Annotated in this window: 108 protein-coding genes, 12 tRNA genes and 3 pseudogenes (2 of these 123 only partly in view); 55 read left to right on the top strand and 68 right to left on the bottom strand. The window is 60.7% G+C overall.

What is annotated here, in order from left to right:
• Nucleotides 1-758, top strand: the final stretch of a protein-coding gene (locus FE240_RS08415) for an ABC transporter transmembrane domain-containing protein (protein ID WP_193004142.1). It extends 1009 nt beyond the left edge of the window; 758 of the gene's 1767 nt are visible here — the last part of the coding sequence; its start codon lies beyond the left edge, outside the window; the stop codon is at nt 756-758.
• Between the two features lie 348 nt (nt 759-1106).
• Here the strand turns inward: FE240_RS08415 and ybcJ are convergent, their stop codons facing one another.
• Nucleotides 1107-1319 carry a ribosome-associated protein YbcJ gene (ybcJ, locus tag FE240_RS08410; RefSeq protein WP_193004141.1) on the bottom strand — a complete coding sequence of 71 codons (213 nt, stop codon included), beginning with the start codon at nt 1317-1319 and terminating at the stop codon, nt 1107-1109.
• A 167-nt stretch (nt 1320-1486) separates the two neighbouring features.
• Here ybcJ and FE240_RS08405 point away from each other — a divergent pair, with 167 nt between their 5' ends.
• The 12 genes from FE240_RS08405 (at nt 1487) to rmf (ending at nt 19208) form a co-directional block, all read left to right on the top strand.
• Nucleotides 1487-2044, top strand: a complete 558-nt coding sequence (locus FE240_RS08405) for a VC2662 family protein (protein ID WP_193004140.1) — start codon at nt 1487-1489, stop codon at nt 2042-2044.
• 60 nt (nt 2045-2104) lie between these two features.
• Nucleotides 2105-2851: a DUF429 domain-containing protein gene (locus FE240_RS08400; RefSeq protein WP_193004139.1), complete on the top strand. Its 747-nt coding sequence runs from the start codon at nt 2105-2107 to the stop codon at nt 2849-2851.
• A 315-nt stretch (nt 2852-3166) separates the two neighbouring features.
• A complete protein-coding gene (gene pepN, locus FE240_RS08395) occupies nt 3167-5794 on the top strand; it encodes an aminopeptidase N (RefSeq protein WP_193004138.1) in 2628 nt (875 codons plus the stop codon).
• A 39-nt stretch (nt 5795-5833) separates the two neighbouring features.
• Nucleotides 5834-6055: a DUF2835 family protein gene (locus FE240_RS08390; RefSeq protein WP_193004137.1), complete on the top strand. Its 222-nt coding sequence runs from the start codon at nt 5834-5836 to the stop codon at nt 6053-6055.
• A gap of 256 nt (nt 6056-6311) precedes the next feature.
• Nucleotides 6312-11150, top strand: coding sequence for an NAD-glutamate dehydrogenase (locus tag FE240_RS08385; protein ID WP_193004136.1), 4839 nt, complete (start codon nt 6312-6314; stop codon nt 11148-11150).
• A 46-nt stretch (nt 11151-11196) separates the two neighbouring features.
• Nucleotides 11197-12207: a quinone-dependent dihydroorotate dehydrogenase gene (gene pyrD / locus FE240_RS08380; RefSeq protein WP_193004135.1), complete on the top strand. Its 1011-nt coding sequence runs from the start codon at nt 11197-11199 to the stop codon at nt 12205-12207.
• Nucleotides 12208-12290: 83 nt separating this feature from the next.
• On the top strand, nt 12291-12827 hold the full coding sequence (locus FE240_RS08375; protein ID WP_193004134.1) for a cell division protein ZapC: 537 nt from the start codon (nt 12291-12293) through the stop codon (nt 12825-12827).
• 92 nt (nt 12828-12919) lie between these two features.
• Complete coding sequence (rlmKL, locus tag FE240_RS08370; RefSeq protein WP_193004133.1) at nt 12920-15037, top strand: bifunctional 23S rRNA (guanine(2069)-N(7))-methyltransferase RlmK/23S rRNA (guanine(2445)-N(2))-methyltransferase RlmL; 2118 nt, start codon at nt 12920-12922, stop codon at nt 15035-15037.
• Nucleotides 15031-15261 carry a glutaredoxin family protein gene (locus tag FE240_RS08365; protein ID WP_193004132.1) on the top strand — a complete coding sequence of 77 codons (231 nt, stop codon included), beginning with the start codon at nt 15031-15033 and terminating at the stop codon, nt 15259-15261. The genes rlmKL and FE240_RS08365 overlap by 7 nt, the downstream gene beginning before the upstream one ends.
• A gap of 9 nt (nt 15262-15270) precedes the next feature.
• Complete coding sequence (gene uup, locus FE240_RS08360; protein WP_193004131.1) at nt 15271-17172, top strand: ATP-binding cassette ATPase Uup; 1902 nt, start codon at nt 15271-15273, stop codon at nt 17170-17172.
• A 6-nt stretch (nt 17173-17178) separates the two neighbouring features.
• A complete protein-coding gene (locus FE240_RS08355) occupies nt 17179-18885 on the top strand; it encodes a DUF3466 family protein (protein WP_193004130.1) in 1707 nt (568 codons plus the stop codon).
• A gap of 146 nt (nt 18886-19031) precedes the next feature.
• Complete coding sequence (rmf, locus tag FE240_RS08350; RefSeq protein ID WP_084214688.1) at nt 19032-19208, top strand: ribosome modulation factor; 177 nt, start codon at nt 19032-19034, stop codon at nt 19206-19208.
• 52 nt (nt 19209-19260) lie between these two features.
• On the opposite strand, the gene fabA is transcribed toward rmf, so the two are convergent.
• Nucleotides 19261-19803: a 3-hydroxyacyl-[acyl-carrier-protein] dehydratase FabA gene (gene fabA, locus FE240_RS08345; RefSeq protein ID WP_042045284.1), complete on the bottom strand. Its 543-nt coding sequence runs from the start codon at nt 19801-19803 to the stop codon at nt 19261-19263.
• Nucleotides 19804-19896: 93 nt separating this feature from the next.
• Nucleotides 19897-21873 carry a Lon protease family protein gene (locus FE240_RS08340; RefSeq protein WP_193004129.1) on the bottom strand — a complete coding sequence of 659 codons (1977 nt, stop codon included), beginning with the start codon at nt 21871-21873 and terminating at the stop codon, nt 19897-19899.
• 220 nt (nt 21874-22093) lie between these two features.
• Here FE240_RS08340 and FE240_RS08335 point away from each other — a divergent pair, with 220 nt between their 5' ends.
• Complete coding sequence (locus FE240_RS08335) at nt 22094-22525, top strand: hypothetical protein (protein WP_193004128.1); 432 nt, start codon at nt 22094-22096, stop codon at nt 22523-22525.
• A 28-nt stretch (nt 22526-22553) separates the two neighbouring features.
• Here FE240_RS08335 and FE240_RS08330 read toward each other — a convergent pair whose 3' ends face one another.
• The 9 genes from FE240_RS08330 to FE240_RS18930 all read right to left on the bottom strand — a co-directional run bounded on the left by FE240_RS08330 (nt 22554) and on the right by FE240_RS18930 (nt 29245).
• Entirely contained in the window at nt 22554-22847 is a 294-nt protein-coding gene (locus tag FE240_RS08330; RefSeq protein ID WP_193004127.1) for a hypothetical protein, read from the bottom strand.
• 221 nt (nt 22848-23068) lie between these two features.
• A complete protein-coding gene (locus FE240_RS08325) occupies nt 23069-24043 on the bottom strand; it encodes a zonular occludens toxin domain-containing protein (RefSeq protein ID WP_193004126.1) in 975 nt (324 codons plus the stop codon).
• 7 nt (nt 24044-24050) lie between these two features.
• Nucleotides 24051-24278 (bottom strand): DUF2523 family protein, encoded by a 228-nt coding sequence (locus FE240_RS08320; protein WP_193004125.1) that lies wholly within the window; start codon nt 24276-24278, stop codon nt 24051-24053.
• 38 nt (nt 24279-24316) lie between these two features.
• The gene (locus FE240_RS08315) at nt 24317-25423 is read right to left on the bottom strand and encodes a hypothetical protein (RefSeq protein WP_193004124.1); all 1107 of its coding nucleotides are present in this window, start codon (nt 25421-25423) and stop codon (nt 24317-24319) included.
• A gap of 58 nt (nt 25424-25481) precedes the next feature.
• Complete coding sequence (locus FE240_RS08310; protein WP_005333101.1) at nt 25482-25610, bottom strand: major capsid protein; 129 nt, start codon at nt 25608-25610, stop codon at nt 25482-25484.
• Between the two features lie 141 nt (nt 25611-25751).
• On the bottom strand, nt 25752-26039 hold the full coding sequence (locus tag FE240_RS08305) for a hypothetical protein (protein ID WP_193004123.1): 288 nt from the start codon (nt 26037-26039) through the stop codon (nt 25752-25754).
• On the bottom strand, nt 26039-26386 hold the full coding sequence (locus tag FE240_RS08300) for a DNA-binding protein (RefSeq protein WP_193004122.1): 348 nt from the start codon (nt 26384-26386) through the stop codon (nt 26039-26041). Before FE240_RS08300 ends, FE240_RS08305 begins: the two co-directional genes overlap by 1 nt.
• Before the next feature lie 52 nt (nt 26387-26438).
• A complete protein-coding gene (locus FE240_RS08295) occupies nt 26439-28163 on the bottom strand; it encodes a phage/plasmid replication protein, II/X family (RefSeq protein ID WP_193004121.1) in 1725 nt (574 codons plus the stop codon).
• Between the two features lie 674 nt (nt 28164-28837).
• On the bottom strand, nt 28838-29245 hold the full coding sequence (locus tag FE240_RS18930) for a hypothetical protein (RefSeq protein WP_226799066.1): 408 nt from the start codon (nt 29243-29245) through the stop codon (nt 28838-28840).
• Nucleotides 29246-29861: 616 nt separating this feature from the next.
• Here FE240_RS18930 and FE240_RS08285 point away from each other — a divergent pair.
• Entirely contained in the window at nt 29862-30056 is a 195-nt protein-coding gene (locus FE240_RS08285) for a hypothetical protein (RefSeq protein ID WP_193004120.1), read from the top strand.
• Nucleotides 30057-30241: 185 nt separating this feature from the next.
• On the opposite strand, the gene FE240_RS08280 is transcribed toward FE240_RS08285, so the two are convergent.
• Nucleotides 30242-30505 (bottom strand): DUF6701 domain-containing protein, encoded by a 264-nt coding sequence (locus FE240_RS08280; RefSeq protein WP_193004119.1) that lies wholly within the window; start codon nt 30503-30505, stop codon nt 30242-30244.
• 49 nt (nt 30506-30554) lie between these two features.
• Here FE240_RS08280 and FE240_RS08275 point away from each other — a divergent pair.
• Nucleotides 30555-30805 (top strand): annotated as a pseudogene (locus FE240_RS08275) (IS5/IS1182 family transposase); the annotation flags it as partial.
• 124 nt (nt 30806-30929) lie between these two features.
• Nucleotides 30930-31145 carry a hypothetical protein gene (locus FE240_RS08270; protein WP_193004118.1) on the top strand — a complete coding sequence of 72 codons (216 nt, stop codon included), beginning with the start codon at nt 30930-30932 and terminating at the stop codon, nt 31143-31145.
• Here FE240_RS08270 and FE240_RS08265 read toward each other — a convergent pair.
• The 5 genes from FE240_RS08265 to prpB all read right to left on the bottom strand — a co-directional run bounded on the left by FE240_RS08265 (nt 31138) and on the right by prpB (nt 36501).
• Entirely contained in the window at nt 31138-32394 is a 1257-nt protein-coding gene (locus FE240_RS08265; RefSeq protein WP_193004497.1) for a tyrosine-type recombinase/integrase, read from the bottom strand. The two genes, FE240_RS08270 and FE240_RS08265, sit on opposite strands and share 8 nt — an antisense overlap.
• Before the next feature lie 195 nt (nt 32395-32589).
• Nucleotides 32590-32871, bottom strand: coding sequence for a YebG family protein (locus tag FE240_RS08260; protein WP_193004117.1), 282 nt, complete (start codon nt 32869-32871; stop codon nt 32590-32592).
• 154 nt (nt 32872-33025) lie between these two features.
• Entirely contained in the window at nt 33026-34471 is a 1446-nt protein-coding gene (locus FE240_RS08255) for a bifunctional 2-methylcitrate dehydratase/aconitate hydratase (protein WP_193004116.1), read from the bottom strand.
• 9 nt (nt 34472-34480) lie between these two features.
• Complete coding sequence (prpC, locus tag FE240_RS08250) at nt 34481-35605, bottom strand: bifunctional 2-methylcitrate synthase/citrate synthase (protein ID WP_193004115.1); 1125 nt, start codon at nt 35603-35605, stop codon at nt 34481-34483.
• A gap of 2 nt (nt 35606-35607) precedes the next feature.
• The gene (gene prpB / locus FE240_RS08245) at nt 35608-36501 is read right to left on the bottom strand and encodes a methylisocitrate lyase (protein ID WP_193004114.1); all 894 of its coding nucleotides are present in this window, start codon (nt 36499-36501) and stop codon (nt 35608-35610) included.
• 153 nt (nt 36502-36654) lie between these two features.
• On the opposite strand from prpB, the gene FE240_RS08240 reads away from it, so the two are divergent.
• From FE240_RS08240 to rsmF, 4 genes are all read left to right on the top strand, one after another.
• Complete coding sequence (locus FE240_RS08240) at nt 36655-37281, top strand: paraquat-inducible protein A (RefSeq protein ID WP_193004113.1); 627 nt, start codon at nt 36655-36657, stop codon at nt 37279-37281.
• Complete coding sequence (locus FE240_RS08235; protein ID WP_193004112.1) at nt 37265-37867, top strand: paraquat-inducible protein A; 603 nt, start codon at nt 37265-37267, stop codon at nt 37865-37867. The genes FE240_RS08240 and FE240_RS08235 overlap by 17 nt, the downstream gene beginning before the upstream one ends.
• A 29-nt stretch (nt 37868-37896) precedes the next feature.
• Nucleotides 37897-40443 (top strand): MlaD family protein, encoded by a 2547-nt coding sequence (locus tag FE240_RS08230; protein ID WP_193004111.1) that lies wholly within the window; start codon nt 37897-37899, stop codon nt 40441-40443.
• 104 nt (nt 40444-40547) lie between these two features.
• Nucleotides 40548-41981 carry a 16S rRNA (cytosine(1407)-C(5))-methyltransferase RsmF gene (gene rsmF, locus FE240_RS08225; RefSeq protein ID WP_193004110.1) on the top strand — a complete coding sequence of 478 codons (1434 nt, stop codon included), beginning with the start codon at nt 40548-40550 and terminating at the stop codon, nt 41979-41981.
• 149 nt (nt 41982-42130) lie between these two features.
• Here rsmF and FE240_RS08220 read toward each other — a convergent pair whose 3' ends face one another.
• The 15 genes from FE240_RS08220 to yceD form a co-directional block, all read right to left on the bottom strand.
• Nucleotides 42131-42343 carry a RepB family protein gene (locus tag FE240_RS08220; protein ID WP_226799123.1) on the bottom strand — a complete coding sequence of 71 codons (213 nt, stop codon included), beginning with the start codon at nt 42341-42343 and terminating at the stop codon, nt 42131-42133.
• A gap of 215 nt (nt 42344-42558) precedes the next feature.
• A complete protein-coding gene (locus FE240_RS08215; protein ID WP_193004108.1) occupies nt 42559-43587 on the bottom strand; it encodes a site-specific integrase in 1029 nt (342 codons plus the stop codon).
• A gap of 336 nt (nt 43588-43923) precedes the next feature.
• Nucleotides 43924-44703 (bottom strand): TatD family hydrolase, encoded by a 780-nt coding sequence (locus FE240_RS08210; protein ID WP_193004107.1) that lies wholly within the window; start codon nt 44701-44703, stop codon nt 43924-43926.
• 16 nt (nt 44704-44719) lie between these two features.
• Nucleotides 44720-45667, bottom strand: coding sequence for a DNA polymerase III subunit delta' (holB, locus tag FE240_RS08205; RefSeq protein ID WP_193004106.1), 948 nt, complete (start codon nt 45665-45667; stop codon nt 44720-44722).
• Complete coding sequence (gene tmk / locus FE240_RS08200; RefSeq protein WP_193004105.1) at nt 45652-46278, bottom strand: dTMP kinase; 627 nt, start codon at nt 46276-46278, stop codon at nt 45652-45654. The genes holB and tmk overlap by 16 nt, the downstream gene beginning before the upstream one ends.
• Nucleotides 46278-47225, bottom strand: coding sequence for an endolytic transglycosylase MltG (mltG, locus tag FE240_RS08195; protein ID WP_193004496.1), 948 nt, complete (start codon nt 47223-47225; stop codon nt 46278-46280). Before mltG ends, tmk begins: the two co-directional genes overlap by 1 nt.
• A 43-nt stretch (nt 47226-47268) precedes the next feature.
• Complete coding sequence (gene pabC / locus FE240_RS08190; protein ID WP_193004104.1) at nt 47269-48078, bottom strand: aminodeoxychorismate lyase; 810 nt, start codon at nt 48076-48078, stop codon at nt 47269-47271.
• Nucleotides 48079-48145: 67 nt separating this feature from the next.
• Nucleotides 48146-49387 carry a beta-ketoacyl-ACP synthase II gene (gene fabF, locus FE240_RS08185; RefSeq protein WP_042048426.1) on the bottom strand — a complete coding sequence of 414 codons (1242 nt, stop codon included), beginning with the start codon at nt 49385-49387 and terminating at the stop codon, nt 48146-48148.
• A gap of 81 nt (nt 49388-49468) precedes the next feature.
• Nucleotides 49469-49705 carry an acyl carrier protein gene (gene acpP, locus FE240_RS08180; protein WP_005352645.1) on the bottom strand — a complete coding sequence of 79 codons (237 nt, stop codon included), beginning with the start codon at nt 49703-49705 and terminating at the stop codon, nt 49469-49471.
• Between the two features lie 157 nt (nt 49706-49862).
• On the bottom strand, nt 49863-50597 hold the full coding sequence (fabG, locus tag FE240_RS08175) for a 3-oxoacyl-ACP reductase FabG (protein ID WP_193004103.1): 735 nt from the start codon (nt 50595-50597) through the stop codon (nt 49863-49865).
• A gap of 14 nt (nt 50598-50611) precedes the next feature.
• The gene (gene fabD / locus FE240_RS08170) at nt 50612-51547 is read right to left on the bottom strand and encodes an ACP S-malonyltransferase (RefSeq protein WP_193004102.1); all 936 of its coding nucleotides are present in this window, start codon (nt 51545-51547) and stop codon (nt 50612-50614) included.
• Nucleotides 51548-51578: 31 nt separating this feature from the next.
• A complete protein-coding gene (locus tag FE240_RS08165) occupies nt 51579-52538 on the bottom strand; it encodes a beta-ketoacyl-ACP synthase III (RefSeq protein ID WP_193004101.1) in 960 nt (319 codons plus the stop codon).
• Between the two features lie 8 nt (nt 52539-52546).
• Nucleotides 52547-53566, bottom strand: coding sequence for a phosphate acyltransferase PlsX (plsX, locus tag FE240_RS08160; RefSeq protein WP_193004100.1), 1020 nt, complete (start codon nt 53564-53566; stop codon nt 52547-52549).
• 9 nt (nt 53567-53575) lie between these two features.
• The gene (rpmF, locus tag FE240_RS08155) at nt 53576-53743 is read right to left on the bottom strand and encodes a 50S ribosomal protein L32 (protein WP_060586081.1); all 168 of its coding nucleotides are present in this window, start codon (nt 53741-53743) and stop codon (nt 53576-53578) included.
• Nucleotides 53744-53761: 18 nt separating this feature from the next.
• Nucleotides 53762-54283: a 23S rRNA accumulation protein YceD gene (gene yceD / locus FE240_RS08150; RefSeq protein WP_193004495.1), complete on the bottom strand. Its 522-nt coding sequence runs from the start codon at nt 54281-54283 to the stop codon at nt 53762-53764.
• Nucleotides 54284-54400: 117 nt separating this feature from the next.
• Here yceD and FE240_RS08145 point away from each other — a divergent pair, with 117 nt between their 5' ends.
• The gene (locus tag FE240_RS08145) at nt 54401-54982 is read left to right on the top strand and encodes a Maf family protein (RefSeq protein WP_193004099.1); all 582 of its coding nucleotides are present in this window, start codon (nt 54401-54403) and stop codon (nt 54980-54982) included.
• Between the two features lie 51 nt (nt 54983-55033).
• Here the strand turns inward: FE240_RS08145 and FE240_RS08140 are convergent, their stop codons facing one another.
• Nucleotides 55034-55636 (bottom strand): HAD family hydrolase, encoded by a 603-nt coding sequence (locus FE240_RS08140; protein ID WP_193004494.1) that lies wholly within the window; start codon nt 55634-55636, stop codon nt 55034-55036.
• Nucleotides 55637-55692: 56 nt separating this feature from the next.
• Nucleotides 55693-56637 carry a 23S rRNA pseudouridine(955/2504/2580) synthase RluC gene (rluC, locus tag FE240_RS08135; protein WP_193004098.1) on the bottom strand — a complete coding sequence of 315 codons (945 nt, stop codon included), beginning with the start codon at nt 56635-56637 and terminating at the stop codon, nt 55693-55695.
• A 434-nt stretch (nt 56638-57071) separates the two neighbouring features.
• On the opposite strand from rluC, the gene rne reads away from it, so the two are divergent.
• Entirely contained in the window at nt 57072-60011 is a 2940-nt protein-coding gene (gene rne / locus FE240_RS08130; RefSeq protein ID WP_193004097.1) for a ribonuclease E, read from the top strand.
• 661 nt (nt 60012-60672) lie between these two features.
• Here the strand turns inward: rne and FE240_RS08125 are convergent.
• The 4 genes from FE240_RS08125 to apbC all read right to left on the bottom strand — a co-directional run bounded on the left by FE240_RS08125 (nt 60673) and on the right by apbC (nt 64770).
• Nucleotides 60673-62142: an inorganic phosphate transporter gene (locus tag FE240_RS08125; protein WP_193004096.1), complete on the bottom strand. Its 1470-nt coding sequence runs from the start codon at nt 62140-62142 to the stop codon at nt 60673-60675.
• Nucleotides 62143-62302: 160 nt separating this feature from the next.
• Entirely contained in the window at nt 62303-62884 is a 582-nt protein-coding gene (gene dcd / locus FE240_RS08120) for a dCTP deaminase (RefSeq protein WP_042048410.1), read from the bottom strand.
• 55 nt (nt 62885-62939) lie between these two features.
• Nucleotides 62940-63584, bottom strand: a complete 645-nt coding sequence (udk, locus tag FE240_RS08115; RefSeq protein WP_042048409.1) for a uridine kinase — start codon at nt 63582-63584, stop codon at nt 62940-62942.
• Between the two features lie 109 nt (nt 63585-63693).
• Nucleotides 63694-64770, bottom strand: a complete 1077-nt coding sequence (gene apbC / locus FE240_RS08110; protein ID WP_226799121.1) for an iron-sulfur cluster carrier protein ApbC — start codon at nt 64768-64770, stop codon at nt 63694-63696.
• A 169-nt stretch (nt 64771-64939) separates the two neighbouring features.
• On the opposite strand from apbC, the gene metG reads away from it, so the two are divergent.
• On the top strand, nt 64940-66973 hold the full coding sequence (gene metG, locus FE240_RS08105; protein WP_193004094.1) for a methionine--tRNA ligase: 2034 nt from the start codon (nt 64940-64942) through the stop codon (nt 66971-66973).
• An 83-nt stretch (nt 66974-67056) separates the two neighbouring features.
• Here metG and FE240_RS08100 read toward each other — a convergent pair whose 3' ends face one another.
• Both FE240_RS08100 and FE240_RS08095 read right to left on the bottom strand, forming a co-directional pair.
• Complete coding sequence (locus tag FE240_RS08100) at nt 67057-67782, bottom strand: CHAD domain-containing protein (RefSeq protein WP_193004093.1); 726 nt, start codon at nt 67780-67782, stop codon at nt 67057-67059.
• Nucleotides 67783-67792: 10 nt separating this feature from the next.
• Nucleotides 67793-68065 carry an acylphosphatase gene (locus FE240_RS08095; protein WP_193004092.1) on the bottom strand — a complete coding sequence of 91 codons (273 nt, stop codon included), beginning with the start codon at nt 68063-68065 and terminating at the stop codon, nt 67793-67795.
• An 89-nt stretch (nt 68066-68154) separates the two neighbouring features.
• Between FE240_RS08095 and FE240_RS08090 the strand changes: the two genes are divergently transcribed.
• The 6 genes from FE240_RS08090 (at nt 68155) to FE240_RS08065 (ending at nt 75330) form a co-directional block, all read left to right on the top strand.
• Nucleotides 68155-69585, top strand: a complete 1431-nt coding sequence (locus FE240_RS08090) for a methyl-accepting chemotaxis protein (RefSeq protein ID WP_193004091.1) — start codon at nt 68155-68157, stop codon at nt 69583-69585.
• Between the two features lie 70 nt (nt 69586-69655).
• Nucleotides 69656-70849 carry a class I SAM-dependent methyltransferase gene (locus FE240_RS08085; protein WP_193004090.1) on the top strand — a complete coding sequence of 398 codons (1194 nt, stop codon included), beginning with the start codon at nt 69656-69658 and terminating at the stop codon, nt 70847-70849.
• A gap of 33 nt (nt 70850-70882) precedes the next feature.
• Nucleotides 70883-72529 carry a sulfatase-like hydrolase/transferase gene (locus FE240_RS08080; protein WP_193004089.1) on the top strand — a complete coding sequence of 549 codons (1647 nt, stop codon included), beginning with the start codon at nt 70883-70885 and terminating at the stop codon, nt 72527-72529.
• A gap of 1 nt (nt 72530) precedes the next feature.
• The gene (gene selD, locus FE240_RS08075; RefSeq protein ID WP_193004088.1) at nt 72531-73568 is read left to right on the top strand and encodes a selenide, water dikinase SelD; all 1038 of its coding nucleotides are present in this window, start codon (nt 72531-72533) and stop codon (nt 73566-73568) included.
• Nucleotides 73561-74673: a tRNA 2-selenouridine(34) synthase MnmH gene (gene mnmH, locus FE240_RS08070; RefSeq protein ID WP_193004087.1), complete on the top strand. Its 1113-nt coding sequence runs from the start codon at nt 73561-73563 to the stop codon at nt 74671-74673. Before selD ends, mnmH begins: the two co-directional genes overlap by 8 nt.
• A 12-nt stretch (nt 74674-74685) precedes the next feature.
• Nucleotides 74686-75330, top strand: coding sequence for an MBL fold metallo-hydrolase (locus FE240_RS08065; RefSeq protein WP_193004086.1), 645 nt, complete (start codon nt 74686-74688; stop codon nt 75328-75330).
• Between the two features lie 173 nt (nt 75331-75503).
• Here FE240_RS08065 and rplY read toward each other — a convergent pair whose 3' ends face one another.
• The 5 genes from rplY to FE240_RS08040 form a co-directional block, all read right to left on the bottom strand.
• On the bottom strand, nt 75504-75791 hold the full coding sequence (gene rplY / locus FE240_RS08060; RefSeq protein ID WP_193004085.1) for a 50S ribosomal protein L25: 288 nt from the start codon (nt 75789-75791) through the stop codon (nt 75504-75506).
• Nucleotides 75792-75900: 109 nt separating this feature from the next.
• Nucleotides 75901-76692 carry a hypothetical protein gene (locus tag FE240_RS08055; protein WP_193004084.1) on the bottom strand — a complete coding sequence of 264 codons (792 nt, stop codon included), beginning with the start codon at nt 76690-76692 and terminating at the stop codon, nt 75901-75903.
• A 42-nt stretch (nt 76693-76734) separates the two neighbouring features.
• Nucleotides 76735-80619 (bottom strand): ATP-dependent RNA helicase HrpA, encoded by a 3885-nt coding sequence (gene hrpA, locus FE240_RS08050; protein ID WP_193004083.1) that lies wholly within the window; start codon nt 80617-80619, stop codon nt 76735-76737.
• 177 nt (nt 80620-80796) lie between these two features.
• Nucleotides 80797-81216, bottom strand: coding sequence for a CBS domain-containing protein (locus FE240_RS08045; protein ID WP_193004082.1), 420 nt, complete (start codon nt 81214-81216; stop codon nt 80797-80799).
• Nucleotides 81217-81281: 65 nt separating this feature from the next.
• Nucleotides 81282-82352, bottom strand: coding sequence for a helix-turn-helix transcriptional regulator (locus FE240_RS08040; RefSeq protein WP_193004081.1), 1071 nt, complete (start codon nt 82350-82352; stop codon nt 81282-81284).
• A 758-nt stretch (nt 82353-83110) separates the two neighbouring features.
• Here FE240_RS08040 and FE240_RS08035 point away from each other — a divergent pair.
• Nucleotides 83111-84367 (top strand): amidohydrolase, encoded by a 1257-nt coding sequence (locus FE240_RS08035; RefSeq protein ID WP_193004080.1) that lies wholly within the window; start codon nt 83111-83113, stop codon nt 84365-84367.
• Nucleotides 84368-84429: 62 nt separating this feature from the next.
• Here the strand turns inward: FE240_RS08035 and yjjG are convergent, their stop codons facing one another.
• The 9 genes and pseudogenes from yjjG to FE240_RS07990 all read right to left on the bottom strand — a co-directional run bounded on the left by yjjG (nt 84430) and on the right by FE240_RS07990 (nt 87569).
• Nucleotides 84430-85107 carry a pyrimidine 5'-nucleotidase gene (yjjG, locus tag FE240_RS08030; protein WP_193004079.1) on the bottom strand — a complete coding sequence of 226 codons (678 nt, stop codon included), beginning with the start codon at nt 85105-85107 and terminating at the stop codon, nt 84430-84432.
• Nucleotides 85108-85119: 12 nt separating this feature from the next.
• A pseudogene (locus FE240_RS08025) lies at nt 85120-86586 on the bottom strand (M17 family metallopeptidase).
• A gap of 102 nt (nt 86587-86688) precedes the next feature.
• Nucleotides 86689-86765 (bottom strand) — tRNA-Met (locus FE240_RS08020).
• Nucleotides 86766-86822: 57 nt separating this feature from the next.
• Nucleotides 86823-86899 (bottom strand) — tRNA-Met (locus FE240_RS08015).
• A gap of 57 nt (nt 86900-86956) precedes the next feature.
• Nucleotides 86957-87033 (bottom strand) — tRNA-Met (locus FE240_RS08010).
• A gap of 57 nt (nt 87034-87090) precedes the next feature.
• A tRNA-Met gene (locus tag FE240_RS08005) sits at nt 87091-87167 on the bottom strand.
• Nucleotides 87168-87224: 57 nt separating this feature from the next.
• Nucleotides 87225-87301, bottom strand: a tRNA-Met gene (locus FE240_RS08000).
• Between the two features lie 57 nt (nt 87302-87358).
• Nucleotides 87359-87435 (bottom strand) — tRNA-Met (locus FE240_RS07995).
• A 57-nt stretch (nt 87436-87492) separates the two neighbouring features.
• Nucleotides 87493-87569, bottom strand: a tRNA-Met gene (locus FE240_RS07990).
• 145 nt (nt 87570-87714) lie between these two features.
• On the opposite strand from FE240_RS07990, the pseudogene FE240_RS07985 reads away from it, so the two are divergent.
• Nucleotides 87715-87899 (top strand): annotated as a pseudogene (locus tag FE240_RS07985) (hypothetical protein); the annotation flags it as partial.
• Between the two features lie 43 nt (nt 87900-87942).
• Here the strand turns inward: FE240_RS07985 and FE240_RS07980 are convergent.
• The 3 genes from FE240_RS07980 to FE240_RS07970 all read right to left on the bottom strand — a co-directional run bounded on the left by FE240_RS07980 (nt 87943) and on the right by FE240_RS07970 (nt 91467).
• Entirely contained in the window at nt 87943-88659 is a 717-nt protein-coding gene (locus FE240_RS07980) for a hypothetical protein (RefSeq protein WP_193004078.1), read from the bottom strand.
• A gap of 52 nt (nt 88660-88711) precedes the next feature.
• Complete coding sequence (locus tag FE240_RS07975; RefSeq protein WP_193004077.1) at nt 88712-90349, bottom strand: DUF2813 domain-containing protein; 1638 nt, start codon at nt 90347-90349, stop codon at nt 88712-88714.
• A gap of 236 nt (nt 90350-90585) precedes the next feature.
• Nucleotides 90586-91467: a helix-turn-helix domain-containing protein gene (locus FE240_RS07970; RefSeq protein WP_193004076.1), complete on the bottom strand. Its 882-nt coding sequence runs from the start codon at nt 91465-91467 to the stop codon at nt 90586-90588.
• A 168-nt stretch (nt 91468-91635) separates the two neighbouring features.
• Between FE240_RS07970 and FE240_RS07965 the strand changes: the two genes are divergently transcribed.
• Together FE240_RS07965 and FE240_RS07960 are read left to right on the top strand one after the other, a co-directional pair.
• A complete protein-coding gene (locus FE240_RS07965; protein ID WP_193004075.1) occupies nt 91636-92526 on the top strand; it encodes a DMT family transporter in 891 nt (296 codons plus the stop codon).
• 32 nt (nt 92527-92558) lie between these two features.
• Nucleotides 92559-93410 (top strand): LysR family transcriptional regulator, encoded by an 852-nt coding sequence (locus tag FE240_RS07960; RefSeq protein ID WP_193004074.1) that lies wholly within the window; start codon nt 92559-92561, stop codon nt 93408-93410.
• A 92-nt stretch (nt 93411-93502) separates the two neighbouring features.
• On the opposite strand, the gene FE240_RS07955 is transcribed toward FE240_RS07960, so the two are convergent.
• The 4 genes from FE240_RS07955 to FE240_RS07940 form a co-directional block, all read right to left on the bottom strand.
• A complete protein-coding gene (locus FE240_RS07955) occupies nt 93503-94282 on the bottom strand; it encodes a TSUP family transporter (protein WP_193004073.1) in 780 nt (259 codons plus the stop codon).
• A 106-nt stretch (nt 94283-94388) separates the two neighbouring features.
• Nucleotides 94389-95105 carry a tRNA-uridine aminocarboxypropyltransferase gene (locus FE240_RS07950; RefSeq protein ID WP_193004072.1) on the bottom strand — a complete coding sequence of 239 codons (717 nt, stop codon included), beginning with the start codon at nt 95103-95105 and terminating at the stop codon, nt 94389-94391.
• Nucleotides 95106-95189: 84 nt separating this feature from the next.
• Complete coding sequence (locus tag FE240_RS07945; protein WP_193004071.1) at nt 95190-96179, bottom strand: D-alanine--D-alanine ligase; 990 nt, start codon at nt 96177-96179, stop codon at nt 95190-95192.
• Between the two features lie 120 nt (nt 96180-96299).
• The gene (locus FE240_RS07940; RefSeq protein WP_193004493.1) at nt 96300-96890 is read right to left on the bottom strand and encodes a 2OG-Fe(II) oxygenase; all 591 of its coding nucleotides are present in this window, start codon (nt 96888-96890) and stop codon (nt 96300-96302) included.
• Between the two features lie 133 nt (nt 96891-97023).
• On the opposite strand from FE240_RS07940, the gene FE240_RS07935 reads away from it, so the two are divergent.
• A complete protein-coding gene (locus tag FE240_RS07935; protein WP_193004070.1) occupies nt 97024-97518 on the top strand; it encodes a glutathione peroxidase in 495 nt (164 codons plus the stop codon).
• A gap of 78 nt (nt 97519-97596) precedes the next feature.
• Nucleotides 97597-98925, top strand: coding sequence for a DEAD/DEAH box helicase (locus tag FE240_RS07930; protein ID WP_193004069.1), 1329 nt, complete (start codon nt 97597-97599; stop codon nt 98923-98925).
• A 52-nt stretch (nt 98926-98977) separates the two neighbouring features.
• Here the strand turns inward: FE240_RS07930 and FE240_RS07925 are convergent, their stop codons facing one another.
• Nucleotides 98978-99823: a DUF5718 family protein gene (locus FE240_RS07925; RefSeq protein ID WP_193004068.1), complete on the bottom strand. Its 846-nt coding sequence runs from the start codon at nt 99821-99823 to the stop codon at nt 98978-98980.
• A gap of 223 nt (nt 99824-100046) precedes the next feature.
• Here FE240_RS07925 and FE240_RS07920 point away from each other — a divergent pair, with 223 nt between their 5' ends.
• The 4 genes from FE240_RS07920 (at nt 100047) to FE240_RS07905 (ending at nt 101964) form a co-directional block, all read left to right on the top strand.
• On the top strand, nt 100047-100283 hold the full coding sequence (locus FE240_RS07920; RefSeq protein WP_042047291.1) for a hypothetical protein: 237 nt from the start codon (nt 100047-100049) through the stop codon (nt 100281-100283).
• Nucleotides 100284-100412: 129 nt separating this feature from the next.
• A complete protein-coding gene (locus FE240_RS07915) occupies nt 100413-100721 on the top strand; it encodes an HI1450 family dsDNA-mimic protein (protein WP_193004067.1) in 309 nt (102 codons plus the stop codon).
• Nucleotides 100709-101455 (top strand): monofunctional biosynthetic peptidoglycan transglycosylase, encoded by a 747-nt coding sequence (mtgA, locus tag FE240_RS07910; protein WP_193004066.1) that lies wholly within the window; start codon nt 100709-100711, stop codon nt 101453-101455. Before FE240_RS07915 ends, mtgA begins: the two co-directional genes overlap by 13 nt.
• A gap of 188 nt (nt 101456-101643) precedes the next feature.
• Nucleotides 101644-101964, top strand: a complete 321-nt coding sequence (locus FE240_RS07905; protein WP_193004065.1) for an HI1450 family dsDNA-mimic protein — start codon at nt 101644-101646, stop codon at nt 101962-101964.
• Between the two features lie 47 nt (nt 101965-102011).
• Here FE240_RS07905 and FE240_RS07900 read toward each other — a convergent pair whose 3' ends face one another.
• Entirely contained in the window at nt 102012-102350 is a 339-nt protein-coding gene (locus FE240_RS07900; RefSeq protein ID WP_193004064.1) for a DUF1289 domain-containing protein, read from the bottom strand.
• Complete coding sequence (locus FE240_RS07895; protein WP_193004492.1) at nt 102350-103192, bottom strand: CvfB family protein; 843 nt, start codon at nt 103190-103192, stop codon at nt 102350-102352. Before FE240_RS07895 ends, FE240_RS07900 begins: the two co-directional genes overlap by 1 nt.
• Before the next feature lie 165 nt (nt 103193-103357).
• On the opposite strand from FE240_RS07895, the gene FE240_RS07890 reads away from it, so the two are divergent.
• The 3 genes from FE240_RS07890 (at nt 103358) to FE240_RS07880 (ending at nt 105325) form a co-directional block, all read left to right on the top strand.
• Nucleotides 103358-104572, top strand: coding sequence for a UPF0149 family protein (locus FE240_RS07890; RefSeq protein ID WP_193004063.1), 1215 nt, complete (start codon nt 103358-103360; stop codon nt 104570-104572).
• Nucleotides 104573-104671: 99 nt separating this feature from the next.
• Nucleotides 104672-105133, top strand: coding sequence for a MarR family winged helix-turn-helix transcriptional regulator (locus tag FE240_RS07885; RefSeq protein WP_193004062.1), 462 nt, complete (start codon nt 104672-104674; stop codon nt 105131-105133).
• A 3-nt stretch (nt 105134-105136) separates the two neighbouring features.
• A complete protein-coding gene (locus FE240_RS07880; RefSeq protein WP_193004061.1) occupies nt 105137-105325 on the top strand; it encodes a DUF4250 domain-containing protein in 189 nt (62 codons plus the stop codon).
• 70 nt (nt 105326-105395) lie between these two features.
• Here FE240_RS07880 and FE240_RS07875 read toward each other — a convergent pair whose 3' ends face one another.
• Nucleotides 105396-105995, bottom strand: a complete 600-nt coding sequence (locus tag FE240_RS07875) for an FMN-dependent NADH-azoreductase (RefSeq protein ID WP_193004060.1) — start codon at nt 105993-105995, stop codon at nt 105396-105398.
• A gap of 270 nt (nt 105996-106265) precedes the next feature.
• Between FE240_RS07875 and FE240_RS07870 the strand changes: the two genes are divergently transcribed.
• The 4 genes from FE240_RS07870 to FE240_RS07855 all read left to right on the top strand — a co-directional run bounded on the left by FE240_RS07870 (nt 106266) and on the right by FE240_RS07855 (nt 108823).
• Nucleotides 106266-106619 (top strand): hypothetical protein, encoded by a 354-nt coding sequence (locus FE240_RS07870; RefSeq protein WP_226799058.1) that lies wholly within the window; start codon nt 106266-106268, stop codon nt 106617-106619.
• 4 nt (nt 106620-106623) lie between these two features.
• Nucleotides 106624-107802: a formate-dependent phosphoribosylglycinamide formyltransferase gene (gene purT / locus FE240_RS07865; RefSeq protein WP_193004058.1), complete on the top strand. Its 1179-nt coding sequence runs from the start codon at nt 106624-106626 to the stop codon at nt 107800-107802.
• Between the two features lie 84 nt (nt 107803-107886).
• Entirely contained in the window at nt 107887-108534 is a 648-nt protein-coding gene (hxpB, locus tag FE240_RS07860) for a hexitol phosphatase HxpB (protein ID WP_193004057.1), read from the top strand.
• Nucleotides 108535-108619: 85 nt separating this feature from the next.
• Nucleotides 108620-108823, top strand: coding sequence for a CPXCG motif-containing cysteine-rich protein (locus FE240_RS07855; protein WP_042047309.1), 204 nt, complete (start codon nt 108620-108622; stop codon nt 108821-108823).
• A gap of 60 nt (nt 108824-108883) precedes the next feature.
• On the opposite strand, the gene FE240_RS07850 is transcribed toward FE240_RS07855, so the two are convergent.
• Together FE240_RS07850 and FE240_RS07845 are read right to left on the bottom strand one after the other, a co-directional pair.
• Nucleotides 108884-109174: a YciI family protein gene (locus tag FE240_RS07850; RefSeq protein WP_193004056.1), complete on the bottom strand. Its 291-nt coding sequence runs from the start codon at nt 109172-109174 to the stop codon at nt 108884-108886.
• Between the two features lie 56 nt (nt 109175-109230).
• The gene (locus FE240_RS07845) at nt 109231-109842 is read right to left on the bottom strand and encodes a riboflavin synthase subunit alpha (RefSeq protein ID WP_193004055.1); all 612 of its coding nucleotides are present in this window, start codon (nt 109840-109842) and stop codon (nt 109231-109233) included.
• Nucleotides 109843-109962: 120 nt separating this feature from the next.
• On the opposite strand from FE240_RS07845, the gene FE240_RS07840 reads away from it, so the two are divergent.
• The 8 genes from FE240_RS07840 to FE240_RS07805 form a co-directional block, all read left to right on the top strand.
• Complete coding sequence (locus FE240_RS07840) at nt 109963-110169, top strand: YaeP family protein (RefSeq protein WP_193004054.1); 207 nt, start codon at nt 109963-109965, stop codon at nt 110167-110169.
• A gap of 119 nt (nt 110170-110288) precedes the next feature.
• Nucleotides 110289-111638, top strand: coding sequence for an MATE family efflux transporter (locus FE240_RS07835; protein WP_193004053.1), 1350 nt, complete (start codon nt 110289-110291; stop codon nt 111636-111638).
• A gap of 157 nt (nt 111639-111795) precedes the next feature.
• Nucleotides 111796-111872: transfer RNA gene (locus tag FE240_RS07830), tRNA-Val, on the top strand.
• Nucleotides 111873-111886: 14 nt separating this feature from the next.
• Nucleotides 111887-111963: transfer RNA gene (locus FE240_RS07825), tRNA-Val, on the top strand.
• 9 nt (nt 111964-111972) lie between these two features.
• Nucleotides 111973-112049: transfer RNA gene (locus FE240_RS07820), tRNA-Val, on the top strand.
• A 6-nt stretch (nt 112050-112055) separates the two neighbouring features.
• Nucleotides 112056-112132 (top strand) — tRNA-Val (locus FE240_RS07815).
• Between the two features lie 6 nt (nt 112133-112138).
• A tRNA-Val gene (locus FE240_RS07810) sits at nt 112139-112215 on the top strand.
• Nucleotides 112216-112411: 196 nt separating this feature from the next.
• Nucleotides 112412-112440: the 5' portion of a Bax inhibitor-1/YccA family protein gene (locus tag FE240_RS07805; RefSeq protein WP_193004052.1), read on the top strand. Its footprint extends 628 nt past the window's final position; only the first 29 of its 657 coding nucleotides appear in the window; its start codon is at nt 112412-112414; its stop codon lies beyond the right edge, outside the window.

Raw genomic sequence — 112440 nt, 5'->3', positions numbered from 1 at the left:
GTTGCCGTGATCTGGGGTTTAGCTATGACGGTGTTCACCCCGTACTGGAGGGCGTCAGCTTTGCGGTGCGTCCCGGCCAGATGCTGGCACTGGTCGGCCATACCGGCAGTGGCAAGAGCACCATCATCAGCCTGCTGATGGGCTTCTATCCCCTGGCGCAGGGGCAGTTGTGCTTCGATGGTCACCCCATAGCGCAGTTGGGGCTGGCTAGCGTGCGCAGGCAAATAGGATTGGTGCAGCAAGATCCCTTCATCTTTGCCGGCTCCCTGGCTGATAACCTGCGTTTGGGGCGCTCCGGTATCGACGATGCGCGGCTCTGGCAGGTGCTCGAAGAGGTGCAGTTGGCGGCGTTTGTCAGGGCATTGCCGGCGGGGCTGGAGAGTGCCCTCGACGAGGGGGGCCGAAACCTCTCGGCCGGTCAGCGGCAACTGCTCTCCTTTGCCCGGGCGCTGGCTTGCGATCCGAAGATCCTCATCCTCGACGAGGCGACCGCCAGTGTGGATTCCCAGACCGAGGCCGCGCTGACCGCCGCGTTAGCCTGTGCCCGGCGTGGACGCGCCACCATAGCGGTGGCCCATCGTCTGTCGACCATTGTCGATGCCGACGAGATCCTGTTGCTCTCGCGTGGTCGGGTACAGGAGCGAGGCCGGCATGAGGCGCTGATGGCGCAAGGGGGCCATTATGCCCGTCTGTTTGAGATGCAGAGCCAAGGGGCCTGGCTGGAGCAATCGGGTGAGCCGGCCGGGCAGCGCGCCTGATACAAACGCGGGGGGCTTAGGCCCCCCTTGTTGTTGAGGGGAAGATCAACTCCCCCCATCGAACACACCCTGAGCAAACATGCGCTTACTGATACCCCGTCCTGATGGGGCGTACCGGTTGGGTGGCGGCGGTTCGCCTTCTGGCTGGTGGAAGATGGCGCAGGAGAAGAGGGGAAGACGGAGCTAAGCGCGTGTTGCCTGCAAGAGGGTGAGGCACCGAGGTGAGCGAGGGGAGAATGGATAAGTGCTCGGCGATCGAAGTGGAAGCGCCCGCCCCACCGGTTCGCTGCATGATGGCGACGAACCGATGGCGAGCGTTTCGTTGAGGTGAGCGCTTAAGGCCGGGGCTCAGGGCTTGACGACCACCTTCATGCCGTTGAAGTTGACGAGCTGCTCGGCTCTGATCTTGCCGCGCTTGCGGGTGTCGACCTGTCCATCCACCTCAACCAGTCCTTCGGCGATCAACTGCTTGGCCTGACCGCCACTGTCTGCCCACCCTTGGTGCTTGAGCAGATCGCACAGCTCGACAAAAGGGTGTCCTTCCAGATTGAAGGTTTCCATGGGGGATCTCCCGATAGTGAGAAAAACGAGGGGGCCATTCTAGGGCTGGCGCCGCCAGGAGGCAAATGCCGGACGTAGCCTGTCGCACTTCACCACCTGGTGGCTTGGCGTTCCGGGGGAGGGGAGTAGACTGCATCCCGAATCGTCACGGTTTGGAGATAATAACGATGAAAGCACGTGTACTTCCTCTGGCGCTGCTGTTTGCCACTCTGCCCAGCTGGGCTACTACCCCTGTTCAGCTCTCCCTGCCTGGGGTGAATCTGCCCTCTGATAATCAAGTCAAGGGATTGCGCTTGTCCGCTTTGTATGGTCGTACTAGCGATGTGAGCGGTGTTGATATCTCTTTACTGGGCCTGTCCGATACCGACAGCTTTACCGGTGTTCAGCTGGGTGTCTTCTTTGGCGCCGGTCATGTGCGTAGCCAATTCAAAGGGGTTGCACTGGGGCTGGCCAACTGGCACGAAGGGCATGACACCGGTGTCAACGTGGGTCTGGTTAACCTGACCAACAATGTTGAAGGGCTTAACTTCGGTGCGGTCAACGTGGCCAAGGGGAACGCGCTGGCCAACGTGGGCCTGGTCAACTATGCCGAGCGCACCACCTTCCAGCTTGGTTTCATCAATGCCACCAAGCATCTTGATGGCTTGCAAATCGGTCTGGCCAACTACGCGGAAAACGGGATCTTCCCGCTGCTGCCGCTGGTTAACTTCAAGAAATCCTTCTGATCCTCTTCACCTGCCAGATCTCATCCGTTACCCTGCGCAGCCATGGTGCTGCGTAGGGTAATGAGGATGTTTGATGCGATCGGGTTGGGCTGGGATGTCGGTGGCTGGCAAGGACAGTCACAAGCGATCGCCGCAGTAGGATGGCGGCGTGGTGAGCCCCTCCAGTGGTTAGGGATCTCCACGGCATTTCGATTAAGTTCACGCTCCACGCCGACGCTTACCCATTTGCTGATGCCGGCGCTGCGTAGCGAAGAGCGCCTCTCCTGGGTGTTATCAGCCCCTGCGGTGACGCTTGGGGTGGATGCCCCTCTGGCTTTTCCCCGTGCGTTATGCGCGCTGCTCCAAGGCAAGGAGACGGCGCCACCCCTCATTCCCGAACGTGAAATCGACAACCCCTATGCATATCGGGAGTGCGAGCGCTGGCTGCATCAGCACTACGGCAAGAAGCCACTTTCAGCCAGCTTCGATCGGCTGGGCAACAATGCCACGCTGGCGATGGCACTGCTACGAAGCTGGAATATCCCCATCGTACCGGTACAACCATATCGGGAGGGGATGGTTGCGATAGAGACCTATCCGGCACTGGCAAAGCCTAATGGCAGAAGAGGCCAGGCAACATCCGCACTGCACGCCCTGTTGCCAGAAGCGGTGATGGCTGGGAGCGATCCTTACGACGCGGCGCTTTGCGCGCTGATGGCCCTGCAACATGCGGCCGGGGGAGGGTGTGATGCGCTGCCAAGCCTGGTCTTTGCGCCTCCCGAGATGCCGAAAGAGGAAGGGTGGATCTACCATTTCGCTTCGCGATAAGCCGATTGGTTATGGTGGCTCTGTGCTGTCCATATCTCGGTTGGCGGGGCGCTGGATCTCTGATCCTCACGCCGTCATGGCAAAAGATCGGCCGTTGTCATCAAGTGCGAGGGGCGTAGGAGTATAATGTATGCCATCACACTAGTGTTTGTTATAAAAAGTGAGAGACAAACGAGGGCCACCTCTGCAACCCAATCTCCATCCATTTTCCACCAGCATGTCGAGCGTGGGGCGATAAGGGGTGAAAGCGGTTGACCCTCTGTCAGCCATATGCCAGCCTCGTCTTCGTCAATACAAGCGTGGAAGCAAATAATAATGGCGCAACATAGCGAGGCCGTGACGGCCAAATATCGACTCGATTATCAGGCTCCTCACTATCTGATCGACACACTGGATCTGGATATTCAGCTCGGGGAGGAGCAGACCCACATCACCGCCATCTCCCGGGTTCGTCGCAATGGTGAACACAACGAGCCGTTGCGACTCGACGGGGAGGCGTTAATCCTGCGAGCCATTGCCGTCGACGGCAGACCGTTTGCCGATTATCGGGAGGTCTCGGGGGGGCTGGAGCTTTCCAATCTGCCGGCCGAATTCGTACTGACCATCGAAACCGAGATCAATCCTGCCGCCAACACGGCGCTCGAAGGGCTCTACAAATCCGGGGATGCCTTCTGCACCCAGTGCGAGGCCGAAGGCTTCAGGCGCATCACCTATTACCTCGACCGGCCGGATATCCTGACCCGCTACAGCACCCGCATCAGCGCCGACAAGAGCAAGTATCCTTATCTGCTCTCCAACGGCAATAAGGTGGCGAGCGGCGATCTCGACGGTGGCCGCCACTTCGTGCAATGGCAGGATCCCTTCCCCAAACCCAGCTACCTGTTTGCGCTGGTGGCCGGGGACTTTGACGTGCTGCGCGACACCTTCACCACCCGATCCGGACGCGCGGTGGCCCTTGAGCTCTTCGTCGACAAAGGAAATCTGGATCGGGCCGGTTTTGCCATGGAGAGCCTCAAAAAGGCGATGAAGTGGGACGAAGAGCGCTTTGGCCTCGAGTATGACCTCGACATCTACATGATCGTGGCGGTCGATTTCTTCAACATGGGGGCGATGGAGAACAAGGGGCTCAACATCTTTAACTCCAAGTTCGTGCTGGCCAACCCCGCCACCGCCACCGATCTCGACTATCACGGCATCGAGCGGGTGATCGCCCACGAATATTTCCACAACTGGACCGGCAACCGCATCACCTGCCGCGACTGGTTCCAGCTCAGCCTCAAAGAGGGGCTGACCGTGTTTCGCGATCAGGAGTTCTCCTCCGACGTGGGATCGCGCCCGGTCAATCGCATCAACAACGTGCGCACCATGCGCGGCCCCCAGTTTGCCGAGGATGCCGGCCCCATGGCCCATCCGATCCGCCCGGATGTGGTGATCGAGATGAACAACTTCTACACCCTGACCGTCTACGAGAAGGGGGCAGAGGTGATCCGCATGCTGCACACCCTGCTGGGGGAGGAGAAGTTCCAGGCCGGTATGCGCCTGTATGTTGCTCGTCACGACGGCACGGCCGCCACCTGCGAGGATTTTGTGGCGGCGATGGAAGAGGCCTCCGCCACCGATCTCAGCCGATTCCGCCGCTGGTACAGTCAATCGGGGACGCCCGAGCTGACCGTGCGCAGTGACTACGACGCGGCGCGCCAGGAGCTGCGCCTGCATGTGACCCAGCATACGCCGCCGACCCTGGATCAGGCCGAGAAGCTCCCCCTGCACATTCCTCTCGATATCGAGCTCTACGGTGCCGATGGGCGAGTGCTGCCGCTTATCATCGACGGGCAGACGCAGCATCAGGTGCTGGATATTCTGGAAAACGAGCAGACCTTGGTCTTTGAACAGATAAATGAGCCGCCCGTTATCTCTTTGCTGCGCGACTTCTCCGCGCCAGTACGCCTCGATTACCCCTATAGCGAAGCAGAGCTGGCCTTTCTCATCCGCCATGCTCGCAACGACTTCGCCCGCTGGGATGCGGCGCAGATCCTGCTCAACCAGGCGGTGGTCACCAATGTGGCACGGGTGCAGCGCAATGAAGGCATACATTTCTCCCCGACGCTGCTCGCCAGTTTTGCCAGCGTGCTGGACGATGAGCGCCTCGAGCCGGCCTTCAAGGCCGAGCTGCTGACCCTGCCGGGCGAGGGGACCTTGGCCGAGTTGTTCGAGCAGGCCGACATCGATGCCATCCATGCAGTGCGCCAAGCCTTGCAACAGGCACTGGCCGAGGCCTTTGGGCCGAGTCTGACCAACTGGCATGCCCGCCTCAAGGCGGAACGCTTCGAGATAAGCCACGCGGCGGCGGCCAGACGGGCGCTGCGCAACGTACTGCTGGGCTATCTGGCGGCCCGCGATGGGGTCGGCGCCGATAGCTTGGTGGCGGCGCAGGCTCGTGAAAGTGACAACATGACCGACCTGCTGGCCGCGCTACAGGTGGCCAATGCCTTCCTGTTGCCTTGCCGTGAGCCATTGCTGGCTGAGTTTGAACGCAAGTGGGGCCACGATGGGCTGGTGCTCGACAACTGGCTGCGGCTGATTGGCACCAAACCGGCAGACAAGGTGCTCGATGAGATCAAAGCGGCGATGGCCCATCCGACCTTCAGCATTCGCAATCCAAACCGGGTGCGTGCGCTGATCGGCAGCTTTGCCGCCAGCAATCCGGTGCAGTTCCACGCCAAGGATGGCAGCGGATATCGCTTCCTGACCGATCAGCTCATCGTGCTCAATGAAGTGAATCCGCAGACTGCCTCGCGGATGATCACGCCGCTGATCCAGTTCAAGCGGCTCGATGCCGGGCGTAAGGCCCTGATCCGTGCCGAGCTGGCGCGCCTTGCGGCCCTGCCAGGGTTGGCGGTCGATCTGTTCGAGAAGATTGACAAGGCTCTGCAACAGTCATGAAGAGGGGCGGCGTGAGCCGCCCTGGTTTTTGAGTGACCTATGAAACAGTACACCTTCCGACTCACCCTGCCCGCCGACGAGGTCCTGCGCATCTACCAGGGGCAGGCGCGCAAACTGATCGTACGCAGCGATCAGGGGCCAGTGCTGGAGCTGGCGGCCGAGCGGCTGCGCCCTTTTGTCACCCCTGAGGGGATCTACGGCCGCTTTTTGCTCAAGACCCAGGATGACCATCGCTTCCTGGCGCTGTCGCGCATTGAGTAACAACTCAGTCACATTCTTCCCGTCACTGCCGACGTGTACATGGTAAAACCCACACATAGGCAGTGACTTTGCCTGTTATCTTGCTTATCAAGTAGCATATCTCACGAATCAGGTTGTGATCCTGCCCGTATTTTTAACACCTTGTTATCACCTCGTCTCGCCATGTTGCATGCTTGGGATTACACTCGCGCTGACCCTAGTACCCAGAGCGACATCCTGTCGTCGTGCGGTGTGAAGTCCGCTAAGGAAAACCACAATGGCATTAAAAGACGCCCCCATTTCCGTCCTGCTTGAAAACGTTATCCAGCTTGTCTCCCAGAAAGTGTCTGCTACCCGCGCCCCCTTGGTGGAGTGCTTTGTTGCCAAGCTTTACGGCAACATGGGCAGCGACGATCTCGTCGATCGCAACAACAGTGATCTGTACGGTGCGGCCATCAGCCTGTGGAATGCGCTCAATGAGCGCAAACCCGCCGGTCCCTGGATCCGGGTTTACAACCCGGAGCTGACTCGTCATGGCTGGCAGTCGCCGCACACCATCGTCGAGATGATAGTGCCGGACAGCCCCTTCCTCGTGGACTCCTTTCGCATGGCGCTCAAGCGCCTCGGCATCACCTCGCACATGATGCTGCACCAGCCGCTGCATCTGGTGCGTGGGAAAGAGGGGGAGGTGAGCGAGATCCTCGGCATGGGCAACACCGATGGCCAGACATCGGTCGAGACCATCTTCCTTATCGAGATCGATCGCCTCACCGATGACGCCCAGATGGCGGCCCTTGCCACCGAGCTTCACTCGGTCGCCGACGAGGTGGCGCTGGCGGTGGGTGACTGGCTTTTGATGCAAGATAAGCTGCAAGGCATCATCGACGAACTGCCGACCCGAGCCTGCCCGAATGCGCGTGAGGAGATCGATTCGGCGGTGGCGTTTCTCAAGTGGGTGGCGGCGCACAACTTCACCCTGATGGGGTATCGCCGCTATGACGTCAAGACGGTTGAAGGGGATCACGAGATCACCCCGGTGGCGGGCTCGAGTCTGGGATTGATGAAGAACTCGGTCAAGGAGGGCGGGATGCGTCTGGGGGCCATGCCGGCCAGCGCCCGTCATGCGGCCCTGAGCCAGGATCTCTTGATCCTCACCAAATCCAACAGCAAATCACGGGTGCATCGCCCCGCCTACATCGACTACATCGGCATCAAGCGCTTCGATGAACAGGGTAAGGTGATCGGCGAAGATCGCTTCATCGGCCTTTATGCCTCCTCCATCTACAACACCAGCGCTACCCTGATCCCGCTTATCAACCGCAAGGTTGAGCGCATCATGGCGGCCTCGGGCTTTGAGAAAGGCTCCCACGCCTACAAGGCGCTGCTCAACGTGCTCGAGACCTATCCCCGCGACGAGCTGATCCAAGCCAGCGAGAGTGAGCTGCTCGATACCGGGCTCGGCGTGCTGGAGATGCAAGAGCGCGACATGCTGCGGCTGTTTGTGCGCCGCGATGTTTACGGCCGCTTCTTCTCCTGCATGGTCTATGTCACCAAGGAGCGTTACAACACCGCGCTGCGGGTCAAGACCCAGCAGATCTTGCAACACTACTTCGGTAGCCAGGAGGAGGTGGAGTTCAACGTTTACTTCACCGAAGGGGTGCTGGCCCGCACCCACTACATAGTGCGCGTCAACAACAACAACGTGGATGTGGATGTGAACGAGATCCAGAACAACCTGATCGAAGCGGCCCGCAGTTGGGATGATCGCCTCGATGCCGTGCTGCTCTCCCATTTTGGCGAGGCCCGTGGCAATACCCTGCGTCGCCGTTTCAGCGCCGCCTTCCCGCGCGCGTATAAAGAGGAGGTGCTGCCGGGCTCCGCCGTGGCCGACATCATCCAACTCGAAGCGCTCGATGAGCAGAGCCCGCTCGGTATGCAGTTTTATCGTCCGCAAGAGGAGAGTGACGCGCGCAAGGTGCGCCTCAAGCTGTTCCAGCAGCATGAGCCTATCCACCTCTCCGACGTGTTACCGATGCTGGAGAACATGGGGCTGCGCGTGATCGGCGAGACCCCTTACCAGATACGCAACGCCGCCGGTGAGCGGTTCTGGATCCTCGACTTTGCCATGATCTTCACCGGCAAGGCGCTCGATTTGGAGGAGTGCCAGTCCCGCTTCCAGGAGGCGTTTGCTGCCGTGTGGTACCAGCGTCTGGAAGATGACGGCTTCAACCGCCTGGTGCTCGGCGCTGGCCTCAGCGGGCGCCAGGTCTCGGTGCTGCGCGCTTATGCCAAGTACATGCGCCAGACCGGCGTCTCTTTCAGCCAAGCCTATATCGAGGAGACCCTGACCCGCTATCCCGAGATAGCCCGCGCCCTGTTTAGCCTGTTCGAGCTGCGCATGAACCCGGCGCTCCCCCGTGACGAAAAGGCGGAGCAGGCGTGCCATGGGGATCTCATCGCTTGCCTGGATCAGGTGGCCAACCTCGATGACGATCGCATCATCCGCCGCTACATGGAGATGATTGAGGCCACGTTGCGCACCAACTTCTACCAAAAAGAGGGGACAGGACAGGAGAAGCCCTACATTTCGTTCAAGCTGGCGCCGGCCACCATCTCCGAGATGCCGCTGCCGCTGCCCAAATTTGAGATCTTCGTCTACTCCCCCCGGGTCGAAGGGGTGCACTTGCGTTGGGGCAAGGTGGCGCGCGGCGGCCTGCGTTGGTCCGATCGCAAAGAAGACTTTCGTACCGAGGTGCTGGGGCTGGTCAAGGCCCAGCAGGTGAAGAACACCGTCATCGTGCCGGTGGGCGCCAAGGGGGGCTTCTACTGCAAGCAGATGCCAGCAGGAGCCAGCCGCGCCGCCATCTTGGAGGAGGGCAAGGCGTGCTACCGCCTGTTTATCCGCGGCCTGCTCGATGTGACCGACAACATCATCCAAGGAGAGGTGATCCCGCCCAAGGCGGTGGTGCGCCACGATGAGGATGACTACTACCTGGTGGTGGCCGCCGACAAGGGCACCGCCACTTTCTCCGATATTGCCAATGAAATTAGCCAAGAATACGGCCATTGGCTCGGCGATGCGTTCGCCTCCGGCGGCTCGGTCGGTTATGACCACAAGAAGATGGGGATCACCGCGCGCGGCGCCTGGGAGTCGGTCAAGCGCCACTTCCGTGAGATGGGGGTTGACTGCCAGAGCACGGACTTTACCTGTGTCGGGATTGGCGACATGGCCGGCGACGTGTTTGGCAACGGCATGCTGCTCTCCCGGCACATCCGCCTGGTGGGCGCCTTCAACCACATGCATATCTTCGTGGATCCCAACCCGGATGCGGCCAGCAGCTTCACTGAGCGCCAGCGTCTGTTTGAGTTGCCCGGCTCGACTTGGGACGATTATGACCAGCGCCTTATCTCCCAAGGGGGGGGCGTCTTCCCGCGCTCGGCCAAGTCGATCACGCTCTCGCCCGAGATGCAGGCGCTGCTGCACACCGACAAGGCCAGCATGGCCCCGAACGATCTCATCAAGGCGCTGCTCTGCCTCGATGTGGATCTGCTGTGGAACGGCGGTATCGGCACCTATGTCAAGAGCAGCAAGGAGAGCCACGGCGAGGTGGGGGATCGCAGCAACGATGGCCTGCGGGTCAATGGCGGTGAGCTGCGTGCCCGCATTGTGGGCGAGGGGGGCAACCTCGGCTTTACCCAGCGCGGGCGCATCGAATACGCCATGCAGGGGGGGCGCATCAACACCGACTTCACCGACAACGTGGGCGGGGTGGATTGCTCCGATAACGAGGTGAACATCAAGATCCTGCTCAACCAGTTGGTGGCGGCCGGCGAGCTGACCCTCAAGCAGCGCAACCAGTTGCTCTATGAGATGACCGAAGAGGTGGCGCAGATTGTCATCAACAACGCCTACCGCCAGTCCCAGTCTATCTCGGTCACCACCTATCGCGGTGACGAGCAGCTCAAGGAGCAGCAGCGCTTTATTCAAAGCCTGGAGCGGGAAGGCAAGCTGGATCGGGCGCTGGAGTTTCTCCCCAGTGACGAGGAGCTGGCTGAGCGGATGGCCGCCGGACAGGGGCTGACCCGCCCCGAGCTGGCTGTGCTGGTCGCCTATGGCAAGATGGTGCTCAAAGAGCAGCTCAATGTGCCGGAGATCACCGAAGATCCCTTCTTCGCCCGCATGTTGATCAAAAGCTTCCCCACCTTGCTGCAACAGCGCTTTGCGGACGCCATGGCGCAGCATCCGCTGCGCCGCGAGATTATCGCCACCCGGGTGGCCAACCTCCTGGTTAACGACATGGGGCTCAACTTTGCCAGCCGCATGAAGGATGAAACCGGCGCTAGCGTGGCCGAAGTGGCGCTCTGCTTTGCCATGGCGCGGGAGGTCTTCGGCTTCGATGCCCTGTGGCGAGCCATTGAGGCGCTCGATAACCGGGTGAGTGCCGATATACAGCGGGAGATGATGTTCTACAGTCGCCGCATTTTGCGCCGCGCCACGCGCTGGTTCTTGCGCGCCCGTAATCGTAACTGGGGTATTGAGGAGACGGTGGCCTTCTTCCGTCCCGCCTTCGAGCAGCTCGCCGAACACCTTTATGAGGTCATGGAGCCAAGCGAAGTCGACGAGCACAAGGAGAGCGTGGCCCGTCTGGTTGGGGAGGGGGTACCCGAGGCGCTGGCTCGCCAGGTGGCCCACATGAGCAGCCTCTTCTCTGCTCTGGATCTGGCTCAGGTGGCCGCCGAGCAGCAGGTGGAGGTACTGCGGGTGGCGGATGTCTACTATCGTCTCGGCGCCCGGCTCGAGCTGCACTGGTTCTTGACTCAGATCAACCACCAGCCGGTGGCCAACCACTGGCAAGCGATGGCGCGCTCTGCGTTTCGTGAGGATCTCGACTGGCAGCAGCGAATGCTGACGTCGGTGGTGTTCGAAGGGTGCAAAAATCAGGGCGAATGCGCTACCATACTGGCCGACTGGATCACGGAGCATGAACAACTCCTGTCCCGCTGGACCCATATGCTGGCTGACTTTAAGACCACCAATACCCATGAGTTCGCCAAGTTCTCGGTGGCTTTGCGGGAGTTGAACCTGCTCCAGTTGAATTGCCGAGCATCGGCATAAAGACAACAAGCCCCGGCATTCGCCGGGGCTTTTTCAAGGAGCCACCATGTTTTACCCCCTCGCCAGACACTTCCTGTTCAAGCTCGATCCGGAAGTGGCCCATGAACTCTCCATCAAGCAGCTCTCCCGCCTTCAGAACACCCCCTTCGATCGTTTCTTCCGTCAGACCTTGTTACCGCGCCCCGTCACCGTCATGGGGCTTAATTTTGCCAATCCAGTGGGGCTGGCGGCCGGACTGGACAAGGATGGGGAGTGTATCGATGCCTTTGGGGCCATGGGGTTTGGCTTCGTGGAGGTGGGCACGGTGACGCCGCGTCCGCAACCCGGCAACGATAAGCCGCGCCTGTTCCGGGTTATTCCGGGCGAGGGGATCATCAACCGCATGGGATTTAATAACAAGGGGGTGGATCACCTGGTTGAAAACGTGAAAAAGGCGCGTTATCAGGGGATCATCGGGATCAATATCGGAAAGAATAAAGATACGCCGCTCGAACAGGGTAAGGATGATTATCTTATCTGCATGGACAAGGTCTATGACCATGCCGGTTATATTGCGGTGAATATCTCTTCGCCCAATACCCCAGGGCTGCGTCAACTTCAATATGGCGATGCCCTCGACGATCTGCTTTCTGCACTCAAAACCCGTCAGGGTGAGTTGGCTGAACGTTATAAAAAACATGTTCCGCTCACGGTGAAAATTGCCCCGGATCTTTCCGATGAGGAAATTGTCCAGGTTGCCGATTGTTTTGTTCGCCATCAAATTGATGGGGTGATTGCCACCAATACCACCCTCGAGCGAGACATGATTTATGACATGCCTCACGCTGCCGAAGCCGGTGGGCTCTCTGGCCGTCCGTTGCAACCACGCAGCACCGAGGTGATCCGTAAACTCGCGGCCGAGTTAAACGGATCCATGCCGATCATTGGCGTCGGTGGCATCGACAGTGCCATGGCGGCTCGTGAAAAGATGGCGGCCGGAGCCAGTTTGGTCCAAATATACAGTGGCTTTATTTACAAAGGACCTGACTTAGTGAAAGAAATCGTGATGAATATTTAATAACTGAGCGCCCTTGAATTGAAATCGCTCGACATCTCTGCATAAAATGAGAGCCATTGCTGGTTTTAGTTCAAGGGCACCCCATGATCATTCAACCTAACGATCTCTGGCGCTGGAGTTATGATGCCCAGAGTGATCGCCTGATGTTGGATTTATCCGATCGCATGTTGTTCGCCACCGAATATCGGGGCAAGCAACTGGTGCCTGCTGCATTTACTAGTTGCGCATTTTGCGTTGATGATGCCGCACTCTATTATTCCCTGCTCGACCAAGCACAGGCGCTCGATTGGAGTGCTCCTGCCAAAGTACAACTCATTCTTAATGCCGTGGCCGTGCGCCGTTTCTATAAACCCTTGATGCCGCAAAGCTGGTATTTCCGTGAATATGACCAATCCTATCCTTCCACCACGGGGGCGTTGGTGATCATGGAGTGTGAAGGACGCGAGGCGCTCTTTATGGTGGTCGAGGAGGGGGAGTACGCCAGTGTCTGCATTAACCTCGAGCAGGAGCTGATGCTGGCCGGCCACAAATCCTTTCCCCGTTTTGCCGTTATCAAGGTCATGAACAACCGCCTGCGCGGCTGGGAAGCGCCCGAAATCTCGCTGGCGCAGGCCGGGTAGCAAAAATCTCGGTTTCCCGCTTGCGTGGGCGCAGCATCTGCGCCCGCTTTGCGTTATAATACCGGCCTTTTTATGGCATCCCCGTGAGTGTGATGAAACAATTCTTTGCAACCTGCCCCAAGGGGCTGGAGGGCCTGCTCGCCGATGAGCTCAGTGGGCTTGGCGCGAGCGAGGTTCGCGAAACCGTCGCCGGTGTTCACTTCAAGGGCGAGCTCGAGCAGGCCTACAAGGCCTGTCTGTGGAGCCGCCTTGCTTCCCGTATCGTACTGGTGTTGGCCGAGTTCTCGGTTGAAGACGACCTCGATCTCTATCTGGGCGTTCACACCCTGCCGTGGGAGCAGCACTTCCCGGCCAGCGCGTCTATTGCCGTGGATTTTACCGGCACCAGCGCCACCATTCGTAACACCCAGTACGGCGCGCTCAAGGTCAAGGATGCCATCGTCGACCGTTTCCAAAAGCGCAGCAGTGCGCGTCCCGATGTCGACAAGAAGCAACCAGACATCCGCATCCTCGGCCACCTCGGCAAGGGCAAGGTGAACATCACCCTGGACTTGTCGGGCTCGGCGCTGCACCAGCGCGCCTACCGTCAGGGTACCGGCGAGGCTCCGCTCAAGGAGAACCTGGCCGCTGCCATGCTGCTGCGCAGCGGCTGGGCCGGCGAGGCCCTGCTCGACCCCATGTGTGGCTCGGGAACCTTGCTGATCGAGGCGGCCTTCATGGCCGCTGACGTGGCGCCTGGCCTCAATCGTCCGCGCTGGGGCTTTGAGAAGTGGCTCGGCCACGATCCCGAGCTGTGGCAGAGCCTGATGATGGAAGCCCAGGTGCGCGCCAAGCGTGGTCTTGGCCGTGTCGGTGGCAAGATCATGGGCCGCGACAGCGACGAGCGGGTGCTGGCCAAGGCGCGCGCTAACGCCAAGGCGGCCGGGGTGGGGCACCTCATCCAGTTCGCCGTGGGCGATGCGGTGCAGCTCTCCAACCCGCTCAAGGGCAGCGAAGAGGTGGGCATGCTCATCTGTAACCCGCCCTATGGTGAGCGCTTGGGCGAGTTCCCGGCCCTCATCGAGGTGCACCAGGCCCTCGGCGATGCCTTGCGCCGCGAGTTCCAAGGGTGGAAGGCCTCGATCCTCTCCGCCTCGCCTGAGCTGCTTAGCTGCCTGCGCCTGCGCGCCGACAAGCAGTACCGCCTATTTAACGGCGGCATCGAGTGCCAACTGCGCAATTATCAGATCGCCCTCGACTCGGTTGCCTCCAATAAGCAGGTGGCAGAGGATTTTGCCAACCGCTTGAAGAAAAACCTCAAGGGGCTGGAGAAGTGGGCCCAAAAAGAGGGGATCGAGTGCTATCGCCTCTATGACGCCGACCTGCCCGAATACAACGCCGCTATCGATCGCTATCGCGACTGGCTGGTGGTGCAGGAGTATGCGGCGCCCAAGGACATCCCGGCCCAGAAGACCCGCCAGCGCCTGCTCGACATGGTGCAGGCCGCCATCACCGTCACCGGCGTGGACGGGGAGAAGGTGGTGCTCAAGGTGCGCGAGCGTCAGGAAGGCAAGCAGCAGTACCAAAAGCTGGCCGAAGAGAAGCAGCGCTTCGAGGTGAGCGAGTACGGTGCCAAGCTCTGGGTCAACCTGCACGACTACCTCGATACCGGCTTGTTCCTCGATCACCGCACCACCCGCCGCAAGCTCGGCGAGATGGCCAAGGGGGCTCGCTTCCTCAACCTGTTTGCCTATACCGGCAGTGCCACCGTGCACGCGGCGCTGGGCGGCGCGCGCGAGAGCACCACGGTCGACATGTCGCGCACCTACCTCAACTGGGCACAGGACAACATGCGTCTCAACGGCCTGACCGGCCGTCAGCACCAGTTTGTGCAAGAAGATTGCCTGCAATGGCTGAGCGAGGCGCAGGGGCAGTACGATCTCATCTTCATCGACCCGCCCACCTTCTCCAACTCCAAGCGGATGGAGTCGACCTTCGACGTGCAGCGCGATCACCTGATCCTGCTTGGTCACCTCAAGCGTCTGCTGGCGCCGGAGGGGACCTTGGTCTTTTCCAACAACAAGCGCCACTTCAAGATGGACATGGAGGGGGTCGCCGAGTTGGGGCTCAAGGTGCAGAACATCAGCAAGCAGACCCTGCCCAAGGATTTTGAGCGTAACCCGCAGATCCATAACTGCTGGCTCATCCATCACGCGAAGGATGCATGCTGACCCTGTTTCACACCGACGGTTGCCACCTCTGTGAGGAGGCTTGGGCCCTGCTGGAGACGGCAGGGCTCACCGAGCGCACCTGCCGGCGCGACATCATCGATGATCCGGCATGGCTGGCGGCTTACCGGGTGCGCATTCCGGTGCTGCGTGACGAGGCCGGGCGCGAACTTGGCTGGCCGTTCGATCTGGCGGCGCTGCGCCGCTTTACCGCTTTACTCCCTTAAGGAATCACGATGGCTCTGTTGACCCTGCACGGCGCCTGCCTTTCGTTTAGCGATGCCCCCTTGCTCGATCACGCCGATCTGCAAATCGAGCGTGGCGAGCGCCTCTGTCTGGTGGGCCGCAACGGGGCGGGCAAGTCCACCCTGATGAAGATCCTGGCCGGTGAGATGGCCCTCGACGATGGTCGCCTCATCATCCAGCAGGATTTGAAAATCGCCCGTCTTGAGCAGGACCCGCCGGCCTCCAGCGAGCACAGCGTGTTCGACTACGCCGCCGAAGGGCTCGCCGAGGTGGGCCAGCTGCTCAAGGACTACCACCACGCCTCCTTGTTGGTGGCCAAAGACCCCAGCGATCAGCACATCCGTACCATGAGCCGGCTGCAAGAGCAGCTCGATCACTGCCAGGGCTGGCAGTTTGAGACCCGCATCAATCAGGTGTTGCAGCTGCTCGATCTCAACCCCGATGCGCGCCTCTCCAGCCTCTCCGGCGGCTGGCTGCGTAAGGTGGCGCTGGCCCGAGCCCTGGCCGGGGATCCTGATCTGCTGCTGCTCGATGAGCCGACTAACCACCTGGATATCGACGCCATTCAATGGCTTGAGAACTTCCTCAAGGATTTTCGCGGCGCCATCGTCTTCATTTCCCACGATCGGGAGTTCATCCATCGCCTGTCGACCCGGATCATCGATCTCGACCGTGGCCACATCACCTCTTGGCCGGGGGATTACGATCAGTACCTGACCGGCAAGGAAGAGGCGCTGCGGGTTGAAGAGCTGCAAAACGCCGAGTTTGACCGCAAGCTGGCCCAAGAAGAGGTGTGGGTGCGTCAGGGGATCAAGGCCCGCCGCACCCGTAACGAGGGGCGGGTGCGCGCCCTCAAGGCGATGCGCATGGAGCGCCGCGAACGGCGCGAGCTGCAAGGCAAGGCCCGCCTCAAGATGGAAGAGGCGAACCGCTCCGGCAAGCTGGTGTTCGAAGCCGAAGGGGTCAACCTCGCCTTTGACGAGAAGACCCTCTTTAGCAACCTCGAGCTGCTGGTGCAGCGTGGTGACAAGATTGCCCTGGTCGGTCCCAACGGCTGTGGCAAGTCGACCCTCATCAAGTTGCTGCTCGGTGACATCGAGCCGGACGCCGGCTCGGTGCGCCGTGGCACCAACCTTGAGGTGGCCTATTTCGACCAGTACCGCGAACAACTCGATCCGGATCAGACCGTGATGGAAAACGTGGGGGAGGGGAAGCAGGAGGTGACAGTGGGTGGCCGAACCCGCCACATCCTCGGCTATTTGCAGGACTTTCTGTTTGAGCCCAAGCGTTCGCGCACGCCGGTACGGGCGCTGTCAGGGGGGGAGAAGAACCGCCTGCTGCTGGCCAAGCTGTTCTTAAAGCCCAGTAACCTGCTGATCCTCGATGAACCGACTAACGATCTCGATGTCGAAACGCTCGAGCTGCTCGAAGAGCTGCTGGCCGATTACCCGGGCACCCTGCTGCTGGTCAGCCACGATCGCCGCTTTATCGACAATACGGTGACCGGTTGCTGGCTCTTTGAAGGGGATGGCCGGATCAACGACTATGTGGGTGGCTACGCCGATATGATGGCCACGCGTGCCCAGCAGGCGCCGGCTCCTGAGGCCATGGCCAAACGGGCAGAGCCTGTCGCAGCCCCCTCTGAGCCGGCGAAAAAAAATCGTAAACTTTCTTACAAGTTGCAGCTGGAGCTGGATAATCTACCGGCCAGACTCGAACAACTCGAGCAGGAGATTGCTGCACTGCAGGAGGAGATCAACCAACCCGGATTCTTCACCTTGTCCACCGAGCAGACCCAGTCCAAGCTGGATGCGCTCAGTGCGGCCGAGGTTGCATTGGACCAAGCATTCTCCCGTTGGGAGGAGCTGGAAGCACTAAAACAACAGGATTGATAACGAATGAACAAGCAATTTACGCTGCTGGCCTTGCTCATTGGGGCATCCCTGCAGGCTCAGGCTGCTCAGGATCCTTTCTTTACCATCACGGAAGATAGTGCAGGGAGCGCAAGCAAAGGCTACGAAGGGCCGTGGGCGATTGGGATCAGCAAGCAGGGTGATGCCCTGTTGACCCTGCACACCGACAACGATGCCGGCTCTTACTTCTCCCGTGCACCGTTCGCCAATTTCCTGGTCGATCGCTTCAACTTCGAGCCGGGCTGCCTGCTGGCCAGCTCGGTCTGTAACAGCTACTGGGACGATCAGGTGCACCGCACTTACCAGTGGCGCATTGACAACCTCAACGGTGGCAGTCAGCGCGAAAATACGGGCGCTTTCAGCGGCGATGAGAACGATGGCATCGTGACGGCGCTCGGCGACACGTCCGATGACTACGTCGGTTACAAGATGGCAACGGCTCCTTATAAGAGCGATGGTTACTATCATGTGCGCACCGCCTTTGCCAGCGTTGCCGGCAATCAGGTCGATCTGAACGCCAAGTTCACCCTGACCAATGACAGCGGCAGCGCCGTCAACAGCCTCTCGCTGCCCAACAGCATGACCAAGCTGGATGACCGCTACATCGTGGCCGGTACCGTGGCCGTGACCGCAGGCTCCGACAGCTCGTTTAAGAACTGCTACGGCGGTAACAGCGACAAGAGCGGCCATTTCACCTACTGCCCTGGCTTTGATACCCAGGCTGCTTTCTGGGTACTCGACAGCTCGGGTGACAATCCGCAGCTGACCGTGGCCCCGAGCTACTACCGCGCCGATAACAGCGTGCTGGAGACCGCGGCAGCCACTGGCCTGGCCGAGTACAACGGCAAGCTCTATGGCGTCGGTTACTCTTCGACCGGTGAGGCGGGCTCTAGCACGCTTTCCGGACGTAACGTCGCGGTGTACTGGGATCTGACGCTCAGTGGCAACACCCTGAGCTTTGGCTCGCTGAGCAAGGTGCCGTTGGCGCTGGGTGAGCCGGGTCGGGGTGACAAGAAGATGCGCCACTCCTGGGCCATCGGGGTCAACAGCGCCGGCTACGTGGTGGGCAACCAGCTCTATACCACCAACAAGAACCGCAACCGCCCGACCGAAATGTTCGTCTACAAGATCGGCCAGAGCGGCAATGCGGTCATTCCGTTTGAGAATGCGCCGGCCGAGGGGGCTAACTCCCAGGCGGCCGCCATCAACGATCACAGCATGGTGGTCGGCTGGCGTGATGCCCGCAACTACACCAGCCCTGTGGTGAGCGGCACCAACCGTCTGCAAGAGGCCTTCCTCTACAATGCCGCCAGCGGCAGCGCCTGGTACCTCAACGATCTCATCTGTGGCAAGAGCGACAGTGGCAGTAAGAACTGCGCCGTACAAAGCAGTGGCAAGTACTACCACATCACCTATGCCAACGGGATCAGCGCTGACGGCAGTATCGCCGCCACCGCTTATCGCTACGACAACGAGACCGATCTCAACAAGAAGCAGAACGGTGTTGTGGTGAGCATCAAGATGAGCCCGGCGGTCGCCGATTTCACCAGCATCGACAGCAAATACGTGGTCTCGAACCCGCCTGTCGTGCAGACCGCAGCGGAAGAGAGTGAGAGTGGCGGTGGTGGTGGCAGCCTGTTCTGGCTGACGCTGCTGGCTGCGCCTTTTGCATGGTGGCATCGTCGTCACTAAAACTTAATCCACTTCAACATCTTGCGTCATCAAGACCCATGATGGGGAAGAATGGATTTGACCCTGTCAGATGATTGGGATAATGATGGAAGTCGACCGATTAAAAAACGGTCGACTTTTTTTTCCACGATGAGAGGGTCAACAGGATGAAGAGACAGAAACGAGACCGTCTGGATAGAGCTCGAGCTCGTGGGTATCAAGCCGGGGTTACCGGCAAAAACAGGGAGTCGTGTCCGTATCAATGCCTCGATGCGAGAGGCCAGTGGCTGGGAGGATGGCGCGACGCCATGGAAGGGCGGGGCTCAGGCCTCTTCATGAAGTAACCCATTACAACGACAAGGGGCCCAGCGGGCCCCTTGATCATTGCACTCGAGCTTAGAAGCTGCTGGTGTCCTTGAACAGGCCCACCTTCAGGTCGGTTGCGGAGTAAATGGGACGACCATCCACTTCGACCACGCCATCGGCAATGCCCATCACCAGCTTACGGTTGATGACCCGCTTCATGGTGATCTTGTAAGTGACCTTCTTGGCGGTCGGCAGGATCTGCCCGGTGAACTTCACTTCACCAACCCCCAGAGCTCGGCCCTTGCCGGGGCCACCTTTCCAACCCAAGAAGAAGCCAACCAGCTGCCACATGGCATCCAACCCCAGGCAGCCCGGCATCACCGGATCGCCAGGGAAGTGGCAGTCAAAAAACCAGAGGTCGGGGGTAATGTCCAACTCGGCCAGGATCTCTCCTTTGCCATGCTCACCGCCGTCATCTGTGATGGTCACGATGCGATCCATCATCAGCATGTTGGGGGCGGGAAGCTGGCTGTTACCCTCACCAAACAGCTCGCCGCGGCTGCACGCGAGCAGTTCGTCGCGGGTAAAGCTCTGCTTGCCTTGCTCACAGAGGGAGGGGCGGGGAGCGGTCATGTTTTCGGTCACGGATCAATCCTTCTCGTTGGATAACTCAATGCCGGGCCAATCTAGCGTACAGTTGTTCGCTAGACAACTCCGATCACTCATTTACAGGCTGAAAATCCTTCCCAGCAGGGTGCGAAGCACTCCGCGCTTAGGCAATGTGCCATTGAGTTCGTCAAGACGGGCCTGGATCCGCCCAAACAGGGTGTCTTCGATATCCGGCTCACCGGCCACGCAACCGGTCAGCAGCTCGATCGCTTCTTCCACATGGCTGACCGGATGGATATGGAACAACCCCTGCTGCACGGCCTCCAGCACCTCGTCGGATAAATTGAGTTGCAGGCGGTTGGTGGCGGGCAGGATGATCCCTTGTTTCCCGGTCAGACCATGGATCTTGCAGACTCGGAAAAAGCCCTCGATCTTCTCGTTGACGCCGCCCACCGGCTGCACATTGCCGAACTGATCGACCGCGCCGGTGACCGCAAAATGCTGATAGATGGGTTGGCGGGCGAGGGCAGAGAGCAGGGCACACAGGCCGGTCAGGGAGGCGCTGTCACCGTCAATCTCATGATAAGACTGCTCGAATACCAGATTGGCCGAGAGCGGCGAGGGGTTTTCGGCGCCAAATTTATTGGAGAGATAACCGTGAATGATCATCATCGCCTTGGCATGGATATGGCCTGCAAGCTCGGCTTTGCGCTCGATGTCGGCCACATCACCGTCTCCCAGATGCACGGTGGCGGTCAGTCGTACCGGCTCACCGAAGTCATAGGGGTGGCCGGCCACCTGGATCACCGAAAGGCCGTTGATCTGACCAATCTCTTCACCATCGCTTTGCAGCAGGATCTGACCATCGATGACACCGAGATCTGACTGCTCGACCAGGTAGTTGAGGCGAAAATCCTGCTCATTCAACGCTTCATGGATATGTTCGGCGGTGATGATGTCGGCATTGGCATCACGCGCCACGCTGTCGGCAAGGCGCATCAGGGCACTGAGCTGCACCTCGGCCAGCGAGAGCCACTCCTGGTGGTCACACAGGCGGGAGGCGTGACGACAGAGCGCCGCGACCGCTGCGGCGTTAAAATCGAGCAACTCCCAGCGATTCATCAAGCCCGCGAGGTAGCGGGTGAAGTCCTCCAGTTGCTCGGCCACATTGACCTCAGAAACCAGTTCGGCCCGCAGGAAAATCCGCTCGCTCATGTCGCGATCCAGGATTTGGAATTCGGCCACATCGAGGCGATCGCCCACCAGGATCAACTTGAGCCGAACCGGCGTCGGCTCTGGTGAGAAGAAGGGGGTGAGGGTTTTCCCTTCTTGATAGGCGTTCCAGTCCAGCAGGCCGGTTTGCATGGCATTTTTGAGCTTGAACCAGAGGTGGGGCTGATCGAGCAACTCATCTAAGGGCAAGATGAGGTAGCCACCGTTGGCCTCACGCACCAAACCGGGCTCGAGCAGGTGATGATTGGCATACACCGACCCTTGCTCAGTCTGGTAGTTGATGGAGCCAAACAGGGTGTCCCAGTTGAGATCTCGACCGAAGATAACCGGCGCCTGTTTGTCTTCATGGTGGATGAGCAGGTTGATCAGCACCGGATGCTGAAATTGCAGCCCCAGCGCGACGTGGGCCGTTAAGTCAGAGAGGAAGTCGCCAATCTTGGGATCATCATTTTGCTTGCGCATGATGCGGGTGACGAGACGCTCTGCATCCAGATGATGGTTGGCCAGTTTCAGCAGCTCGGCCACCATGTCACAGAACTCGAATCCAGAGCCAGGCTGTAGTTGCAGCCAGATGGGCTTGAACGGATTGTTGAGATTTTCGGTGAAGCAGAGGTCAAACAGATCGGCATCCTGACCTTTGGCATCTTCAATCAGTTGCCGGCAGGCTTCTTCGTAATCGACGCCAGGGAAGCCGTTGAGTAGCATGACGGGGCTATCGCCGCTGAAGTTCGCCAGGCGATGGATGCCAGAGATGGCTCTGGGCTGCAAGTCAGCAAAAGAGAGCGGTTCACACTGTGAAAGCGAGCAAAATTGTTCTGGTGAGAAGGCAGGCTTGAGTTCTTCTAGCGTTAATTCAGCCACTTATTCTTATCCATTCGATGGCGGGAGATGCAGCCATTATACACCGTTCACCTTGATGGATAATGTCTGCAAGCAAGAGGGGGCGATACTGCGTGGAAAATCGAGCAGAAGTACCAGCACTAAGACATGGAGACTCATTGTCTTGGGAAAAATCACACCTCATTTAACATAATATATATTATGCGCAGTGATAGGTTTGTACGTTTTGGAGGTTTTCTCGATGAAACACAGCCGTCGCCCACAGGATCGACTCTCGCTGGATGCGTTAACCGCCGGTGTCGACCTGTTGGCACAACTGCGGCGCCATCGCTTTCGGCGGCTAGACATCAGTGTGCCCGATGACCACCAGTTGCTGTGGTTCGACGTGTTCCCGTTGGCCGGTGCGTTGGCGCTGGTTCATCGGGACACCCCGTTGTGGGTCTGCCGCTGGCAGGTGGTCGACCGTGTGGCAGTTATCAACGACTGGCGGGCGTTTTGGTACACCCATCAACAGGATTTTGCCCATCTGCCGCTGGAGGCGATTTGTTGGCTATCCAGTCGTTACCAGGTGCAATGGGCCGCGCCCAGTGGCAGGCACTTTTGGCAGCGCTGCCTGCGGGAGGCCCGCGCCCGGGGTTTGTCGGTGAACGCTGGTGCCATCGGCCAGCCCTAAAAACGGCTCACCGGGTTGGATGGCTCGGTTAGCCGTGTTCTATGCGCGCGACCTCGCGGCGTGCGGCATGTAGAACGTCGGACATTTCCCCTGGACTGATGCGCCGCACCACATCCACAGGCCGGGCGCTGCCTAGCCAGCCATTCGCTGACTGGAACCAGATCGCCATCGCCACAGGACCGCGCTGCGCTTGCAGGACGCTGATGATCTGGTCCAGTTCTGGCGATGCCGGCAGGTTCAGCTCGGCCAGACTGAGGACATAGCCTCGGGCCAGCAGTTCCTCGCGGGTTGCGACCCGAAACGGTAATTTTTCGCCCATCATTCGCTCCTCTGGTGTGAGACATGTTGAAGGTCAAAATGGGGATGTTGAAGGTCAAAAAGCAGATGTTGAAGGTCAAAAGTCACGTAAATGATGCCGATAAATGGGGTTATCGGCATCATTATTGGTAACTGTTACCGTAATTATATTGATGACCGGCCATCCGCCTGTCCGCCGCCCGCCAGCGGTCGTCGCCCAGTCGCACGGCCCTGCGCCTGCGGCGCCTACCTGTTCGCCATCAGCGCGTCTGCGTCCTGTTGCAGATACCCTACCAGATCAGCATCACGTATCACCCACTGGGCCACATCATCTCCAGCGTGAGCCAGTAGCAGCACGTTGGCGCCCTCGACGCGATACGCGGGGAACGTGCCCAGACTCGCATATCCCCCGCCCTCCCCCAGTTCGACGCGGTATTCGGGATGACCGTTCACCGCTACCCGGGAGCGGAAAAATGCCTCCGGGATCGGCGGCGGCAGGCTGGGCTCGGCACTGGAGACGGCGGCGGACACTGCTCCCTGCTCGGCGGTGGTGACGGTGGCGGTCTGCTCTGACGGGGCATCGCCCTGCCCCTGCTGCCAGATGGACCAGAACGACCAGGTAAACAGCAAAATCGCTGTCAGCAGCGACCCAATGAGCAGTGCAAATTTTTTCAGTGGTGGTCGGGATTTGTGGGTATGCACCTCGGCGGAGGTGTACAACTCATACAGGCTCTTATCGAACGGTTTTTTGGTGATCAGTGCGTTTTTCTCTCCCTGGGATGGTTCCGGATCCTCGTTACATGAGTTCCACTCGAAGATCTTCCGGTGCTCCATGCCGAATGGCCGGTAGGCGTGCAGGTGCCGCCCGACGGTTTTACGAGCCAACACATCGATCAGTTTGGGGTCTGGAGTCATCAGGATCAGGTCGATCCCTGCGTGACGATGTTCGTTCAAAAAATCAACATGAGGTGGAACCTTCGCACCACTGGGACGAGGCGGCATGATCTTTTGGCATTCGTCTATCACTACGATGGCCCCGGACGGCAGCTGTGGCCATGCGGTCGGGTCCTCCAGTGGGAAACACCGCAACCGGTCAAAATTCAACCCGTCGATGTTGCAAAACAGGGGCCTGATCCGTTCTGCATTGGCATTGTCGCGGATCATCTCAACCGCCAACAGCGTTTTGCCGCTCCCTGGGCGGCCGGTGATGAGGGTGATCATAGGCTAACTACCTCACACGCATCGTGGTCAGCGCCGCCATGGCGAGTCGGGCGGCATAGGCCGACAGGATCAGGTTGATGGACAGATCAATGCGAGCCAGCCCCAGCAGCCCCAGCGCAGTTGCAGGCAGACCGGTGACCAACGCCCGGATCTCCGAGGTAGCCAGCGACAGAATGGCGTCGAGTCCCTGATAGGAGACGACAGCAACACCCAGCGCGAGCAGAATTCTGGCCACGAAATTTCCGGCCACTAGTGTCCCAAATGCAGCCCACATCAGCTAGACCTCCCGACGCCGACGATCACGATCGATAGGAACCCAAACAGCGCCAGCAGACGCAGAACGGGCGCGACAGCGCTCTCGATCAGCCCACACAGGGTCGCGTAATCGATAGAAAAATTTTGCCCCATGACCGGGACAACCGTGGGCGCTGGGCACTGGCGGGGTAGCCAGCCGCTGCCCCAGTCGTAAAAACGGCGCACGTCGATCGTCTCTGTGGGGACATCGCTCATGGTGATCAAATCCTCCTGCGCCTCCGGATCCGGACTGGGGTTGGTCCCCTCCCCCGGATTTGGCGCAGTCTCATCCACAGTGACCGGCTCAAAAACGTCGGGATAGAGCCCTGGACTGATCTGCAACGCGGCCGGGTCTGACAGCACCAGATCGGCAAATTCCGCGTCGCTGACCGCGCCACCGGTGAGGGGCTCGGAACGAACGTCATTTTGTAACCAGGACCGCCTGTACGCGTAAATGTCGACCGGCCCCAGTGGCGTCGATGGCGCCCCCCAGGTGGTATAAAAAACGTTCGACTGCACGGTCGGGGTGGAATCTGGATCAGCCCACTGGGCAACCGTTGGATCAGGCCCAGCAGTGCGAAACACCCAATACGAGGCGTACTTTTTAACACACGGGAGGCCTGGAAACGTTTTTACCGAACCGCCGTTCAGGGGCAAAAAAACATAATCGCTCGGACACTCCCCGGCGGGCACCGCCGGTTTTTCCAGCCACCCGTTGATCAGGTCGTACCCAGCATAGGCGGCTGCGGCGGTGATGGCACTGACGGCCGCACAGCGAGCAGCCCCCGCTGGTGACAGGCAGGTGCGACCGAACCTGGCCAGCGCGTCAGGCACGACCCGTAGAACGCGGTTAACGCGAACGGCGTTACCGAATTGGTCCCGAGCATCGATAACCGCGCCGACGGTTCGGGCTGTTCGGTCGATGCTCGTGACACCGACGATCCGCCCAGTGGTGCCGTTGGCCACCCGAACGGTGCCGGCCCCTGGGAACAGCTCAACCACGTCCGCGTGCACCGGTGCAGTGAGCGCGATCAGCGAAACAGCAGCCACAGTGCGCAGCAAACAGCACCCACGTAGATCCACCATCCCCCCTCCATAACCATCCCCACATAAAGAGGGGGCCTCGCGGCCCCCCAGTTTTTTGTTACTTAAACGCCCCGCGGACCCAGGTGAACGTGCGGATTGTCACGTACACGCTGAGACAGGCCAGCCCGATGGTCGTGATCTGGGTGACGGCACCGGTAATTGCGGTGGTGATTGAGGTCAGGTCCATATAAAATTCCTCATAAATTGTTGATTTAGCGGATGATTTTCCGCAGTTGACGCAGCACCCACGCGGTGGCCCAGAGCAGGCCGATGGCCTGCACCAGTTCGACCGCCTGCGCGGGGGTAATATCGGGGAGCAGATCCATTTTCAGCTCCCCAAAATCGGTGTTGTGGCCAGCCGTCCCGCTGCCAGCATCAGCCCCGCTGGCGTCGAGACGACCGGCAGTGCCACGAGAGTGCCAACGAGCCCCAGCAGATACTGCTCCTGAGCGGAGCCAGCGAACCGGCTAGGGCAGAGCACCACAAATAGCTCGGCCTCGGCCTCCAGGATCAGCAGGACGGCGGGATCCGCATCAGTGGCACTGCGCTCGATGCGATCGACGTGGGTCAGCACCGCGTGCAGGACCAGACCGAGGCTGTCAGTGACGATGGCCATCAGAGCCCCAAAATCTGCTGTTTTGAGTCGAGCATCAGCGCGTACCCTGCCCCGCGCCGTCCGGTGTAGGCCTGCACCCAGACCGGCAGGGAGAGCACCTGGCCACGCAGCCCCTCGAGCTGACGCGGCAGGCCCGCATCGACGGCGGCCTGCGGCAGCCGCACCTCGACGAGCTCGGATGTCTCCCCGCCATAGGCATCGACAGTGGTGATCCGGATCCCGGCGGTGTGCCGGATGATCTGCTGCTCGCCGTTGCGGAACGAATCGGTTTTTACCCCGGCGATCACGCCGACCAGGTAGAGGCCGGAAGCTCCGACAGTGGGTTGGGGTTGGGTTTTGTCGTTCATATGATCAGTCCTTTTTGGTAACTGCTACTGAAATCAGTGACATAAAACCCCCTCATACCAGCCGTAGCTGCGGGTGGCGGGGTACGGCGGGAACGCGGAGATCGGCGACCTCTGACTGGACCACGATCAGGTCCCAGTCGACCTCGGGTGGGAACCGCCCTGCGTGGGAGCCCAGACCGTGACCGGCCGATCGGTCGAGAAACGCAAAAATTTCGGCATCGGTATCAGGGCGCTGATCGACCGGACCACAGAGGCCATCGTCGGAGCCGATGCAGTCGACCAGACCGTCGCCCACGGCGCGGCGGTGACGGTGCGGTACGGACAGGAGATACTGATCGTCCAGCCAGCGGGACAGATCGGCCGGTTTGAACCACGCTGGCGCGGAGCTGACTGCCTGCACCTCGAGCACCGACCGGAGAGACACCACAACACCAGCCGCGAGACGGCTCTCAGCGGTCCCGTCACAGGCCTGGAGGTCTGCCAACGAGATCCCGGCGTCGACGAGCTCGCCGATCGTCCTGTACCAGGTGGCCTGGGAGGCAGGAGGCGACAGTTTGGCGGCTGTCCAGCCGCGATCGATGATCGCCCGCAGGTGTGTCAGGGCGCGGCGCGTGCCCATGCTGCGGGCACGCCCAACGGCATTTTCCTCGTAATAGGTGGTGATTTTCTGCTCGAGTTCAGTCTCATTTGCGAGCGACATGGACGGGTCTCCCCAGAGTGCGGTTAGGACTGGGCGCCAAACATGTGCCCAGAGGCTGTGTACAAAACTGGTTCCGGCATCAGCGAGCTGGCGCTCGCAGCGGATGAGATCGACGGCGGTGCCGTCCCAGTCGGTGATACCGAGGCGTTCGAGCTGACCGACCAGCCCGCGGCGCAGCGTTCTGGCCTCGAGGCGCAGCAGCTTTTCGCAGTAGGCCTGATAATCGGGGTCGGACAGGGCCTCGACCCGGGCTGCCAGAGCGGCGTTACCGGGGTCGCGACGGAGTTCCTGAGTCAGGCGTTTTCCCTCCTCTCGGGCCTCGGGCCCTTTGGGGTAGGCGGCCCCGCGCTGGTGCTCGGAGCGCGGGTTGACGTACACCGTGTCGCCGGATTTGGCGAGGATCTTCTGCTCACGCTCGGCGTAGGCACCCATGGACCCGGCGGCGTGGACGTGCCCGATCTGCACGTGGCTAATGCGTTTCAGCAGGGCGCTGACGTCGGCCACGGTGGCGCAGTGCACACCGGACGTTGAGTCGACGCGCATGACCTGACACCCAGCCACATCGACCAGGGCGGCGAGGTCCGGGCAGCCACGGACAAACGCGGACATCGCAACCGGGAGGGCCTGACCGAGCGTGTGGATGTCGCTGAACGCGTTGAAACCGTAGGAAATTTTGGAGGGATTAATTTTCGCGGACACATAGGGATCCAGTCCCAGCCGAGAATTGCCACGAGGATAAATTTTGACCGCCATCGAGCCGAGATGCGACTCGATAGACTCGAATGGGGTTTTCAGGTCGTCAGTGATCACCGACCCGTCGGGCTGGAACGTGACCTCTGCACACAGGCGCAGGTCAGGCACCAACGAGGCCAATTTTTTCAGGTCGACATCGAACGTTTTTTCGGTGGAGAGGCTGACGATGCCGTCGAACTCGACCCCATCGGAGGCGCCCACACAGCAGCGTGGGTCGAAAACAAACGGGAATCGCAGCTCAACGAAATCGTTGAACGTCACGAACCCGGCCAGCGCCGTTTCGATGGTCGAACTGAGAGGGGTTTTCTGTGATACCGGGTCCATACGCCTGTCCGAGAGCAATGCAGTGAAAAAAAATCCGGCCTCGGCGCCAAGGCCGGACCAACAACAGTTTTTTTCATTACCCCTGAAGGGGTGCATTGCCCGAAGGCTTCTATCCCGAAGGATGAGACACGAACGTGTCTCGAGTTGTCCGCAGACCGCCCCGCATAAAAACACGGAACTCGATCATGCTGCCACAGGGTCAGACGGAACACAACCGATTTTTACAGGTGAAAACAGACCCCAAAACAGGCCAAAAGAAGAGCCTCAAATGACATCGAATTTATCACGGTGAGAATTGGGTGGGAGATTATAATACTCCCACCCGACCCAACCACCCTCCCCCAGACCGACCCGAAACACAACAACAAAACCGCCCCCTGCGGGGTCGCGCTCTCTGCCGCTGGGCAGGCCGACCGGCGTGGGTGGTCGTACCGATGACCACCCGTGCGGACGGCAAAATCAGGGCACTGCGCATAACCCGCCTTATATTACGGGCTCTCTGTCGCTCGAACGATGTCGCGGCGCGGCCCACGTTCCGCGCTCGTCGAGGTCCCCTGCTGCTGCGCATTATCGCAGGGGACAAACCCTCAACATAAGGACACAGATTATGCGCAGTCAGGCATGTAGGTAGAACAAAGGGGCCAGAGGCCCCTGAACACAATAAAGCTGGTCTGTTAGTTAGAAGCAGCCATATTTGGCTCTTCAGCTTCTACAGCCCAAACAGGAATGTCACCGATTGTTTGGCCAACTTTCCAGCCTGTCTTCTCTAAAAGATCCTCTGGCGTTCCCTCTGGAACCGTGAACCAGTAAGAGTAAATAGTATCGTCACTATGACCGGTATTGGCATGGAGGTCTGCGCCCATGTCATTCCATTCGGCATCTGTAATGCCCAAGTACTGAGCAAGCGCACTGTCTGGTGCTTTCACAAGAGTCTCGATGAAAGTACCGGAAGTTCGTTCTTCCCCTATAAGCGCTTTACAATGAGGGCAGTTGATTGGCTCCAAACAGGCTCCGCCAACCATACCGCCACCGATACAGGAGACAGTAAAAAGAGCCCCACAATAACCGCATGTCTCAGCCATGGTTAACCCCCTATGTTCTGTTAATGCCGATAACTGGATTTATCGGCATCAACGCTTGTGGCAGGCCGGTGAGCAGTACTTACACCCGTCTACATTCGTATAGAACAGGCGAGCCTTGGCTACCGCTTCAGTGCATGTGGAATAGGCTCCCACGAGCTGCTTACTTTTAATGCTGGAGAAATAAGCGCACTCATCATGGTGAACTTCATGTTCGCCGGTTGGCTGAGCGGTGTTGTTGACGTAATAGTTTCTGTAAATAGCCATGGATTCGATACCCCTAAAATGAGCGATATGCTCCCTACGGATCTTGGGGTTGCTGCTCAAAACCCAAGCTTCTGATGATGGTTTTTTCAATAATTTAGAGATAACCCCCCTGCCCCGTGGCTAAGTTGAGCATGTGAGGATTGAATTCTCCCTGTATTACTATTTGGAGGCATTTACGATAGAGTCCGACCCTTGATGAACTACTCGAGCCCCCCTTATGAGATCGACTGGAAATCGGGTGTGCAACCGGAGTTGCTGGCCGAGGTCGACCCCGATGAGATCGGTTTGGAATTCGGACGTCACCGATGAGAAATAACGCCCCGGTTTGGGATTGGCAGCGGTTGGATATCCTGTGCCCGATGACCACCAGTTGCTGTGGTTCGACGTGTTCCCGTTGGCCGGTGCGTTGGTGCTGGTTCATCGGGACACCCCGTTGTGGGTCTGCCGCTGGCAGTTGGTCGACCGGGTGGCGGTCATCCACGACTGGCGGGCATTTTGGTACACCCATCAACGGTCATATATCCCCTTCCCTTCGTCGATATTTTGAAACCACAAAGTTGAGACAAGAGTTCACTTTGGATGGCTGCTGTCAGCGTGAGAGATAACTGGTGGTGTTTATTGTTATATGCGCCCTCGTTCCTTGGTGTTTGTAACGTCAGTGTCTCCTCCCCTCTCTTCCCCTTAAAAGAAAAAGGCGCCCATCGGGCGCCTTTGAAGATGAAAGGAAGTGTATTACTCAAATCGCTCCCGGCTATACAGGATGCGATCATTTCCCGCTGAACTGCCAAATACGGCAACCCCATTTAAAGAGTCAGGATCATCCAGCCAAGGCTGGTGCTCCACATTGACGCGATAAGACACTCGTTGTGCTTGGCCTGGTGCACCAAGATGCAAATGGGTCACGCCGCCTTCCACCACACTTGATACGCCGCCTGGGCTGGTTTTGCCAACACCGATTCTGATGGTTCCTGTGCTCTCCCCTTTTTGGAAGGTCAAAGCGGTACCCTCAGCGTTCACACTCTGATTGTCGCCGGTACTGGTTTTCCTATGGGAAAAGGGACATCCAAGAAATGAGGCCGTGCTTGTAATGCGCAAGGAAGGGCTGGCGCACAGGAAGCATATATCGGGATACCACCGTTGCTCGCTGGCAGAGACGGCGATGTATCGGTTCAAACAGTTGCTGACGGGAAAATCAGTCTGTGTAACAACAACGGCCAAGTGGGAGAAGTGATGGCGTATGTCCGCGCCATCAACAAACTCAATACCTTGGGCTTACCTATCGACCCCCGAGAGTAACGGTCACCTGAGGCTGGGGACGTCATGACTTGATGGCTGATTTGGGCAACAACGCCGGTATAAAATACACATTCATGAATGTGTATTTATTACTCGAATCCATCCCCTTATGGAGCTAATCACTATGCCGATCCACACCCTTGTCGCTACCGGCCTCGATAGCGATCACCCCTGGGCGTTGTCAGATGCTGAGTTGATCCGCCAGTTAAGAGCCACCAGTGCCAACCTTCCTCCCCTGATGGCGGCATTGGTGTTTGAAGCGGCCGAACGCCTTTCTGACTATTCAGATGAACCACCACCACGATCAGAACATCACGTCGATTCGTTATCTCTTACCTAGCGATGATCAGGTGATCGAGAGGCTTATCTCTGGCGCTCTCATGGCGTTCGCTTTGCCGGGTATGCAGATAGCGCGAGGTGGTGTCGATGCTGTCATGCCCCGCGTCGGCCTGCACATGGGAAAGCGGGCGCCGATTGATATTGATATCGTGAGTGATCCCGGTATGGCGAATGGCATGGGCGGTCAGGCTGCGCATCTCGGCGGCATCCTGCTGCAGGCCGCCCTCCTCTGCCAGTTGTGCACCGTGATGGATCACCTCGTTGATCAGCTCTCTTAGCTGACGGATCCCCAGGTTGGCATTGATCTCCCCCTGCTCTCGGCCATGGCCGGCGGCCTTGTGGCGCACAAAAAGTGGGGTCATCTCCCCTGGCGCTGGCAAGGGGGTGAGCCCCAGAACGTGGCGATAACGCTTGAGTGCCTCAAGCAGGGCCCCCGACACTGCCACGGTACGGCTCTTGCCTCCCTTGCTGCGCGGAATGTAATAGCCCCATACCCCGCTGTGACGCTCCTGGCGAAACTGTCCCATAACGGGGCTGAAACCGGGCCGCGCCGCTACCTCTGAGATCCGCAGGTAACAGCCATACATGAGGCAGATGAGAAACAGAGTGCGTTCATGGCGCTCCGGCATCTGGATGGCTAACTGCTCGGCGGCCTGCATCACAAAAGACCATTGCAGCTCGGTGAAAGCTTGCACCGGCTCATCATCCCCCGTCACCCCATGGCCGGCGCTGCGTTGCAGCAGTAGCGCCGGGTTGCGATCCATGTACTCCTCCTGGATGAGGAACTGGAAGAAGGCCGAGAGCACGGCGAGCTTGGTCTTGAGCGCCGGAGTACTGAGCTGGTACGGCAAGGCGGCACCATCCCTGCGCTTGCCGAGAAAGGGGCGCCAGGCGGGATTGGGCAGGCGCGCCTCCCACTCCTTGCTGTCGATAAATTGCGGCACGTTGTAATAGGCGATGAGGGCCGGATCTGGCGCCTGACAGAACGAGAGGTAGCGGTGCATGATGCGCCGTGTCAGCAGTTTTGGCTCGATCTGCTCTTTTTCAAAGCACCAATGTAGGAAGGTGGTGAGTTCGCTGCGGTAGGTTTTGTAGTTGTTCTCGCTATGGCGCTGCTCCAACAACCAGTCGACGGCCAGCTCATACACAAGCCCAGCATCGCTGACCTTCTCCAGGCTCAGGGTGGCCAGGTACTGATTGACCACGGGATTTCCCTCCTCGATGTGCTGGAGGGTGTCGAACAACGGCATGGCCGGGGGCATGGCTGGTTTCATGGGACTATCTCGTACTTCGAGGCCCGTGGTGATTCATCATTCCACCCTCGGAGCTGGTGATGGCATGCATAATGATTGATTTATGCACGTAAAATTCACTTTGGTTGCAAAAATCTCGGGGATATATCCGTGACCTTTGAATGCAGATTCATTTATCTGCATATTTCAAAGCTAGGCGACCTGCTTGAGGGGCCGCTTGGGAGTGGTCGGCTCGCTCGGCGCCGGTTTGGCGCCGCGCAAAATGGCGCTGAGCGACTCCTTGTGTTCAGCCAGATAGAGGGCTAGTTGCTCACACTGGCTCTCGTCGAGGGGCACGGGAGCGGTGGCGAGCAGGTGGCTCAGCTCATCACTCATGTCGAGCAGCTTGTCATAGGCATCGGCCTCTTTCTTGCTGGCAAAGGTCATCTTTTCCACTCCTGCGCGGACTACCACGTATTGGGTCTCAACTGCCATGGGGTTTCTCCTCTGATTGGGCTCATAAAGTATATGTATAAATATACAGTGCGGCAACGGCGGAGTGCATGGGCGGAGCAAGCGCAGCGCGATCATGGCAGGACAAAAAAAGCGGGCCGATGGCCCGCTTCCAACATGTTTTACCCGCGCCGGCTCAGATCACCAGCATATCCATGAAGCTGTGCACCGGTGTGGCGGCCAGACGCGGCTCGTCCTGGCACAGGGCCAGGATCGCGTCGGCGCGCTTGGCCGGGAAGCGGGTCGATAGGTTGGCGGCGAACTTCTCTACCAAGAGCGGAATGCCCTCCTCGCGGCGACGGCGATGGCCGACCGGGTACTCCACCTCCACCTTGGCGCTGTGGCTGCCGTCTTTGAAGAAAATCTGGATGGCGTTGGCAATCGAGCGCTTGTCCGCCTCGAGATATTCGCGGCTGTAACGCGCATCCTCTTGCACCACCATCTTGGCGCGTAGGGCGTCGATGCGCGGATCGGCCGCTCGCGCGTCCTCATAATCCTCGGCCACCAGCCGGCCGAAGAGCAGCGGCACCGCCACCATGTATTGCAGGCAGTGATCCCTATCTGCCGGGTTGTTGAGGGCGCCTACCTTGCTGATGATACGGATCGCCGACTCGTGGGTGGTGAGCTCGATGCGATCGATCTCATCGAGCCGCTCCTTCACCTGATCGTGCAGCTTGAGGGCGCACTCCACCGCGGTCTGGGCGTGGAATTCAGCCGGATAGCTGATTTTAAACAGCACGTTCTCCATCACGTAGCTGCCGTAAGGCTGGCTCAGGGTGAACGGGTTGCCCTTGCAGTGCACGTCATAGAACCCCCACTTGGGGGCGCTCAGCACCCCGGGATAGCCCATTTCGCCGCTCAGAGTGATCAGGGCCAGGCACACGGCGCGCGAGGTGGCATCGCCGGCCGCCCAGCTTTTGCGCGATCCCGCGTTGGGGGCATGGCGGTAGGTGCGCAGGCTCTGGCCGTCGACCCAGGCCTGGGAGACGGCATCGATCACCTGCTCGCGCGAACCTCCCAGCAGGTGGGTCACCACGGCAGTGCTGGCGACCTTCACCAGCACCACGTGATCGAGCCCGACCCGGTTGAAGGCGTTCTCCAGCGCCAGCACACCTTGGATTTCGTGGGCCTTGACCATGGCCACCAGCACCTCGCCCATGGTGAGCGGCGCCTTGCCCTCGGCCACCCGGCTGCGCGACAGCCAGTCGGCGGTGGCTAAAATGGCGCCCAAGTTATCGGACGGGTGGCCCCACTCGGCGGCGAGCCAGGTGTCGTTGTAATCGAGCCAGCGGATGATGGCGCCGATGTCCCAGGCGGCCTTGACCGGATCGAGGCAGAGCTGGGTGCCCGGTACCCGCGCCCCGTGCGGCACCACGGTGCCCGGTACTATGGGCCCCAGGAGCTTGGTGCACTCGGGAAAGCGCAGGGCCAGCAGGCCACAGCCGAGGGTATCCATCAGGCAGTAGCGGGCGGTGGTGAGGGCTTCGCGGCTGGTGATGGGGTGATGACAGACATAGTCGGCGATCTGGACCAGCACGTGATCCGGATCGGGCCTGTGGTTGACGTCGACGTTGGCAGACATCGGATTTCCTTATCGTTGTGACAGTGAGACGAAGGGGCGCGGCGCCGGCCCCACGTAATCCGCACTGGGGCGGATGATGCGGTTGTTTTCGCGCTGCTCCATGATGTGGGCGCACCAGCCGGTGACCCGGGCGCAGACAAAGATGGGGGTGAAGAGCGGGGTCGGGATCCCCAGGTAGTGATAGGCGCTGGCGTGAAAGAAGTCGGCGTTAGGAAACAGCTCTTTTTGCTCCCACATCACCCGCTCCGCCTCACAAGAGACCCGATAGAGGCGATCGTCCCCCGCCGCCTGGGCCAGTTTTGCCGACCACTCCTTGATGATGAGGTTGCGCGGATCGGCAGTACGATAGACGGCGTGGCCAAAGCCCATGATCTTCTCCTTGGCCGCCAGTTTGGCGAGCAGCTCGCGGCGCGCCTGGGTCTCGTCTTGCCAGGTTTCGATAAGCGCCATGGCCGCCTCGTTGGCCCCTCCGTGTAGCGGCCCGCGCAGGGTGCCGATGGCAGCGGTAACGCAGGAGTACATGTCCGACAGGGTCGAGGCGCAGACCCGGGCGGCGAAGGTGGAGGCGTTGAACTCGTGCTCGGCGTAGAGGATGAGAGAGACATGCATTACCCGGCGTGCCAGCTCGCTCGGGGCGCGCTGGTGCAACAGCGCCAGAAAATGGCCGCCGATGCAGGCTTCATCACTCTCTAGAGAGATGCGAATGCCCTCGTGGCTGAACTGGTACCAGTAGAGCAAAATACCGGGAAAGGCGGCCAGCAGCCGATCGGCCACCTCATGCTCGTGCTCAAAACCCGCTTCGGGCTCGAGATCGCCGAGCATGGAGCAGCCGGTGCGCAGCACATCCATGGGGTGGGCATCGGCCGGGATCCGCTCAAGCACCTCAAGCAGCGCCGTCGGCAGGGCGCGCAGGCTACGCAGCCGGGCGCGGTAGTTGGCCAGCTCGCTGGTTGAGGGCAGGTGCCCCTTGAGCAGCAGATGGGCCACCTCTTCAAACTCCGCCCCTTCGGCCAGATCCTTGATGTCGTAGCCGCGATAGGTGAGCCCGGTGCCGCTTTTACCCACGGTGCAGATGCGGGTCTCTCCGGCGCTCTGGCCGCGCAGGCCGGCCCCTCCTAATGCTTTCTGAACCATGGTCACTCTCCCTGTTGGCGATCGAACAGCCGATCCAGCGTCTGCTCGTAGTGGTGGTAGCCAAGGAAGTCATACAGCGCCTCCCGGGTCTGCATGGTGTCAACCACGGCCCGCTGGTGGCCGTCGCGACGAATGTGTTGGTAGACATTGAGCGCGGCCTGATTGGCGGCGCGGCTGGCACTCAAGGGATAGAGCACCATGGCCACCCCGTGGGCGGCGAGCTGGGTCTTGTCAAACAGCTCGGTCTTGCCGAACTCGGTCATGTTGGCGAGCACAGGAACCCCGGCGGCGCGGGCGAACAGGTCGTATTGGCCAAGCTCGGTCACCGCCTCGGCGAAGATCATGTCGGCGCCGGCCGCCACGTAGGCTGCGGCTCGCTCCAGGGCACTGCCGATCCCCTCCACCGCCAGGGCGTCGGTGCGGGCCATGATGATGAACTCGTCGCTCTCGCGGGCATCGACCGCGGCCTTGATGCGATCGCACATCTCATCTTGGGTCACTACCGCCTTGTTAGGGCGGTGGCCGCAGCGCTTTTGGGCCACCTGATCTTCCATGTGCACAGCGGCGACGCCGGCCCGCTCGAAGGCGCGCACGGTGCGGGCGATGTTAAAGGCTCCGCCCCAGCCGGTATCGATATCGACCAACAGCGGCAGCCGGGTGGCGGCGGTGATCCGCTCGGCATCGGCCAGCACATCGTTGAGACTGGTCATGCCAAGATCCGGCAGGCCGAAGGAGGCGTTGGCCACCCCGGCGCCAGAGAGATAGATGGCCTGAAAACCGCAGCGCTCCGCCATCAGGGCCATGTAGGCGTTGATGGCGCCGACGATCTGCAACGGCTGTTCGGTACGAAGGGCCTGGCGAAAGCGGGCGCCGGCCGAGAGAGAGGGGTTGGACATCATGACTCCTTTCACGACGGTGATGGAGTCGATCTAATGACACGTTTACGTTAACGTCAATTCAACTTTTGGTTAACGCCGCATCATCCAGAGACATTGCCGCCACTTTAGGGTAAATTTCATCAATTGCTTCAAGGTGTTGAATCAGACCAGATGACCGAGCCACAGCACATCATTGCCTGCCCCGCCTGTGACCTGCTGATCGAGCGCCAGAGCCTGCCGTTGGGGCGTCATGCCCACTGTCCCCGTTGCCGGCAGCACCTCTACGGGCGCTATGCGTTTCGTTCCTCCCAGCTGATGGCGCTGACCCTCACCGGTTTTCTGCTATTGCCAAGCGCTTTTCTCGAACCCCTGCTCTATATGCGCCTTGGGGGTGTCGACGTCGAGGCCAACGTGCTGCGGGGCATTGCCATGCTGTTTCAAGATGGCGAGCCCTGGGTGGCCGGACTGGTGCTCTGGTGCGCGGTGCTGGCCCCGGTCGGACTGCTCAGTGGCATCTTTGCTCTCGCCTCTGGCCTCGCCAAGCGCTGGCATATCCTGCCGATCACGCTCAGGGCGGTCGAGACCTTTCGCCACTGGGCCATGCTCGAGGTCTATTTGGTCAGTTTTCTGGTGGCGCTGTTCAAGCTGGTCGACATTGCCGAGACCCGTCTTGGTGGCGGTCTGCTTAGCCTTGGGATCCTGATGCTGCTCAACCTCACCATGTTGATCCTGTTTGATCCCTCCCCCTATTGGGAGAAGGTGCCCTGCCAGGGAGCGCGCGATGCTGAGCGCCCGTGAGGCCGGCCTGTGCCGCTGCCACACCTGCGGCCTGCTGGTTAAATTTCGTGAAGGGGCCGATTGCCCTCGTTGTGGCAGTGCACTGCATACGCGCATCCCCCACTCCCTGGCCTGGACCTGGGGCCTGCTGGCGCTGGCCACCTTCATGCTGCTGCCGGCCAATCTGCTGCCCATCACGCTCTTTTACAACAAGGGCACCTTGCAGGCTGACACCATTTTTAGCGGGATCCTCTCACTCATTCGCAACCACATGAGCGGTATCGCCGCTATCGTCTTCGTCGCCAGTATCGTGGTGCCCATCATGAAGATCATCGGGCTGGCCTGGATCTGCCTGCAACTGCAACGTGCTCGCCCGGTGCGGCGCAAGCGGCAGCTTGTCATGTACCGCATCATCGACTTCATCGGCCGCTGGTCGATGCTGGACTTGTTTGTCATCTCCCTCATGGTGGCGTTGGTCGATAGAGGCACCCTGCTCAATGTGAGTGCGGGCCCGGGGGCCACCGCCTTTGCCGGTGTCGTGGTATTGACCATGCTATCGGCCAAGATGCTAGATACCCGGCTGCTGTGGGACAAGGCCGCGCGCTGAGCGGCCATCTCGTCGTTTAAGGAGTGAATATGATTGGGGCCGAACCCGTCATCCGTCGTCATCGCTGGCTCTCGCCGGTCTGGTTGCTGCCCGCCCTCGCCGCCTTGCTGGCGGGGGGATTTATCTATCAGCAGTACCAAAAGGCCGGGCAGCGCATCCAGATTAACTTCGAGCAGGGCAACGGCATCCTGCCGGGTAAGACCCAGGTGCGCTATCAGGGGGTGGCCGTCGGCATGGTGACCGAACTCAATCTGGCCGGTGATGGCCAGAAGATTGCCGTGTCGGTCAAGATTGACAGCCAGGCCCGCCCGCTTATCCGCAAGGGCTCCCAGTTCTGGCTGGTGAGCCCCAAGGCGTCGCTGACCGAAATCTCCGGGCTCGATACCCTGGTCTCGGGCAACTACATCAACCTGCAACCGGGGCGCGAGGGGGAGCCACTGAGCGCTCAGTTCGATGCCCTCGATGGCCCGCCCCCCGGTTGGCAGGCCCAGGGGCGCATGGTGCACCTAGTGAGCGATACCCTCGGCAGCGTGGCCAATGGCGCCAAGGTCTACTATCGCGGGCTCGAGGTGGGCAGCGTCATCAACACCCGCCTCGACAAGGACGATGTGCATGTGCAGCTCGATCTGGTCATCGACAGCCGTTTCGAGCACCTGATCAAGCAAGAGAGCCGCTTTTGGAATGTGGGGGGGATCCGTGGCTCCCTCGGCCCTGCTGGGGTGCAGGTCGAGATGGGCAACCTCTCCACCGTGCTTGGGGGCGGGATCGCCTTCGACTCTCCGAAAAGCTCGGCCCCTGCGGAGCTGACTCAGCGCTTTCCGCTCTATGACAGCATGGCCGCTGCCGAGCGTGGTGAGCAGATTGTCTTGCACGCGGGCGATCTGCCGCTGCGCGAGGGGATGCTCATCCTCTATCAGGGGCTCGAGATTGGGCGGGTGCTGCCCATCACGCTGCAAGGTGAGCAGCGCCAGGTGGTGGCGCTGGTGGCCAGCGAACACGCCGCCAAAATTACCCAGCGCAGTAAGTTAGTGCTGGAGGGGGCGGATCTCTCCCTCTCTGGCGTTAAGCATGTCGAGCGTCTGCTGACGGGGCCCGTACTGCGCCTCGACAGTCGGCCTGGGGCACCGGCAACACAGATTGCCGTCGTTGAGCGCGCGGCTGAGCCGGGCGTGACCTTGACCTTGCAGGCTCAGGATCTCTCCGGTCTGCAGGAGGGGGGGCCGCTTTGGTTCAAGGGGATCCCTATCGGGCGCATCGAGCGGCTTATTCTCTCCTCCTCCGGGGAGGCGAGCTTGCAACTCTCAGTCTCTTCAACCTATCGGGATCTGCTGCGTCGCGCCCGCTTCTATAAGGGCTCCCCGCTGCAAGTGGAGGCCAATCTCTCGGGAGTGCGTGTCGATGCCCTGCCCGCCTCGGCCTGGATGGGCGGCGGAGTCCGGATGCTACAGGGTGACACGCGCATGGATGTCTTGTTTCCAAGCGAAGAGCTGGCGCGGGTGGCGGTGGCGGGGGCCAAGAGCCGCCTCTGGATGCTGGAGAGCGAGCGCGCCGATGGGATCGGCATCGGTACGCCCCTCTTCTATCGTGGACTGGAGGCGGGGCGAGTTCGCGCCATGAAGGCCTCTTCCATCGGGGTCAAACTCGAGCTTGAGGTCAATGCCCTCTATGCGCCTTTGCTTAGCAACCACAGTCGTTTCTGGTTGTTGCCGGCCGTGGATGCCGAAGTGGGGGGCGCTGGAGTGCGCGTCAAAGTAGGCAATCTGGCCAACCTGCTGCGCGGCGGCATCGAGTTTGAAAACCAGCCAGGCAGTGAGCGGCGCAGCGACCGCCTCTATCGCGATCGCCAAGAGGCCAGCACCGCCAGCCGTGAGCTGACCCTGCTCACGGAGCACAACCCTGGCCTCGCGGCCGGCGCCCCACTGCGCTATCGCGGCGTCACTATCGGTGAGCTCAGTGAGGTGACGCTCGCTCCAGGCCTTGGCCGGGTTGAGCTCAAGGCAAGGCTGGATGCGCCTTATGCCGAGCGTTTCCTGCGTAAGGGGGCGGGTTTTCAGTTGGTGCAAGCCAAACTCGGCGTGGCCGGTGTGGCCCACCTCGATACCCTGATCAAGGGGGCCTACATCGAGGCGACCCCGGGCACGGGGGGGGAGCAGGAGCGTTTTGATCTCCTCATCTCCTCCCCCAGTGGGCTGAAACTGACGCTCACCAGCGATGAGCTGCGCGGTGTCTCGGTCGGCGCCCCGATCCTGTTTCGTAAGGTGGCGGTGGGTCAGGTGGAGTCGGTCAAGCTGGCCCGAGATGGCAGCGCAGTGCAGACCCGCATCAGCATCGAGCCTGAATATGCCCATCTGGTGCGCAGCAACAGCCGCTTTTGGAACGTTTCCGGCCTCAAGGCCGATGTGGGGCTCACTGGCGGCAGCATAGAGGTTGAGACCCTTCAGAGTCTGTTGGCTGGCGGAATTGCCTTTAACACCCCGCCCCAACCTGGCGACAGGGTGAACACGGGATCTCGCTTCACCCTCTACGCCCAGGCTCAGAAGGCCTGGCTCGAATGGCAGCCCTTGCTACGCCCCTGATGTGAAAAAGCCCGGTTTTATACCGGGCTTTTTGTTTTTTCCGAACAAAAGCCTGTGCTAAAATTTTCGCCTTTTTCCTATCTCCCCACAGGCAGAGCCCGACAGTGCACGAAACCAGCTACCTTCCCGATGCCTTTCTCGACCATATTGCCCGGATCATGCCATCGCACCTCTCGATGGATGAGTTTGTTGCCAGTTGCCGGCGACCGCTGCGGCGCAGTATTCGCGTCAACACCCTGAAAATATCGGTCGAAGCATTTGTCGAGAGAATGGAAGCTCGCGGCTGGCAGCTCAGCCCCGTGCCTTGGTGTGACACCGGTTTTTGGCTCACCCGTCCCGAGAGCGAGAGCGTGCCGCTTGGCAATACTGCCGAGCACCTGGCAGGCCTGTTTTACATCCAAGAGGCCAGCTCCATGATGCCGGTCACCGCCCTGTTTGATGCCGCCGGGCTGGATGAGGCCGAAATGGTGCTCGATGCGGCTGCGGCCCCCGGCTCCAAGACGACCCAGATCGCGGCGCTGATGGATAACCGTGGCATGCTGATCGCCAATGAGTTTTCGGCCAGCCGGATCAAGGGGCTGTTTTCCAATGTCCAGCGCTGCGGCGTCACCAACGTGGCCCTGACCCACTTCGATGCGCGGGTGTTCGGCCAGTGGCTGCCGGAAACGTTCGACGCCATCTTGCTCGATGCCCCTTGCTCGGGTGAAGGCACGGTGCGTAAGGATGAAGATGCGCTGCGCAACTGGAGCATCGAGAGCATCAACGACATTGCGGCCACTCAGAAGGCGCTGCTTGAGAGCGCCTTTCATGCGCTCAAGCCCGGCGGCGTCATCGTCTATTCCACCTGTACCCTGAGCCATCAGGAGAACCAGGAGGTGTGCGCGCACATCAAGGTGCGCTTTGGTGATGCCCTCTCGTTTGAATCGCTTGCGGGATTGTTCCCAGGGGCGGAGCGCGCCACCACCGAAGAGGGATATCTGCATATCTGGCCGCAGATCTACGACAGCGAAGGATTTTTTGTGGCGCGGCTGCGCAAACACGCCAGTGTGCCGAACGACATCTTCAAACCGGGCAAACTCGGCAAGTTCCCCTTCTCCCCTCTTTCTACCAAGGAGGCGGCCACGCTGCGCCAGGAGATCGCACGTGATTACGGCGTCACACTGCGTGGTGAGCTCTATGGCCGTGAAGGGGAAATCTGGCTCTTCCCGAGTCAGGTTGAGCGGGTGATCGGCAAAATTCGCTGCGATCGGATCGGCTTTAAGCTGGCCGAGACCTTCAAAAAGGGCTATCGGCTGACCCACGAATGGGCGCTGGCTTATGGGGATGGCGTCTCTTGCGGCGTCATCGAACTCGATGCCGAGCTGGCGCGCGAGTATATGATGGGACGGGATGTGCGCCCGGATGGCGAGAGCGCAAAAGGGGATGTGGTGGTGCGCTATCAAGGCTACACACTGGGACTGGGAAAGTGGGTGGGCAATCGCCTGAAAAACGGCCTACCACGCGACCTGGTGCGCGATGGCAATCTGTTTGAGGTTTGATTACCGGGCGGGTTGAAAAATACCGCCCAAAGTGGAAATCCAGGGGCTGCTGTCTATGCTTGCCTTAATTATGCACACCCGGTTAGCGCACGGCTCTGCAAAGAGCCTATTCCCCTGTGCCAGGTACATGGAATTAGTACCTGGCTTTTTTATGCCTCGCGCTCGAGCTCCTCGTGATAAAGCAGATCGATGGCCTGCTCGATGAGGGACGCTTGGGAATCTTCCAGCGCCACGCCGAGTTGACTCAACTTTTCCATGTGACGATTGCTGATCCAGCACTGCAACCGGGAGTGAGTCTCCTGCTTGCGGCGTACATGGCGGCGCTGGCGCTCTGCATTATCGATAGGATCGGGGCGTTGCATTTCCGGATGAATGTCCCTGTCAATGTTCATCTCCGTCATCTGTTATCTCTCATTGATTGCGAGTGAGGAGCGACTTTCCCCTCCTCCGGATCTGGCATCGAATTATCCATGAAATTCATAGCGTTGCAATTTACCATAATATAATCCGTAGCGAAATATAGCGATTGCCGCGATGAATCGAAAAGACATCAACTAATAACGGACAGGGCTTACTGCTATAGCAGCCCCTCCATGGCGTGGTGATCGAAGCGGTTAGCCTTATCAAAGTACTCCTGCAAGGTACGGATATCCCGATGGCGGGTCACCTCGATGATCTTGTTGAGCGGTTTGCCTGCCGTCACGGCGGTGGTGATAAACCCTCTTCGCAGACTGTGCCCACTCACCTCAAGCGGCAGTATGGCCAGCTCGGAGCGCCGTTTTATCATCAGGTTGACGCCCTGTGGCCCGAGCGGATCTGGTAGCAGAGTGCCCCAGCGAGTCAGGCGGCGAAACAGGGGGCCACTGCTGATACGACTCTGTTTTAGCCATTTTTGTAGCGCTCGAATTGGGCAATGCCGCCCACCGGGCACCAGCGCAATCTCGCTTTCAAGTAGTTGATGTTTACTCGGCTTGATGCGCAGCACGACTCCGCGCGGCGTAAAATCGAGATCGTCCACCTCAATCTTTGCAGCCTCCGAGCGGCGCAGCGCCCCACAAAACATCAGCAGCAACAAGGTATAGTCACGCAGTCCGGCCAAAGTTCGGGTGTCGATGGCATCGAGCACCTGGTTCAGGGGTTGCTGGGTTAGGGCGCCGGTTTTTTGTTTGCGGTTATCGCCAAGGCGCACAATGCCCCGCATCATCTCTTTGATCTCACTGTGCTCGGTAGGCAGAGGCTCGATCCCCTTCTGGCGAAAGGCATAACGGATCCCCGCCAAACGTCGTACTAGGGTAGCCGGTTTGCGTGGCGCGCCATCGCGCAGCTCCCCTCTTGTGCGCTCCTTGTCGAGCCATACCCAGTGGGCCAGCACCCCATCGGCCTGATCGGCGAGAAAATTCATGATATCGAGGTGGGTCGCGTGCAGTGGATCAAGCGCCTGCAATTGGCACCAAGTGACGAAGATCCGAGTATCGGCCTCATAAGCGTTGAGGGTGGATCCCGCCTTGGCACTGCGTAAAAAGCGCCGGGCACGCTGATTGAGACGCGTGTCGAAGGCGCTCTGTAGTCCTCTGCCCTCTTGCGTCTGTGATGATGTGAGATTCAAACCTAACTCAATGTTTTTACTGGATCTTGCGGAGGATCCTACCGGATCATAAAAGAAGATCAAGTATCGATAATGAATATTATCGATACTTAAGTAGTGGATAAACCTCCCATTAATCCAACGCAAATCCCTTTAAATAAAACCGCTTATTCCACTAAACACGTCAGACAGGAAATCGGTTGTATTGTGATGACCGGGGCTCTTTTCCAAGGGAAAACAGGGGTCATTGAGCACGAGGGGCGGTCAAAATGAAAAGAGATAACAAAAGGAAAAATGATGGGATTCAAGAGGGACGTAAAGAAAAAGGGGCTTGGTAGCCCCTTTTATTGAACTCAATTAAGGCTTGGCCAAAGAGAACAGAGCGAAGAAATTGCGGCTGGTGACGTCAGCCAACTCGGCCAAACTCACCTCCTTGAGATCGGCCACAAACTGGGCAACGTCACGCACGAAGGCCGGCTCGTTCTCTTTGCCTCGATGCGGTATCGGTGCCAGATAAGGGGAGTCGGTTTCAACCAGCAACCGCTCAAGGGGCAATGCCCGCACCACCTCTTGCAACGCCTTGGCGTTGCGGAAAGTGACAATGCCGGAGATGGAGATGTAAAACCCCATCGCCATGGCCGCTTCGGCCATCTCAAGCGACTCGGTAAAACAGTGCAACACTCCACCTATCTGATCGGCCCCCTCCTCCGCCATGATCCGCAACGTATCGACCTGGGCATCTCGGGTATGAATGATGAGCGGCTTACCAAGTTCACGCGCCACCCGGATGTGTTGACGGAATGACTCCTGCTGCACCGTCTTGTTCTCCGGTGAGTAGTAGTAATCCAGACCCGTTTCGCCGATCGCCACCACCCGCGGGTCAGCGGCCTGGCTGCGCAGCAGATCGACATCGACGCCCGGCTCCTGATTGAGCGGATGCACCCCGCACGAAGCAAATACCTGTGGGTAAGGCGCGATGGCCTGGAGCATGGAGGGAAACTGCTGCTGGGTCACACTGACACAGAGAAAGTAACCTACCCCCTGCGCCTTAGCCTTGGCCAGCACACTGGCCATGTCGGACTGCTTGTCGCCATAACTCAGGCGATCGAGATGACAATGAGAATCTACGAGTAACATAAGAATTCCGACAAAGTTACAACCAGCGGCACAACCACTGATGAAGATGGATCATGGGATTAGTCAGTTGCCCCGGCTGACAGTGTTCCCGGATGGCGAGCAGCCCCTGCTGCGCATCGAGCAAGCGCTCCGTCGAGCACTGGCGGGCCAGCTCACCGACGGGGTCGGCCAGATCTGGCATGTTGAGCTGCGCCGCCGGACAACCGGCCTGCACTTTCAGGGCATCGGCCAGCAGCAGTTGCAGCCATTGCAGATGACGCTCGAGATCGCCATTGATGCTGGAGGCCAGTGCGGCCAGCCGGCTCGGCTCTTCTGGTAGTCGGCACAGGGAGGAGAGCAGCTCACGGCGCTGGGCATCCCCCCCTTCCTCCAGGTATTGCCTGACCCGCAGCGGAGCGCCGCGGCAGATCCTCACCTGGCTCGGCGTGGCGCTGATCCCCTGCTCCTCCAGCCAGCGCAGCGTCACAGACTCCGGCGGGATCGGGCACAGGTGTTTGTTGCAACGACTGAGGATGGTCGGCAGCAAGCGAGAGGATTGGCTGGCCAGCAGCAGGATCAGGCTATCGCCCGCCGGCTCCTCCAAGGTCTTGAGCAAGGCGTTGGCCGCCGCCTCGGTCATGCGTTCGGCCCCCTCGATGATGACCACCTTGCCACGGCCGAGCTGAGCACTCTCACCAAGGCGCCGGCAGATCTCGCGCACCGGATCGATGCCAATACTCTTGCCCTCTACCCCAATGCGCCCGAGATCCGGATGGTTGCCCTTGCTAAATAGCTGGCAGGCATGGCAGTGACCGCAGGCCTGATCGTCGATGTGCTGCTGGCAGAGGTGACGCTGGGCCAGCGCATCGGCAAGTTGCTCCTTACCGAGCCCCTCATCACCGAGCAGTAGCCAGGCGTGCCCGAGCCGGCCCGCACGGGCCACCTCCAGCAGGTTTAGCCACTCTTTTCTCAGCCAGGGATACATAGGTAGTGATCCAGTGCAGCTTCGATAGCCTGTTTCACCTCGTCCGGTGTCTTGCCGGCATCGATGATGCAGATGGAAGGGTCCCCACCGGCCAGTGAGAGATAACGTTCACGAGTTCGTTCGAAGAAGGGGAGTTGCTCCTGCTCGATGCGATCCAGCGCGCCGCGATGGCGAGCCCGAGTCAGGCCAAGGGCCGGGTCGATATCGAGATAGAGGGTGAGATCCGGCTTGAAGTCGCCGAGCACCGCCTGTTTGATCCCATCGATGAGCGCGGCCGAAATGCCGCGCCCCCCACCTTGATACGCTTGCGAGGAGAGATCGTGACGATCGCCCACCACCCAAGCGCCGCGTGCCAACGCCGGCTTGATGCGATTTTCAACCAGCTGTACCCGGGCGGCATAAAGCAGCAGCAGCTCGGCTTCCACGGTCAGACGCTCTTCGTGCACCTCTTTCACCAGGGCGCGCATCTTCTCCGCCAGCGGCGTGCCACCCGGCTCACGGGTACATTCGATATCGGTGATCCCGTGACGATTCAGCCAGTCGGTGACATAACGGATGGCGGAGCTTTTGCCCGCCCCTTCCAGACCTTCGATTACGATAAATTTGGACATCAGGGCTTCTTCAAAATGTATTGGCGTACTGCGCTGTTATGCTCTGCCAAGGTCTTGGAGAAGTAGTGCTCCCCGCCCCCCTTGGCGACGAAATAGAGGTAATCGCTCTGCTCCGGATTGAGTGCAGCCTCAATGGCTGCCTTGCTTGGCATGGCGATTGGAGTGGGCGGTAAGCCATTGATAACGTAGGTGTTATAGGGGTTGTTGTCCGTCAAATCGCTGCGGCGGATATTGCCATCATAGCGATCCTTCACCCCGTAAATCACGGTCGGATCCGTCTGCAACTTCATGCCTAACCGCAGCCGGTTAACAAACACCGATGCAATCAGGGGACGTTCCGATGGCTGCGCCGTCTCCTTCTCGATGATCGACGCCATCACCAGCGCCTCATAGGGGGTCTTGTAAGGCAGTTTGTCCTGGCGCTTTTGCCACTGCTCTTCCAGGAAACGTTGCATTTTGGCATGCGCTTGGCGCAGCAGTGCCAGATCGGTGGTGTGAGTGGTATAGGCATAGGTTTCGGGCAGGAACCACCCTTCCAGCTTGCCGTTCTCGATGCCGAGCTCCGCCGCCAGCTCTTCGTCAGATTGCTCGTGGGTGATCCGCTCCAGATAGGGGGCACTCTTGAGCTGAGTGCGCCACTCCTCGAAGCGGGACCCCTCGACGAAGGTGATGTTGAACATAAATTCCTTGCCCGAGGCAAACAGCGAGAGCACCTCGGTTAGACGCGCCCCTTCCTTGACCTCGTAGGTGCCGGACTTGATCAAGGTGAGATCGGGGTGACGCCGCAACCACAATCGCACCGCCCAGTCCGGCAGTTGATCCTGGGCCAAGGCTTCGATGACCCGGGCGGCATGCACCCCCTTCTCGACCGTATAAAGGCGGGTTGGCCCCTTGATGCTCATCTGCTCTACCGCGTCATACTGACGGTAGACGTGAATGCCGCCCATCACCGCCGCCAGAGTAACGGCGGCGGCAGCCAGCTTGAGTCCTTTAGACTTCAATTAGCAAACGCTCCTGTAACTGGCGAATCAGCTGGCCATGCCGATAGCGGGTCTGCTCGATACGATTGACTGGTACCAGCCCCATCAGGGCGTTGGTCAGCCACACCTCTTCGGCATGCCAGAGAGACTCCAGCGGAGCCTCTACGATTCGCAATTCAATACCCATCGCTTTGAGCGCCCCCATGACCCAGCGGCGCATGACGCCATCGACGCCACTGTGAGTCAGATCCGGGGTAAACACCGTCTTGTCGCGGCGCCAAAACAGATTGGCACTGACCCCTTCGACCAGGGCTTTGCGCGTGTTAAGCACTATACCTTCGACCGCATCCCGTTGTTGAAGTTCGAGTTTTAACATCACCTGCTCGAGGCGGTTGAGGCTTTTTAGGCCGGCCAACATCGGCAACTCCCCCAACACCTGTTGGCACACGACCAGATCAATCCCCTCCTCCTGCCAACGTTCATAGTGGGAAGGATAGGGAGAGGTGGTCAGGATCCAGCGGGTCTCGTCACACCCTTGCGTCGCGTAACCGCGGCCGCCGCTGCCCCGGGTGATCATCAACTTGGCACACCCCTGCTCCATGGACGCCACCTGGCTCATCACCCGCTGCGACAATGCCTGCCAATCGGGTGGATCAATCGCCAGCTTGGCACACCCCCGTTGCAGCCGGGAGAGGTGGGCATCCCACATCTGTATCCGACCATTCCACACCCGCATGGTGGTGAAGTGTCCATCGCCATAGGCCAAACCTCGGTCGAGTACGTCGATCCGATCTTGCATCCTGCCGTTGACCAGTGTCATCACACCTCCGATAAAAAAGCCCGATACCGGGGGGTATCGGGCCTGATGACGATCGCCCTGGGGACGATTATACGCGCTTGAAGATCAGCGAGCCATTGGTGCCGCCAAAGCCAAACGAGTTGGAGAGGGCATACTCGAACGCCCCCTTCTTGGCCACATGGGGCACCAGATCGAGATCGCACTCCTCGTCCGGGTTATCCAGATTGATGGTCGGCGGAGCCACCTGATCGCGCAGGGCCAGCACGGTGATGATGGCCTCAATGGCGCCAGCCGCACCCAACAGGTGACCGGTCATCGACTTGGTGGAGCTGACCATGACAGACTTGGCATGCTCCCCCATCACGCGCTTCACACCACGCAGCTCGGCCACGTCGCCCAGCGGAGTGGACGTACCATGGGCATTGATGTAGCCAATCTGGCTAGCGTCGATGCCAGCATCTTTGATGGCGGCCAGCATGGCGCGGGCAGCACCACTGCCATCATCGGGCGGCGCCGTCATGTGATGAGCGTCACCACTCATGCCAAAGCCGACCAGCTCGGCATAGATCTTGGCGCCACGCGCCTTGGCATGTTCGTACTCTTCCAGTACCAGCACACCGGCACCATCACCCAGTACGAAACCATCGCGCTCCTTGTCCCACGGACGGCTCGCCTTCTGCGGCTCGTCATTGCGGGTAGAGAGCGCCTTGGCGGCGGCGAAGCCACCCATCCCCATCGGGGTGGAGGCCTTCTCGGCGCCACCGGCCACCATCACATCGGCATCACCATAGGCGATCATCCGGGCGGCCATGCCGATGGCATGGGTGCCCGTGGTGCAAGCGGTGGTCACGGCGATATTCGGCCCTTGCAGCCCCTTCATGATGGAGAGGTGGCCAGACACCATATTGATGATGGTAGAGGGCACGAAGAAAGGACTGATCTTGCGGGCGCCACCCTTGATCAGGCTGTCGTGATTCGCCTCGATGAGCCCAAGGCCACCGATACCGGAACCGATAGCGACACCGATCCGATCAGCATTGTGCTCATCAATGGTGAGCGCCGCATCCTCGATGGCCTGCAGACCCGCCACGACACCGTATTGGATAAAGAGATCCATCTTGCGGGCCTCTTTACGATTGATGCCATACTGCTCGGCATCGAAATCTTTGACCAGACCGGCAAAACGGGTGGGGAAATCGGTGGTATCGAAGTGGTCGATGTGGGTAATGCCGCTCTGACCCTGGAGCAGGGCCTGCCAGCTGGCTTCAGCGCTGTTGCCTACCGGGGAAAGCATGCCCAGGCCGGTCACCACGACTCTGCGTTTTGACACTGAGGTAGTCTCCGAGAGGAATTTTAGGAAAGCTGGATAGAAGAAGCGGCCCGCAGGCCGCTTCTCGCAACACAAGAAAAGTTATTCTTGGTTGGCGTTGATGTAGTCGATAGCCGCTTGAACAGTGGTGATCTTCTCGGCTTCTTCATCAGGAATTTCGGTGTCGAATTCTTCTTCCAGGGCCATTACCAGCTCAACGGTGTCCAGGGAGTCAGCGCCCAGATCGTCGACGAAGGAAGCGCTGTTCTTGACGTCTTCTTCTTTAACGCCCAGCTGCTCGACGATGATTTTCTTTACGCGTTCTTCGATGTTGCTCATGACCTGAATTTTCCTTTAAAAATACGCAATTGCGTCTGGTTGCAGTAGTTTATTCAAATGACGTGACTTTGCAAGCAACTTGCTTCTGGTCAAACCACGAAAATGCACGAACTTCGGCGTATTATCGCAATTTTGAACAGATCTCACGACAAATTGATTACACCATGTACATACCGCCATTAACATGCAGCGTCTCGCCGGTGATGTAACTTGCCTGTTCTGAGGCAAGGAAAACCACAGCAGCAGCGATCTCTTTCGGATCGCCAAGGCGCGCAGCCGGCACCTGATTCATGATACCGGCACGCTGCTCTTCGTTCAGAGCGCGGGTCATGTCGGTTTCAATAAAACCGGGTGCCACCGCGTTGACGGTGATACCACGGGAGGCCACTTCACGGGCCAGGGACTTGGTAAACCCAATCAGGCCCGCCTTGGCGGCAGCATAGTTGGTCTGCCCTGCATTGCCCATGGTGCCGACCACAGAACCAATGCTGATGATGCGACCATAACGTTTTTTCATCATGGCCCGCAATACCGGCTTGCTCAGGCGATAAAGAGATGTGAGGTTGGTCTCGATGATATCGTTCCACTCATCATCTTTCATCCGCATCAACAGGTTGTCGCGGGTGATGCCGGCGTTGTTGATAAGGATGTCCACCTCACCAAAACGCGCCTTGATGGCGCCAAGCACCTGCTCAACAGAAGCGGCGTCGGTCACATTGAGCGCCAGACCGCAGCCCTGCTCGCCCAAATAGGCGCTGATGGCTTCGGCGCCGCTCTCGCTGGTGGCGGTCCCCACGACCTTGGCGCCCTGGGCGGCAAAGGCCTCGGCAATGGCGCGGCCGATGCCACGGCTGGCGCCGGTCACCAGAACAACCTTGTCGGTAAAGCTCATCTCGTTACTCCTGCTCAATTAACCTTGGCCAACGCCGCCTCAAAAGAGGCCGGATCGTTGGCGTGGATCCCTTCGACACGGGCATCACAGCGCTTAGCCAACCCGGTCAGCACCTTGCCTGGCCCCATCTCGATAGTGAGTGCAATACCGTCATCGGCCATGGCCACCACGGTTTCGCTCCAGCGCACAGGGCTGTAAAGCTGGCGAACCAGTGCCTGCTTGATGGCGGCGGGATCGCGCTCTTTAGCCACGTCCACGTTGTTGATAACCGGGATCACCGGGGCCTTCACCTCGATACCTTCAAGGGCCGCGGCCAGCTTTTCGGCGGCCGGTTTCATCAGGGCGCAGTGGGAAGGCACAGAGACCGGCAGCGGCAGTGCTCGCTTGGCACCGGATGCCTTCATCAAGGCGTTGGCCCGCTCGACCGCCTCTTTGTGACCGGCGATCACCACCTGCCCCGGGGAGTTGAAGTTAACCGGAGAGACGACCTGCCCTTCGGCGGCCAGCTCACAGTTGGCGGCGATGGCGTCGTTATCCAGACCGATGATGGCCGCCATGGCACCCGTGCCTTCCGGCACGGCTTCCTGCATGGCAAGACCACGCAGCTCCACCAGTTTCACCGCATCGGCAAAGGCCAGCGCACCACTGCACACCAGGGCGGAATACTCACCCAAGCTGTGGCCCGCCATCACGGCCGGCTGCTGGCCGCCTTGTGCTTGCCACAGCCGCCACAGGGCCACTGAAGCGGTCAGCAGCGCAGGCTGGGTACGCCAAGTTTTGCCGAGCTCTTCGACCGGCCCCTGCTGCACCAGCGCGAACAGATCGTAGCCCAGCACGGCGCTCGCCTCGGCGAAGGTCTCCTTGATGATCGGGTACTGTTCGGCCAGCTCGGCCAACATGCCAACGGACTGAGAGCCCTGGCCCGGGAAGGCGATGGCGAATTGAGTCATGTCAAACTCCTTGCAAAAGAAGAGATCGGGATCAGAAGCGAACCAGGGCCGAGCCCCAGGCAAAACCGCCGCCGAATGCCTCGAGCAGCACCAACTGCCCACGCTGAATGCGACCATCGCGCACCCCTTCATCGAGGGCGATGGGAACCGAGGCAGCCGAGGTGTTGCCATGCTTGTCGAGAGTCAGCACCACCTTATCAAGGCTCATACCAAGCTTCTTGGCGGTGGCATTGATGATGCGATAGTTGGCCTGATGCGGCACCAGCCAGTCGAGCTCGCTGGGCTCGACGCCAGAAGCCGCCAGGGTTTCGGTCACGAGCTCGCTAAGGCGGGTGACCGCGACTTTGAAAACGTCGTTGCCCTTCATATACATGTAGGCTTCCATCTCAGAGCCTGTCATGCCGCGACGCGGTTGGGGCAGCTTGAGCAGATCACCGTAGCGACCGTCGGCGTGCAGATGGGTCGAGAGAATGCCTGGCGTGTCGGAGCGGCCGATCACCACGGCCCCTGCCCCATCACCAAACAGGATGATGGTGCCGCGATCGGTCGGATCGCACATGCGTGAGAGCACGTCGGCCCCCACCACCAGGACGTTGCGGGCGGCGCCGGATTTGACAAACTGATCGGCGATGGAGAGGGCGTAGGTGAAGCCGGCGCAGGCGGCGGCCACGTCAAAGGCCGGAATACCGGTCACCCCGAGCATGGCCTGCAGCTCGCAGGCCGCGGCCGGAAATGCATTCTCGGCGCTGGTGGTACCCAGCACTATCATGTCGAGATCGTCAGGGGTCAGACCGGCGGCATCCAGCGCACGCAGTGCGGCCTGATAGCCCAGACTGGCGACGGTGTCACCCTCATCGGCGATGTGGCGCTCACGGATACCGGTACGTTCAACGATCCACTCGTCACTGGTTTCCACCATCTGTTCGAGATCGGCGTTGGTTCGCACCGAGGCTGGCAGGTAGCTGCCGGTTCCCAGAATTTTGCTGTGCATAGATGTAATTATTGATCCCTGTCGGAGAGGACAGTTTCCAAGCGATCGGCAATCTGGGCAGGGAGTTGTGCTTTGACTTCCCCTGCCGCTAGCAAGATCGCATGACATAGGGCCCGCTCATTGGCGCTGCCGTGACTTTTTACCACAATACCGCGCAATCCTAACAGACTTGCGCCGTTATACTGGTCGGGGTTCAAGTTGGAAAAGCGTTGTTTGAGCAAAAATGAGGCGATACGGCCAATAAAGGTACGTTTTCGTCCTCCCATGCCCACCGCATCAGCCATCATGCGTGCGACACCCTCCGCCGTTTTCAAGGCGACATTGCCGACAAACCCGTCGCAGACAATGACATCGGCCTTGCCGCTGAACAGCTCGTTGCCTTCCACAAAACCGATAAAATTCAAGGCGGGACACTGACCGAGTAACTCGGCACTGTGGCGCACCAGATCGTTACCCTTGATCTCCTCTTCCCCCACGTTGAGCAGCGCCACCTTGGGATGCGCTATCCCCTCAACCCGTTCGGCCAGCACGGCCCCCATCACCGCAAATTGCAGCAAGGCATCGGCATCACAGCTGACATTGGCCCCGAGATCGAGCAGATAAGAGCGCTTTCCCCCCAAGGCGGGCAGCCCCTTGACCAATGCGGGACGATCGACGCCGGGCAAGGACTTGAGCACACATTTGGCCATCGCCATCAATGCCCCGGTATTACCGGCGCTGACGCAGGCCCCCGCCTCGCCACTCTTGACCAGCTCGAGAGCCAGCCGCATGGAGGAGTCTTTTTGATGACGCAGGGCGTGAATGGGTTTTTCCCCCATGCCCACCACTTGTGAAGCATGCAGGAGACGAACGCGGGGATGAGAGAGCAGGCCATGCTGGCGCAGCAGAGCATCGCAACGGGAGAGGTCGCCCACCAGGATCAGATTGAGCCGGGGCAAAAGCGACAGTGCCTGCACGGAGGCAGGCACTGTAACCGAGGGGCCGTTGTCACCCCCCATTATGTCTAACGCGACAGTGAGCGCAGACAAAGGCACGCCTTAGGCGATAACCTTTTTACCGCGGTAGAAACCATCGGCAGTCACATGGTGACGACGATGAGTTTCACCACTGGTCTGATCAACAGTCAGTGCAGCAGCGGTCAGGGCATCGTGGGAACGACGCATGCCACGCTTGGCGCGGGTTTTACGGTTCTGTTGTACGGCCATGGTAGGCTAACTCCTAATTCACTTACGTTTGAGTTCTTCAAGAACTGCAAAGGGATTCGGGCGCTCATCAGCAGGTTCGATGTGACCAAAGCTCATCTCCATCTTCCCTCTCGGGCACTCATCCACAGGGTGCATGGGTACCAGCGGCAGGGCGAGGATGAGTTCATCCTCCAGGATTTGATGCAGGTCTATCTCGCCATTTTCATCCAATTCAATGGGCTCATAAGCTTCCGGCAGCTCTTCCTCGTCAGTTCTTTCGAACATCGGAGTATAGATGAATTCAGCTTCACAACGGTGGGTGAATGTCTCTCCGCAACGTTGGCAAATCAGATTGACCTCGGCATGGGCAGTGCCTTTCATTACAGTCAGCTTCTGAACATCTTTACCAAAGTGCAGGGATGCATCCACATCACCGAGCAAGCCAGCGGTTGACTCCTCCAGCCTGGGCATCTGCGACTTTTCCACTATCCCGACATAATCGAGCAGCTTCAAGGCAGTACGAACTGGATCAACCTTTACGGGCAACTTCACCTTTTGCATAGGGCGCGAATGATATAGATCCAAGGGCTTATAGTCAAAGGAAAAACCACTTACCGCGATGATTTTTAACGCACAACTCCCTAGAATGGCGGGACTTGCCTTCATCGGAGTGACAGTATGCCAGAAAAAGTGATTCTCGCCTCAACTTCTCGCTATCGCGCCAGCCTGCTCAGCAAGCTCGGTCTCCCCTTCGAGATGCAGGCGCCGGATGTGGATGAAACGGCGCATTCCGGGGAGAGCGGCGCGGATCTGGTGCTCAGGCTCGCCATCGCCAAGGCCCGCGCTGTGGCCGAGCATCATGATCACGCTCTGGTGATCGGCTCTGATCAGGTGTGTGTCTGCGATGATCGCATTCTCGGCAAACCCGGTAACTTCGATAACGCCCTGGCGCAGCTCAAGGCGGCGCAGGGGAAATCGGTCATCTTCTACACTGGCCTTTGTGTGATCAACGCGGCCACTGGTGAGCAGCACGCCATGGTTGAGCCCTTTAGCGTGCATTTTCGCGCACTGGACGATGCCGCCCTCACTCGCTACCTGCACGCCGAGGAGCCCTATGATTGCGCGGGCAGTTTCAAAAGCGAAGGCATGGGGATTGCTCTGTTTCGCGCCCTAGAGGGGCGCGATCCCAACGCCTTGATCGGCCTGCCACTGATTGCCCTGATCGAGCTGCTCGCCCATCATGGCCTCACCCTCCCCTGACGAGGCGGGAGCGTGACAAACAACAACGGGGCCCATGGCCCCGTTTTGCACTCACCCCAGCGTCCGTCGCAGCTCAGCCATGGAATCGACCAATGCGACCGGGGAAAAATGGGCCAGCCTAGCGCGAGAATCCACACCCCAGGTCACCCCGATCCTCTTCATGCCAAGCTTGGCCGCCATCCCCAGATCATGCACCGAGTCGCCGATCATCACCGCCTGCTCCAGCGGTATCGCCAGCTCATCTAGCAGTTGTGTCAGCATCAGGGGATCGGGTTTGGAGCGCGCCTCATCGGCGCCGCGACTGGCGGCAAACAGGGGACGCAGCCCCGTGTCATCGAGCACCCGATCAAGCCCGGCACGGGATTTACCGGTGGCCACGGCCAGTAAGATCCCCTGCCTATGCCAGGCATGCAGCAACTCGCAGGCCCCATCAAACAAGGGGCTCGGCGTAGGATCATGGAGCCAATGGTGGCGATAGCGCTCCACCAGGCGGGCCGTTTGCGCTGAGTGCTCGTCGTCGTCAAACAGGCGGGCCAGACCGGCCGAGAGGCTCAACCCGATGATCCGTTTCGCCTCTTCTTCATCGGGTATGGGATAGCCGCAGTCTCGGGCCGCCCCATATACGCAGGCGACGATACGCGCCACTGAGTCCATCAGAGTGCCATCCCAATCGAAGATGGCCAGCCGAACCTGTTGCCGCCACGCCACCGTTAGCGTTCCAACTGATTGAGAAACGCCTCGAGCGGTTCGCCAAGCGGGGCTTCAACCTTGATCTCACGCCCGTCAGCTGGATGGGTGAAGGTCAGACGCCAAGCGTGCAGGAACAGACGATTGAGCCCTTTCTCGCGCATCTTGTCGTCAAACTGGGCTTCACCATATTTGTCATCGCAGGCGATAGGATGGCCGGCGTGCAGGGTGTGCACCCGGATCTGGTGGGTACGCCCTGTGATGGGGCTGCACTCCATCAGTGTTGCCTCAGCAAACTGGCGCACGATGCGAAACCGGGTCTCGGAAGGCTTGCCATCGGCGCTCACCCGCACCACGCGCTCGCCAGACTGCAACTCATTTTTACGCAGCGGCGCACTCACCACCTTGACGTGGGACTGCCAGCGTCCACGCACCAGGGCCAAGTATTGCTTGCGCATGGTCTTGCTGCGCAGCTGCTCATGCAGGCCGCGCAGGGCGCTGCGCTTCTTGGCGATCAGCAGCACGCCCGAGGTGTCGCGGTCGAGGCGATGCACCAGCTCCATGAAGCGGGCGTCGGGGCGCAATGCTCGCAACCCTTCGATAACACCGAAGCTCACCCCGCTGCCACCGTGTACCGCCATACCCGACGGCTTGTTGAGTACGATGATAGCGTCATCTTCGAACAAGATCTGCCCTTCAAGCCGCTGGATACTGCCCAGATTGGCCGAGGGCAGTTCATTTTTCTCGGCCACCCGCACCGGCGGTACTCGCACTTCGTCGCCGACATTGAGTTTGTATTCGGGTTTGACGCGCTTTTTGTTTACGCGCACTTCTCCCTTGCGCAGGATGCGATAGATAAGGCTCTTGGGAACCCCTTTGAGCTGAGTCTTAAGAAAGTTGTCGATGCGCTGCCCTTCGTGCTCAGCCTCGATGGTGAGCAGCTGCACTTGTTGTGTGATCTGTGTCATAGGCCGCGGATTCTATCACCCTCCCCCTCCCCTTGGCTGCCCTGTTTTTATAAAAACCGTGAAAAATGCCGCCTTGCTATGGGTCAGGTTTAAATGGGATAATAAACGCGGTTTTGTAAGACCGCTCAAGCCTTGTTCAACGTGGGCGTATCATCACCCATTCCGCCCGTCAGGCCAAGGTCACGTATCGCTGGACACTGTGCCAAGGAGCGATGTTGATGCATGGAGAGCGCAGTGCACAAAACCACACATTGTCTCCACACTGGAAGCCTTTTCATCCCCTGCATCCCTATCAGGGCATGACCAATGCGCCCAAGTTTGTAGCGCCTCATGCATACCCCAACCGGGAGGTTGCCCCCGTATGCTGCAGACCCGAGGCCGGCGCTGGCTGCGCTCCTGTGGAGGAAAACACATGACACAACAATGAGAAATCAATGAAAAGAATGCTGATCAACGCGACTCAGGAAGAAGAGTTGCGCGTAGCGCTGGTTGACGGACAACAGCTCTACGACCTCGATATCGAAAGTCCGGGACACGAGCAGAAGAAAGCCAACATCTACAAGGGTAAAATCACCCGAGTAGAGCCCAGTCTCGAAGCTGCCTTCGTCGATTACGGCGCTGAGCGCCACGGTTTCCTGCCGCTTAAGGAGATCGCCCGCACCTACTTCCCCTCCGGTTACTCCTATCAAGGCCGTCCCAACATCAAAGAAGTGATCCGCGAGGGTCAGGAAGTGATCGTCCAGATCGATAAGGAAGAGCGTGGCACCAAGGGTGCAGCCCTTACCACCTTCATCAGTCTGGCCGGCAGCTACCTGGTGTTGATGCCGAACAACCCCCGAGCCGGCGGCATCTCCCGTCGTATCGAAGGTGATGAGCGCACCGAGCTGAAAGAGGCCATGAACGGCCTGACCGTGCCGGATGGCATGGGCCTCATCGTGCGTACCGCCGGCGTGGGCAAATCCCAAGAGGAGCTGGAGTGGGATCTGAACGTCCTGCTCAACCATTGGGAATCGATCCGCAAGGCCGCCGAGAACGTACCGGCCCCTGTGCTGATCCACCAAGAAAGCAACGTCATCGTGCGCGCCATCCGCGACTACCTGCGTCGCGACGTGGGCGAGATTTTGATCGACAACCCCAGCGTGTTCGAGCGCGCCAAGTCTCACATCGAGCTGGTACGCCCTGACTTCATCAGCCGGGTCAAGCAGTACAAGGGTGAAGTCCCCCTGTTCAACCACTTCCAGATCGAAAGCCAGATTGAATCGGCTTTCCAGCGCGAAGTGCGCCTCCCCTCCGGCGGCAGTATCGTCATCGATCCGACCGAGGCCCTGACCTCCATCGACATCAACTCGGCGCGTGCCACCAAGGGCGGTGACATCGAAGAGACCGCCTTGCAGACCAACCTGGAAGCGGCCGATGAGATCGCTCGCCAGCTGCGTCTGCGTGACTTAGGTGGCCTCATCGTCATCGACTTCATCGACATGACCCCGGTGCGTCACCAGCGTGAGGTAGAAAACCGCCTGCGCGAAGCCGTGCATCAGGACAGAGCCCGCATCCAGCTCGGCCGGATCTCCCGTTTCGGTCTGCTCGAGATGTCGCGTCAGCGTCTGCGCCCCTCCCTCAACGAGTCGAGCAGCCACATCTGTCCCCGTTGCCAGGGTCAGGGGGTTATTCGTGACAACGAGTCACTGGCCCTCTCCATCCTGCGCCTCATCGAAGAAGAGGCGATGAAGGACAACACCGAACAGGTGCATGGCCAGGTGCCGGTCGACGTCGCCGCCTACCTGCTCAACGAGAAGCGTGGCGCCATCGCCAGCCTTGAGCAGCGTAACGACGTGCGCGTCTACATCATTCCGAACCAGCATCTGGAGACCCCGCACTACGAGGTCACCCGCATTCGCAAGAATGAGATCCCGGAAGCGGCCAGCTACGAGCTCAAGACAGAAGTGGTCAAGCCGGCTTACCAGCCGCGCCAGGTTCAAGTGGTCGAGCGTGACCAGCCGCTGCTGCAAGGCTTTAGCCAGCCGAGTAAGCCGGCTCCGGCCACCCCTGTCACCGCAGTGGTTAAGGTCGAAGAAGAGCAGACCAAATCTGGCTTCCTGAGCCGTCTGTTCGGCTCTTTGTTTGGTTCCCCCAAGCAAGAAGAGCGCGAGGCCCCCGTCGTTGCCAGCGAACCTGAGCAAAAGACGCACCAAAAGAGCGACACCCGCCGCCGCCAGCCTCGCGAAGATAACCGCCGTGAGCGTGGTGATCGCGATCAGGCCCGCCGTGGTGAACGTCGCCGCGACGAGCGCAGCGTCCGCCCTGCCGCCGAAGAGAAGAGCGAAACGGCGTCCCGTGATGAGCGCACCAAGCGTCCGCGCAAGGAGCGTGAACCCCGTGAAGAGCGCCAGCCGCGTGAAGAACGTCAGCCCCGTGCCGAACGTGCGCCGCGCCAGGAGCGAGCCCCGCGTCAAGAGCGCGAGCCGCGTGCCGAAAAGCCGCAGGTTGCGCCGGTTCGTGAGGCCGAGCTGAGCCAGCAAGAGCAGGTGCAACGCCAAGAGAAAGAGCAGAAGGTGGCAGAGCGCCGCGAACGTCGCCAACTGCGCAAGCAGATCCGTGCCGATGTTGCCGACGCCGCCGTCGTGGCAAGCGAAGAGGTGAGCATGCAGCCCAGCGCTGCTGCGGCTGAATCGCAAACCGCACTCAAGGCTGAAGGTGTCGACGAGGCCCAGCGCCGTCAGCGTGAGCGTACGCCGCGCGAAGGCCAGCAACGTCGCAAGCGCATCAATGAAGACGTGCGTCGCCAGCGTGAGGAAGAGCCAGCCATGGCCGAAGAGCAGCCGGTGGTCACCGCTAGCGCTCCGGCGGTGGAAGAGATCGAGCACCCCATGGTGAACGAGACGCCGGCTCTGGCCGCAGAAGCCGCAGCTCCGCTGTTTGGTGCGCCGGTGGTGGCCCCCGCCCCCGTTGCTGCGCCAGTAGAGGCCAAGGCCGAAACCGCCTCGGAAGTCGTTGAGGCAGAGGTCGTCGCGCCGACAGCCCCTGTGGCTGCCGAGGAAGTGCCGGCCCCGGTCGTCGCCGACGCGGTGCAACCGACACAAGCCAGCATGACCGTCGCCGAACCCGCTCCAGTTGAGGCACCTGTGGTCTCCGAGCCGAAGGCCAAGGTAGTGGCCAAAGCGGCGCCCAACCGTCAGGCAGCAGGTCAAGGCGTGCTCGCACGCGCTCGCCGCGCCACCGCTCCCATGACCCGTCCTGAGCCGGCCCCTGCCCTGCCCGCTCGTGAGCCGGTTGCTTATCCGCCGCTGGTGCGGGCCGAGGTAGAAAGCTCTGGTCGTCATGGTGGCCGCAGCGCCGCCCAGCATCAGGCCAACAGCCCGGCTGGACGCCCCTGATCCTCTGATTAAATCAGAGCTGTAAAAGAGCCACCTCAGGGTGGCTCTTTTTTTATGTGTCCCTGTGTCCGCCGATGGCGGAGCCAGCATCATCGGGGATGGCCACCAGGAAATGCGATAACCGGCCAGTGCTCCCCAGCCAAGAGCCCTTCTAGGACACTTCCCCAAACCACCCATCATCATCGGCTATGCGGATCAGCATGGCCACCTCGACTTCCTTCCCGGTTTGCCGCTCGAATTCAGCCGCGAGTTGACGTCACTCTGCTAACAATATGCACCACGCCCACAAGCCGTAGGATTCTTGCTGCCAATCACAAGACAAAGCCTTATCAACGCGCTCGTATGAAACGGAGCTGTCCGCCCCTTCCCCCACCTGGTTTTCCCCTATGACTCTCCTGCTCCGATCCCCCGCGCTCTCCACGTCATGATGAGCCTTTGCCTTTCGCTTCTAGCCATAAAGACGCTTTGACCCCCTCCCTCGTAGAGAACGGTTTTACAAGGTTTAGAAGGTCGGGAATGTGGAGCGCGTGGGTATTAATGTGTGACTTCACATCCTTGTGTGATGGCATATAAACCAATATCCTTGATCTGCATCGATGTTGCCATTCGCCCATAAAAAAACCGGCGCACAAGGCGCCGGTCTTCATCACAACTATCTGATTCAGGCAAACAGAGCATGGGCCGCTAAGAACAGCCCTGCAGAGAGAGCCATGGTCAGCGGTAACGTCAGGATCCACGCCATCAGGATGGTCTTGATGGTCTGGGTCTGTAGCCCGGAACGATTCGCAACCATGGTCCCCGCCACCGCAGACGAGAGCACGTGAGTGGTGGAGACCGGCATCCCGGTGACACTGGCGACACCGATGGCGCTGGCTGCGGTGATTTGAGCCGCAATCCCCTGGCTATAGGTCATCCCCTTGGAGCCGATCTTCTCACCGACCGTATGCACGATACGGCGCCAACCCACCATGGTACCGCAACCCAGCGCCAGAGCGATGGAGACGATGACCCAGGTCGGTGCGTATTCGGCCGTGGCGATGAGATCCTTACGCCAGATGGCGAGATCGCTCAGCTCCTTGGCCGGCAGTGGCAGCTTGGAGACCTTCTTGGCGGTATCGTCGATGCACAGCAGCAGGCGACGCACCTCACGGCGATCTTCCAGACTCATGTCAGCATAGGTACGCGCCTTGCCAAGACGGTTGTCCAGTGTCGCAATGTTCGGCAACGCATCCCCGGCAGTGCAGTGCTCCATCAGCTCGGGGCTGGATTTCCCCTCCTTGCTGAAATCGACCACTTGCTTTACCTGCTCCTGGTTGCGCCAGTACAGCTCGGCAATCCGATTGGCGGCATCCTGGGTACGATCCAGATGGTAGGCACTGCTGCTCATGTTCAGCGCAAAGTGGGCCGGCGCCATGCAGATCAGCACCAACATCAGCAGACCAATCCCCTTCTGACCATCGTTGGAGCCATGCACGAAGCTCACTCCCATGGCCGAAGCAACCAGGGTCAGGCGGGCCCAGAACGGCGGGTGCTTCTTGCCATCGACCTTGAGACGCTCTTCCGGGGTCTTGTGGATCTTATGGCCAGTCCAGATCTTCTTCATCACAAACAGCAAGAGGGCAGCGAGAATGAACCCCACTGTCGGCGACACAATCAGCGACAGCATGATGTCGATCGCCTTGCTGATGTTGATCCCTTCATTCAGCGGCTTATGTACCAGCCAGGCATAGGCACCACCCACCCCCAAGATCGAACCGATCAGGGTGTGAGAGCTGGAGGCCGGAATGCCGAGATACCAGGTGCCCAGGTTCCAGGCAATGGCAGAAAAAAGGAGGGAAAAAATCATGACCAGCCCCTGACGCGAGTCCATGCCGAGCAGCAGGTCGATGGGGAGCAGATGAACGATGGCGTAAGCCACACCAAGACCACCAAACATCACTCCAAAGAAGTTGAAGATGCCGGAGGAGACGACGGCAATGTGTGCCGGCATCGCTTTGGTGTAGATCACGGTGGCGACCGCATTGGCCGTATCGTGGAAGCCATTGATGAATTCATAGGCCAACACGAAGACAACGGACAATACCAGCCCAAGGGCCAGCCACAGGTTCATCCCTTCAAAGATTGCAAACATTATGAATGTACACCTCGTTTAGGAAGTGCGCGGATTATGCCAGATGACAGGATCATGAACAGAGCCAAGATCAATTTTTTTATGACAAAAAAAAGTGGCAAACGCGACAGCGCCTGCCACTTGGGGTCAGGGGTGATTAATTATTTAGCCACGACCAGACTCAGTCTTGGCTGATCCGGCTGGCCACCGCCCCCTGTTGGCTCTTGTACTTGGCATTTTCCCGCTTGTTATAGGGGCGTGCCGCCTCACCGGAGAGCACTTCGAAGTTCAGCGCGCCGATCTTCATCTTGGGACGCAGTGCCAACGGCAGCTTACCGCCGTTGTAGAACTCCAGCACAATCCGCCCAGACCAACCCGGATCGATACGGTGGGCTGTCACGTGGACCATCAGTCCAAGGCGAGCCAGAGAAGAGCGCCCATCGAGCCAGCCAACCAGATTGGCCGGCAGGGTGACCGACTCATAGGTCACCGCCAGTGCCAATTCACCGGGGTGCAAGAAGAAAGCATCGCCATCGGCGATGTGGATCTCCTCACTCATCACCCGATCAATGGCATCGGCCATCTCGCTGCTAGAGCCGCCCAGATCGATATAAGGCGCCGTGTGGTCACGGAACACCCGAAAGGCATTGCCCAGCAACACGTCAACACTGACGCCACTAATGCGCTCACTGCCGGGGCGCGGCTCAATTACGATTTTTCCTTCATCCAGATAGCGTTCGATGTCGGTATCACACAGGCGCATATCGTCTCCATTAGCTTGAAAAAAAGCCGGGCGACCCCGGCTCATCCCTATTCCGTCACCCGATCAACATGTGGCGAATACGCGCCTTGAGCATGTCGATGGCGATGCGATTCTTGCCGCCGCGCGGCACAATGACGTCGGCATACTGCTTGGACGGGTCGATAAACTGCAAGAACATGGGGCGCACCGTCTTTTGGTACTGCTGCAATACCGACTCCATGGTGCGGCCACGCTCTTGCACATCGCGCACCAAACGGCGGATGAGGCAGATATCGAGTGGCGTGTCCATGAAGATGGAGGCATCCATCAGCTCGCGCAGACGCGGATCGGTAAGCAGCAAAATCCCCTCGAGGATGATGACGCGACGCGGGGCAAAGAGCACGGTTTCACTCTTGCGGGTATGTTCCGTGTAGGAGTACTGGGGAATATTGACCCCTTCGCCCCTGGCCAGACACTGCAGGTGCTCCACCAGCAGGCTGTGATCCATCGCATTGGGATGGTCATAGTTGGTCTTGACCCGCTCTTCCATGGTCAGGTGGGACTGATCCTTGTAGTAACAGTCTTCGGAGATCACCCCGATCTCGCCAGCCCCCAGCTCAGCCACCAGCTCTTCATAGATGGTCTGGGCAATGAGGCTCTTACCGGATGCAGAAGCCCCGGCGATCCCGATGATCACACACGAATGTTGAGTATCAGACATGACAAATACCTAAAAGAAGAGCGCCGATGAGCAGTGTAAACCGATCCATTATATGGAAAAGGGTGGGCCATGCCCACCCTCAACGCCCTTCTGGTGCGACGTTCGCGTACTATTCGTCCAGCTGGCGGGTAAAGAGTGGCGTGGCCACCGGCTTGCCACTGAAATAGAGGGCCGCCGCCACGTTGCGGGCCAGTTTACGATAACTCTCAGAGAGCTGGTGATCCGGCGAACGAAAGACGATCGGGCAGCCATCGTCCATGTGCTGGCGAATATCGATGTGCAGCGGCAGCTGGCCGAGCAGGCTGATGCCATACTGCTCGGCCATCTTCTGGCCGCCACCGGTGCCAAACAGCGGCTCGTGATGGCCGCAGGCGCTGCAAATGTGGTAGCTCATGTTCTCCACCACGCCAAGCACCGGCACCCCCACCTTGTTAAACATAGCCACCCCCTTGCGGGCATCGGCCAGCGCCACGTCCTGGGGCGTGGTGACGATGAGCGCCCCCGAGGTAGGCACCTGCTGGGCCATGGTGAGCTGGATATCGCCGGTGCCAGGCGGCATGTCGACCACCAGATAGTCCACCTCGCCCCAGCGGGTCTCATGCAGGATCTGCGACAGCGCCTTGCTCGCCATGGGGCCGCGCCAGATGGTGGCATCCTGCTCGTCGACCAGATAACCGATGCTGTTGCAGCCAATGCCGCAAGCCATCACCGGCTCCATCAACTTGCCGTCGTAACTGACCGGACGCTGCGACTGGGTTCCCGTCATGATGGGCACGGAGGGGCCATAGATGTCCGCATCGAGCAGCGCAACCCGAGCCCCTTCGCTCTTAAGTGCCAGCGCCAGGTTCACCGCCGTGGTGGATTTGCCCACCCCGCCCTTACCTGACGCGACCACCAGAATGTTGCGCACCCCTTGCACCGCCGGCAGATTACCGGCACGCGGCATGGCCGCCACGTCACAGGCTATTTGCCACTCGATGTGCTGCACCCCTTCGAGTTGACGCAGGCGTGGCTCGCACTCTTCTTTCATCGACTCGAGCCAGCCAGTACCTGCAAACGGCAGACTGATGCTAATGGTGAGCTCCCCTTGCTCAAGAGAGAGTCCGCTGATGACGTGCGCCGCCATCAGGTCTGCGCCCCACGATTTCGGTTTAAATTCGGCCAATATCCGCTTTACTGCATCCATCACTCTTTGTTCCCCACTTTTTGGTGGTTGTGTCTGATAAATATGCTCACGTGCATAGTAATGAAGACGTTCCTCGGCCCGGTCAAGTGGCGATGCTAGGCAGATCCGGCCGATTTCGGGTAACATGTCCGGCACTCTAACACTCAAATCAGCATATCAAGAACGCATTATGGCAACTGATCCCCGTAAAATTCTGGTAACCTGCGCCCTCCCCTATGCCAACGGCTCCATCCACCTCGGCCACATGCTCGAGCACATCCAGGCCGATATCTGGGTTCGTTATCAGCGAATGCGTGGCCATCAGGTGCACTTCATCTGCGCCGACGATGCCCACGGCACACCGATCATGCTCAAGGCCCAGCAGATGGGGATCGCCCCCGAAGAGATGATTGCCCGGGTCTCCGAGGAGCATCAGGCCGATTTCGGTGGCTTTCATATCAGCTTCGATAACTACCACTCGACCCACAGCGACGAGAACCGCGCCTTGGCCGAGCTCATCTATACCCGCCTGCAAGAGAGCGGCAAGATAAAGAGCCGTACCATCTCTCAACTGTTCGATCCGGAAAAGGCCATGTTCCTGCCGGACCGCTTCGTCAAGGGCACCTGCCCTAAGTGCAAATCTCCGGATCAGTACGGCGATAACTGTGACGCGTGCGGCGCCACCTACAGCCCGACCGAGCTCATCGACCCCAAATCCGCCGTCTCCGGCGCAACCCCGGTGATGAAAGACTCCGAGCACTTCTTCTTCGACCTGCCCCAGTTCGAAACCTGGCTGGCCGGCTGGGTACGCGGCTCCGGTGCCATCCAAGAAGAGATGGCCAACAAGATGCAGGAGTGGTTCGAAAGCGGTCTGCAACAGTGGGACATCACCCGCGATGCCCCCTACTTCGGCTTCGAAATTCCCGGTGCGCCGGGCAAGTACTTCTACGTCTGGCTCGATGCCCCTATCGGCTACATGGCCTCGTTCAAGAACCTGTGCAACAAGCGCGGTGACATCGACTTTGACAGTTACTGGAAGGCCGACTCCGACGCCGAGCTTTATCACTTCATCGGCAAGGACATCGCCTACTTCCACTGCCTGTTCTGGCCGTCCATGCTCGAAGGCGCGGGTTTTCGCAAACCGACCAAGGTCAATGTACACGGCTATGTGACGGTCAATGGCGCCAAGATGTCCAAATCCAAGGGCACCTTCATCAAGGCCTCCACTTACCTCAACCACCTGGACCCCGAGTGCCTGCGTTACTACTACGCCGCCAAGCTCAACAGCCGTATCGACGATCTCGATCTCAACCTCGACGATTTCGTGCAGCGAGTGAACGCCGACGTGGTCAACAAGCTGGTTAACCTGGCCTCCCGCAACGCCGGCTTTATTGCCAAGCGTTTTGGTGGCCAACTGGCGGCCAGCTGCGCTGAGCCCGAACTCTACGCCGAGTTTGCCAATGCCCGCACCGCCATCAGCGAGGCCTACGAGAGCCGCGAGTTCAGCCGTGCCATTCGCGAGATCATGGCGCTGGCCGACAAGGCCAACCGCTATGTCGATGACAAGGCGCCTTGGGTGATTGCCAAGCAGGAAGGGGCGGACGCCCAGCTGCAAGCGGTCTGCTCGGTTGGTATCAACCTGTTCCGGGTGCTGATGGCCTACCTCAAGCCCGTCATGCCTGAGCTGGCCGCGCGCGCCGAGGCCTTCCTCGGTGAGACCCTGACCTGGGATGGCATCGCAGCGCCGCTGGTCAGTCACACCGTCGCCCCGTTCAAGGCGCTCTTCTCCCGCATCGAGCCGACCAAGATTGAGGCCATGATCGAGGCCTCCAAAGAGGATCTGGCCAAGGAGCAGGCACCGAAGGTGACCGGCCCGCTGGCGGACGACCCCATCAGCGAGACCATCAGCTATGACGACTTTGCCAAGATTGACCTGCGCGTGGCGCTGATCAAAAAGGCCGAAGCCGTACCGGAAGCTGACAAGTTGCTGAAGTTGCAGCTCGACATCGGCGGTGAGACCCGTCAGGTATTTGCCGGCATCAAGTCCGCCTATAACCCTGAAGATCTGGAAGGCAAGCTGACGGTGATGGTGGCCAACCTGGCTCCGCGCAAGATGCGCTTTGGCATGTCCGAGGGGATGGTGCTTGCCGCCGGCCCCGGCGGCAAGGATCTCTGGATCCTCGAGCCGCAGGAGGGGGCGCAGCCCGGCATGCGGGTCAAGTAACTCGTATTGCAGATAGCGCTAGCAAAAAGGGGCCTTTTGGCCCCTTCTTTTTTCTTCTCTTCTTTTCTTGTGATAGCGCCTGGTTACCCCGCTGCCGCGCCGCTTCGCAGCAGCTTGAGCGCCAGCTCGCGCAAGGCCGGCAACCATGATGCCAGTTCGCGGCAGCGTATCTTCATCTGCCGCTCGAGTGTGTGCTGCCTCGCCGCCCGCTCCTCATCCTTTAACGCCTCCTCGGGCAGACGCTTGAGCCATTGGCGGCGATCCTGCAACTGGCCCAACCGCTCCTGCCACTCACTCAACCCCGCCAGCCAGGAGGGGGAAGCCTGCCCTCCCTGCACCAGCAGCTCGCAGCCATAACGCGCCTCCTTGACCATCAGGCGCAAGCGATGCCAATGGCGCGGTGTCCAGCGCCCCTCAATATCGATATGCTCAAGCAACCCCTGCCCCAGATACATGGCATAAATCTCCCCCACGCAGGGCTGACATCCCCACTCCTCGCAGCGCTGGCGCCAGTCACGTAGCTCGGCAGCGAGATCCGGCAATCCCAGCTTGCGTGAGTCAACCTGCACCTCGCCGCCAAATCGTAAGGCATGCACTTGGGCATCGCGTAGGGCCGAGAGGCGATTGATGGCCCGCGCCAGGCGCCGCTCTAGCTTTGGTTTGTAGATAAGCGGGCGCCACAGGGCGAGCAAGGATTGCAACCGGCGGGCGGCGATGCGATAGCCGTGCACCGCCGTCTCGCTCGCCCCCTGCGCCAGGGTGGCATGGGCTGCCAGGAAGCCGCTGATCACTTTCCGCTCTCGATCCATGATCATGCCATCAGTTGGTGTGAAAACCCGGAGGTGGCAAGGCGTCACATTCGGTGACCTCGATGTGGCTCACCTGCGCGGTGCGCGGGCCTCGCTCGAGCCAGCTCAGCATGCTCTGCACCTGTTCACGCTGGCCGGCAATCCACACCTCAACCGAGCCGTCCGCCAGGTTGTAGGCATGACCACGCAGCTTGCGACGCAAGGCCTGCTCGCGGGTGAAGTAACGAAACCCCACCCCCTGCACCACCCCGTATACCCGCACGACAAACGATTGCTCTCCCATTTCGTCACCCTTCTCATTAAGATTGCCCCGCGGAGGGCGATAATGCTGTACCGCTGTCAATGGATTGCCAACTAGGACCCGTCCCTATTATGAAAGAAGTCAAGTTCAGATGGATTGACCGTTATCTCATTCGCCTCACCATCCGTGAGAAATTCATGATCACCTTCTGGTTTCCCCTGCTGGTGATCGCTCTTCTGACCATACTGCTGCTGCGAGCGAACCACCAGCAAGAGATGGCGCTGCGTAGCCAATCCCTTCAGCTTCAGGTTGAAAACGTTGCCACCCTGCTGGCCCAGCAACCTAGCTTGCGTCTGCCGGCCGGCTTCACCCTGCAACAGGGCGCCACGGCCGGCTTTGAGGAGCGCAGCGGCACCCTGAGTTATGCCGCCCCCGCCGCCGAGGCCGGCATGGTGGTCGGCACGCTCGACACCTCGGCATACTCCATGTGGCAAGAGCAGGGCCCACTGCTGACCCTCATCGTCATCTTAAGTGGCGCCATGGCCCTCATCACTCACTACCTGATGACCTTTGTCTCGGGAGCCCTCTACTCCACCAACCGGGCACTGCAAACCGTGGCCGATGGGGATCTCACCTTCCGCCTCAACTTCCTGCCGGTGCGCGACGAATTTTCGGTGCTGGCCGCCAGTATCGATCGCTTCACCACGCGCCAGCACAAGATTGTGCAGTTGGTCGAGGCCTCCGCCGAGGCACTCGACATGGCCGCCGATGAGTTCCGTGACCACTCGGCCGATGGGCAGCAGTTGGCCCTCTCCCAGCGTCACCATATGGATTCGCTGGCGGCCGCCATGGAGCAGATGTCGGCCGCCATCCGCGAGGTCGCCCGTAATGCCGATGAGACGCTCAATCAGACCCGCGAGTCGAGCAATGATGCGGCCCGCAGTGCCGAACGTGTCGGCCAGACCATTGCCGCCATCCGGGCGCTGGCCGATGAGATAGGCAACGCCTCCCAGGCCGTGGATGAACTCACCCACAATACCTCGCGCATCAGCGAGGTGATCGGCGTTATCAATGCCATCTCCCAGCAAACCAACCTGTTGGCGCTCAACGCCGCCATCGAGGCGGCCCGCGCCGGCGAGCAGGGGCGCGGTTTTGCCGTCGTTGCCGATGAAGTGCGCACCCTAGCCGGACGCACCCAGCAGGCCACGGTGGAGATCCAGCAGATGATCGAAGCGTTGCAGCAGGGCACCACCATCCTCAACGATCTGATGGAGAAGACGGTGGTGCGCGCCGCCGACAGCCGGGCGCTCATCAGCCAGGTCGGAGACGACATCGAGCGGATCAGCCGTCACAGTGCCAATGTCTGCGACATGAGCGCCCAGATAGCCACCGCCTCGGAGCAGCAAAGTGCCGTTGCTGCCGATATTGCCCACCACCTCGAGTTGGTACGCGGTGAAGCAGGCGCGGTAGAGGAGTCCGCCAGCGCCTCGGTCGCCGGCACCCAGGGGATCAAGGCCACCGCCAACGAGCTTGGACAGGCATTACAAGGTCTTCGCATCTAAGCCGGTTTGTCTTTTGCCAAGGGGCCACCTAAAATGTGGCCCCTTTTCTTTTGACCATCTGGCAACACCCATGAGCGCTTCCATCTATCTCGTCAAAGGCCGCGAAAAATCCCTGCTGCGCCGCCACCCCTGGATCTTCTCCAAGGGGATTGAGCGGGTACAGGGCAACCCCATCGATGGCGACACCGTCGAGATCTTCACCCATGATGGCAAATGGCTCGCCCGTGGCGCCTGGTCCGGCCGCTCCCAGATCCGTGCCCGGGTCTGGACCTTCGACCAGAGCGAGCAGGTCGATCTCGACTTCTTTATCCGCCGTCTGCGCTATGCGCAGGAGTCCCGCGATGGACTCATCCAGCGTCAGGGCCTCACCGGCTATCGCCTGTGCGCCGCCGAGTCCGACGGTCTGCCGGGTCTGACCATCGACCGTTATGCCGATTTTCTGGTGTGCCAAATTCTCTCCGCCGGCGCCGAGTTCCAGCGCGACCTTATCACCCAGGCCCTGCGCACCCTCTATCCCGAGTGCAGCATCTATGAGCGCTCCGACGTGGCGGTGCGTAAAAAAGAGGGACTGAAAGAGCGCACCGGCGTCATCTATGGCGAAACCCCGAACGAGCCGGTGGTGATCGAGGAGAACGGTGGCGTCAAGATCCTGGTGGACATTCGCAACGGCCACAAGACCGGTTTCTATCTGGATCAGCGCGACAACCGCCAAGCGGCGGCCAAGTACACCGAAGGCAAGCGGGTGCTCAACTGCTTCTGCTACACCGGCGGTTTTGGCGTCTACGCCCTCAAGGGGGGCGCCAAGGAGGTGGTGAACGTCGATCTCTCCCAAAATGCCCTGGATATCGCCCGCCAGAACGCCGAGCTCAACGGTCTGGATACCAGCAATACCCAGTTCGTCCGTCACGACGTCTTCAAGCTGCTGCGCGAATACCGGGAGAAGGGGGAAAAGTTCGATGTCATCGTGCTGGACCCGCCCAAGTTTGCCGAGAGCAAGGCCCAACTGCTGGGCGCCTGCCGCGGCTACAAGGACATCAACATGCTGGCATTCCAGCTGCTCGCACCGGGTGGCGTGCTGCTCACCTACTCCTGCTCCGGTTTGATGGAGCAGAGCCTGTTCCAGAAGATAGTGGCCGATGCCGCGCTCGATGCTGGCCGCGATGCCCAGATCCTGGAGCTGCTCTCCCAGGCCTCCGATCACCCCATCGGTACCGCCTATCCGGAAGGTTTTTACCTCAAAGGATTGGTGGTTCGCGCCCGTTAATCCCGCCTCGACAGAACAAACCAAGAAACCAGAATGATGAATCACATCAGATGGAATATGCAGCAGGGCTACCGTGTAGCCCTGCTGGCGTTGTTACCTCTGCTAGCAGCACTCTTGCCAATCGCGCTGGAAACTCTCTACCGAGCCTATCTGCAAGTCGGCACCCAATTTAGTAAGGGCGAGGCCTGGATTATCTATGCCGCGTTCTATTTTGTCGCATTCCGGGTGCGCAGCACCGGGTTTAGCACCCTCATGGCCGTACTGTTCTTTTGCTTCCTGTTTTGCCAGTTCAGCCACCTTGGGATCTATCACTCTTGGCTCTCCCCGGCCGAGATCCTGATTTTTTTCCAAGAGTACTCTGAGGTTTATCGAGCAGGCATGACACTACTGCCGAGCCTGCTGCTGCCTTTGTTGATCGCCCTGCTCTCCCTTCTCCCCTTCTTGCTACTGCGCCGTGTCGCACGGCCAAAGAGCGGCAGCAAGGTGCTGATCGTCCTGTTTACCCTGCTATTGATCGGCCCTATTGCCCAAGCGGCCCTGGCCCGAGGTAAAGATGAACAGGCTCCCCATCAACGCTACTCAGCGATCCGCTCCGGCATCGAGACCTCGGCCGTGTTCCTCGGAAAAACCGTGCCGAACCAGTTCACCCCCCACAGTGACCTCCCCCGCTATGAACAGGAGGCCCCTGCGGTACTACATGACGCGGGCAGCCGGGTGATCGTCCTGCTGATGGGCGAGAGCCAGAACGTCGATAACATGTCGGTGTTTGGCTATGGCACTGACACCACTCCCTGGTTGCGTGAACATGCCAAGGAGGGGGTGCTGCTGAGCGCCTACGCCGGCGGGGTCTATACCAACGTCTCGCTGCCGACCTTCTTCAATATGATCCCCCAACCCGACGGCACCGCCCAGATCTACAGTTGGCGCACCAACTTGTTCCGGCTGGCCAAGGCGCAGGGCTACCACACCGCGTTCTATACGGCGCAGGCCAAATCAGACTATACGGCGCAGGCCAAATCAGAGATGTCACTGATGAGCATGCTGGGGCAGCAATATATCGATGATTTCCGCGACCCGACCCACTTTGGCCATCCCTATAACGAGAACGCCTACGACGATGAACTACTGCCCCTGCTGAACCAGCTCGATCTCAGCCAGGGAAAACACTTTATCGTGCTGCACCAGCGCGGCTCTCATCCCCCTTATGCCGAGCGCAGCCGGCCAGATGAAAAGCGCTTCGGGCAGGCCTCGCTGGAGGCGGAGTACAACAACTCGGTGGCCCGCACCGATGCCCTGTTGGGCCAGGTTCTCGACCATCTGGGCAGCCAGCGTGACTGGACGTTTGTCTTCACCTCCGATCATGGCCAATACGTGAAACATGGGGCCATGGGCCACGGGCTGCTCAACATGGCCTCCCATTACATGGTGCCCGCCTACATTCGCTCTGTGGTCCCAGGCGTCATGCCCGCCGTGCGCGAGACCTTCCAAGGCTGCGATACCCTCTTCCACGTGCAGCTCTCCGAGCTGCTGGCGAGGCAAATGGGTTATGCCGTTCTCGATTCGGGTTGTACCCAGGGTTATGTCAACGGTGCGCGCCTCAATGGCTCAGCCGGGTATAAAAAGATATCATTGCACTCTGTAATGAATAACCTGCCGCTCCCCATGAGCAAAAGGAACTAACATGTCTTCTGTTCGTCTGACTCAGTACAGCCACGGCGCCGGCTGTGGCTGCAAGATCTCCCCCAAGGTGCTCGATACCATTCTCAAGAGCAACATCCCCGGCTTTAACGACCCGACCCTCATCGTCGGCAACAGCAGCAAGGATGACGCCGCCGTCGTCGATATCGGCCACGGCCAGGGCATTGTTTCCACTACTGATTTCTTCATGCCCATCGTTGACGATCCCTTTACCTTCGGCCGAATTGCCGCCACCAATGCCATCAGCGATATCTACGCCATGGGCGGGAAACCCATCGTGGCCATCGCCATCCTCGGCTGGCCCATCAACCTGCTGGCCCCTGAAATTGCCCAGCAGGTGGTCGACGGCGGCCGCCAGGCCTGCCATGACGCTGGGATCTCCCTGGCCGGCGGCCACAGCATCGATGCGCCCGAGCCCATCTTTGGCTTGGCCGTGACCGGTATCGTGCCGCTCGATAGGCTCAAGCAGAACGACACCGCTCGCCCCGGCGATACCCTCTATCTCACCAAGCCACTTGGCATCGGCATCCTCACCACGGCCCAGAAAAAGGGCAAGCTCAAGGCCGAGCACGAGACCCTGGCCCCCGAGGCCATGTGCACCCTCAATACGCTGGGCGAGCGGTTCGCCACGCTTACCGGCGTGCATGCCATGACCGACGTCACCGGCTTCGGGCTGGCCGGCCACCTGCTCGAGATGTGCGAAGGCTCCAACCTCACCGCCGAACTCGACTTCGATGCCCTGCCCCTGTTGCCTGAAGTAGATCACTACTTGGATGAAGGCTGCGTACCGGGCGGCACGTTACGTAATCACGACTCTTACGGCCACAAGCTGCCGACCTTGGATGAGCGCAGCCGCAACATTTTGTGCGATCCGCAGACCAGCGGCGGCTTGCTGGTGGCGGTCGGTCGGGAGAGCGAAGCCGAGCTGCTTGATATCGCTGCCGAAGCCGGCTTGCAACTTGCACCGGTTGGCCGTCTCAAGGAGCGACAGAGCCAGTTGGTCGAGGTCATCCGTGGATAATCAGGAATTTGTCAGCGATATCGCCGCCCTGTTTCTGGGCGATGTCCCGCTTATCGATCTGCGCGCCCCGGTCGAGTTCGCCGAAGGGGCCTTCCCCTTGGCCATTAGCCTGCCGCTGATGAGTGACGACGAGCGGGCCCAGGTCGGCACCTGCTACAAGGAGCAGGGCCAGGAGGCGGCCATCCGGCTGGGGCACTCGCTGGTCTGTGGCGAGGTGAAGGCCGCACGCATGGCGGCCTGGCAAGCTCAGATCCAGGCCCATCCCGAGAGCGTGCTCTACTGCTTTCGCGGTGGATTGCGCTCCCAAACCGTTCAGCAGTGGTTGCGTGAGGCCGGCCTGAACCGGCCGCGGGTGGCAGGTGGTTACAAGGCGCTGCGCCAGTTTCTCATCCAGACCCAGGCGCGGAGCGCCCGCGAAGATGGTTGGACCGTGCTGACCGGCATGACCGGCTCTGGCAAGACCCATTTGCTGCATAAGGTCGATAAGGCGATCGATCTGGAAGGGCATGCCCATCATCGAGGCTCGTCATTTGGCCGCCTGCCCGAAGGGCAACCCAGCACGATCAACTTCGAGAACGGTCTGGCTATCGAGATCTTGAAGCGCCGTGCCGCCGGCCAGCACCACTTCGTGGTGGAGGACGAGAGCCACCTCATCGGCCGCTGCGCCCTGCCCCTGCCGCTCTTCGATCGCATGTGCGAAGCCCCCGTCGTGGTGCTTGAAGTCGAGCAGGAGGAGCGGGCCCGGCAGATCCGTGACGACTATGTCATCGATCTGGCTGCCCGTTACCGCGCCTTTTATGGGGATGAGCTGGGGTGGCAGCACTTCACCACCGCCCTGCTCGAAAGCCTGGAGCGTCTCAAGCGCCGCCTCGGCGATCTCGGTTGGCGCGAGCTCGACCGCCTGATGCGCCAGGCGCTCGATGAACAGGCACGGGGGAGTGATTGCGACAGCCATCTGGCCTGGATCACCGCCATGCTCGAGCGCTACTACGACCCCATGTATCGCTACCAACTCGAGCGTAAACAGGATCGCATCGTGTTTCGCGGTGATCACCGAGCCTGCCTCGACTATCTCAACCAGCTACCCGCCAACGCGGTCAGCTGACAGGAGCCCTTCATGCTGAAATTCGAGGTGATCCCGGTCACCCCCTTTGCCCAGAACTGCTCGCTCATCTGGTGCGACGAGACCAAGCAGGCCGCCTTCGTCGATCCGGGTGGCGAGCCAGAGAAACTCAAGGCAGCCCTAGTGCGGCACGGGTTAAGCTTGCAAAAAATCATCCTGACCCACGGCCATCTCGATCACGTGGGTGCCGCCGATCAGCTGCGACGTGAGCTGGGCGTCCCCATTGAGGGGCCCCATAAAGAGGATGCCTTCTGGCTCGAGATGCTGCCCAAGCAGGCGCAGATGTTTGGCTTTGCCCATACCGATGCCTTCATGCCGGATCGCTGGCTCGAACAAGGGGAAGAGGTCAAGGTTGGCAACGAAAGCCTGGCGGTCTACTTCTGCCCCGGCCATACACCGGGTCACGTCATCCTGTTTTCAGGATCGCTACAGGCGGCCTGGGTCGGTGATGTGCTGTTTGCTGGCAGCATAGGGCGCACCGACTTTCCGCGTGGGGATCATGCGACGCTGATCCGCTCGATCACCGAAACATTGCTGCCACTGGGGGACGATGTGGTGTTCATCCCCGGCCACGGCCCCAGCTCAACCTTTGGCCGTGAGCGGGTCAGCAACCCTTACCTGACACAGCCCATCTGGTAGTGCCCTGAGCGCTCGCGCGCATCCCACAGCGCCTTGATCCGCATGATCTCGAGGATCAAAATGGCAGCCCTGGCCATCACGCAGGGCCGCCATCGAGCGTCCACGACCCAGCAGGATCACAAAACAAAAAGGCCGCCCCTGAGGGCGGCCTTTTGCTTGAAATCGGTCGGCGATTAGGCGCGAACGAAGTCCAGGTGAACCAGCTTCGGCTTAACCGGGTGACGCTGGATGTCCTTGACCTTAACCTTCATCTCTTCACCGTTGACGACCAGGGTCAGAACATCGCTGTAGAACGCCGGGTTTTCTTGGGCGATGATCAGCTTCTTGTGATCCAGGGTCAGGGAAACAGCTTCTTTGTCGGCACCGTAAACGATGGCCGGAACCAGATCAGCATGACGCAGGCGGCGGCTCGCACCTTTCCCCATGTCAGTACGGACTTCTGCTTGGAATACGAAAGACATAGCAATATCTCTTTATCAGATGAATGTAATGGTACTGACTGCGACCGGCCAATACCTCGCAAAACGAGCGCGAATACTAGCACGCCCTCCCCCGGGGTGACAAGGAGGATCACCGCTCAATGGTCGCCAGCAACGCCTGTCGCTCTTCCTGCTCCATGGCGCCATAGCGGGCCAGTATGGCCTCGCGCGGGCAACGCAGCGTGCTGCCGCTGATCACCTGGCCCCGTTTGCCCAGTCGCGCCCGATTCTCATCATGGAGCGCCAGCATATAGACATAGGTATCCCCGTTGCGATCGCGCGCCAGTTTGCTCGCGATGCGCCAAAGGGTCTCACCACTGCCGACCTTGTGACAGGCTTCAGGCTCGGCTGCCAACCCCTGCACCGACGCACTCGCCACCGAGGGAGCCGGAACGTGAGAAAAGTCGCTCACCGGTGGCCAGCGTACGCCACTCTCAACCAGCCAAGGTAACCGACGTCCGGCCAACTCGTGGCTGATGGCGATTCCGGCCCATGCAGGCACGACCTCATCGTCAGCAGAGGCAAGCGATGGCACAGTGCCCATGCTGATACCAACCTCGCGCGCCGCCTGAGTACTGCTGATGCCATAAGCCAGCTCGTCAATGCGCTTGAGGCGGGCCTGATACACCTTGGAGAGCGTTGGGCTCCCTTCAAACAGGGCAAAGGGCGGGGTGAGGCGGGCTGGAAACAACACCTGCCAGCGTCCCTGACGCCGTTCGCGCTCCAGCACCGGGTATTGGTTACCGTGCCAGGCGACAAACAGCTCAGGCAGGGGGCGCGAGAGCGGATACCAGGCGGGATCGAGCGCCACCCAGGTCTGCTCGGCCAGTGGCATGTAGCCGCTGATGTTCACCGCCGTCAGGCCAAGCCACCATATCAGCATTCCCTTGGCTCCATTTATGGCTTTGTTATCAGTCGCTTGAGCTTAGCACGCTGCAATGGCGTTCAATACCCGCTTGTCAGATACCGGGTAGGGCGTGCCGAGGTTCTGGGCGAAGAAGGAGACCCGCAGCTCTTCGATCATCCAGCGGATCTCGGCCACCTCGGGCGGCATGGGCTGCCCTTTGGGGATCTTGGCAAGCAGTCCCTGATAGGCCTGCTCGACACTTTGCACCTTGAGCATGTAGACCCGATCCCGGTTGGCATCGACACTCAACTTCTCAAGACGCCGCTCGATGGCGCGCAGATAGCGCAACAAGTCCGGCAAGCGCTGCCAGCCGGTTTCGCTGACAAACCCCTTGTGGATCATCCGCTCCAGTTGGGCCTGCACATCCGACATGGCAAAGGCGGTATCGAGCTGCATGCGCCCCTTGAGCCGTTTGCGGATATCGTGAGCCAGAGTCAGCACCGCCTCCACCTGGCTGGCCACCTCCACCACCACGTCGTTCAACTCGGCGCGCACAAACTCCTTGAGCGTCTCAAACCCATCGGCATCCCACGCCACGCCGCCATGCTGCTCGATGAGCTTGTCGCAGCCGCAGGCGATGCAGTCATCAATAAGCTCGCTCACCTTGCCAAAGGGGTTGAAGTAGAGGCCGAGCTTGGCCTTATTGGGGAGCTTCTCCTGCAAATATTTGATGGGGGAAGGCACATTGAGCAGGATGAGGCGGCGCTGGCCAGCCCACATCAGTTGCTGCTGCTGTATCGGGCTCTCGACTAAGGTGATGGCCACCGACTCTTTCTCATCCACCAGCGCCGGATAGGCTTTGACCTCGAAACCGCCCCGTTTCTGGCTGTACTCCTTGGGCAGCTCGCCAAAACTCCACAGGGTCAGCCCCGATTGCTCGATGTCATCGTCGGCCACCTTGGAGAGGGTCTCTTGCACCTTGCCACGCAAGGACTCTTTGAGGGCCAGCAGATCCTTGCTCTCGGCCACCTTGCGCTGACGCTCGTCCACCACCCGGAAGGTGAGTTTCAGGTGATCGGGCACCCCATTCCAATCCCACGCCTCGCGAGCCACGGTCACGCCCGTCATGCGCTTGAGATGGCGCTCCATCTCATCGAGTAGCGGGCCTTGCTCGGGCTGGATGGTGGCCATCAGCGCTTCGGCATAGTTAGGGGCCGGCACGAAGTTTTTTCGCACCGGCTTGGGCAGGGATTTGATCAGGGCAATCAGCAGCTCCTGGCGCAGACCCGGGATCTGCCACTCAAACCCCACCGGCTCGACCTGGTTGAGCAGCGGCAATGGGATGTGCAGGGTGACGCCATCGGCCTCCTCCCCCGGCTCAAACTGGTAGCTCAGCTTGAGCTTGAGCCGCCCCTGCTGCCAAAAGTTGGGGTAATCGAACTCGCTCACGTGGGCGGCATCGCCCTTCATCAGCATCTCGCGTTCGAAATTGAGCCGCTCGGGGTCCTCTTTTTGCGCCTCTTTCCACCACTTATCGAAATGGCGGGCAGAGATGACCTCTTCGGGGATGCGCGCCTCGTAGAAACGGAACAGATCCTCGTCATCGACCAGGATGTCGCGCCGGCGCGACTTGTGCTCGAGCGCCTCCACCTCGGCCAGCAGCTTGCGATTCTCGGCAAAGAAGCGGTGGCGGGTCTCAAAATCCCCCTCCACCAGGGCGTGACGGATAAACAGCTCGCGGCACAGTGCCGGATCGATGCGGCTGTAGTTGACCGGACGCTCCGCCACCAGGGTGAGGCCAAACAGGGTCACCTTCTCGCTGGCCATCACGGCGCCTTGCTTTTTCGACCAATGGGGCTCGCTGTGGTGCAGCTTGATGAGGTGGCCGGCCAGTGGCTCGACCCACTCGGGCTCGATGCGGGCGTTCACCCTGGCGTAAAGGCGCGAGGTCTCGACCAGCTCGGCGGCCATCACCCATTTAGGCGGCTTTTTAAAGAGCCCTGACGCCGGGAAGAGATGGAAACGGGCATTGCGCGCCCCCATAAACTCCGATTTTTCCAGATCCTTGTTGCCGATGTGGCTGAGCAAGCCGGTGAGAATGGCGCAATGGATGCTCTTGTAGTCTGCCTCCTGGCTATTGCTCTTAAACCCCAGCTCCTTGACGCTCTGGCGCAACTGGAAGTGGATATCCTGCCATTCGCGCACCCGCAGGTAAGAGAGAAACTCCTTCTGGCACAGGCGGCGAAAGGCGTTGCTCGACAGGGCATCTTGCTGCTCTTGCAGGTAGTTCCAGAGGTTAAGAAAGGCGAGAAAATCCGACTCCTTGTCATCGAAGCGGCGATGCTGCTCATCGGCGGCCTGCTTTTTCTCCATCGGCCGCTCACGCGGATCTTGGATACTCAGGGCGGCCGTGATCACCATCATCTCCTTGAGGCACCCAGTGGCGGCCGCTGTGATCACCATGCGAGCGAGACGAGGATCAAGCGGCAAACGCGACAACTGGCGACCGGTTTCGGTCAGTTTGAGCTCGCTTTGCCCATGGCGGCCACGGCGCGTCTCCACCGCCCCCAGTTCGGCCAGCAGGCTCAGACCGTCCTTGATGTGGCGCGACTCTGGCGGCTCGACAAAAGGAAAGGCTTCCATGTCACCCAACCCGAGCGAGAGCATCTGCAAGATGACCGAGGCCAGGTTGGTACGCAGGATCTCGGGATCGGTAAAGGCCGGACGGCCGTTGAAGTCCTCCTCGGAGTAGAGGCGGATGCAGATCCCGTCGGCGACCCGGCCACAGCGCCCCTTACGCTGGTTGGCGCTGGCCTGGGAGATGGGCTCGATGGGCAGTCGCTGCACCTTGGTACGCCAGGAGTAGCGGCTGATGCGCGCGGTGCCGGGATCGATCACGTAGCGGATGCCGGGCACGGTGAGCGAGGTCTCCGCCACGTTGGTGGCGAGCACGATGCGCCGCCCGGCATGGGGTTGGAACACCTTGTTCTGCTCGGCATTGGACAGACGCGCGTAGAGGGGCAGCACCTCGGTGTCGCGCAGATTGAGCTTGCGCAGCCCATCGGCGGTGTCGCGAATTTCCCGCTCCCCGTTCATGAAGACCAGGATATCGCCGAGCCCCTCGTGGCTGAGCTCTTCGACGGCATCGAAGATCCCCTGCAACTCATCGCGATCGTCCGCCCCGTCGGTCAACGGGCGGTAGCGCACCTCCACCGGGTAGGTGCGCCCCGATACCTCGATGATGGGCGCCTTGCCAAAGTGACGGGAGAAGCGCTCCGGATCGATGGTGGCCGAGGTGATGATCACCTTGAGATCCGGGCGGCGCGGCAACAGCTCCTTGAGATAGCCCAAGATGAAGTCGATGTTGAGGCTGCGCTCGTGGGCCTCATCGATGATGAGGGTGTCGTACTGGGTCAGCAGCCGATCGTTTTGGATCTCGGCGAGCAAGATCCCGTCGGTCATCAGCTTGATGTGGGTCTGCTCGCTCACCTGATCGGTAAAGCGCACCTTGTAACCCACGTACTGGCCGAGCTCGGAGTGCATCTCTTCAGCGATGCGCGCCGCCACGGTACGCGCCGCCAGCCGCCGCGGCTGGGTATGACCGATGAGCCCCTTCACCCCGCGCCCGAGCGCAAGGCAGATCTTAGGGATCTGGGTAGTTTTTCCCGAGCCGGTTTCACCGGCGATGATCACCACCTGGCTTTTACTGATGGCGGCGGCAATCTCGGCCGCCTTCTGACTCACCGGCAGGTTGTCGGGATACGTCACGGCGGGTACGCCAGCTTGCCGGCTGATCAGACGCGCCTGCGCCAGACGCAGATCACCGTCGATGGTGGCCAGTACGGCCTCCTGTTTGGCGGCGGGCAGCTTGGCCGCCCCGTGCAGGCGCTTGGCCAACTGGCGGGCATCGAGGTTCATGCAATGGGCAAGGCGCGCCCGCAGGGCAGGAAGAGAGAGAGACAAGGGACAATTCCTGATCAGTAGTCTGAGAGTGATTCATGCTTCCCAAGCCGCCCATCGGGCCGGGCTCGGCGAACAAAACAAGAAAGTTGGCAGCGATCCTAAAGAGAGCGCTCGCTCGGTGCAAGGCATTCCCAATACAAAGGGCGCCATGGGCGCCCTTAGCAAATCATGCGGCCATCAGGCCGGGTGGTGCTCAAAGCAGCCTTGTAACTGCTGGCTGATGGCCCGCAGCACCATATGGCGGTTAATGACACCGACTAGCCTCCCCTCCTCCAATACCGGATAGATTTTGGGCTTTTGTCCCCGCATCATGCTGGCCACCTCGATGATGGAGGTGTCGGGCGTGACGCTCAACACCTCACGGCGCATCACATCGCGCACCAGCGCGACCTGCTCGCAGTGGTAAGCCTCCTCCAACATGGCGCCGAGGCAGTCTTGCTCCGACACCCACCCCAGCACCTGTCCGGCGCCATCCACCACGGGGCCGCCCAACTGGTTGCTATGCAGAAACTTCTCCACCGCCGCCGGTACCGTCATGTCCGGTGACAACGTCACGGCCCGCTCCAGCATGTAGTCCCGAACCTTCAATGAGTACATTCTCTCCCCCTGGGCGCCCCTGCGCCGGCACGACTGACTCCACCTCAGTGTAGCCAGTCGTCCCCTCAGGAGATGGATTGCAGCAGCAGCAGTAACTCGCTCTGACTGTGGCAGTCGGTTTTCTTGAAGACACTTTTGAGCGTCGAGCGCACCGTCTCCACCTTGACCCGGCGCATATCGGCGATATCCCCGCTGCTATACCCCTTGCTCAGCAGCAGCAACAGCTCCTTTTCACCACTGGTCAGGGGATAGATATTGGAAAGTGCCTCTATGTTGGGGGTGAAGGCGTGCTCAGGATCCCGCAATACCAACTCGATGAAACGCTCGCTATTACGCAATCCATTCATCAGGGTGGCTTGCAGCAGCAAGGGACGCAATCCACCGGTGCGGGATACTGGCATATATATGCAAGCTCCTGACTGAAGATATGCAAATTTATTTAATAAATCTCTAAAGTAACGCTGCTGCTCTTTTCCATAAAACGAGAATATTCCCTGCGTCATGCGCAGTTCCTGATTCTCATCAGCAACCCGGTTGAATGCCGCATTGGAATAATAAATCGCACCTTTGTCATCAATGATCGCTACCGCTTTTCCATGGTGTCTGACCAATTGCTGCAATTGATAATTTTGTGATTCCAACCCAACCAGATTCCAGTAATGGCGACTCCAGGCAGCTAACCCAAAATAGAGGCTATCCCAATATTGGATATCTTGGTCATTAAAATCGGACTGACTCTGATCGCGATAGCAACTGACGCTGCTGACACCATAACCCCGAACCTGACAAACACCACCGATGGCAAAACGCGCCCCGAAGCCGGCCAGCAGTCCGGCCCGCTGACTCAAGCTCTCCGCCTTCACTACCCCCTTGCACCCCTTCTCCAGGTAGTGATTGAACCAGATATCCTGACGATGATGCTGTAGATAATAATTCTGCTGCGCATCACTCAAGCCGCTGGAAAATAGACGAACACCAAAATTTTTCTCTTCATCCCGTAACAAAATCAATGAGAGCAGGCTACCAGAGTCGTGGCGCATTCCCTCCACGACCAAATTGATATCCGAGTCATTAATACCGCACTCGTACAACTGTTCTAAATACGGTGACGGACGCGACTGCGCTATGTTTAACACCCTAAACTCCCTTTTATTATTCTTTGTCAGACGATACTACCCGCATGTTAAATCGGTGAGAAGAGAAAGTTCCGGAAATAGATTTTCTACTGACGGAAAGTCTTCCTGATGACAATCCTCACATGGTAAACACTTCTTTACATGGCTCTCTTTTTACATAAGGAAGCGCTGATATTGCTCGCTGATGATCACCCCAGATGAAGGGGAGTTCCCCCCCTCCTTTCCTGCTCATATCCAGGCGGTGGCCACACAGACAAAACACACAGAAATAAAGACTTCATCGAAATATCGACCACTTCATAGCAAAAACACACATCTTTACATTGAGGTGGTTGCAATACGTACAGGGAATGTTATGATATGCAGCATATTGTGACAGATGAGGGAGAGCATCATGAAAGAGTTCATTGTGACTGCGGTGTTTACCGTTTTCTTTGCGCTGGTCGCGACATCCATTCCCTCAATTGCACAAATGTGATTAATTTCAATCACATTGCACGATTACACCAACATTAAGTAGTTTGCATACTCCCGAGGAAAAGCACAGTTAGTCAGTAAAATCCTACACAAACTGGCACTCTTTTCCTCTTTATGGCGCAAGTCCATAAAACGCGACACTTGTGATGTATTTGTGTGCTGCGCTCGTCATCCTCCGCAGCCACACCTTGGGAGCCTTGTGCTCCCTTTTCTGTTTTTTCTTGCCCGATCGCCTCAAACGGGCACAATAGCCGGCAGTCCGAGCAACAAGGAAGCCGAGCATGAGCCTTGCAAACCTGATCCAGTGGCGCCGCGACCTGCACCAATACCCAGAAGCCGCCTGGAAAGAGTTCCGTACCACTAGCCTTATCGCCAACCACCTGAGCAGTCTCGGCTACGACGTCGTACTGGGTGACGCCTTGCTGGCCAACTCGCTGGTCATGGGGCGCGAGATCGACGTCGCAGCCGAGAAGGCTCGCGCCCTACAGCAGGGAGCCGATCCCGGTTGGCTGGCGCAGATCGATGAACTCACCGGCCTGATGGGAGTGCTCGATACCGGGCGCCCCGGCCCCACCCTCGCCTTTCGCTTCGATATCGATGCGGTCGAGGTAGAAGAGAGCCAGCACGGCGAACACCTCCCCGCCAAGGAGGGATTTGCCTCCTGTAATAGCGGCTGGATGCACGCCTGCGCCCACGATGGCCATACCGCCATCGGCCTCGAGCTGGCTCGCCGGCTGGCGGCGGCCCGCGATCAGTTGTGTGGCCGCATCAAGCTCTTCTTCCAACCCGCCGAAGAGGGTTGCCGTGGCGGCAAGGCGCTGGCAGCGGGCGGCGCACTGGCCGACGTGGATGCCCTGCTCTCCCTGCACATCGGCATTCATGCCGGCAGCGGCGAGCTGGTGATCAACCCGACCGATTTTCTCTGCTCCACCAAGTTCGATGTGCACTTCATGGGAACCCCCGCCCATGCGGGGCTCGAGCCCAATGCCGGTGCCAATGCCCTGGCCGCAGCCTGTATGGCGACCACGGCGCTGCTTGGCATTGCGCGCCATCGCGACGGCATGACCCGGATCAACGTGGGGCAACTGCAAGCCGGCAGCGGGCGCAATGTGATCCCGGCCCATGCTGAACTAAAGGGAGAGACCCGCGGCGCCGATGCCGCTCTCAACGACTACATGTTTGCCCAGGTGCAGCGCATCGTGGAAGGGGCGGCATTGACCTATGGCGTCACCTTTCGCATCCTGCGCCAGGGTGAGGCCATCGGCCTGGATAACAGCCCCTCCCTGCTCAGTGAGCTGACCCACCTGGCCAAGACGCAAGGGCTGACCACCATCCAGAGCCGCCGCTTCGGGGCCAGCGAGGACGCCGGTTTTCTCATCGCCCAGGTGCAGCAGCAAGGGGGGGAAGCGGCCTATCTGGTGCTGGGCGCCGATCTGGCCGCGCCGCACCATCACAGCGCCTTCGACTTCGATGAGCAGGTGATGCTCAAGGGCGTGGATCTGCTCGAGGGCTGGGTACACGCGCGCCTGGCCCGCTAGCCGTCGTCATCCATGAAAAAGGCAGCCCGCAGGCTGCCTTTTTATCACCCAAGCACATCACCTTAGCCGAGGACAATCGCCTCAAGCTGGCTGAAGTGGTGGATGCGGTGGGTCGGATGGCACTCGGCCTCACTGAAGTGGGGATCGAACCAGCAGGTGGCCAGCCCGGCGGCGGCCGCGCCGCCGATATCGGTCTGCGGATTGTCCCCCACCATCAGCACCCGAGCGGGATCGCGCACCGGCAGCGCGCTTAAGGCATGCTCGAAAATGGCGGCGCGCGGCTTGGCGACCCCGACTTCGTCGGAGATAACCAGCGGCGAGAACCAGCTCTCCAGCGCGTGACGGGCCAGCCGCCCGCGCTGCGGCGCGCTGAAGCCATTGGTGATGATCCCCATGCCCACATGACGACGCAGACGCGTCAAGGTCTCGAGCACCCCATCCAAGGGCCGGCTCAGTGCCACTATTTGCTCCAAAAACAACTTATTGAGTTCGAGTGGGCAGCGCTCCACCTGCTCACCAATGCCGATGAAACGGCGGCTTTGCAAGGTATAAGAGTCGATAGCCCCAGCATTGAACTGCTCCCAGAGCCGATGGTTGGTCTCCTTATACTCTTGCAGCAGCGGCTCGCTGGGGGTCAGGCCAATCTGCTCGAGCAGGGCCAGCAGGGCCGCATGGGCCGGGAAATCGAACAGGGTCTCGTCCAGATCGAACAGCACCCAATCGTAGGCGGTAGCAGACATCTTGTTTCTCGTTTAGCAGGATAAAAGCTGCTGGCGGGCCAGCAAGGTCAAGGTGAGGCGCACCCCGAAGCCGGTGATCTCGCTGGCCACGAGCCCGTGACCACCTTTGTGGCGAAAGCCAGAGAGATCGAGGTGCAGCCAAGGGACGGATGCGGGCACGAAGTGCTGCAAGAAGCGCGCAGCATCGATGTGATCGCACGAGGCGCCGGGGGCGCACTGCAACAGATCCGCCCACTCGCTCTTGAGGCTCTCGTCATAGTCCTCGTCGAGCGGGAAGGGCCAGATCCGCTCTCCGGCCTGCTGGCCGGCCTCTATCAATTCAGAAAACCACGCGGGACGATTGGTGAAGGCGCCGCTGTAGCGGCTGCCGAGCGCCCGTTTGCAGGCCCCGGTCAGGGTGGCATAGTCGATCAGTAGATCCGGCGCCCCTGCGGCCGCCATGCTCAGGGCATCGGCCAGCACCATGCGCCCCTCGGCATCGGTGTCGACCACCTCAATGGTGGTGCCATCATAAGCTCGCACCAGATCGCCGGGGCGGTAGGCACGCGGCCCTATGTGGTTTTCGGCGATCGCCAACCAGCACTCCACCTCGACAGGCAGGCCGGCACGGCTGATGGCAAGCAAGGTGCCAAGCGCCACGGCGCTGCCCCCCATGTCGAGGTGCATGCCATACATGCCGCCCCCCACCTTGAGGCTGTACCCACCCGAGTCGTGGCAGATCCCCTTGCCCACCAGGGCCAGCTTGCATCGGGCTCCGGTCGGCTGATAACGCAGCCGCACCATGGCGGCCTACCCCGCCTCTGCCCCGCTCGCCACGGCCAGAAAGGCGCCGGCGCCGCGCCGGGCCAGCTCGACTTCATCCAGCTCCTGCCACTGCCACCCCTCTTGCTCGGCCAGCGCTCGCACCCGCTGACGATAGCTGGCCGCCCCCAGCTCCGAGGAGGGCATGACGGCAAGATAACGGGCCAGCCCGTTGCCCTCGACCTCCGCCAACAGGCGATCGAGCGGTAACGGGTAGGCCGGCGAGAGGGTCACCCGATGCAGTGGCGCCGGCCCCTTGGCCTCACGCTGGTAACCGGGCATCGGGATCCGGGCACTGAGCAAGGCCCCCAGCAGCGCCTCGGCCAACGCGGCCCCCTCATCGGCGGCAAACCCATGCAGGTGCAGCGCCAGCTCACCACTTTTCAGGGCGGCCAGTGGGGCCACCGCCTCGCGAAGGCGGCGATAGCGTTCGGCCGCCGGCGCCTTGGGATCGATAAAGCAGAGCCATTGATATTGCCCGTCGCGCAGACAACTGAGCGGCGGGGCCGCAATCTGCTCGGCCAGGGCAAACGGATGCCCGACAGGGGAATCGAAAAAGGCGTGGCGCTCGGACTCGGCCACCAGCAGCAGGGCCGCCTCGGCGCCACCGTCGGCTACGTCATCTAACGTGCGCTCAAGCAACACAATGGAGGGGGCAGAGAAGCGAAAATCGAGCATGAAGGTACAAGCAATCGGGCAATAACAGGTACGCCATGATAACGGCGGCAATGCAGGCAGGCCAAGAGATGAATGGGGGGGAGAAGAAGATAAACAGAAAGTTGGTTGCGGGGGCCGGATTTGAACCGACGACCTTCGGGTTATGAGCCCGACGAGCTACCGAGCTGCTCCACCCCGCGTCCGAATTGTCACTTCGATGTGAGCAGAACATCGAAGCCTGTGCCTTGCGGCAAAGTTGGTTGCGGGGGCCGGATTTGAACCGACGACCTTCGGGTTATGAGCCCGACGAGCTACCGAGCTGCTCCACCCCGCGTCCGAATTGTCACCCCGATGTGAGCAGAACATCGAAGCCTGTGCCTTGCGGCAAAGTTGGTTGCGGGGGCCGGATTTGAACCGACGACCTTCGGGTTATGAGCCCGACGAGCTACCGAGCTGCTCCACCCCGCGTCCGAATTGTCACTTCGATGTGAGCAGAACATCGAAGCCTGTGCCTTACGGCAAAGTTGGTTGCGGGGGCCGGATTTGAACCGACGACCTTCGGGTTATGAGCCCGACGAGCTACCGAGCTGCTCCACCCCGCGTCCGAATTGTCACCTCGATGTGAGCAGAACATCGAAGCCTGTGCCTTACGGCAAAGTTGGTTGCGGGGGCCGGATTTGAACCGACGACCTTCGGGTTATGAGCCCGACGAGCTACCGAGCTGCTCCACCCCGCGTCCGAATTGTCACCCCGATGTGAGCAGAACATCGAAGTCTGTGCCTTACGGCAAAGTTGGTTGCGGGGGCCGGATTTGAACCGACGACCTTCGGGTTATGAGCCCGACGAGCTACCGAGCTGCTCCACCCCGCGTCCGAATTGTCACCCCGATGTGAGCAGAACATCGAAGTCTGTGCCTTACGGCAAAGCTGGTTGCGGGGGCCGGATTTGAACCGACGACCTTCGGGTTATGAGCCCGACGAGCTACCGAGCTGCTCCACCCCGCGACAGAGGCCGCCATAATAGGCCGATCGTCTGTCATTGCAAGGGGTTTTCATCAATTTATCCATTCACACCGTGCATTCGCCGCATTCTCAGCCATTCTGGCCATCCCTTGCACAATCGACGGCCTACAGGCTCGGCACCGTCACCATGACAGGAGCCATCATCATACGCTTGGGTCGAGGCCACCGTTTCCCGCTCGGCTGTGCCCTGTGCGGCGGCGGGGTCAACTTCGCCATCTGGGCCCGACTGACCTGCGAGGTCGAGTTGCTGCTGTTGGTCAGCGCCGAGGATGACCCCCGAGGTGATCCCCCTCATCCCCGCGCCTGAATCGCGCCACCGACCAAGACCGTTTTGGATTCGCCTCGTGAGAGAGGATCAGATGAGGTGAAACAGGTTGCCGGCGGCGCACTGGGCCACCAATAGCAGGGCCAGCGCCACGGAGAGCACCGCCGGGGCGCTGTCACGCCGTCCCAGCAAGGGGGTAAACCAGATGATCAGGCCGGCCACCATCACCAGCGCATAGGTCAGCACCCAGGGCACCAGCGTATCGAGCAGCGCCACATCGTGCTGTAGCAAGGTCAACATTCCCAAGCCGAGCAACCCCACCACAGCCCCGAGCAGACCGCCAAGGGGCAGCAGCAAGTTGAACGCCTGCAAACGGTGGCGGGCTCGCAGCAAGATAAGGTGGGCAAAGGCGCAGCCCAGCAGCAACAGTTGGGAGAGCCCGAGCAGCAGGCTCTGGGAGAGCAGCAGACCCGCCCCGTAAAGCGCCAGCGGCAGCGCCGGCAGCCACAGCCAGTGGGAGGCGATCGAGCGCTTGCCCTCCATCCTAGATTGAATGGCGGCCAGCACCATGCCGCCGATCACCGCCACGGCGCCGATGCCGATCAGCCAAAAGGAGGCCTGCGCCTCCACCGCAAGAAACAAGGAGAGCGCGGTGATCATCCAGATGGAGAAACTCTGGCTGGTGATCCGCGCGCGCTGGCCGGGGCAGAGATCCCCGCGCCACAACACCAGACCGAGCACGACCAGCGCACCGAGCGCCATCAGACCCAACATGGGGTAGAGCCAGTGGGGCAATTGCATGAACATGACAGACTCCTTTAGCGAAACCGGGGCAGTATAACGCCCAGACCGCTTCGGATCAGCCCTGGCCGCGCGCCATCGCCACCACCCGCGCAAACATCTGCCGCAGCATGGGCGGAATGTGCTCGGCGCCAAGGCGCTCGGCCTCCTCCACCACCGCCAGGGCCATGCCCGGCTTGCTGCGGTGATGGATCGCCTTGTCGATGATGCGCCCCGCACTGAGCGGCGTGCGCTCCCCCACCCCGGCCTCACGCCGGTAGACCGAGGCAAAACCGTGCTGGAACAGGTAGTGCTCGATGTCCGCCGCCGGCAGCAGGGTCAGGCGATCGCGCTCCCGATCCCCTTTTAGCTGGGAGCGTACCGAGTTGGCGTACTTGACCCCCGCTTCATCACCATCAGCCAGCAGGTGCCACTCCAGCCCGAAATCGCGGGCAATCTTGACCAAGGGGCTCAGCCCGCACTGGGCAAACTCGATGATGCGCACCCCTTCGGCCCGCAAGCTGTAGCCGCAGATCTGGGCCAGCTCGGAGAGCAGCCAGATCTCGGTCTCCCCCTCCACCAGCAGCCAGCAGCGGGCAAACAGGGACATGGGCCGGTTGATGCGCACGTGAAAGGCGATTTTGCGCAAATCATCACTGCTGTAGCGCTCGCCCCCCAGTTGATGGCACTGGATATCGTGCTCACGGCGCACCAAGCGGCGCACCTCGGAGAGCGGCAGTGAAGAGAGCAGATCTCCTGAGTTGGTGGTCAGCAATTTCTGCCCCGGCAGCTGCTCAAGCAGCCCCCATGCCACCGCCAGCATGGTGGGATGCAGCCGGCTCTCGGGATCTTCGAGGATCAGAATGGGGCGGGCCCCCTCCTCCAGCTCTCGGTTGCCACGCGCCTGAAGCAAGGTCCCTGCTACGCCCGCCATCGCCAGTTGCAGGGCCCGGCTGTCGGAGCTTTGCAGCAGATCGTAGAGGTTGCCGGGATGGCGCAGCGTCATCGGCTTGTTGATGATGTCACGTTGGGTGCGCGGCTTGTGTTTGAGCGGTGAGAGGGCGCGAAAGTAGTGATCCATCAACTGGCGCACGGCCGAGAGCGCCCCTTGCAGCTCTAGCTCTGAGATCCCTTGCGGCTCGTCGCGCATCCGCTCCACCAGATCGCTCAACGACTGCTCCCAGTGGCCGTTGAAGGCCGGCTCGGAGAGCTGCGCCGAACGCGCATCACGCAGGCGGAACACCGGGTTCATGGTAATGAGCAACCCCACCAAGGACTGCGCCAACGCAGGATCGATGGCCAAGCTCTTGCCCGAGCCGTCGAGAAAATCGTGGGTGGTGACCACCTGACCCGCCGCGTTGTATTCGGCCATGGCCCGGTAGTGCACCCGGTTGAACTTGTCTTTGTGTTTGATCCAGGCCGGCGCCAGTCGCGCTAAGCGGCTGGAGTGCAGACTGATGTCAGGGCGAAACTCGCAAAAGCTCAGCACCACCTGCAAGTGAGTGGCGCTTGGCTGCTCGGGATCCTCGGGGCGATGAAAATCGTCCGCCACAAACTGATAGGCTTCCGCCTCCTGTCCGAGCAGGCACCACAGCGCCCGCAGCAGACTCGATTTCCCCCAGGAGTTCTCACCGATCAGCACCGTCGTCTGATCAAACCCCAGCGAGAGGCGGCTAATACCGCGATATCCCCTGATTTCGATTCGTTCCAGATACATCCAAGATCAGTCCTAACCATCATGACTGATCCAATAGTGACAAAGGCAGCGGCAAAAGCCTATTGCCACGCGCTGACGCTAGCGGGAACTGTGAGGTAATTGGCGATTTTGTTCGGCATCGCGCAAAGGGCGCAAGAGCGGGGCATTCCAGTGGCTAAACCAGAGCTGGCGGTGGCGAAGTTGACGTTTACGATGCTGCAAGGGGCTCTCCTCATCAATGGTGATCCCCCCCACTATCACGCCACCGTATGACGCGAAGATGACAGTGAGGCCCGCCACTGCCCCGGAGTCATGCCAAAGGCCTGCCGAAAGCGGTTACCCAAGTGAGCCTGGGAAGAGAAACCGCACAGCAGTGCCACCTGCGCCAGGGGCAGATCCCCGGCCAACAGTTCACGGGCCCGTGCCAAACGCAGGCTGGCCAGATAGCGGTGGGGCGGCAGCCCCAGGCTCTGGGCAAACATGCGGGCAAAGTGGTATTCGCTAAGTTCAGCCAGCGCCGCCAGCTCGCTCAGGGTGATCGACTGGTCGAGATGGGCCCTGAGGTAGTCACACACCCGCCGCTGCACCGCCGGCGCCAGACCACCGCGAGGCGTCGGCAAGGGCGCCGCCGCCCGGGTATGGTGGCGGTAGGCGTGCAACATCAGCAGCCAGCAGCCGTGAGAGAGCGACAGGCGATCGAGGGGATCGGCCCAGTCGAGCGGCATCAACTGCGCGCGCACCAGATCCGAGAGCAGCGGATCGTCGATGAAGGTGCGATCGACCAGTTCGAGGTGGCGCCCCTCCTTGTCACACGCCTGCTCGGCGATGCGTTGCAGGTGGGCCGGGGTGAAATAGAGGTGAAAGAAGCGAAACTCGTCGCGAATGAGCCACTCGGACTGGTGCTGAGCCGGCATGATGCAGACCTTGCCGGCGCCGCCACGGCCACACGGGCCATCGAGCCGTTCGGTCTGCTCCCCCCCTTGCAGATAGACGCTCAGGGTGTGGTGGCCCGGCTTGTCATAACGGGTCTGATCGAAGCGGTTACGCCAGCTGGCCACCCCCAGCCCAGGCTCGAGCCTGCACTCGTTGTCCAGTTGCGCCCCCGTGCTCATCAGCGCCTGATAGATCCCCTGCTCCATGGCTCTTCCTCTCCTACGTCCTGAGCCATTCTAGCGCCACCCTTGGCGCCGCCAAGCCATGCCGGCAAAAAAGCGCAAGATGATGCAAGGCAGCCGCAATTCCCTGCAATCCCCGCCCCGCAGAGCGAGGCATCATGGGGCCGAGACCACCTCAGCCAAGGAGGCTGCATGACCCCCCTGCTCTACCTCGTCACCATCCTCATCTGGGGATCGACCTGGATCGCCATCACCTGGCAGATTGGCGCCATTCCCATCGAAGTCTCGGTACTCTATCGCTTTGTGCTGGCCGCCCTGACCCTGTTTACCCTGCTGGCGCTGCTGCGCCGCCCCCTGCGCCTGCCCGCCGCCGGCCACCCCTATGCCATGGCACTCGGCGCCCTGCTCTTTTCCACCAACTTCATCTGCTTCTATCACGCCACCCGCTTCATCCCGAGCGGCCTCTCTGCCGTGGTGTTCGCCAGTGCCAGCATCTTCAACGGTTTGCTGCTCTGGGCGCTGGAGGCCCAGCGCCCCACCCTGCGTTGGGCCATCGGAGCCCTATTCGGGGTGGGGGGCACTTTGCTGCTGTTCTGGCCCCAGTTACAGGCCGATCATGGCGCCTCCCCCCTGCTCGGCCTGCTGCTCGCCTGCGCCGGCACCCTCTGCTTTTGTGGCGGTAACTTGGTTTCGGCGCGCGGTCAACGCGCCGGGTATCCGGTATTGACCCTGGTGCCATGGGGCATGCTCTACGGGGTGATCTTGCTGGCGTTGTGGGTGCTGATCAAAGGGGAGCCGCTGGTGCTGCCCAGTGCGCCTCGCTACCTGGCGGGGCTCGTCTATCTGGCCCTGTTTGGTTCTGTAGTAGCCTTTTGCGCCTATCTCACCTTGGTCGGGCGGATTGGCGCGGCCAATGCCGCCTACGCCACCGTGCTGTTTCCAGTGGTCGCCCTCACCCTCTCGGCCCTCTACGAAGGATACCAATGGCAAACGACCGCCTGGATTGGGATGGCCTGCGCCCTGCTGGGCAATCTTATCTTGTTCGCGCCACGGCGCTTGCAGCGACCCCGCTCCCCCTCATAAAGTGGCGGTCGATGTCATCAAGGGAGAACGCCATGCTGCTGGAAGGATTGGAAACGCTCTATCTGCTGGCCCACGAGGGCACCATGGGCAAGGTGGGCAGCCGCCTCTTCATCAGTCAGTCGGCGGTGAGCAAGCGCATCGCCACCCTAGAGGCACGCCTTGGCAAGCGGCTGATCGAGCCGGACGGGCGCCACATCCGTCTCACCCCGGAGGCGCACGATCTGCTGCTGCGGGTCGGCCCCATTCTCGACGAGCTCAAGGGGCAGATCTCCGACAGCCGCAGCTTAGATGATCGCAGCGTGCTGCCGGTGGCCTGCTCCGAGACCCTGCTAGCAGGGTATCTGGCCCCCTTCCTGCGCGACTACATGCAGGCCCACGATCCCTACCTGCGCCTCTCCACCCACCACACCCCAGTCATCGTCGAGCGGGTGCGCTCGGGTGAGGCGCTGATCGGGGTCTGTGCCGGGCGCCTGCCTCCCGGCCACGGCCTTACCACGCTGCGCCTGATGGAGGAGCCCTTCTATCTGGTGGGCGATGAGCAGCAGGCCCGCCAGCAGGGGGTGCTCACCATGGAGCTCGACAACCCGGCCAATACCTACTTACAGGCGCGGCTGCAAGAGCTGGGGTTACCGGCGCGGATGCAGATGGACTCCTATCTGGCCCTGATCGAGCTGGCGCGCGCCGCGCTCGCCCCCACCCTGCTGCCAGCCGGCCTGCTCGGGCTGCTTGGCAACAGCGATCTTCCCTGCCGTATGCTGCCCGATCTGAGCCGGCCACTGCACCTCATCTACCGCCCCAACGCCCTCAAGCGCGAGCGCCTTGGCCGTTTTATCGAGGCGGTGCACCACTTCTTTCAGCAACGCAGCGCCGCAGGGCTGGGTTGAGCGCAAAGGGCATGCCCCTCCTGCTCACTGACTCAGCCAATCTTCTCGCAACATAAAACGCCTGCCCGGCAGGGCAGGCGCATTGCGCTCGGTTAGTGGGCCAAGGCCAGCAGCTCGGGGTATTGATTGAGCAGCAGCTTGATGCACATCACCAGCGACACCGTCACCAGCAGGGGGCGGATAAGCTTTACCCCCTTGCTCACCACCAGCCGCGAGCCAAGACGCGCCCCGATGAACTGACCCACCGCCATCGCAAGGCCGACCGACCATACCACCTTGCCACCTAGCGTAAAAAAGAGCAGCGAGGCGATGTTGGAGGTGAAGTTGAGCAATTTGGTGTGCGCAGTGGCTCGCGCCATGCCGTAACCGGCCAGAGCGACGAAGGCGATGGCAAAAAACGACCCCGTGCCGGGGCCAAAGAAGCCGTCATAAAACCCCACCCCACCACCGGCCACCAGGGCAAACGGCAGAGGGGCCAGCCGACGCTGGCTCTCGGCATCGCTCACCCGTGGTGAGAACATGAAGTAGAGGGCAAACAGCACCAGCAAAAACGGCAGCACCCGCTCGAGCACGGCGGCATCGATGGTCTGCACCGCCAGCGTGCCGAGGGCTGCGCCAATGAAGGTGCAGACGATGGCCGGCCAGATGAGGCGCCACTCGAGCAGGCCCCGCCGGGCATAATAGTAGGTGGCCGAGAAGGAGCCAAAGCTGCTTTGCAGCTTGTTGGTGCCCAGCACCAGGGCCGGCGGCATGCCGGTGGCCAGCAGAGCCGGCACGGTGAGCAGTCCACCGCCCCCGGCGATCGCGTCGATAAAGCCCGCTACCAGGGCCACACCAAACAGCATGGCCAGGGTCATCAATTCCATTTCCATAGGCTACCTCGTTCTTAGCAATGGCGCGATGTTACTCGCAGCTTATCGCCCCTCATAGCGAAACGCAGGCAGCCAATCTATTCCTGTTAAGCATCATTTACCCACATCAGGCAACCGGCTCGGAGGGGCTGCTCGCCTCCCCCGAGGCGCGGCTGGGCTTGCCGGCCAGATAGCGCTGACTGAACAGGTTGAACCAGCGTTGCAGCGCCTGCCCCTCCGCCACAAAGCCGCTGCTCTCGAGCACGCAGGCTGCCACCTCGGCGGTGCACAGATGCTGATCGTGCGCCGCCACCCGCATGCCATAGGTCGAGAGCTGCTCGGGCTGCACCGCGAGCACCGGGAAGCGATCTAAGTAGGGGCTCTTGTTGGCCATGCGCCGCGCCTCACGCCAGGTGCCGTCGAGCAGCACAAAGAGCGGCCGCTTGCCGGGGTCCCAGCTCGCCTGACTGATGACCCGCTCCGGCGCCTTCTCGCAGTCGGGGAAGATCAGAAACGGCTGGTAGGCGGGATCATCGAGCAGGGCCAGCAGGGCGGGATCTGGCTCGGTGCGCGACCACAGGAAGGCGTGGGTAGAGCCGGGCAGCACATCGGCGATGAGGCGCCCTGTGTTGCTCGGCTTGAGCGGCTCGCTGTCATACATGATGAGGCAGAAGGCCGCCGCCGAGATAAGCTCAGGACGCTGGGCGCAGGCGCAAAGAGAGGGAAGCAGCAAGCAGCCGGGGCAGCGCTGGATGCGCCCACCGCGGGCCAGAAAGGGACGGGTCGAGCGCGCCAGGCGCCAAGCGCGCAGGCGGGTGACCGCGTGATCCGGAATGGAACTCATGGGTGGAGACTCGGGAATGCTCGGGACGAATGGGGTTGAAGGGGTAAAAAAAGAGCGAGCCTCTGGCCCGCTCTTTCTCAGGGTTTAGCGTGCCTGCTCCAGGATCTGGCCAAGGAAACGACCGAAGTCATGGCCATGGTGCTCAAGCAGCTTGGGGAACATGGAGATGGGGGTCATGCCGGGGAAGGTGTTGATCTCATTGAGCAGGATCTCCCCTTCATCGGTGAGGAAGAAGTCGATGCGCGACAGGTGGGTCAGCCCCAGTTGGCGGAACGCCTTGATCGCGTACTCGTGGATGGCGGCAGCCTGCGCCTCGCTCAGCCCCTCGGCATGCAGCGTGGTGCTGGAGTGGCTGCCGCTGCTGTATTTCTCTTCGTAGCTGTAGAACTTATCCTGCGGCACGCAGATCTCGCCCGGGTAGGTCGCCACCAGCTCATCACCATACTGGTAGACCGCCACCTCCAGCTCGCGCGGCTTGACCGCCTTCTCCACCAGTACCTGATCGGAGTAGCCAAACGCCCCCTCGATAGCGGCGGCGAGATCCTCCTCGCGGGTCACCTTGTAGCACCCCACCGAGGAGCCCTGGGAGGCCGCCTTGACAAACAGCGCCCCCCACTGAGCCAGCGCGGCGCGCGCCTCATCCAGGCTGTTGGCGTCGTTCTCGGTCAAGAACAGATAGGGGGTGTTGGGGATCCCAAGGGCGGTCAGCCACAGCTTGGTGCTGATCTTGTTAAAACAGATCTTGCTGGCCTCGGCGTTGCACCCCAGGTAAGGCAGGCCAGCCAGCTCGAGGAAGGATTGCAGATCGCCGGTCTCACCCGGATAGCCGTGGATGCAGGGCACCACGAAATCGACGGTGCGCGCCACGCTGGCAAAGGAGAGCAGGCGATCGAGGCCGAGCTTGCACTCGCGCCCATCGGCGGAGATCCAGCGATCTTTGAGCATCTCAACCCGGGTGACTTCCACCCCAGGCAGGGCCGAGAGCTTGCTCTCGAGGTAATTGGCACTGACGAGGGAGACTTCGTGCTCGGCGCCACCGCCGCCGCACAGCAGCAAAACATGCATATTTTTCATTCTGGGATCCCTTGGGATAAGCGGCCGGCACGTCGTCATGGCATGCCGGCAAAGGTGGCGGCCAGTGTAACAAGGGAAACAAACCCTTGTCAGCCCAAAGCGCAAGCGCTTGCACTGGGATCAGCGCGGCGGATCGACCCGTCCCAGCGCGTTACCGTTGACCCGAAACCAGCCGGCAATGCTGTGGCGCTCGGCCCGCGCCGGCAACACCTCGTGGGGGAACGCCTCGGAGAGAAACAGCACCAGCCGCCCGGCGCGCGGGGCGATGTCCGACAAAAACTGCTCGTCATCCCCGTACAGGCGCAGCAAGCCGCCGTCGGCCTCCTGCCACCCCTCGTTGAGGTAACAGACGGTGGTGAGGCGGCGGTTGGAGCGCCCGGCGAACGCATCCCGGTGACGGCCGTAAAAATCACCGGGACGATAGCGGGCGAAGTGGGCCTCGTAGTCAAACAACCCCAGCATCAGCTCCCGGTTGGCACATAGGCGCAACTGCTCCATCATGGCGAGATAACGCGCCACCGCGCCGCCTGTCTCCCGCTCCAGCCAGTGGATCTGATCGCGGCGGATCGCACTGTTGGTCTGGTGCTGCTGGGCCCGGCCAATGCCGGCCGGCTGCCACTCGTCGGGCAGGGCCTCTTGCAGCCCCTGCACCAGATCCGGGGGAAGAAAATCGTCGACCAAGGTCCAGCCACGTTCGGCGATGGCGTCCATGAGGGGGAGAAAATCCAAGATAATGTCCAAGCAAGTTGCAGTGCGCGCATTTCAGCGGCAAGTAGCGGCCGTGACAAACGATTCTTCTCATCCTGAGAAGACCCAAACTCTATAGTAATGGTCAGGAGGCCCCATGACATCGCTCACCGATTTTCCCCTCACCACCTTGGAGGGCACGCCCCTGCCCGCCGAAGCCCTGACCGGCCGGGTGGTGCTGCTGGTCAATGTGGCCAGCCTGTGCGGCTTCACCCCGCAATACCGGGCGCTGGAGCAGCTGCACCGTGACTACCGGGAGGCCGGGCTGGTGGTGCTCGGGTTTCCCTGCAACCAGTTCCGCCGCCAGGAGCCGGGGGACGCCAGGGCCATCGCCGAGTTTTGCCACCGCCACTTTGCCATCAGCTTCCCCCTGCTGGAAAAAGGGGAGGTGAAAGGGCCCGGCGCCCACCCGCTGTATGCCTGGGTCAGCCGGGCCCGTCCCGGTCTGCTCGGTCAGAGCATCAAGTGGAACTTCACCAAGTTTTTGTTCGATCGCCGCGGCCAGCCGGTGGCCCGCTATGCCCCCTTCACCGCCCCTGATCGGCTGCGTCCGCGCATTGAGGCGCTGCTGCGCACCCATGAAGTGGAGTGAGACGGGCGCATCTGCTATAGTGCGCGCCCTAATTCTGACGTCTTTACCGCCCAAGGCGGTTGTGAGCATGGAGTCTGCATGACCTTTCGCGATCTCGGTCTTTCCCCCCACCTGCTGCGCGCCATCGAGGAGCTCGGCTACACCAGCCCCACCCCGATCCAGCAAGAGGCCATTCCTGCCGTGCTGGCGGGCAAGGACGTGCTGGGCGGGGCGCGCACCGGGACCGGCAAGACCGCCGGCTTTGCCCTGCCGATGCTCAACAACCTGCTGCTCAACCACGGCCGTGGCCGGCGCCAGGTTCGCGCCCTGATCCTGGCCCCGACCCGCGAGCTGGCCGCCCAGGTGGGCAAGCAGGTCGATGACTATGCCCGCCACCTGCCGCTGCGGGTGCTCACCGTCTATGGCGGGGTGATCATCAAGCCCGATATCGAGGCGATCAAGAAGGGGGTCGACGTGCTGGTCGCCACCCCGGGCCGGGTGCTCGATCTGCTGAGCCAGAAGGCCCTCACCTTCGAGCGCCTCGAGGTGTTGGTGCTCGACGAAGCGGATCGGATGCTCGACATGGGCTTTATCCGCGACATCGAGCGCATCCTGCGCACCCTGCCAAGCGAGCGCCAGAGCCTGCTCTTCTCGGCCACCTTTAACGACGAGATCAAGGCGCTGGCTGGCGAACTGCTGCGCGATCCGGTGCTGATCGAGGTCGATCCGGCCAACACCACCGCCGACAAGGTGCGCCAGCGGGTGATCCGGGTCGACCGCGAACGCAAGCGTGAACTGCTCGCCCACCTGATCCAGAGCGAACAGTGGCAACAGGCGCTGATCTTCGCCCGCACCCGCCACATCGCCGACCGACTGGCCAAGCAGCTCGAGCGCGACGGTCTCGAAGCCACCGCCATCCATGGCGAGAAGAGCCAGGCGGTGCGTAACGCCGCGATGGAGGCATTTCGCCGTGGTGAGCTGCGCATCCTGGTGGCCACCGACATCGCCGCCCGTGGCCTCGACATCGATCAGCTCGAGCATGTCGTTAACTTCGAGCCCCCCCAGAGCCCAGAGGACTATGTGCACCGCATCGGCCGCACCGGTCGTGCCGGCCGCGGTGGTGAGGCCATCTCGCTCATCTGTCGCGAGGAGCTGGGTCAGTTGCAGCAGATTGAACGCTTCCTCGGTGAATCCCTCGAGACCGAGCAGGTGCCGGGTTTTGAGCCCAGCGGCAAACCGACCCGCCAGACCCTACCCGGCAGCAAGCCGGTGCAAAACCCGCCCCGCAAGGGCAAGAAACCCGCCGCCAAACCGGCCAAGACGGCCAAACCCGCCGCCACGGCGCGCCGCGATAAGGATGCCGACGAGGTGGGCTTCATGCCGGTACGCCGGCAGGCGCGGGTGCGCATCGAAGAGAGTGACGACTAAAAACAGAAACCGCCCCGAGGGGCGGTTTTTTTATATCGGGGGTGGCGCCGGCTCAGCCCACTCGCACCGCCTGGATCAAGGCGCTCATGTCGGGGGCGAACTCGCGCCGGGCGATGGCGCTGCGCACCGCGGCCTCGTCATAGCGCGCCGCCGGATAGAGCACCACGCAGCTCACGTCACCAGGGGCCAGGAAGTGGCGCTCGCCAAATTCGGTGTAGCGGGTCGCCCCTATACTCACCAGCAGCTGGCGCGGGTGACCGGCGCGTTGTAACAGGCCGTTGATGTGCTCGGCCGGCCCCTCATCTTCTTGGGTGTTGAGCTTGTCGACCATCCACTCCAGCAGGCGGGTGTGAAAGTAGCTGTAGTCGCTCACCGCGCTATCGACCCCGTAGGGGATCAGCTCGCCGCCACGCTCCAGATAACAGGCGATGCGATAACCGTCGAGCGGGCCGCCCGGCACCAGGCCGTCGATGGGGATCAGGTTGGCCGAGAGCCCCTTGCTGCACGGCCCCCAGTTCTTCTTCTCGCTGATCTTGCGCGCATCGGGGCGACGGATGGAGCAGTCGTTATAGGCGCCAAAGGCGGTGGGACGCACCGCCACCACCTTGTTTCCCTCGTACTCGAGTTCACACAATAGGGCCACTTCTGGCTCAATTTGCACCTTCTCGTCGCCGCTCACCGCCGCCTCGGGCAGCAGCAGGGTGTCGCTGCCGATGGGAAATACCCCGAGCTGCCCCGCCATACCGGGGACATAGAAGGGAAACAGCGCCTTGGGAGCGAGCTTGTCGCGTACCATCACCGCCACAAAATCGGAGGCCTCGCCCGCCTGCTCCAGGTGCCCGGCGAAGTTGCCGGCCACGCCAAGGCCCATGATCCCCTGCCACGTTTGTGCTTGCATCTTTAACTCCACTGCTTTATCGATGTGTCCTGCCGCCAAGGCAGATCCCGCGATTAGAGCACACTCCCCCGGTTGAGCCCAGCCGGGCCGGGACAAACTGTGCGGCGCCGCAAATTCCGACCTGACCACCAGAAGATGCTCGCCTATCTGGGAGCAGGGTTCATGCAGTTGTCATGCTTGCTGTGGCATCATCACGATAAGCCCACCAGAAGGAGTGACGACTATGCTGCGCTATCAGTTTTTCAAGCAAGGAGAGTGTCTGACCTTCCTCAACCCCGCCTCGCCCAGTTACGAGCGGGAGGCCAAGCAGCTCATCGGCCAGGGATTTGTTGCCCTTGGCACGCCCCTTGAGGCGAGCGATCCGACCGCCGCCTTGCAACAGGTGCGCCGCGCCTGGTCCGGCGAGGTACAACACCACACCGTGATGCACCCCCACGCCCTGCTGCTGGCAGCGGCCTGAATCAAGGGCGGGGACAGAGCCCCCGCCCATCTGCCCCTCGCCAAGCCCGGCGAGCAAGGCTAGAATGCAGCCCTGCCCCCTCGTGGACTGTATTCACGGCCTTGTGCCCCTGCTGGAATTGCGACTGTTATGACCGATCACGACCAGTGCCTCTGCGCCAACGCCATGGCGCTGTTTACCGAACTCGCCTCCGATAACCTTCCCCCCGACGAAATCGCCCGCTTCAACGCCCTCTATAACGAACAGGGATTGATGGCCGAGGTGGAGCTGGGAGATGACTGGGAGGCCGATGTCGGCTTTGCCGTGAACGACGCTGACTACGGTGAGGTGTGGATTGGTCTGGTCAACGACGAGCAGGACTTTACCCACCTGTTTGCCCGACTGCTGCTGTCACGCTCGGCCGAGGAGAAGTTCTGCCACATTGAATGGCTGCCGTGACACGGATCACGCCGTTAACCCTGCCCGGCCGACGCTGGCAGTGGCGCCAATTGCCGCGCCTGCTGGTGATCCTGCTGCTGTGGGCACTGCTCGGCTCGCTGCTCTCGGTCGCCCTGCTGCGCTTTATCGATCCGCCCATGTGGAGCTGGCGCCTGCTGCGCGCCATCGCCCCCCCTGCCCCCATCGAGCAGGTGCGCCACCAGTGGGTTGACCTCAACCAGATCTCGCCGGCCCTGCAACTGGCGGTGGTGGCCGCCGAAGATCAGCGCTTTGCCGATCACAGCGGCTTCGATCTCAATGCCATCCAGGCCGCGCTCAGGCACAACGAGCAGGGGCGCAGCGTGCGCGGTGGCAGCACACTCACGCAGCAGACCGCCAAGAATCTGTTCATGTGGAGCGAGCGCAGCTTCCTGCGCAAGGGGGTTGAGGCCTGGTTTACCCTGCTCATCGAGCTGGGCTGGGACAAGGCGCGCATCCTCGAGGTCTACCTCAACATCGTCGAGTTTGGCCCCGGGATCTATGGCGCCGAAGCGGCGGCGCGCCACTACTTCAACAAGCCGGCCGCCCGCCTGAGCAGTTACGAGGCCTCCCTGCTGGCGGCCGCCCTGCCCAACCCGTGGCGCTACCAGGTCAATCCGCCCTCCCCCTACGTGGCCAAGCGTTCAACCTGGATCCGTCGCCAGATGGGGCAGCTCGGCCGCGTCACTCTGGATCGCATCCATCAGGCTCCTTGATCCCCCCGCCCCGCCGCTGCTCATGGCGGGGCAGATAGTGCCACCACCACACCTCGCGCCGGCGCCGTAAGCTGCGCCGCTGCCGATATCCCTTCATCTTTTTGTTGTACCCTGCCGATGTTGCTAGGCAACAGGGTGGCCCAGCATCGTGATTGTTGCTAGAGTGGGCCGGTTTGAGGGAGGAGAGCATGATACAGAGAACCCCGGATCAGCTGGTGGAGTGGGCCTATGACCTGTTTCTGGAGGCGGCACCGGATTGCCTCGCCCCGGGTCAGATTGTCGACATCACTCTTGAATTTGAACAGCGCGGTGCCGTCGAGGCCACCCTGCCGGTGGCGGATTGGGCCGATGAGCTGGGCGAGCCGGTCGATCTGACCGCCTGGGCCGAAGTCTGGATCGGGCTGCTCGATCATCAGGACGAATTTGACACCATCTATGCCAAATACCTGCTGCCCCTCGCGCCGGATCAGACGCAAGTCTATGTGCGCTGGTTTCGCAGCGAAGAGTGAGCGTCGTGCAAACACCAAGAGGCCGGTCAGTGACCGGCCTCTTGGTATTAGATAGGTGGCACCTCCGCCATCCCTTCCCATCTCTGCTGATCCTCGCCATGGCAGCGGCGACATAGGCAGCCGCTGGCGGTGGCCTCAAACGGCAGCGGCCGGGTCTGGCTGCACCAGCAGGCGGCAATCCCCTCACCGGCCGTCACGGCGCAGTAAAGCGGCTCGCCGCAGCGCTCGCAGCACTGGGTCGCGCGGCGCCCGGCCAGCTCATCCATGACGCGCCCCTGCTCGGCCTCATCCATGGCGCTCCAGCGGCCAATTTCAGCGAGGGTACGCCCACAGCTGACACACAGGCCGCCCACGGCGCGACATGCCCCGGTGCAGGGAGAGGGCATTATTCCTGCTCACCCCTGATAAGACGGATCCCCTCCGCCTCGATGGCGATCTTCCCCTGTTTGTAGAGGCCGCCGATGGCCTTCTTGAAGGTGCCTTTACTCACGCCAAACAGCTGATAGATGAGCTCGGGATCGCTCTTGTCCCCCACGGCCAGCCACCCTTCTTGACGTTCGAGGCGGGCCACTATTTTGCTCGCCGCGTCATCGGCCTTGCCCATGCCGGGCTGGTTCAAGGTGAGATCGAGCTTGCCATCGTCACGCACCAGCTTGACCCACGCCTTGGTCGGGCGACCGGTCTGCAAGCGGCCGAAGATCTCGTTTTTAAACAGCATGCCGGGCCAGCGGCCGTTGACCACCACCTTGATGCCAAGCGGGGTGTGATCGCCGGTCTGCACCATCACCTCGTCACCGGCATTAAACGGCGGACGCTCGCTGCTGAGGTAGCGATCGATCTTGCTGGTGCCGACCATGCGTCCCTCGTGATCGAGGTAGAGGTAGACCAGATAGGTGCGCCCCACCTGCATCGCTTTGACCTGCTCGCGCTCGGGGACGAACAGATCCTTTTTCATGCCCCAGTCGAGGAAGGCGCCGATCTTGTTGGCGTTGACCACTTTGAGGCCGGCAAACTCGCCCACCATCGCCTTGGGGCGATCGGTGGTGATCACCGGCTCACAGTCGGCGTCGAGATAGAGAAAGACCTCGATGCCCTGCCCCACCTCGGCCCCCGCTGGCAACTGGCGGCGCGGCAGCAGCAGTTCGCCATACTCTCCTGCCTCCAGCCAGGCGCCCTTGGGCTCCAGCTCGACCACGGTCAGGGTGTTCATCTTGCCAATTTCAATCATCTGCATTCACTTCCGGCAACGGACTTGGGGCTGCATCTTACCGCAAAGCCGCCATGGCAGCACCGCCCGCTTGCTGGCTATTTGCGCAAACAGACGCTTAATAGCTGCGAATAACCCTACTTTTGGATAGACTTCGCGCTCTTTCTTGATCCTGAGGAGCTGTCGATGACGCCGTCCGTCCGAACCCGCCACCTAAACGCCTGGCTCGAACAGAGCCCACTCGAGTTCAGCTATCCAGCCCTGCACGGCTTTCTCTGTGCCCGGCTGGTCGGCCCCGAGCAGGCTGACTGGAGCGTGCCGCTGGCCGGACTGTGGCAGGGAGAGTTGGATGAAAAGAGTGCGGCCGCACTCAAGAGCCTCATCAATGAGCTTGAGACTCAGGCCGACGAGGCGCAGTTGAGCCTGCCGAGCCAGTGCCGCCTGCCCAGCGACGATCCCGAGTCAGTATTCGCCCCGGATCAGCCCCTGAGCCAGTGGTGCCAAGGGTTCAGTCTCGGCTTTGCCAACTGGCCGCGCCCGAGCAACCTCAATGATCCGCTCACCATGCAGCGCTTTAGCCTGGCCGCCGAGCTCTGCCTGTTTCGCGATCGCCCCATGGCCGAGATGCTCCACCAGGCGGCGCCCGATGCCCCGGCCCTGCCCGACTTTCTCAAACGCAGCCGCCAAGGCATGAAGGCCGCCCTCAACACCCTGTGCCACCTCGAATCGGCCGAACTGTCACGGCGCGAGGCAGCCCCAGCGATCGAGCTGGACGCCGAGCGGGCCAACCGCTGGCAAGGGTGGTTCGACAAGGCGGCCCGTTCGCGCCAGAGCAGCGAACGCGAACAACTGTTTGCCCGCATCGTCAATGATGCCGCACCGCTGTTTGATGAGGCCTTCTGGCAGGCGCAAGGGGGGTTTGCCTGGAACGAGCCGAGCGCCCGCCCCGTGCTGGCCGCCCGGGCCGGTCTGGCCGATAGCCTGCGCCAACAGGGCAAATTCGCAGCCGCACGCGACGAATATCTGGCCCTGCTTGCACTGTGCCAGGACGACCCCATGGGGTGCCGTTACCCGCTCTCCAGCCTCTATGCCCTGACCGGGGAGTGGCACGCCCTCGACGAGCTGCTCTCCCGCTTCGATGAAGCCTCGGGCTGGGTACTGTTCAACCGGGTGCTGCTGGCCTATGTGCGTGAAGGGGCTGACGCAGCGGCCCCTCTGTTGACACAGGCGGTCGCAGCCAATCCCCACATCAAGGCCTGCCTGCTGGGTAGCCGCAAGTTACCTAAGTTCGAGCCGGAAGGGTTCCATGCCGGCAGCCGTGACGAGGCCGCAGCTTACGCCATGGCGACCCGCGATGCCTGGCTGCGTGCCGGCGCTCTGCCCTGGCTGCGTCAGCGGTAGTACCAGAAGCGTGGAGCAGCATTGATAAATGGCGTATCATGCTCCCGTATCAGCAGAAACTGCCCTCTTGGGGGCAGTTTTGAGAATGCAGGAGACGTTATGCACAAACCTATCGGCCTGCTCCAATACTATCCTCCCTACCAGCTGGTTCACGCCGCTGAGATGGTGCGAGAGACTTTCGAGCAATTTTACCAACAGCGCTACCAGCTGACCGTTCCCCAATGGCGCCTCATGATGGTGCTGGGTGCCCAGTATCCCATCAGCCAAAAAGAGCTGGTCGAAGCCAGCGGCATGGACAAGGTGCGCATCTCACGCGAGATCCACCGCCTCGGTGAGAAAGGGATCGTCAGCACCGAGAGCCATGCCCAGGACAAGCGTATCAATCTGGTCTCGCTCACCCCTGCCGGCCTCAAGCTGTTCCAACAGCTCAAGCACGATATCGCCAGCTGGGAGACCACCCTGAGCCAACACCTGCCCGACGAGGCGCGCTTGCAGATCAACCAGCAACTGCGCGAGCTTGGCGAGGCGATCGACAAGCTACACATCCTTAGCCAGGAGTAAGCCATGGGCCTTGAACGCTTCGCCACCATGGACGTCAACATGCTGCTGAGCTTGGTCAACATGCAGCTGCGCGATAACTACAGCGATCTCGACGATCTGGTGCGCGCCTACGATATCGACCGCGCCGCCCTAGAGGCTCGCCTGGCCGAAGGGGGCTTTCATTACCAAAGCGAGCAGCGCCAGTTTCGCTAAAAACAGCTCGTGATAGGCAAACGCAGAAGGGCCGGCATATTGCCGGCCCTTCTTGTTATCGCGTATTGGCTCAGGCGACCAGTTCGGCCATCTGGGCGCGGGCAGATTCCAGCCCCTTGGCCACCGCATCCGGCCCCATGCCCATGCCTTCGGCATAGACAAAATCGACGTCGGTGATACCGATGAAGCCGAGGAACAGCTTCATGTAGGGGGTCACCAGATCGCTCGGCTGACCCTGGTGGATGCCGCCACGCGGGCTGACGACCACGGCGTGCACGCCCTCAACCAGACCGACCGGACCGGTCTCGGTGTAGGTGAAAGTCACCCCGGCACGGGCCACCAGATCGATCCAGTTCTTGAGCTGGGTCGGGATGTTGAAGTTGTACATGGGCGCGGCGATCACCACCAGATCGCTGGCTTTGAGCTCGGCAATCAGCTCGTCGGAGAGGGCGACCACGCTCTTGGCACGCTCGCTCAGATTGTCACCACCGCGCAGGGCACCGGCCAGCTCGCCATCCAGTACCGGCAGGTTGAGGGAGGCCAGCTCACGCACACTGATCTGATCGTCGTGGCCCTTGCTCTTGCGCTCGGCCAGGAAGCTGTCGATCAGGCCGTTGGACTGGGAGTAGCTGCCCAGGATGCTGGATTTGAGTACGAGTACCTTGCTCATGGTGTTTTCCTCTGATGTTAAAGCGGTCTGTCTGAACCGATGGGCACACTTTACCCATCCCTCGCACACCATCACAGCGAAAAAGTTGCCTCAATTCATTCAAAATATTTGAACACTCTTTCCTGAGTGATTTTCCTGCACTAGCAACCTCTTTATCCCACTGTGGCTTGGCATGACAAACGATTGCGGATATTATTTGTCGCACTTTTTTGACAGCTGTCCCCCATACCGCACATGCACAGGCACGCCCCCCTCGCCGGTGCAGTCTGGATGATGGTCGCCGGTCTTTGCTTCGCCGCCGTCAACAGTCTGAGCCAGTACGTCAGCTTCGCGCTGGGCCTCCCCTCGAGCCAGGTTGCTTTCCATCACTATCTCGTTGCCCGCGCCTACAGCGTGACCGAAGCGTCGTTCGTGCCACCGTTTGATGTTGCCAAGCTGCCGCTCAACCTGGCCGCCGACGGGCTGGTGTTTGGCTGGGCACTGCCGGGCCACCTGTGGCTTGCTGCCGCCATCATTATCTGCGCCGTGACGCGGCTGGCCCACCTTGAGCCGCGTCAACCCCCGATCCTGAGGCACGCCCTGCGTGCCTCTTTTTTATTGCCGCCACTAGATGTTAAGGAGTGAGATCATGCTGGGAACCGCAACCCGCCCCTCTGCCACCCGTGCCCTGCTGCTGGGCTCAGGCGAACTGGGCAAGGAGGTCGCCATCGAGCTGCAACGTCTCGGCGTTGAAGTGATGGCCGCCGATCGCTACGAAGGGGCCCCCGCCATGCAGGTGGCGCACCATGCCTGCACCCTCGACATGCTCGATGGCGCCGCCCTGCGCCAACTGGTCGAGACCTTCCGCCCCCACTTCATCATTCCCGAGATCGAGGCCATCGCCACCGAGACCCTGCGCGCGTTGGAGCAGGAGGGCCACCGTGTGGTGCCTACCGCCCGCGCCACCCAGCTCACCATGAACCGCGAAGGCATTCGCCGCCTCGCCGCCGAAGAGCTGGCCCTGCCCACCTCCCCTTATCGCTTCGCCGACGATGAAGCGGCCTTTCGCGCCGCCGTGGCCGAGGTGGGGATGCCGTGCGTGGTCAAGCCGGTGATGAGTTCCTCGGGCAAGGGACAGAGTGTGGTGAAAAGCGAGGCCGATGTTGCTCACGCCTGGCAGTATGCCCAAGAGGGGGGCCGCGCTGGCCGTGGCAAGGTGATTGTCGAAGGGTTCGTCGATTTTGACTACGAGATCACCCTGCTCACCGTGAGCGCCGTCGATGGCATCCACTTCTGCGACCCCATCGGCCATCGCCAGGAGGATGGGGACTATCGCGAATCTTGGCAGCCCCAGGTGATGAGCGACGCGGCGCTACGCCGCTCCCAGGAGGTGGCCGGTAAAGTGGTGGCCGCCCTCGGCGGTCACGGCCTGTTTGGCGTCGAGCTGTTCGTGAAGGGAGATGAGGTATGGTTCAGCGAGGTCTCCCCGCGCCCCCATGACACCGGCATGGTGACCCTTATCTCCCAGGATCTCTCCGAGTTTGCCCTGCACGTGCGCGCCATCCTCGGCCTGCCCATCGGCTGCATCACCCAGTACGGGCCAAGCGCCTCGGCGGTGGTGCTGCGCGATGGCGACAGCAGTGACATTCGTTTTGCCGGCCTGGCCGAGGCGCTGGCCTCGGTACCCGGCGCCCAACTGCGCCTGTTCGGCAAGCCGGAGATCCACGGTCGCCGCCGCCTTGGGGTGGCGCTGGCACGTGGCCGCGACACCGATGAGGCTGTCAGCTTGGCCAAACAGGTGGCCGATCGCGTCGAGGTGATCGCCTGATCGGCGTATGATGGCCTAAAGCGGGGGCTCAGTGCCCCCGCCACTTTTCATGGCGCACCTGATACCAACCGAGGGGAGAGAAACATGCTCAAGGCCGTGATTTTCGATATGGATGGGGTACTGCTCGACTCTGAGCCCTTCTGGGCACGGGCCCAGATGCAGGTCTTCGGCGCGCTGGGGCGCCCCATGAGTCAGGCCGACTGCGATGCCACCATGGGGATCCGCATCGACCAACTGGTAGCGCTGCGCTATCCGGATCTGGTCAACCCACCGAGCCAGGAGGAGGTGGTCAACCACATCGTGGACGAGGTCAACCGCCTCATCCGCAGCGAAGGCACTCCGAAGGAGGGGCTGGATCACGCCATGGCGCTGATCCGTGATCAGGGGTTGACCATCGGCCTTGCGACCAGCTCCCCCATGGCCATGGTGCACAACGTGCTGGAGACCCTCGGCATCGCCCACCACTTCTCGGCGCTGCACTCGGCCGAGGTGGAGCGCTTTGGCAAGCCTCACCCCGATGTCTACCTCCATGCGGCCGAGAAGCTGGGGGTCGCTCCCGAGGCGTGCCTGGCTATCGAAGACAGCTTCAACGGCCTGCTGGCCGCCAAGGCGGCGCGCATGCAGGCGCTGATCATCCCAGATCCGGCCCTACGCGGTGATCCACGTCTGGCCATCGCCGATCTCAAGCTCGATTCGCTGGCCCAGCTGGAAGCGGCGCATCTTCGCCGATAAAGGTGCGGTCACTCCCAGTTTCTCATGCCGCGCCAGACTAGACTGAAGGAAAGCAAGAGACGCCCCACAGGGCCGGGAGGAGATCATGATCACCTACACCAGCAAGCGCATCGTCTGCCCCCACTGCGGCCACCACACGCTGGTGGAGCTGGATGCCAGCCAGGGGGATCAGGAGTTCTATGAAGATTGCATGGCCTGCTGCAACCCCATCCACCTGCGTCTGCACCGGGATGAAGCGCGCGACTGCCTGCAACTGTTTGTCGATTCGGACGACGAGCAGATCTTCTAACGCAAACGGGGCCCAGTGGCCCCGCTTTTTCTCAGCCTGCCCCCCTCTCTGGCGCCTGCCTCAGCTCTCTTGCAAAGCCTCCAGCCCCGCCGCGCTCATACTCGGTACAAATTCGAGCACCTCATAATCCGCCACGCCGGCCAGCCGGAAGGGATCGCTTGCCAGCACCTGCTCTAGCGCCTCACGGGTGAGGCCATGGGCTAGGATCACCCCCCCTGTGCGCGGTACCCGGCGACCGGAGGCAAGAAAGTGGCCCGCCGCATAGTGCGCCTTGAGCCACTCAACATGAGCGGGGATCAGCGCGTCTATCTCAGCGAGCGCTCGTACATAGGTCAATGTGACAACAAACACGGCACTCCCTCCTGGGGTCGGAAACCCCATATGGTGTCATGGCCCGGCGAACAGGCTTATTGCCGGGCAGCCAGCACCCGCTCCACCGTATCGACGATGGCCTGGGTCTGGGGATCGATCTCGATGTTGGCCTGCCAACCGACGTGTACCCAGCCAAGGTTGGTGCGGGCCAAGGTCTCGGGGATGAGGTTGACGCAAAAGCGTGTCCCCTCCACCTCGCCGATGGTGAGGCTAGCCCCGTCGATGCCGATGTACCCTTTAGTCAGTACGTAACGCATCAGCTCGGGGGCCAGCTCAAACCACACCTGACGGTTGTTGGGGCTGTCGCGCACCTCGCACACCCGCGCCGTAGCCATGATGTGGCCGGACATGGCATGGCCGCCAATCTCGTCGCCAAAGCGCGCCGCCCGCTCCACGTTAACCCGATCGCCCACCTGAAGCGCGCCGAGGTTGGTCAGGCGCAGTGTCTCGCGCATCAGATCAAAGCTCACCGCCTCCCCCTCGATGCGGGTCACGGTCAGGCAGCAGCCGTTGTGGGCCACCGAGGCCCCGACTTGCAATCCCGCGCCCCAGGCTGGGCTCGGCATACGGATCACATGGGTGCGAAATGCCTCTTTCTCGTCGATGGCCAGGATCTCGGCCACCCCTTGAACAATGCCTGTAAACATAAGGACTCCTTATCTGGAACTTCGCAAGGGTACCCCCCTGCGGCAATCCGGGGCAAGGGGTGGGCAAGGGAGCGGCAAATCGCTATAGTCGCGCCATTCGTCATCTCAAGGAGACCTTCCATGACCGTTTATGAATGTTGCGAAGCCGTACGTGCCGCCTACAGCCAGATTGGCTCGGGGGATGTGGGCTATGTGCCCAAGGCGATCGCCGCCGCGGTGCGGGCCCTCAATACCGTCGCCAGCGACGAGCGAGTACCGGCTGAGCTGCGCGAGCAGGCCGCCTTTGCCGCCGCCAACCTGCTGATCAGCGATCACCAAGACGCATAAGTTTTCTTTCGGGTCCCGGATCGTTACACTGGGACCCGCAACGTCGGCCATCCCCTCCCCTGGCCCCAGATCCCGCTCTTTTTCCTGTGTTTTCTCTATCCGACCCACTGGAGGTATCAGTGCAGTCCTATTGGTCCGAGGCCCGTAATCTGGTGCGCCTCGCCGCCCCTATCCTGGTCGCGCAAGTCGCCCAAGTGGCCATGAGTTTTGTCGATACCGTGATGGCTGGTCAGGTCAGTGCCCTCGATCTGGCCGCCGTGTCGGTCGCCTCGAGTTTCTGGCTGCCGATCATCTTGCTGGTGCAAGGGGTGATCATGGCGCTCACCCCCATCGTCTCCCAGCTCAGCGGCGCCCGCAAACATGATCAGATCCGCCCAGCAGTACACCAGGGATTCTGGCTGGCGCTGCTGGTGATCCCACTGGCCATGTTGGCGCTCTATGTCAGCCCCAAGGCGCTGGTGCTGATGGAGGTGGAGCCGGCACTGGCGGCCAAGACCGCTGCGTTTTTGCACGCCATCATGTGGGGATTGCCCGCCTTTACCCTGTTTCAGGTGCTGCGCAACTTCAGTGAAGGCCTCTCCCACACCATTCCCACCATGGTGATCGGCTTCGTCGGCTTGGCGGTCAATATCCCGGCCAACTGGATCTTCATCCACGGCCTGCTTGGCATGCCGAAACTGGGCGGTGTTGGCTGTGGCGTGGCCACCGCCATCGTGCTGTGGGCCATGCTGCTGGCGATGATCTGCTACCTCTATTTCTCCCGGCTGTTCAAGGAGTACGCCCTGTTCAGCCAACTGGCTCGCCCCAATGGCAGCCGCATTTGGCGCATTTTTCGCTTGGGCTTTCCCATCGCCATGGCCATTTTTTGTGAGGTGACCCTGTTTACCGTGGTGGCGCTGCTGTTGGCCCCTCTCGGGGCCGAGACTGTCGCCAGCCACCAAGTGGCGCTCAACTTCTCCAGCCTGGTGTTCATGCTCCCCCTCTCCATCGGGGTGGCCGTCACCATTCGCGTCGGCCACAACATCGGCGAGGGTGACCCGGCGCAAGCCCAGCGCGCGGCCCGTACCGGCCTGGTACTTGGCCTGACGGCCGCGGCCACCACCGCCCTGCTGACGGCACTGCTGCGCCACCAGATTGCCGACGTGTACAGCGATGATCCCCTGGTGCTCACCCTCGCCGCCAGTCTGCTACTGCTGGCCGCAATCTATCAGCTCTCTGACTCGGTGCAGGTGATCGCCGCCGCTGCCCTGCGCGGCTATAAGGACACCCAAGCCATCTTCTACATCACTTTGGTGGCGTATTGGGGCATGGGGCTGCCGGCCGGGGTACTGCTCGGCATGACGGATGTGGTGGTGCCCCGCATGGGGCCACAAGGTTTCTGGATTGGTTTTATCGTCGGCCTGACCGCTGCCGCCCTGATGCTAAGCCTGCGCCTCAAGCTGATCTATGGGCGTTTTGCCCGCCCCTGAACGCAAGCGGCCCCCCGGGGCCGTTTTTCATTCCCTACGCCCGTAAAATCAACAGGCTGCGCAAGAACTCGGCAAACAGTCAAGGAACGCGAGGGGGATTGTTGACAGCCTGTGGGGGCATGGGTAGTATGCCGCCTCGTCAGCGATGACGAAGCGTGGGTTTATAGCTCAGTTGGTTAGAGCACTACCTTGACATGGTAGGGGTCGTTGGTTCGAGTCCAATTAAACCCACCACGATTTCATATGATGCGCTCTTAGCTCAGTTGGTTAGAGCACCACCTTGACATGGTGGGGGTCGGTGGTTCGAGTCCACTAGAGCGCACCATCACATTTTGCGTCCTTAGCTCAGTTGGTTAGAGCACCACCTTGACATGGTGGGGGTCGGTGGTTCGAGTCCACTAGGACGCACCAGATTGCGGGTTTATAGCTCAGTTGGTTAGAGCACTACCTTGACATGGTAGGGGTCGTTGGTTCGAGTCCAATTAAACCCACCACAATCTGCGCTCTTAGCTCAGTTGGTTAGAGCACCACCTTGACATGGTGGGGGTCGGTGGTTCGAGTCCACTAGAGCGCACCATTATTCGCGAAAGCCCGCTCCTCGAGCGGGCTTTTTGCATTCATCCGGCCCCATGCCGCCATTTATTCATGACACGTACAGCTCGCTGGGCAATAATCCCCATCATGGGTTGCGATCCGTCCGGCACAACCCCATGTTAGGAACATGGCGCGGGCTCTTCCCCTCCCGCGTCTCATTTATCAAGAGGATCAACCAGATGGAAACCCGTTCTGTCTTTACCGGTGT

It is taken from the genome of Aeromonas simiae, from assembly GCF_014892695.1.
Lineage (GTDB): Bacteria > Pseudomonadota > Gammaproteobacteria > Enterobacterales > Aeromonadaceae > Aeromonas > Aeromonas simiae.
The sequence above is the reverse complement of the archived record's forward strand: the minus strand, read 5'-3'. Positions and strand labels throughout refer to the sequence as shown.

Excerpts from the sequence above, each read along its gene's own strand:
- mltG (WP_193004496.1), bottom strand. The coding sequence starts at position 47,225 with ATGGGCGGCATTCACGTCTACCGTCAGTATGACGCGGTAGAGCAGATG.
- FE240_RS08300 (WP_193004122.1), bottom strand. The coding sequence starts at position 26,386 with ATGAACGACAAAACCCAACCCCAACCCACTGTCGGAGCTTCCGGCCTC.
- FE240_RS08230 (WP_193004111.1), top strand. The coding sequence starts at position 37,897 with ATGATTGGGGCCGAACCCGTCATCCGTCGTCATCGCTGGCTCTCGCCG.
- FE240_RS07900 (WP_193004064.1), bottom strand. The coding sequence starts at position 102,350 with ATGCCCTCTCCCTGCACCGGGGCATGTCGCGCCGTGGGCGGCCTGTGT.
- rmf (WP_084214688.1), top strand. The coding sequence starts at position 19,032 with ATGAAGAGACAGAAACGAGACCGTCTGGATAGAGCTCGAGCTCGTGGG.
- FE240_RS07885 (WP_193004062.1), top strand. The coding sequence starts at position 104,672 with ATGCACAAACCTATCGGCCTGCTCCAATACTATCCTCCCTACCAGCTG.
- holB (WP_193004106.1), bottom strand. The coding sequence starts at position 45,667 with ATGTATCCCTGGCTGAGAAAAGAGTGGCTAAACCTGCTGGAGGTGGCC.
- FE240_RS07845 (WP_193004055.1), bottom strand. The coding sequence starts at position 109,842 with ATGTTTACAGGCATTGTTCAAGGGGTGGCCGAGATCCTGGCCATCGAC.
- FE240_RS08090 (WP_193004091.1), top strand. The coding sequence starts at position 68,155 with ATGAAAGAAGTCAAGTTCAGATGGATTGACCGTTATCTCATTCGCCTC.
- pyrD (WP_193004135.1), top strand. The coding sequence starts at position 11,197 with ATGTTTTACCCCCTCGCCAGACACTTCCTGTTCAAGCTCGATCCGGAA.
- fabD (WP_193004102.1), bottom strand. The coding sequence starts at position 51,547 with ATGACTCAATTCGCCATCGCCTTCCCGGGCCAGGGCTCTCAGTCCGTT.
- FE240_RS07975 (WP_193004077.1), bottom strand. The coding sequence starts at position 90,349 with ATGTATCTGGAACGAATCGAAATCAGGGGATATCGCGGTATTAGCCGC.
- acpP (WP_005352645.1), bottom strand. The coding sequence starts at position 49,705 with ATGAGCAACATCGAAGAACGCGTAAAGAAAATCATCGTCGAGCAGCTG.
- FE240_RS07915 (WP_193004067.1), top strand. The coding sequence starts at position 100,413 with ATGACCGATCACGACCAGTGCCTCTGCGCCAACGCCATGGCGCTGTTT.
- prpB (WP_193004114.1), bottom strand. The coding sequence starts at position 36,501 with ATGTCCAACCCCTCTCTCTCGGCCGGCGCCCGCTTTCGCCAGGCCCTT.
- FE240_RS07890 (WP_193004063.1), top strand. The coding sequence starts at position 103,358 with ATGACGCCGTCCGTCCGAACCCGCCACCTAAACGCCTGGCTCGAACAG.
- fabA (WP_042045284.1), bottom strand. The coding sequence starts at position 19,803 with ATGACCGCTCCCCGCCCCTCCCTCTGTGAGCAAGGCAAGCAGAGCTTT.
- FE240_RS08235 (WP_193004112.1), top strand. The coding sequence starts at position 37,265 with ATGCTGAGCGCCCGTGAGGCCGGCCTGTGCCGCTGCCACACCTGCGGC.
- FE240_RS07880 (WP_193004061.1), top strand. The coding sequence starts at position 105,137 with ATGGGCCTTGAACGCTTCGCCACCATGGACGTCAACATGCTGCTGAGC.
- FE240_RS08315 (WP_193004124.1), bottom strand. The coding sequence starts at position 25,423 with ATGGTGGATCTACGTGGGTGCTGTTTGCTGCGCACTGTGGCTGCTGTT.
- FE240_RS07875 (WP_193004060.1), bottom strand. The coding sequence starts at position 105,995 with ATGAGCAAGGTACTCGTACTCAAATCCAGCATCCTGGGCAGCTACTCC.
- FE240_RS07945 (WP_193004071.1), bottom strand. The coding sequence starts at position 96,179 with ATGAAAAATATGCATGTTTTGCTGCTGTGCGGCGGCGGTGGCGCCGAG.
- FE240_RS07970 (WP_193004076.1), bottom strand. The coding sequence starts at position 91,467 with ATGGAGCAGGGGATCTATCAGGCGCTGATGAGCACGGGGGCGCAACTG.
- FE240_RS07920 (WP_042047291.1), top strand. The coding sequence starts at position 100,047 with ATGCTGCGCTATCAGTTTTTCAAGCAAGGAGAGTGTCTGACCTTCCTC.
- FE240_RS08325 (WP_193004126.1), bottom strand. The coding sequence starts at position 24,043 with ATGATCACCCTCATCACCGGCCGCCCAGGGAGCGGCAAAACGCTGTTG.
- FE240_RS08220 (WP_226799123.1), bottom strand. The coding sequence starts at position 42,343 with ATGCAACGCCCCGATCCTATCGATAATGCAGAGCGCCAGCGCCGCCAT.
- FE240_RS08140 (WP_193004494.1), bottom strand. The coding sequence starts at position 55,636 with ATGGACTCAGTGGCGCGTATCGTCGCCTGCGTATATGGGGCGGCCCGA.
- FE240_RS07940 (WP_193004493.1), bottom strand. The coding sequence starts at position 96,890 with ATGGACGCCATCGCCGAACGTGGCTGGACCTTGGTCGACGATTTTCTT.
- FE240_RS18930 (WP_226799066.1), bottom strand. The coding sequence starts at position 29,245 with ATGGCTGAGACATGCGGTTATTGTGGGGCTCTTTTTACTGTCTCCTGT.
- FE240_RS07950 (WP_193004072.1), bottom strand. The coding sequence starts at position 95,105 with ATGAGTTCCATTCCGGATCACGCGGTCACCCGCCTGCGCGCTTGGCGC.
- FE240_RS08330 (WP_193004127.1), bottom strand. The coding sequence starts at position 22,847 with ATGATGGGCGAAAAATTACCGTTTCGGGTCGCAACCCGCGAGGAACTG.
- uup (WP_193004131.1), top strand. The coding sequence starts at position 15,271 with ATGGCTCTGTTGACCCTGCACGGCGCCTGCCTTTCGTTTAGCGATGCC.
- rpmF (WP_060586081.1), bottom strand. The coding sequence starts at position 53,743 with ATGGCCGTACAACAGAACCGTAAAACCCGCGCCAAGCGTGGCATGCGT.
- rplY (WP_193004085.1), bottom strand. The coding sequence starts at position 75,791 with ATGTCTTTCGTATTCCAAGCAGAAGTCCGTACTGACATGGGGAAAGGT.
- pepN (WP_193004138.1), top strand. The coding sequence starts at position 3,167 with ATGGCGCAACATAGCGAGGCCGTGACGGCCAAATATCGACTCGATTAT.
- FE240_RS08265 (WP_193004497.1), bottom strand. The coding sequence starts at position 32,394 with ATGCCGTTGTTCGACACCCTCCAGCACATCGAGGAGGGAAATCCCGTG.
- FE240_RS07870 (WP_226799058.1), top strand. The coding sequence starts at position 106,266 with ATGATGGTCGCCGGTCTTTGCTTCGCCGCCGTCAACAGTCTGAGCCAG.
- FE240_RS08095 (WP_193004092.1), bottom strand. The coding sequence starts at position 68,065 with ATGGGAGAGCAATCGTTTGTCGTGCGGGTATACGGGGTGGTGCAGGGG.
- FE240_RS07840 (WP_193004054.1), top strand. The coding sequence starts at position 109,963 with ATGACCGTTTATGAATGTTGCGAAGCCGTACGTGCCGCCTACAGCCAG.
- FE240_RS08405 (WP_193004140.1), top strand. The coding sequence starts at position 1,487 with ATGAAAGCACGTGTACTTCCTCTGGCGCTGCTGTTTGCCACTCTGCCC.
- selD (WP_193004088.1), top strand. The coding sequence starts at position 72,531 with ATGTCTTCTGTTCGTCTGACTCAGTACAGCCACGGCGCCGGCTGTGGC.
- FE240_RS08240 (WP_193004113.1), top strand. The coding sequence starts at position 36,655 with ATGACCGAGCCACAGCACATCATTGCCTGCCCCGCCTGTGACCTGCTG.
- FE240_RS07965 (WP_193004075.1), top strand. The coding sequence starts at position 91,636 with ATGACCCCCCTGCTCTACCTCGTCACCATCCTCATCTGGGGATCGACC.
- FE240_RS07895 (WP_193004492.1), bottom strand. The coding sequence starts at position 103,192 with ATGATTGAAATTGGCAAGATGAACACCCTGACCGTGGTCGAGCTGGAG.
- metG (WP_193004094.1), top strand. The coding sequence starts at position 64,940 with ATGGCAACTGATCCCCGTAAAATTCTGGTAACCTGCGCCCTCCCCTAT.
- pabC (WP_193004104.1), bottom strand. The coding sequence starts at position 48,078 with ATGACACTGGTCAACGGCAGGATGCAAGATCGGATCGACGTACTCGAC.
- FE240_RS08080 (WP_193004089.1), top strand. The coding sequence starts at position 70,883 with ATGATGAATCACATCAGATGGAATATGCAGCAGGGCTACCGTGTAGCC.
- tmk (WP_193004105.1), bottom strand. The coding sequence starts at position 46,278 with ATGTCCAAATTTATCGTAATCGAAGGTCTGGAAGGGGCGGGCAAAAGC.
- FE240_RS07980 (WP_193004078.1), bottom strand. The coding sequence starts at position 88,659 with ATGTTCATGCAATTGCCCCACTGGCTCTACCCCATGTTGGGTCTGATG.
- purT (WP_193004058.1), top strand. The coding sequence starts at position 106,624 with ATGCTGGGAACCGCAACCCGCCCCTCTGCCACCCGTGCCCTGCTGCTG.
- FE240_RS08375 (WP_193004134.1), top strand. The coding sequence starts at position 12,291 with ATGATCATTCAACCTAACGATCTCTGGCGCTGGAGTTATGATGCCCAG.
- FE240_RS08305 (WP_193004123.1), bottom strand. The coding sequence starts at position 26,039 with ATGGCCATCGTCACTGACAGCCTCGGTCTGGTCCTGCACGCGGTGCTG.
- udk (WP_042048409.1), bottom strand. The coding sequence starts at position 63,584 with ATGTCTGATACTCAACATTCGTGTGTGATCATCGGGATCGCCGGGGCT.
- FE240_RS08165 (WP_193004101.1), bottom strand. The coding sequence starts at position 52,538 with ATGCACAGCAAAATTCTGGGAACCGGCAGCTACCTGCCAGCCTCGGTG.
- FE240_RS07855 (WP_042047309.1), top strand. The coding sequence starts at position 108,620 with ATGATCACCTACACCAGCAAGCGCATCGTCTGCCCCCACTGCGGCCAC.
- FE240_RS08045 (WP_193004082.1), bottom strand. The coding sequence starts at position 81,216 with ATGTACTCATTGAAGGTTCGGGACTACATGCTGGAGCGGGCCGTGACG.
- dcd (WP_042048410.1), bottom strand. The coding sequence starts at position 62,884 with ATGCGCCTGTGTGATACCGACATCGAACGCTATCTGGATGAAGGAAAA.
- yceD (WP_193004495.1), bottom strand. The coding sequence starts at position 54,283 with ATGCAAAAGGTGAAGTTGCCCGTAAAGGTTGATCCAGTTCGTACTGCC.
- rlmKL (WP_193004133.1), top strand. The coding sequence starts at position 12,920 with ATGAAACAATTCTTTGCAACCTGCCCCAAGGGGCTGGAGGGCCTGCTC.
- FE240_RS07960 (WP_193004074.1), top strand. The coding sequence starts at position 92,559 with ATGCTGCTGGAAGGATTGGAAACGCTCTATCTGCTGGCCCACGAGGGC.
- FE240_RS08270 (WP_193004118.1), top strand. The coding sequence starts at position 30,930 with ATGCCGATCCACACCCTTGTCGCTACCGGCCTCGATAGCGATCACCCC.
- rluC (WP_193004098.1), bottom strand. The coding sequence starts at position 56,637 with ATGACACAGATCACACAACAAGTGCAGCTGCTCACCATCGAGGCTGAG.
- FE240_RS08055 (WP_193004084.1), bottom strand. The coding sequence starts at position 76,692 with ATGCTGATATGGTGGCTTGGCCTGACGGCGGTGAACATCAGCGGCTAC.
- hxpB (WP_193004057.1), top strand. The coding sequence starts at position 107,887 with ATGCTCAAGGCCGTGATTTTCGATATGGATGGGGTACTGCTCGACTCT.
- prpC (WP_193004115.1), bottom strand. The coding sequence starts at position 35,605 with ATGGTTCAGAAAGCATTAGGAGGGGCCGGCCTGCGCGGCCAGAGCGCC.
- FE240_RS08400 (WP_193004139.1), top strand. The coding sequence starts at position 2,105 with ATGAGGATGTTTGATGCGATCGGGTTGGGCTGGGATGTCGGTGGCTGG.
- rne (WP_193004097.1), top strand. The coding sequence starts at position 57,072 with ATGAAAAGAATGCTGATCAACGCGACTCAGGAAGAAGAGTTGCGCGTA.
- FE240_RS08145 (WP_193004099.1), top strand. The coding sequence starts at position 54,401 with ATGCCAGAAAAAGTGATTCTCGCCTCAACTTCTCGCTATCGCGCCAGC.
- FE240_RS08365 (WP_193004132.1), top strand. The coding sequence starts at position 15,031 with ATGCTGACCCTGTTTCACACCGACGGTTGCCACCTCTGTGAGGAGGCT.
- mtgA (WP_193004066.1), top strand. The coding sequence starts at position 100,709 with ATGGCTGCCGTGACACGGATCACGCCGTTAACCCTGCCCGGCCGACGC.
- fabG (WP_193004103.1), bottom strand. The coding sequence starts at position 50,597 with ATGAGCTTTACCGACAAGGTTGTTCTGGTGACCGGCGCCAGCCGTGGC.
- FE240_RS08125 (WP_193004096.1), bottom strand. The coding sequence starts at position 62,142 with ATGTTTGCAATCTTTGAAGGGATGAACCTGTGGCTGGCCCTTGGGCTG.
- FE240_RS07905 (WP_193004065.1), top strand. The coding sequence starts at position 101,644 with ATGATACAGAGAACCCCGGATCAGCTGGTGGAGTGGGCCTATGACCTG.
- FE240_RS08335 (WP_193004128.1), top strand. The coding sequence starts at position 22,094 with ATGAAACACAGCCGTCGCCCACAGGATCGACTCTCGCTGGATGCGTTA.
- ybcJ (WP_193004141.1), bottom strand. The coding sequence starts at position 1,319 with ATGGAAACCTTCAATCTGGAAGGACACCCTTTTGTCGAGCTGTGCGAT.
- FE240_RS07930 (WP_193004069.1), top strand. The coding sequence starts at position 97,597 with ATGACCTTTCGCGATCTCGGTCTTTCCCCCCACCTGCTGCGCGCCATC.
- FE240_RS08390 (WP_193004137.1), top strand. The coding sequence starts at position 5,834 with ATGAAACAGTACACCTTCCGACTCACCCTGCCCGCCGACGAGGTCCTG.
- yjjG (WP_193004079.1), bottom strand. The coding sequence starts at position 85,107 with ATGTCTGCTACCGCCTACGATTGGGTGCTGTTCGATCTGGACGAGACC.
- FE240_RS08065 (WP_193004086.1), top strand. The coding sequence starts at position 74,686 with ATGCTGAAATTCGAGGTGATCCCGGTCACCCCCTTTGCCCAGAACTGC.
- FE240_RS08100 (WP_193004093.1), bottom strand. The coding sequence starts at position 67,782 with ATGGATCGAGAGCGGAAAGTGATCAGCGGCTTCCTGGCAGCCCATGCC.
- FE240_RS07955 (WP_193004073.1), bottom strand. The coding sequence starts at position 94,282 with ATGGAAATGGAATTGATGACCCTGGCCATGCTGTTTGGTGTGGCCCTG.
- FE240_RS08035 (WP_193004080.1), top strand. The coding sequence starts at position 83,111 with ATGAGCCTTGCAAACCTGATCCAGTGGCGCCGCGACCTGCACCAATAC.
- FE240_RS08355 (WP_193004130.1), top strand. The coding sequence starts at position 17,179 with ATGAACAAGCAATTTACGCTGCTGGCCTTGCTCATTGGGGCATCCCTG.
- FE240_RS08310 (WP_005333101.1), bottom strand. The coding sequence starts at position 25,610 with ATGGACCTGACCTCAATCACCACCGCAATTACCGGTGCCGTCACCCAG.
- FE240_RS08295 (WP_193004121.1), bottom strand. The coding sequence starts at position 28,163 with ATGGACCCGGTATCACAGAAAACCCCTCTCAGTTCGACCATCGAAACG.
- FE240_RS07935 (WP_193004070.1), top strand. The coding sequence starts at position 97,024 with ATGACATCGCTCACCGATTTTCCCCTCACCACCTTGGAGGGCACGCCC.
- FE240_RS08210 (WP_193004107.1), bottom strand. The coding sequence starts at position 44,703 with ATGTTACTCGTAGATTCTCATTGTCATCTCGATCGCCTGAGTTATGGC.
- FE240_RS08255 (WP_193004116.1), bottom strand. The coding sequence starts at position 34,471 with ATGTCTGCCAACGTCGACGTCAACCACAGGCCCGATCCGGATCACGTG.
- FE240_RS08385 (WP_193004136.1), top strand. The coding sequence starts at position 6,312 with ATGGCATTAAAAGACGCCCCCATTTCCGTCCTGCTTGAAAACGTTATC.
- FE240_RS08085 (WP_193004090.1), top strand. The coding sequence starts at position 69,656 with ATGAGCGCTTCCATCTATCTCGTCAAAGGCCGCGAAAAATCCCTGCTG.
- FE240_RS07925 (WP_193004068.1), bottom strand. The coding sequence starts at position 99,823 with ATGCAAGCACAAACGTGGCAGGGGATCATGGGCCTTGGCGTGGCCGGC.
- FE240_RS08260 (WP_193004117.1), bottom strand. The coding sequence starts at position 32,871 with ATGGCAGTTGAGACCCAATACGTGGTAGTCCGCGCAGGAGTGGAAAAG.
- apbC (WP_226799121.1), bottom strand. The coding sequence starts at position 64,770 with ATGGATGCAGTAAAGCGGATATTGGCCGAATTTAAACCGAAATCGTGG.